The organism is Parasutterella excrementihominis YIT 11859 (assembly GCF_000205025.1).
Taxonomy (GTDB): Bacteria; Pseudomonadota; Gammaproteobacteria; order Burkholderiales; family Burkholderiaceae_F; genus Parasutterella; species Parasutterella excrementihominis.
This window is the reverse complement of sequence record NZ_GL883756.1, coordinates 10,157-108,444: the sequence shown is the minus strand read 5'-3', so window position 1 is coordinate 108,444 and position 98,288 is coordinate 10,157. Positions and strand designations below refer to the sequence as shown.

Annotated in this window: 85 protein-coding genes and 1 other RNA gene; 55 read left to right on the top strand and 31 right to left on the bottom strand. The window is 51.0% G+C overall.

All coding sequences use genetic code 11. The features are described from left to right. The first annotated feature begins 131 nt into the window (after positions 1-131). From HMPREF9439_RS11085 to lptG, 8 genes are all read left to right on the top strand, one after another. On the top strand, positions 132-1,724 hold the full coding sequence (locus HMPREF9439_RS11085; protein ID WP_040603628.1) for an ABC transporter substrate-binding protein: 1,593 nt from the start codon (positions 132-134) through the stop codon (positions 1,722-1,724). 61 nt (positions 1,725-1,785) lie between these two features. Then, positions 1,786-2,766, top strand: a complete 981-nt coding sequence (locus HMPREF9439_RS11080) for an ABC transporter permease (RefSeq protein ID WP_008812253.1) — start codon at positions 1,786-1,788, stop codon at positions 2,764-2,766. A gap of 5 nt (positions 2,767-2,771) precedes the next feature. Next, positions 2,772-3,989, top strand: coding sequence for an amidohydrolase (locus HMPREF9439_RS11075; protein WP_008812252.1), 1,218 nt, complete (start codon positions 2,772-2,774; stop codon positions 3,987-3,989). A gap of 49 nt (positions 3,990-4,038) precedes the next feature. Continuing rightward, positions 4,039-4,914 carry an ABC transporter permease gene (locus HMPREF9439_RS11070; protein ID WP_008864926.1) on the top strand — a complete coding sequence of 292 codons (876 nt, stop codon included), beginning with the start codon at positions 4,039-4,041 and terminating at the stop codon, positions 4,912-4,914. A 5-nt stretch (positions 4,915-4,919) separates the two neighbouring features. After that, the gene (locus tag HMPREF9439_RS11065; protein ID WP_008812250.1) at positions 4,920-5,954 is read left to right on the top strand and encodes an ABC transporter ATP-binding protein; all 1,035 of its coding nucleotides are present in this window, start codon (positions 4,920-4,922) and stop codon (positions 5,952-5,954) included. Continuing rightward, on the top strand, positions 5,951-6,979 hold the full coding sequence (locus HMPREF9439_RS11060) for an ABC transporter ATP-binding protein (RefSeq protein ID WP_008864925.1): 1,029 nt from the start codon (positions 5,951-5,953) through the stop codon (positions 6,977-6,979). Before HMPREF9439_RS11065 ends, HMPREF9439_RS11060 begins: the two co-directional genes overlap by 4 nt. Before the next feature lie 120 nt (positions 6,980-7,099). Next, positions 7,100-8,254, top strand: coding sequence for an LPS export ABC transporter permease LptF (gene lptF, locus HMPREF9439_RS11055; protein ID WP_008864924.1), 1,155 nt, complete (start codon positions 7,100-7,102; stop codon positions 8,252-8,254). Next, positions 8,251-9,387, top strand: coding sequence for an LPS export ABC transporter permease LptG (lptG, locus tag HMPREF9439_RS11050; RefSeq protein WP_008864923.1), 1,137 nt, complete (start codon positions 8,251-8,253; stop codon positions 9,385-9,387). The genes lptF and lptG overlap by 4 nt, the downstream gene beginning before the upstream one ends. Positions 9,388-9,446: 59 nt before the next feature. Here lptG and HMPREF9439_RS11045 read toward each other — a convergent pair whose 3' ends face one another. The 3 genes from HMPREF9439_RS11045 to HMPREF9439_RS11035 all read right to left on the bottom strand — a co-directional run bounded on the left by HMPREF9439_RS11045 (position 9,447) and on the right by HMPREF9439_RS11035 (position 16,220). Continuing rightward, a complete protein-coding gene (locus HMPREF9439_RS11045; RefSeq protein WP_008864922.1) occupies positions 9,447-9,962 on the bottom strand; it encodes a MarR family winged helix-turn-helix transcriptional regulator in 516 nt (171 codons plus the stop codon). A 125-nt stretch (positions 9,963-10,087) separates the two neighbouring features. Then, entirely contained in the window at positions 10,088-15,658 is a 5,571-nt protein-coding gene (uvrA, locus tag HMPREF9439_RS11040) for an excinuclease ABC subunit UvrA (RefSeq protein WP_008864921.1), read from the bottom strand. 250 nt (positions 15,659-15,908) lie between these two features. Then, positions 15,909-16,220, bottom strand: a complete 312-nt coding sequence (locus HMPREF9439_RS11035) for an HPF/RaiA family ribosome-associated protein (protein WP_008812244.1) — start codon at positions 16,218-16,220, stop codon at positions 15,909-15,911. 427 nt (positions 16,221-16,647) lie between these two features. Here HMPREF9439_RS11035 and glpK point away from each other — a divergent pair, with 427 nt between their 5' ends. The 4 genes from glpK (at position 16,648) to rpsI (ending at position 20,687) form a co-directional block, all read left to right on the top strand. Then, positions 16,648-18,162, top strand: coding sequence for a glycerol kinase GlpK (gene glpK, locus HMPREF9439_RS11025; protein WP_008864920.1), 1,515 nt, complete (start codon positions 16,648-16,650; stop codon positions 18,160-18,162). Between the two features lie 2 nt (positions 18,163-18,164). After that, positions 18,165-19,631 carry a glycerol-3-phosphate dehydrogenase/oxidase gene (locus HMPREF9439_RS11020; RefSeq protein ID WP_040603627.1) on the top strand — a complete coding sequence of 489 codons (1,467 nt, stop codon included), beginning with the start codon at positions 18,165-18,167 and terminating at the stop codon, positions 19,629-19,631. A 231-nt stretch (positions 19,632-19,862) separates the two neighbouring features. After that, the gene (rplM, locus tag HMPREF9439_RS11015; RefSeq protein WP_008812240.1) at positions 19,863-20,291 is read left to right on the top strand and encodes a 50S ribosomal protein L13; all 429 of its coding nucleotides are present in this window, start codon (positions 19,863-19,865) and stop codon (positions 20,289-20,291) included. A 3-nt stretch (positions 20,292-20,294) separates the two neighbouring features. Further along, positions 20,295-20,687 (top strand): 30S ribosomal protein S9, encoded by a 393-nt coding sequence (gene rpsI / locus HMPREF9439_RS11010; RefSeq protein WP_008812239.1) that lies wholly within the window; start codon positions 20,295-20,297, stop codon positions 20,685-20,687. Between the two features lie 192 nt (positions 20,688-20,879). Here the strand turns inward: rpsI and HMPREF9439_RS11005 are convergent, their stop codons facing one another. Both HMPREF9439_RS11005 and HMPREF9439_RS11000 read right to left on the bottom strand, forming a co-directional pair. Continuing rightward, positions 20,880-21,992 (bottom strand): porin, encoded by a 1,113-nt coding sequence (locus HMPREF9439_RS11005; RefSeq protein WP_008864918.1) that lies wholly within the window; start codon positions 21,990-21,992, stop codon positions 20,880-20,882. 7 nt (positions 21,993-21,999) lie between these two features. Further along, positions 22,000-23,517: an FAD-dependent oxidoreductase gene (locus HMPREF9439_RS11000; protein WP_008864917.1), complete on the bottom strand. Its 1,518-nt coding sequence runs from the start codon at positions 23,515-23,517 to the stop codon at positions 22,000-22,002. Positions 23,518-23,694: 177 nt separating this feature from the next. On the opposite strand from HMPREF9439_RS11000, the gene HMPREF9439_RS10995 reads away from it, so the two are divergent. Both HMPREF9439_RS10995 and argC read left to right on the top strand, forming a co-directional pair. Continuing rightward, the gene (locus tag HMPREF9439_RS10995; RefSeq protein ID WP_008864916.1) at positions 23,695-24,405 is read left to right on the top strand and encodes a Crp/Fnr family transcriptional regulator; all 711 of its coding nucleotides are present in this window, start codon (positions 23,695-23,697) and stop codon (positions 24,403-24,405) included. 87 nt (positions 24,406-24,492) lie between these two features. Further along, the gene (gene argC / locus HMPREF9439_RS10990) at positions 24,493-25,551 is read left to right on the top strand and encodes an N-acetyl-gamma-glutamyl-phosphate reductase (protein WP_008864915.1); all 1,059 of its coding nucleotides are present in this window, start codon (positions 24,493-24,495) and stop codon (positions 25,549-25,551) included. 57 nt (positions 25,552-25,608) lie between these two features. Here argC and HMPREF9439_RS10985 read toward each other — a convergent pair whose 3' ends face one another. The 3 genes from HMPREF9439_RS10985 to tyrS are packed head-to-tail and all read right to left on the bottom strand — an operon-like array spanning position 25,609 to position 27,976. Further along, positions 25,609-26,265, bottom strand: a complete 657-nt coding sequence (locus HMPREF9439_RS10985; protein ID WP_008864914.1) for a YbhB/YbcL family Raf kinase inhibitor-like protein — start codon at positions 26,263-26,265, stop codon at positions 25,609-25,611. A 4-nt stretch (positions 26,266-26,269) separates the two neighbouring features. Beyond that, positions 26,270-26,722 carry a D-aminoacyl-tRNA deacylase gene (gene dtd, locus HMPREF9439_RS10980; RefSeq protein ID WP_008864913.1) on the bottom strand — a complete coding sequence of 151 codons (453 nt, stop codon included), beginning with the start codon at positions 26,720-26,722 and terminating at the stop codon, positions 26,270-26,272. Positions 26,723-26,731: 9 nt separating this feature from the next. Then, positions 26,732-27,976, bottom strand: coding sequence for a tyrosine--tRNA ligase (tyrS, locus tag HMPREF9439_RS10975; RefSeq protein ID WP_008864912.1), 1,245 nt, complete (start codon positions 27,974-27,976; stop codon positions 26,732-26,734). Between the two features lie 183 nt (positions 27,977-28,159). Here tyrS and HMPREF9439_RS10970 point away from each other — a divergent pair, with 183 nt between their 5' ends. Next, positions 28,160-29,485, top strand: a complete 1,326-nt coding sequence (locus tag HMPREF9439_RS10970) for a M23 family metallopeptidase (protein ID WP_244862443.1) — start codon at positions 28,160-28,162, stop codon at positions 29,483-29,485. 48 nt (positions 29,486-29,533) lie between these two features. Next, positions 29,534-30,640 (top strand): anhydro-N-acetylmuramic acid kinase, encoded by a 1,107-nt coding sequence (locus HMPREF9439_RS10965; protein WP_021868305.1) that lies wholly within the window; start codon positions 29,534-29,536, stop codon positions 30,638-30,640. A gap of 48 nt (positions 30,641-30,688) precedes the next feature. Here the strand turns inward: HMPREF9439_RS10965 and erpA are convergent, their stop codons facing one another. Then, positions 30,689-31,060, bottom strand: a complete 372-nt coding sequence (gene erpA / locus HMPREF9439_RS10960) for an iron-sulfur cluster insertion protein ErpA (protein ID WP_008864909.1) — start codon at positions 31,058-31,060, stop codon at positions 30,689-30,691. Positions 31,061-31,292: 232 nt separating this feature from the next. On the opposite strand from erpA, the gene glyA reads away from it, so the two are divergent. The 10 genes from glyA (at position 31,293) to HMPREF9439_RS10910 (ending at position 39,214) form a co-directional block, all read left to right on the top strand. After that, the gene (glyA, locus tag HMPREF9439_RS10955; RefSeq protein ID WP_040603625.1) at positions 31,293-32,561 is read left to right on the top strand and encodes a serine hydroxymethyltransferase; all 1,269 of its coding nucleotides are present in this window, start codon (positions 31,293-31,295) and stop codon (positions 32,559-32,561) included. A 21-nt stretch (positions 32,562-32,582) separates the two neighbouring features. Beyond that, positions 32,583-33,056 carry a transcriptional regulator NrdR gene (gene nrdR, locus HMPREF9439_RS10950; RefSeq protein WP_040603624.1) on the top strand — a complete coding sequence of 158 codons (474 nt, stop codon included), beginning with the start codon at positions 32,583-32,585 and terminating at the stop codon, positions 33,054-33,056. Then, positions 33,053-34,144: a bifunctional diaminohydroxyphosphoribosylaminopyrimidine deaminase/5-amino-6-(5-phosphoribosylamino)uracil reductase RibD gene (gene ribD / locus HMPREF9439_RS10945; RefSeq protein WP_040603622.1), complete on the top strand. Its 1,092-nt coding sequence runs from the start codon at positions 33,053-33,055 to the stop codon at positions 34,142-34,144. Before nrdR ends, ribD begins: the two co-directional genes overlap by 4 nt. Positions 34,145-34,161: 17 nt before the next feature. Then, complete coding sequence (locus HMPREF9439_RS10940; RefSeq protein WP_008812223.1) at positions 34,162-34,770, top strand: riboflavin synthase; 609 nt, start codon at positions 34,162-34,164, stop codon at positions 34,768-34,770. Positions 34,771-34,871: 101 nt separating this feature from the next. After that, complete coding sequence (ribH, locus tag HMPREF9439_RS10935) at positions 34,872-35,372, top strand: 6,7-dimethyl-8-ribityllumazine synthase (protein ID WP_021868302.1); 501 nt, start codon at positions 34,872-34,874, stop codon at positions 35,370-35,372. Further along, positions 35,362-35,841: a transcription antitermination factor NusB gene (nusB, locus tag HMPREF9439_RS10930; RefSeq protein ID WP_008864904.1), complete on the top strand. Its 480-nt coding sequence runs from the start codon at positions 35,362-35,364 to the stop codon at positions 35,839-35,841. The genes ribH and nusB overlap by 11 nt, the downstream gene beginning before the upstream one ends. After that, a complete protein-coding gene (gene thiL, locus HMPREF9439_RS10925) occupies positions 35,834-36,868 on the top strand; it encodes a thiamine-phosphate kinase (RefSeq protein ID WP_008864903.1) in 1,035 nt (344 codons plus the stop codon). Before nusB ends, thiL begins: the two co-directional genes overlap by 8 nt. Then, positions 36,865-37,398, top strand: coding sequence for a phosphatidylglycerophosphatase A family protein (locus HMPREF9439_RS10920; protein WP_008864902.1), 534 nt, complete (start codon positions 36,865-36,867; stop codon positions 37,396-37,398). The genes thiL and HMPREF9439_RS10920 overlap by 4 nt, the downstream gene beginning before the upstream one ends. Continuing rightward, positions 37,395-37,895 (top strand): CinA family protein, encoded by a 501-nt coding sequence (locus HMPREF9439_RS10915; protein ID WP_008864901.1) that lies wholly within the window; start codon positions 37,395-37,397, stop codon positions 37,893-37,895. The genes HMPREF9439_RS10920 and HMPREF9439_RS10915 overlap by 4 nt, the downstream gene beginning before the upstream one ends. Then, positions 37,892-39,214: a hemolysin family protein gene (locus tag HMPREF9439_RS10910; RefSeq protein ID WP_008864900.1), complete on the top strand. Its 1,323-nt coding sequence runs from the start codon at positions 37,892-37,894 to the stop codon at positions 39,212-39,214. The genes HMPREF9439_RS10915 and HMPREF9439_RS10910 overlap by 4 nt, the downstream gene beginning before the upstream one ends. Positions 39,215-39,306: 92 nt before the next feature. On the opposite strand, the gene HMPREF9439_RS10905 is transcribed toward HMPREF9439_RS10910, so the two are convergent. From HMPREF9439_RS10905 to dacB, 4 genes are read right to left on the bottom strand one after another with little or no spacing between them, the layout of a single operon-like run. Further along, the gene (locus HMPREF9439_RS10905; RefSeq protein ID WP_008864899.1) at positions 39,307-39,687 is read right to left on the bottom strand and encodes a hypothetical protein; all 381 of its coding nucleotides are present in this window, start codon (positions 39,685-39,687) and stop codon (positions 39,307-39,309) included. Further along, complete coding sequence (locus HMPREF9439_RS10900; RefSeq protein WP_008864898.1) at positions 39,674-40,123, bottom strand: phage holin family protein; 450 nt, start codon at positions 40,121-40,123, stop codon at positions 39,674-39,676. Before HMPREF9439_RS10900 ends, HMPREF9439_RS10905 begins: the two co-directional genes overlap by 14 nt. 27 nt (positions 40,124-40,150) lie before the next feature. Further along, a complete protein-coding gene (locus HMPREF9439_RS10895) occupies positions 40,151-40,453 on the bottom strand; it encodes an ElaB/YgaM/YqjD family protein (protein WP_008812214.1) in 303 nt (100 codons plus the stop codon). A gap of 47 nt (positions 40,454-40,500) precedes the next feature. After that, positions 40,501-41,928: a D-alanyl-D-alanine carboxypeptidase/D-alanyl-D-alanine endopeptidase gene (gene dacB / locus HMPREF9439_RS10890; protein ID WP_244862442.1), complete on the bottom strand. Its 1,428-nt coding sequence runs from the start codon at positions 41,926-41,928 to the stop codon at positions 40,501-40,503. 215 nt (positions 41,929-42,143) lie between these two features. On the opposite strand from dacB, the gene HMPREF9439_RS10885 reads away from it, so the two are divergent. The 4 genes from HMPREF9439_RS10885 to pyrF all read left to right on the top strand — a co-directional run bounded on the left by HMPREF9439_RS10885 (position 42,144) and on the right by pyrF (position 46,475). Continuing rightward, entirely contained in the window at positions 42,144-42,431 is a 288-nt protein-coding gene (locus tag HMPREF9439_RS10885) for a co-chaperone GroES (protein ID WP_008812212.1), read from the top strand. 40 nt (positions 42,432-42,471) lie between these two features. Then, positions 42,472-44,115 carry a chaperonin GroEL gene (gene groL / locus HMPREF9439_RS10880; RefSeq protein WP_008812211.1) on the top strand — a complete coding sequence of 548 codons (1,644 nt, stop codon included), beginning with the start codon at positions 42,472-42,474 and terminating at the stop codon, positions 44,113-44,115. A 207-nt stretch (positions 44,116-44,322) separates the two neighbouring features. Next, positions 44,323-45,525 (top strand): MFS transporter, encoded by a 1,203-nt coding sequence (locus tag HMPREF9439_RS10875; protein WP_008864896.1) that lies wholly within the window; start codon positions 44,323-44,325, stop codon positions 45,523-45,525. Positions 45,526-45,659: 134 nt separating this feature from the next. Beyond that, positions 45,660-46,475 carry an orotidine-5'-phosphate decarboxylase gene (pyrF, locus tag HMPREF9439_RS10870; RefSeq protein WP_008864894.1) on the top strand — a complete coding sequence of 272 codons (816 nt, stop codon included), beginning with the start codon at positions 45,660-45,662 and terminating at the stop codon, positions 46,473-46,475. Here pyrF and HMPREF9439_RS10865 read toward each other — a convergent pair. Then, complete coding sequence (locus HMPREF9439_RS10865; RefSeq protein ID WP_008864893.1) at positions 46,472-47,356, bottom strand: LysR family transcriptional regulator; 885 nt, start codon at positions 47,354-47,356, stop codon at positions 46,472-46,474. The two genes, pyrF and HMPREF9439_RS10865, sit on opposite strands and share 4 nt — an antisense overlap. 168 nt (positions 47,357-47,524) lie before the next feature. On the opposite strand from HMPREF9439_RS10865, the gene HMPREF9439_RS10860 reads away from it, so the two are divergent. Genes HMPREF9439_RS10860 through HMPREF9439_RS10850 form a run of 3 tightly spaced genes read left to right on the top strand, consistent with a single transcriptional unit; the run spans position 47,525 to position 51,183 of the window. Next, the gene (locus HMPREF9439_RS10860) at positions 47,525-48,955 is read left to right on the top strand and encodes a lyase family protein (RefSeq protein WP_244862441.1); all 1,431 of its coding nucleotides are present in this window, start codon (positions 47,525-47,527) and stop codon (positions 48,953-48,955) included. 2 nt (positions 48,956-48,957) lie between these two features. After that, positions 48,958-50,328: a C4-dicarboxylate transporter DcuC gene (dcuC, locus tag HMPREF9439_RS10855; protein ID WP_008812206.1), complete on the top strand. Its 1,371-nt coding sequence runs from the start codon at positions 48,958-48,960 to the stop codon at positions 50,326-50,328. Between the two features lie 45 nt (positions 50,329-50,373). Next, the gene (locus HMPREF9439_RS10850) at positions 50,374-51,183 is read left to right on the top strand and encodes an SGNH/GDSL hydrolase family protein (RefSeq protein WP_008864891.1); all 810 of its coding nucleotides are present in this window, start codon (positions 50,374-50,376) and stop codon (positions 51,181-51,183) included. Positions 51,184-51,228: 45 nt separating this feature from the next. On the opposite strand, the gene HMPREF9439_RS10845 is transcribed toward HMPREF9439_RS10850, so the two are convergent. From HMPREF9439_RS10845 to HMPREF9439_RS10820, 6 genes are all read right to left on the bottom strand, one after another. Next, complete coding sequence (locus HMPREF9439_RS10845; RefSeq protein ID WP_008812204.1) at positions 51,229-51,525, bottom strand: hypothetical protein; 297 nt, start codon at positions 51,523-51,525, stop codon at positions 51,229-51,231. Between the two features lie 78 nt (positions 51,526-51,603). Next, on the bottom strand, positions 51,604-52,269 hold the full coding sequence (locus tag HMPREF9439_RS10840; protein ID WP_008864890.1) for a hypothetical protein: 666 nt from the start codon (positions 52,267-52,269) through the stop codon (positions 51,604-51,606). Between the two features lie 102 nt (positions 52,270-52,371). Then, the gene (locus HMPREF9439_RS10835) at positions 52,372-54,450 is read right to left on the bottom strand and encodes a protein-disulfide reductase DsbD family protein (protein WP_008864889.1); all 2,079 of its coding nucleotides are present in this window, start codon (positions 54,448-54,450) and stop codon (positions 52,372-52,374) included. Positions 54,451-54,476: 26 nt separating this feature from the next. Then, positions 54,477-55,769: a glutamate-1-semialdehyde 2,1-aminomutase gene (gene hemL, locus HMPREF9439_RS10830; protein WP_008812201.1), complete on the bottom strand. Its 1,293-nt coding sequence runs from the start codon at positions 55,767-55,769 to the stop codon at positions 54,477-54,479. A gap of 471 nt (positions 55,770-56,240) precedes the next feature. Continuing rightward, positions 56,241-56,402: a hypothetical protein gene (locus HMPREF9439_RS13300; protein WP_008812199.1), complete on the bottom strand. Its 162-nt coding sequence runs from the start codon at positions 56,400-56,402 to the stop codon at positions 56,241-56,243. 213 nt (positions 56,403-56,615) lie between these two features. Then, positions 56,616-57,788 (bottom strand): outer membrane beta-barrel protein, encoded by a 1,173-nt coding sequence (locus tag HMPREF9439_RS10820; RefSeq protein ID WP_244862440.1) that lies wholly within the window; start codon positions 57,786-57,788, stop codon positions 56,616-56,618. A 180-nt stretch (positions 57,789-57,968) separates the two neighbouring features. Here HMPREF9439_RS10820 and rnpB point away from each other — a divergent pair. The 17 genes from rnpB (at position 57,969) to lpxC (ending at position 77,038) form a co-directional block, all read left to right on the top strand. Then, positions 57,969-58,272, top strand: an RNA gene (rnpB, locus tag HMPREF9439_RS12960) — RNase P RNA component class A. A gap of 153 nt (positions 58,273-58,425) precedes the next feature. After that, complete coding sequence (gene mraZ / locus HMPREF9439_RS10815) at positions 58,426-58,854, top strand: division/cell wall cluster transcriptional repressor MraZ (protein WP_008812197.1); 429 nt, start codon at positions 58,426-58,428, stop codon at positions 58,852-58,854. Between the two features lie 17 nt (positions 58,855-58,871). Continuing rightward, complete coding sequence (rsmH, locus tag HMPREF9439_RS10810; RefSeq protein ID WP_008812196.1) at positions 58,872-59,840, top strand: 16S rRNA (cytosine(1402)-N(4))-methyltransferase RsmH; 969 nt, start codon at positions 58,872-58,874, stop codon at positions 59,838-59,840. Then, positions 59,837-60,139 (top strand): cell division protein FtsL, encoded by a 303-nt coding sequence (ftsL, locus tag HMPREF9439_RS10805; RefSeq protein WP_008812195.1) that lies wholly within the window; start codon positions 59,837-59,839, stop codon positions 60,137-60,139. Before rsmH ends, ftsL begins: the two co-directional genes overlap by 4 nt. Next, positions 60,136-62,043 carry a peptidoglycan D,D-transpeptidase FtsI family protein gene (locus tag HMPREF9439_RS10800; RefSeq protein ID WP_008864885.1) on the top strand — a complete coding sequence of 636 codons (1,908 nt, stop codon included), beginning with the start codon at positions 60,136-60,138 and terminating at the stop codon, positions 62,041-62,043. The genes ftsL and HMPREF9439_RS10800 overlap by 4 nt, the downstream gene beginning before the upstream one ends. After that, on the top strand, positions 62,036-63,502 hold the full coding sequence (locus HMPREF9439_RS10795; RefSeq protein ID WP_008864884.1) for a UDP-N-acetylmuramoyl-L-alanyl-D-glutamate--2,6-diaminopimelate ligase: 1,467 nt from the start codon (positions 62,036-62,038) through the stop codon (positions 63,500-63,502). Before HMPREF9439_RS10800 ends, HMPREF9439_RS10795 begins: the two co-directional genes overlap by 8 nt. Then, on the top strand, positions 63,495-64,883 hold the full coding sequence (locus HMPREF9439_RS10790; protein WP_008864883.1) for a UDP-N-acetylmuramoyl-tripeptide--D-alanyl-D-alanine ligase: 1,389 nt from the start codon (positions 63,495-63,497) through the stop codon (positions 64,881-64,883). The genes HMPREF9439_RS10795 and HMPREF9439_RS10790 overlap by 8 nt, the downstream gene beginning before the upstream one ends. A 12-nt stretch (positions 64,884-64,895) precedes the next feature. After that, a complete protein-coding gene (gene mraY, locus HMPREF9439_RS10785; protein WP_370753469.1) occupies positions 64,896-66,047 on the top strand; it encodes a phospho-N-acetylmuramoyl-pentapeptide-transferase in 1,152 nt (383 codons plus the stop codon). 6 nt (positions 66,048-66,053) lie between these two features. After that, positions 66,054-67,487, top strand: a complete 1,434-nt coding sequence (gene murD / locus HMPREF9439_RS10780; RefSeq protein WP_008864882.1) for a UDP-N-acetylmuramoyl-L-alanine--D-glutamate ligase — start codon at positions 66,054-66,056, stop codon at positions 67,485-67,487. Continuing rightward, positions 67,481-68,716: a putative lipid II flippase FtsW gene (gene ftsW / locus HMPREF9439_RS10775; protein ID WP_008812189.1), complete on the top strand. Its 1,236-nt coding sequence runs from the start codon at positions 67,481-67,483 to the stop codon at positions 68,714-68,716. Before murD ends, ftsW begins: the two co-directional genes overlap by 7 nt. Beyond that, positions 68,713-69,795, top strand: a complete 1,083-nt coding sequence (gene murG, locus HMPREF9439_RS10770; RefSeq protein WP_008864881.1) for an undecaprenyldiphospho-muramoylpentapeptide beta-N-acetylglucosaminyltransferase — start codon at positions 68,713-68,715, stop codon at positions 69,793-69,795. Before ftsW ends, murG begins: the two co-directional genes overlap by 4 nt. 2 nt (positions 69,796-69,797) lie before the next feature. Next, positions 69,798-71,186 (top strand): UDP-N-acetylmuramate--L-alanine ligase, encoded by a 1,389-nt coding sequence (gene murC / locus HMPREF9439_RS10765; protein WP_008864880.1) that lies wholly within the window; start codon positions 69,798-69,800, stop codon positions 71,184-71,186. Positions 71,187-71,189: 3 nt separating this feature from the next. Next, the gene (locus HMPREF9439_RS10760; protein ID WP_008864879.1) at positions 71,190-72,131 is read left to right on the top strand and encodes a D-alanine--D-alanine ligase; all 942 of its coding nucleotides are present in this window, start codon (positions 71,190-71,192) and stop codon (positions 72,129-72,131) included. A 3-nt stretch (positions 72,132-72,134) separates the two neighbouring features. Continuing rightward, complete coding sequence (locus tag HMPREF9439_RS10755) at positions 72,135-72,944, top strand: cell division protein FtsQ/DivIB (protein ID WP_008864878.1); 810 nt, start codon at positions 72,135-72,137, stop codon at positions 72,942-72,944. Beyond that, a complete protein-coding gene (gene ftsA / locus HMPREF9439_RS10750) occupies positions 72,934-74,256 on the top strand; it encodes a cell division protein FtsA (protein ID WP_008864877.1) in 1,323 nt (440 codons plus the stop codon). Before HMPREF9439_RS10755 ends, ftsA begins: the two co-directional genes overlap by 11 nt. Before the next feature lie 196 nt (positions 74,257-74,452). Next, the gene (gene ftsZ / locus HMPREF9439_RS13680) at positions 74,453-76,105 is read left to right on the top strand and encodes a cell division protein FtsZ (RefSeq protein WP_008864876.1); all 1,653 of its coding nucleotides are present in this window, start codon (positions 74,453-74,455) and stop codon (positions 76,103-76,105) included. Positions 76,106-76,120: 15 nt separating this feature from the next. Further along, a complete protein-coding gene (lpxC, locus tag HMPREF9439_RS10740; protein ID WP_008864875.1) occupies positions 76,121-77,038 on the top strand; it encodes a UDP-3-O-acyl-N-acetylglucosamine deacetylase in 918 nt (305 codons plus the stop codon). Between the two features lie 47 nt (positions 77,039-77,085). On the opposite strand, the gene HMPREF9439_RS10735 is transcribed toward lpxC, so the two are convergent. Further along, complete coding sequence (locus tag HMPREF9439_RS10735) at positions 77,086-77,646, bottom strand: hypothetical protein (protein ID WP_008864874.1); 561 nt, start codon at positions 77,644-77,646, stop codon at positions 77,086-77,088. A 227-nt stretch (positions 77,647-77,873) separates the two neighbouring features. On the opposite strand from HMPREF9439_RS10735, the gene secA reads away from it, so the two are divergent. The 4 genes from secA (at position 77,874) to HMPREF9439_RS10715 (ending at position 83,193) form a co-directional block, all read left to right on the top strand. Then, positions 77,874-80,564, top strand: coding sequence for a preprotein translocase subunit SecA (gene secA, locus HMPREF9439_RS10730; protein WP_008864873.1), 2,691 nt, complete (start codon positions 77,874-77,876; stop codon positions 80,562-80,564). 122 nt (positions 80,565-80,686) lie between these two features. Continuing rightward, positions 80,687-81,916 carry a bifunctional glutamate N-acetyltransferase/amino-acid acetyltransferase ArgJ gene (gene argJ, locus HMPREF9439_RS10725; RefSeq protein WP_008864872.1) on the top strand — a complete coding sequence of 410 codons (1,230 nt, stop codon included), beginning with the start codon at positions 80,687-80,689 and terminating at the stop codon, positions 81,914-81,916. A gap of 7 nt (positions 81,917-81,923) precedes the next feature. Continuing rightward, positions 81,924-82,808 (top strand): ATP-binding protein, encoded by an 885-nt coding sequence (locus HMPREF9439_RS10720; RefSeq protein ID WP_008864871.1) that lies wholly within the window; start codon positions 81,924-81,926, stop codon positions 82,806-82,808. Continuing rightward, a complete protein-coding gene (locus HMPREF9439_RS10715) occupies positions 82,798-83,193 on the top strand; it encodes a (deoxy)nucleoside triphosphate pyrophosphohydrolase (RefSeq protein ID WP_008864870.1) in 396 nt (131 codons plus the stop codon). Before HMPREF9439_RS10720 ends, HMPREF9439_RS10715 begins: the two co-directional genes overlap by 11 nt. Positions 83,194-83,195: 2 nt before the next feature. On the opposite strand, the gene HMPREF9439_RS10710 is transcribed toward HMPREF9439_RS10715, so the two are convergent. The 4 genes from HMPREF9439_RS10710 to HMPREF9439_RS10695 form a co-directional block, all read right to left on the bottom strand. Then, positions 83,196-83,429, bottom strand: coding sequence for a DNA gyrase inhibitor YacG (locus HMPREF9439_RS10710; RefSeq protein WP_240141141.1), 234 nt, complete (start codon positions 83,427-83,429; stop codon positions 83,196-83,198). Between the two features lie 5 nt (positions 83,430-83,434). Continuing rightward, entirely contained in the window at positions 83,435-84,205 is a 771-nt protein-coding gene (gene zapD / locus HMPREF9439_RS10705) for a cell division protein ZapD (RefSeq protein WP_008864868.1), read from the bottom strand. A 234-nt stretch (positions 84,206-84,439) separates the two neighbouring features. Continuing rightward, complete coding sequence (gene coaE, locus HMPREF9439_RS10700) at positions 84,440-85,042, bottom strand: dephospho-CoA kinase (RefSeq protein ID WP_008864867.1); 603 nt, start codon at positions 85,040-85,042, stop codon at positions 84,440-84,442. Positions 85,043-85,120: 78 nt separating this feature from the next. Beyond that, positions 85,121-86,119 carry an ABC transporter substrate-binding protein gene (locus HMPREF9439_RS10695; protein WP_008864866.1) on the bottom strand — a complete coding sequence of 333 codons (999 nt, stop codon included), beginning with the start codon at positions 86,117-86,119 and terminating at the stop codon, positions 85,121-85,123. A gap of 155 nt (positions 86,120-86,274) precedes the next feature. Here HMPREF9439_RS10695 and HMPREF9439_RS10690 point away from each other — a divergent pair, with 155 nt between their 5' ends. Then, positions 86,275-87,438, top strand: a complete 1,164-nt coding sequence (locus tag HMPREF9439_RS10690; protein ID WP_021867987.1) for an MFS transporter — start codon at positions 86,275-86,277, stop codon at positions 87,436-87,438. A gap of 569 nt (positions 87,439-88,007) precedes the next feature. Here the strand turns inward: HMPREF9439_RS10690 and HMPREF9439_RS10685 are convergent. The 6 genes from HMPREF9439_RS10685 to HMPREF9439_RS10660 form a co-directional block, all read right to left on the bottom strand. Then, positions 88,008-89,105, bottom strand: a complete 1,098-nt coding sequence (locus HMPREF9439_RS10685) for a relaxase/mobilization nuclease domain-containing protein (protein ID WP_008864864.1) — start codon at positions 89,103-89,105, stop codon at positions 88,008-88,010. A gap of 3 nt (positions 89,106-89,108) precedes the next feature. Next, positions 89,109-90,956 (bottom strand): DNA topoisomerase 3, encoded by a 1,848-nt coding sequence (locus tag HMPREF9439_RS10680; RefSeq protein WP_008864863.1) that lies wholly within the window; start codon positions 90,954-90,956, stop codon positions 89,109-89,111. A gap of 48 nt (positions 90,957-91,004) precedes the next feature. Then, positions 91,005-91,439, bottom strand: coding sequence for a single-stranded DNA-binding protein (locus HMPREF9439_RS10675; RefSeq protein WP_008864862.1), 435 nt, complete (start codon positions 91,437-91,439; stop codon positions 91,005-91,007). Between the two features lie 11 nt (positions 91,440-91,450). Continuing rightward, positions 91,451-93,799: a type IV secretory system conjugative DNA transfer family protein gene (locus HMPREF9439_RS10670; protein ID WP_008864861.1), complete on the bottom strand. Its 2,349-nt coding sequence runs from the start codon at positions 93,797-93,799 to the stop codon at positions 91,451-91,453. An 11-nt stretch (positions 93,800-93,810) separates the two neighbouring features. Then, positions 93,811-94,854: a P-type DNA transfer ATPase VirB11 gene (gene virB11, locus HMPREF9439_RS10665; protein ID WP_008864860.1), complete on the bottom strand. Its 1,044-nt coding sequence runs from the start codon at positions 94,852-94,854 to the stop codon at positions 93,811-93,813. A 23-nt stretch (positions 94,855-94,877) separates the two neighbouring features. Continuing rightward, positions 94,878-98,288 (bottom strand): LPD1 domain-containing protein (locus HMPREF9439_RS10660; RefSeq protein ID WP_008864859.1); only part of this gene is annotated, 3,411 nt, incomplete at its 5' end.

Below are 98,288 nucleotides of genomic sequence, written 5' to 3'. Positions count from 1 at the left end.
TAACCGTTCAAGAGGTTTTGTTTTTTCCAGCGCGGGAAAATACCCTTAAATTTATTTCTCTAAAGTGGTTTTTGCACCTGCCTCATGATATAAATTTTCTATTGTTCTCTACTTTTCATAGGAGATTTACCATGAGACGACTCGTAGCAATTGCAATGACTTGTGCCGCAATGGGGATCGGCATTTCTTCCGGTGCTTACGCCGCTACTTTCAAATGGGCCAGCCAAGGGGACATATTAACTTTTGATCCCCACGCTCAGAATGAAGCATTCAACAATACCGCCAATTCTTACGTTTACGAAGCATTAGTTAATCTCAACAAAGGTAAAGTGACGCCGTCTCTTGCGGAAAGCTGGACCTCAGTCCCCGAAGGTTTCGTTTTCAAGCTGCGCAAAGGCGTGAAATTTCATGAAGGAGAGACTCTGACAGCCGAAGACGTGGCTTTCTCGATCAATCGAGCCCTCCATCCGATTTCTCAGTTCAAAACATTTACGGCCGGCATTTTGGGCGCCGAAGCGCTTCCGAACGGCGATGTTCTGATCAAAACGATTAATCATTCTCCTGTCCTTCTCAATCAGCTTGCCTATCTCAGAATTTTGAATAAAGCCTGGGCTGAAAAGCACGGAGCAACTGCACCGCAGAATTTTGTTGCCAAAGAAGAAGCCTATGCAGCAAAACATGCGAACGGCACCGGTCCTTTCAAACTTCAGTCTCGTGAAGTTGATATCAAAACAGTTTTTGTTGAAAATCCTGATTGGTGGAATAAAGCCAACAAAGTCGGAAATGTCACAGAAGGCATCTACACTCCGATTAAATCTGCGGCGACCCGTATGGCAGCTTTATTGTCCGGAGAGGTGGACTTTGTCCCTGATCCCGCAACTCAAGATATCCAGCGCCTGAAAAACAATTCGAAGGTCAAACTTCAGTCCGGACCCGAGCTCCGCGTGCTCATGATTTCTCTGGACCAAATGCGTGACGAATCTCCTTACGTTTTTGTCGACGGTAAGAAAACCGACAAGAACCCGTTCAAGGATATCCGCGTTCGTCAGGCCCTCTATCAGGCTATTGATATCAAAACACTTCAGCGCGCCGTGATGAGAGGTTTCTCGATCCCGAACGGAACGATTGTTTCCTCCGAGACAAACGGCTGGAGCGCCAAAGCGGCCGACCGTCTTCCTTACGATCCGCAGGCGGCTAAAAAGCTTCTGGCAGAGGCCGGTTATCCCAACGGTTTTGAATTTACGCTCGATTGCCCGAATAACCGCTATATCAACGACGAGGCCATCGGTAAAGCGCTGGCCGGCATGTGGGCAAAGATCGGCGTGAAGGTAAAGGTTAATGCGATTCCCCGTGCGAACTATTTTCCGAAAGTTCTGCGTTATGACTCTTCCGTCGGCATGGTCGGTTGGGGTGCCTCCACTCAGGACGCTCTGTTCCCGCTGCAGTCTTTAGTGGAAACTGTCGATGTTAAAAAAGGCAACGGCCTGTCCAACATCGGACGAGTTTCGGATCCGGAGCTTGACGCTTTAATTGAAAAAATCAAAGAAGAAGAAAACTTTGATAAGCGTAATGAGTTGATCGAACAAGCTCTTCTTCGCGTCAATAAGAATATCTATGTTCTTCCGCTTCACACACAAGTTATCAACTGGGCTTTGAAGAAAAATATAGATGCTCCTCTGCGTGCTGACGACCGCTTGGAGCTTGATAAAGTCGTGGTGAAGTAATTCTCTTTTTTGGCCGGGAATGACTTTTCCGGCCTATCGACTCCCGAAAGGATGCCGACAGATGTTCTCGTTTGTTATAAAACGTCTGCTCCAGGCAATATTGGTCATGCTTATCGTGACCTTGATTGCTTTTCTGTTGTTCCAATTTGTAGGCGATCCCGTGACCCAAATGCTGGGTCAGGAAGCCACCGAGGCTGACCGTCTTGCGCTGACGCATGAGCTAGGGCTTGATCAGCCGATCTGGAAACAGTTCGGAGCGTTTATCGCAAATACTCTCCACGGTGACTTTGGCATGTCACTGCGCCAAGGTGCGCCCGTGGTTGACTTGTTTAAAGAAAAAATGCCGGCGACGCTCGAGCTTGCATTTTTCTCTGCAATGGTAGCTACGCTCATCGGAATTCCGTTGGGAGTCTTTGTGGCTCTGAAGAGAAATTCGATTTGGGCAAGCTGGCTGATGGGTTTATCGCTCGTTGGAATTTCTCTTCCGACATTTTTTATCGGTATTTTGCTGATCCTCGTGTTTTCGGTTTGGCTGGGATGGCTTCCGTCCTACGGAAGAGGAGAGACGGTTGCATTTGGCTGGTGGACAACCGGCCTGCTCACCGGAGATGGTCTGAAACATATCATCCTCCCCGCGGTGACTTTGGCGATCTTTCAAATTGCTCTGGTGATGCGCTTGGTACGCAGTGAAATGCTTGAGGTCATGCGCACGGACTACATTCGCTTTGCGCGTGCCAGAGGAGTTCCAAAACGAAAAATCTTTTTTAGACATGCGTTGAAAAATACGCTGCTGCCGGTGATTACGATCACAGGACTCCAGATCGGCGGCATTATCGCCTTTTCGATCGTGACCGAAACCGTTTTCCAGTGGCCGGGCATGGGCCTGCTGTTTATACAGGCGGTTCAGTTTGCAGACATCCCGGTCATGGCAGCCTACCTCTGTCTAATCTCTCTTATTTTTGTCGTCATTAACCTCATTGTTGATTTGCTCTACTTGGCAGTAGATCCGAGGCTGAAATCAGACGCAGCAAACAAGGAATAGAAAAAATGAACAGCGTTAATTTGGATAAATATTCAGATCCCTTTTTCCTCGGAGAAACCAAAGAAGAACTGCGCCGAATTCGTCAGGATTTTCACGTCCATCCTGAAATCGGCTTGGTGACACCGAGAACCTCACGCATCATTGCTGACTTACTAAAGGATTACGGCGTTGATGAAGTTCACGAAGGCGTCGGTGGAGACGGTGTCGTGGGTGTCATTTACGGAAAACTTCCGGGAGAAGCTTCAGTCGGCCTGAGGGCGGATATCGACGCGCTGCCTTTAAAAGAATTGTCCAACCATGACCACGTTTCTCAAGTCGAAGGCGCAATGCATGCCTGCGGTCACGACGGTCATGCGGCAGCACTTTTGGGCGCCGCCAAGAAACTTGCTTCTGAGAGAAATTTCGGAGGTAAAGTGGTTTTGGTTTTCCAACCGGGTGAAGAGGGCTGGTCCGGCGCTAAGCACATGATGGAAGACGGACTTTTCGAACGCTTTCCGATGCAGGAAATTTATGCCTTCCATAATTCATCCGCGATTGAACCGGGACGAATTGCGTTGAACTACGGAGCAATGCAGGCGGCTGCCGACGCATTTACGATCGTCGTAAAGGGCAAGGGCGGCCATGCTTCTCGACCGAACTTGAACCACGATCCTGTGATTGCAGCAGCACACATTATCTTGGCACTCCAAACAATTGTGTCTAGAGAAGTGGATCCCTTGGAGACAGCGGTAGTTTCGTGCTGTTCTCTTCAAGCAGGCGATCCGCGTGCGCAGAGCGTGTGCCCGGACTCTTGTCAAATCGTCGGCACTGCTCGAACCTTCTCTCCCGAAGTCAGGGATTTAGTAGAGAAAAGAATCGGTGAGATTAGTGCCTCTATTGCTGTGGGCCTAGGCTGCACAGCCGAAACCGATTACGGACGTTTTTATCCGCCCTGCATCAACACGCCTGAGCAGGCAGCCTTCATGGCTGATGTAGCTGCCGGTTTTGTCGGTGAAGAAAACGTTGACCGCAACTATCCGAGAATGGCGGGCGGAGAGGATTTTGCCTTTATGTTGGAAAAAGTCCCTGGCGCCTATATTCGCATCGGTCAGGGCGGCGCGTCGGCACACAATCCGTACTTTGATTTCAATGATGAGATCCTGCCGCTGGCTGCAAGCGTGCTGGCGGCAACGGCCGAAAAACGACTTCAAAAATTAAACGGCGGAGGCAATAGTGCTGAGTAAAAACAGCGGACGGCCGTCTGCGTTCAGGCGCTTTCTGGAAAGCGACCTAATGTGGAAGTTTCTGCATTCTCCGGCTGCGATTATCAGCTTTGTAATTTGTGCCGGACTTCTGCTCTCTGCTTTCTTTGCAAGCTGGATTGCGCCCTATGATCCGTTTGATCTGACGGCATTTGATCTGTCGGACGCCTTTTTGCCTCCGGCCTGGATGGAGGGAGGCAAGTGGCAGTTCCTGCTGGGAACCGATGATCAGGGAAGAGATCTGCTTTCAGCTATTCTGTACGGCCTTCGGGTCTCGTTAGAGATCGGCTTGTCTTCCGTATTCATTTCTGTCGCCCTAGGTGTCTCTCTCGGTTTGATTTCCGGCTATGCAGGCGGAATCACGGATGCGGTCATCATGCGTTTCTGCGACGTGATGCTGAGCTTCCCGGCGATTCTTCTGGCACTGCTGATCGACGGAATTATCCGAGTGATTCTTCCCGAGAATATGCATGATCAGGCCGCATACGGCGTGCTTATTTTTGCGATTTCTCTTTCCGGCTGGGTGCGCTATGCCCGCACGGTCCGAGGTGCGACGTTAAGTGAGAAGAAACGTGATTATGTTCAGGCGGCTAAGCTTTTCGGCGTGAGCCCCACACGAATCATGTTTACGCACATCCTTCCCAACGTCTTAGGTCCGGTCTTGGTGCTTGCCACGGTTCAGGTAGCATTGGCGATTATTACGGAAGCAACCTTGTCGTTTCTGGGTGTCGGAGTTCCTCCGACGACGCCGTCTCTTGGTACCTTGATTCGCATCGGCAATGAGTTTTTATTCTCGGGCGAATGGTGGATCACGATTTTCCCCGGCGTTGCACTTATTCTCTTTGTGCTGTCCGTCAATATGCTGGGGGACTGGCTGCGCGACGCTCTTAACCCGAAACTTCAGTAACTCTTATGAATCATCAGCCGCTTTTAGAGGTTCGGAACCTCAAAGTAGAAATTCCGACAAGAAAGGGAACTCTGATTGCTTTAGAAGATGTCTCTTTTAGTTTGAAGACCGGAGAGATATTAGGTGTTGTCGGGGAGTCCGGGGCCGGCAAGTCCATGGTCGGTAACTCCATCATCGGTCTGCTCGGAAAACCGGCACATATCACTCACGGAGAGATCCTTCTGGAAGGAAAGCGCATCGACAACCTGTCCGATGATGAAATGGAAAAGATCCGCGGCAAAAGTATCGGCGCGATTTTCCAGGATCCGTTAACCAGTCTGAATCCACTTTTTACGATCGGTGATCAATTAATCGAAACAATCCGTATTCACTCCAATCTGAGTGAGAAAGAGGCGAGGGAAAGGGCCATTCGTCTGTTGGAGGCGACCGGCGTGCCGGCTGCGGACAAACGAATGGACAACTATCCTCATCAGTTCTCGGGAGGCATGCGTCAGCGTGTGGTCATCGCTTTAGCGCTTAGCGCAGATCCTAAGCTGATCATTGCCGACGAACCCACGACGGCGCTGGATGTTTCGGTGCAGGCCCAGATCATCGAGCTTCTTAAGAAGCTTTGCGAAGAAAACGGAACAGCGGTTATTTTGGTGACCCACGATATGGGTGTCATCGCAGAGACGGCGGATCGCGTTGCCGTGATGTATGCGGGACGGCTCGCTGAGATCGGTCCTGTGGAAGAAATGATTCACGACGCAGAGCATCCATACACGATCGGTTTAATGGGTTCGATACCGAAAATCGGAGACGAACAGGATCGGCTCTCCCAGATCCCGGGCGCCATGCCGCATTTGACCGAAGTTCCGTCGGGATGTGCGTTTCATCCCCGCTGTCCGCTGGCAGAGGAACGCTGCATTCGTGAGCGCCCCGGCCTTCAGCCATGCGGCAATAAGTTAGTGGCCTGCTGGAAGGCAGGTCGTCAGAATAAACGCATGCAGTTCCCGCAGGAACCCTTCACCATCAGAGCGCCTGAGGATATGCCAAGATGAGAAACGATAATGTAAAGTGCACTCAGTCCGTACTGGTCAAGGTGCAGGATCTCAAGAAATACTTTGATGTATCGCCTTCCTTGCTCACACGAGTGGTTGAAAGAAAACCTCGGGCGCTGCTTAAGGCAGTGGACGGAGTTTCCTTTGAAATTCGCCGAGGCGAGACATTAGCCCTGGTAGGGGAGTCCGGCTGCGGAAAATCGACCACCGCACGAATGCTGGTAGGGTTGGACAAACCGACAGCAGGTACGGTAGAAGTCGATGGGAAAGACTTGTACGCGTCTCGAGGAAAAGATGAGAAACTCGTGCGCGGGAAAATTCAGATGATTTTCCAGGACCCTTATGCGAGTCTCAATCCTCGCTGGAAAGTCGGACGGATCGTCGCGGAGCCCATCATCGCGCAAAAGGTTATTAAAGATCCGAAAGAAATCGAAAACCGCGTGAATTCCGTTCTTCATCTTGTCAATCTTTCAAAAGAAGACAAGGACAAATATCCGCACCAGTTTTCCGGCGGTCAGAGACAGAGAATCTCTATCGCGCGAGCAATCGCCATTCATCCGGAGTTTCTCGTCTGCGACGAGCCGACCAGTGCACTGGATGTCTCCGTTCAGGCCCAGGTGCTGAATTTGATGCAGAACCTGCAGAGAGAGGTAGGCTTAACTTATTTGTTTATTTCTCACAATCTTTCGGTTGTGCACCACATCAGCGATCGCGTCGGCGTGATGTATTTGGGGCGCCTGGTTGAGCTAGCAGATAAGCGAACGCTCTTTAACGAACCTCGACATCCTTATACGAGGATGCTTTTGGACGCCATTCCGGATCTGAGTCAGACGCATCGGAGACGCACGCCGATTTCGGGCGAAGTGCCTAATCCGCTGTCTCCGCCCACAGGCTGTCCGTTCCATCCCCGCTGTCCGCTTGCCAATGAACGCTGCCGCAAGGAAATGCCGCTCAGACAAATGATTGATTCACACGGGTCCTTTGCGGAAGTTGCCTGCCACGCAGCAGAAGAAGGCAGGTTGTAATTTTTCTTTGCGGCCGACGGCACAGACGTAAAAAAGAGAAATCCACAGTTTTTCAAACTTGCTAAACTTAAAGTTTCAAATTTGCGTCTGTGCAGATTGTTATCGTCGTGTAAGCCTGGAATGATTTATCGTAAAGCACTCACATCCGAGTTATCTAATACCGCGGGAGGAGCATTTACTGTGCTCTTCTCGATTGTCGTTACTATCGGGCTTGTACGAATTTTGAACCAAACCGCAGGCGGCCGTTACGACACAGGTTCTATCTTGGAAGTGGTCGCTTACACTTCTCTGATTAATCTGCCTGCGCTTATCTCCCTAGCTTTATTTTTAGCGGTCTTTATGACCTTGAACCGTTATTGGCGCGACAGCGAAATGTTCGTCTGGTTTTCTGCCGGCGGTTTGAGTCTGACTTCCTGGATTCGTCCGGTTCTGCGCTTTGCGCTTCCGGTTGTTCTTGTCGTTGCCGCTTGTTCGATTGCCGTTTCTCCTTGGTCAAGAGCTCAGGTTCAGGCCTATCGTGATCGTTTTGCTCAGAAAGAAGACATCAGCAAACTTTCTTCTGGCCGATTCATCGAGGCAAAAAGCGGCCGTCAGGTCTTCTTCTTAGAAGGTGTCGATCAGGAAAAGGGCAAGGTTAAAACGCTTCTGATGGTGGAGCTCAAAAAAGACGGCTCCCGTTCCGTGCTCGTCTCCGACCGCGGTCATATTGAAAACAAACCGAACGGAGATCGTTACATTGTTCTAGACGACGGCCGGAAATACGATACAAAGCCGTCGGGTCTCGGAGCATCGGTTTCCGACTTTAGGGAATACGAAATCAGAATGGATAGTTCGCCGTCAGAGGTCGGTGCGAATAAAAAGCTCAACGCCATGCCGATCGAGGATCTGATAAAGAGAACAGACAATCGGGCAGCTTCCGAGCTGTTTTGGCGAATATCCTGGCCTCTTGTCGCGCTGAATCTGGCACTGCTTGCTATCCCGCTTTCCTATAACAATCCGCGCTCCATGAAGTATTACGGACAGACAGCAGCCGTGCTGATCTTCATCCTTTACCTGAATGCGCTGTCGATTTTCCAGACTTGGATCACACAAGGAAAAGTCGGCATATTGGGTGCGACTTTGTACATGAATGTTCCGGTCGCGGTTCTGACCACCTTCCTGTTCTATCGCCTAATGACGATAAATCAAGGGCGTTTTGATGCTTTCATTTATTGGCTGCAGAAGCCCTTCAGAGCATTAGCAGGGAAGTTTAAGCGCAAGAAGGAGACACCATGAAAATCGTCTCCCGAATGATTTTTGCCCAGATCATGAAGAGCTCCCTGTTTGTTCTTCTGACTCTGGTTGCTCTGTTTGCCTTTTTTGACTTGATCGGCCAGTCCGGCAATATCGGCACTTCTTACTCGATGGGACAAGCGTTCCTGCTGACGGCGCTGATTCTGCCGACGCGCTGCTATGAAGTGCTGCCGATTGCCGTGATGCTGGGCTCCATTTTTACGCTCTCGCGACTTGCCTCAACGAGCCAGTTTACGGTCCTGCGCGTTTCCGGCATCGGACCGTGGCGATTCTGCGGCATGCTTTTGATGCCCGGTATCGTCCTTGTAATCTGCGCTTATCTTCTCGGAAATCTGGTTGCGCCTCCGGCTCAGCGACTGGCAAAAGAATTCAAACTGGATATCAGCGGCTCAGCTTTTACCGGCAAAGAGCTTGATTCCGGTATTTGGGTTCGCGACGTCCAGCGCAATGAAGCGGGCGAGCCGAAGAAAATCAGTTTTGTAAATGTTCAAAGACTCCGTCCGGGCGAGGCTGCCTATGACTGGGTTATCTATGTCTTTGATCGTCCCGATCATCTGACGTCGATTGTGACGGCTAAGAGCGGTACGTATTCCGAGCAGGAAGGTTGGGTTCTCCACGACGTGGTTGAAGAAACCGTGCCGACACTTCCCAAAGAATCCAGAGAACAGACCCAGGCGAGGGTAGAGCGGAAGGTTATGAAGTCGATGGTCTGGGGCAAGAGCTTAGACGGCAACATTTTCGGCCTGCTGATGATTAAGCCCGAAGACATGTCTCTGCAGGAGCTTCATTACTACATCGAATATCTGAAGGAAAACGGACAGACTTATAAGCGCTTTGATACGGCGTTCTGGTCCAAGGCCTTCTATCCGCTGGCAATCTTAGTCATGCTGCTGCTTTCGATGCCTTTTGCATACCAGAACGCCCGAGCGGGCGGTATGGCCATTAAGATTTTCTGCGGCATTATGATCGGCATCTTCTACTACGCGCTGAACAATCTCTTCGCGTTTATGAGCGCGTTGGACAGTGTGCCGTCCATTATTTCGGCGATCCTGCCCTCGGTCATGATGACGCTCGCTGCCATTATTGCCATGTGGTACGTGGAGCGAAGGTCCTAGCAACAGATACAGCAAAAGCGCCGATTCGGCGCTTTTACTGTTGCAGGAGACTGAAAAAATCAGTCTTTTTCTTCCTTTTCTTCCTCTTTTGTTCGTTCTTTGATGTCTTGAATAATGCGTTCTGCTGCGAGCATATCTTCTTCTTTACGGAGGTTCTCTGCAATGACGCAAAGCGACTTTTCAAGGTTATCCAGTTCCTCCTGACTTAAACCTACGAGCGCTCTGTCCTGCATGCGCTTCATATTGGTTTTCAGGCCTCGTTCAATATCGCAGCCCTTTTTCGTTAATTTGACATATTTGCAGCGAAAATCGGCGGGGCTGTTTTTACGCGTAATGAACCCCTTCGCCTCGAGACGCTTCATCAAACCAGTAATTGTGGGGTGAGACAACAGCAGCGCGGCCTGAACGCTTTGCTGGGTTACCTCATGTTTACGGTTTTTGAATAGAAACATCATGACGCTTGCCTGAGATGAGGTAATCCCCAAAGCATCAAAATCTGCATTGCGGCACCGCTCCATCTGGTTATAAACGTAACGAAGGACTTTCAAAACGCCTTTCTCGTACTGATCACTCACTTTAAACTCCCACCTTTAGAGCGAGAAAACTGCGTTCACTCACCCTTATGAATGAACAAATTATATGAATTAAAAAATAAGCGTCCTCTGTGGGACGCCTATAGTGGGAGAATGAAGAAATCAGATTACGCAGATTGAGTTTTCTTCAGTTTTGCCGTTTCCATGAACTCCTTCAAGGCTTCGGCTGTGTGGGTTGAAGCCCTGAGTAAACGCTGGGGTGGGCCGGCAAAGACATTTTTACCGCCTTGACTGCCCCCTTCAGGACCCATATCGATAATCCAGTCGGCTTCTGCGATCACATCCAGGTTGTGCTCAATGACAATCACCGTGTTGCCGGCATCCACAAGTCGATGCAAAACTTTTATCAATTTATCGACATCAGCCATGTGGAGTCCGACGGTCGGTTCGTCAAGAACGTAAACCGTTTCCGGCAGCTTGCGGCCGCCCTTGCGGATGTCATCCTTAACTTTGGAGAGCTCGGTGACGAGCTTGATACGCTGGGCCTCACCGCCCGAGAGCGTCGGAGACGGCTGACCCAGAGTCAGGTAACCGAGGCCCACGTCCTGCATCAGTTTCAGCGGATGAAGAATAGACGGGACCGAGGCGAAGAACTCAACGGCTTCGTCGACTTCCATCTTGAGGACTTCGCCGATGCTCTTGCCTTTCCACTTCACTTCTAAGGTCTCTTCGTTAAAGCGCATCGAGTCGCAAACGTCGCAGTGAACCTTCACATCCGGAAGGAAGCTCATTTCCAAGGTTTTAATGCCTTGGCCTTCGCAAGCTTCGCAGCGGCCGCCCTTCACATTGAAAGAGAAGCGGGAGGCGGTATAACCGCGAGCCTTGGCTTCTTCAGACTGAGCGAAGAGTTTGCGTATGTCGTCCCAGAAACCGATGTAAGTGGCCGGGCACGAACGCGGAGTCTTGCCGATCGGCGTTTGGTCTACTTCAAGGATGCGGTCAACGGTTTCCCAGCCTGAGATGCCTTTGCAGCCTTCCGGCGTCGGAACGGACTTACCTTTCTCGCGAACCAAGGCAGCCATGTTCTTTAAGAACACTTCGCGGGCCAAGGTCGACTTGCCGGAGCCCGAGACGCCTGTCAGGACGGTGAGACGTTTGAGCGGGAAAGAAGCGGTCACATCCTTGAGGTTGTGAGAATTGGCTCCTTGAACGGTAATCATCGGATCGGATTTCAGCGTACGGCGCTTGGCTTTGCAGGTATGCTGCAGCGGATGCTTCAGGTAGTAGCCGGTCAAAGACTTCTCGGATGCTTCAATATCTTCCACCGAGCCTTGCGCAATCAGCTGACCGCCGCGAGTACCGGCGCCCGGTCCGATATCGATTACATGGTCGGCACTGCGAATCGTTTCCTCATCATGCTCTACTACCAGCAAAGAGTTGCCTTTGGAGGTGAGTTGTTCGAGCGCAGACAGCAGAATCTTGTTGTCACGCGGATGCAGACCGATGGTCGGTTCGTCTAAGACGTAGCAGACACCCTGAAGGTTTGTGCCGAGTTGAGAAGCTAAGCGGATGCGCTGAGCTTCACCGCCGGAGAGCGTCGGAGCCGAACGATCGAGATTCAAGTAGGAGAGTCCGACTTCTTTTAAGAACGACAAACGAGAGCGGATTTCCTGCAGTGCATCACGAGCGATATCGGCTTGACGGCCGGTGAGCTCAATCGTGTTGAAATAATCTGCCGCCTGATCAATCGTCATCGCAGCTACTTCCGCGATGGACTTGTCATTGAAACGGACGTTGAGCGCAACCAGATTGAGTCGCTGACCGTGACAGTCCGGGCAAATGACCAGTTCTTCGGACATGGCTTCGGCCGTCAATTCACCGGTGTTCTCGTCGACAGCAAGCGCATTTTGGAAGGGCTTGAAGCCGTTGCCCATGCAGGTCGGGCACCAGCCGTGCTTGGAGTTGTAGGAGAACAAGCGCGGGTCAAGTTCAGGGAAGCTCTTCTGGCAGTTCGGGCAGTTGGAGGTCGACGAGAAGGTGCGTTTTTTGCCCTTTTGTTCGATATCCAAAATTCCTTTGCCGAAGTCCAGCGTGACAGCGACGAGCTGTTTGATCTCTCCTTCGTTCTCCGGCGTGACCTTCACCGTGCCGGTAGGCAGATCAATGTTGTGTTCTGTGAAACGAGACAAGGAAGGGAAGCGGAGTGTAGAGACTTTTTCCCCGTCCACAATCAGGTGCTCATAGCCTTTGTTTCTTGCCCAAACCGCCAGGTCCTTGTAGAAGCCTTTACGGTTTTTGACCAAGGGTGCGAGGAAGGTAATTTCCTTACCCTTATAAGTCTTCATGATCGAGGCAAAAATCTGATCCTTAGACTGCTTGATGACCGGCACATTGCAGGTCGGGCAGTACTGGGTGCCGAGCTTCACATAGAGCAAACGCAGGAAATGATAAATCTCCGTCATTGTGGCGACGGTGGATTTCTGGCCTCCTCGAGAGGTGCGCTGTTCAATCGCAACCGTCGGCGGAATACCGTAAATCGCGTCAACGTCCGGCGCGCCTGCGGGCTGCACCATGGATCGAGCAAAGGCGTTGAGCGATTCCAAATATCTGCGCTGACCTTCGTTGAAGATCAAATCAAAGGCCAAGGTGGATTTACCGGAACCCGAGACGCCTGTGACGACGGTGAACTTGTTGCGCGGGATCTGGAGAGACAAGTTCTTCAAATTGTGCTCACGCGCATTGACGACCGTGATGGCATCTTTGGGGTAGGACAGGGCCTTCGGTTCTTCCTGCGGCTTGAAGTCCGTGAAGTAAGCGCTCGGATTTTTCTCTTTGAGGGCCTTGTTATAAGCAGCTAAAGCCAGTCCGGTCGGTGTGTCCTTGATGCGGAAGTCTTTCGGCGTACCAGCAAAGAGTTCGCGTCCGCCGCGCTCACCGCCTTCCGGTCCGAGCTCGATAATCCAGTCGGAGGCGTTAATCACGTCAAGGTTGTGTTCAACCAAAAGAACGGAGTGGCCGGACTGAACGAGTTCCTGCAGGGACTTCATCAGCTTGAATACGTCGTCGAAGTGCAGGCCGGTCGTGGGTTCGTCAAAGATAAAGAGCGTGTGTTTGCTCTCTCCTTTGAGGGCATCAGCGAGGTGCTTGGCGAGCTTGAGACGCTGGGCTTCGCCGCCGGACAAGGTCGGAATCGGCTGGCCGAGCTTGAGATAATCCAAGCCGACTTTAACGAGCGGCTCAAGATTACGCATGATTTCCTTGTTCTCTTTGAAGAACTCAATCGCTTCAGCGATCGTCATGTCGAGCACTTCGGCGATGTTGGCCTCTTTGCCGTTACGAGACAGCTTGACCTCGAGGATCTCATTGCGGTAGCGGGTGCCTTTGCATTCCGGGCAGCTTAAATACACGTCGGACAAGAACTGCATTTCGATGTGTTCAAAACCGCTTCCGGAGCAGGCGGGGCAGCGGCCTGTTCCCGAGTTAAAGGAGAATGTTCCGGCTTCATATTTACGCTTCTTGGCTTCCGGAGATGCGGCAAAGAGACGGCGGATGGTTTCGAACGCACCCATGAAAAGTGCCGGTGTGCTTCGTGTCGTTTTACCGATCGGAGACTGATCGACGAAGGAAACGTCGCTGATGTTTTCGGTTCCGAGGAGCTTCTCAAATTTGCCCGGGGCTTCCGTGGACTTACCTTTGGCTTTCATCAGAGCCGGTACCAGGATGTCCTGAACCAGCGTGGACTTGCCGGAACCCGAGACGCCGGCAATACACACGACTGAGTGCAGCGGAATGCGGATGTCTAAGTTTTTGAGGTTGTGCTCGGAAGCGCCCAGCAGAACCAGCGCCGGGTTGGCCGGGTTGATGCGTTTTTGGGCGGAATGCGGGAAGGTTCTTTCACCGCGGAGGTAGGAACCCGTGAGCGTACGTGCCTTTTTGAGCTCTTCGGGCGTGCCGTCAAAGACGATTCTGCCGCCGTTGGCGCCGGGTCCGGGGCCCATATCAATAATGCGGTCGGCTGCGAGCATGACTTGAGGATCGTGTTCCACAACGACTAAGGTATTGCCGGCGCGGCGCAGACGCTTCATGACGGAGTTCACGCGATCCATATCCTGAGGATGTAGACCGATAGAAGGCTCGTCGAGTACGAACAAGGTGTTGACCAGCGAAGTGCCGAGTGCGGTGGTCAGGTTAATACGCTGAACTTCTCCGCCGGAAAGTGTGCGGCTCTGACGGTCAAGATTGAGATAACCGAGGCCGACTTCCGTGAGGTAACGCAGGCGGGAGCGGATTTCGTCGAGCAGCATGCCGCAGCCTTCTTCGAGTGCCGGAGAAAGTTTGAGCTCATCGAAGAAGATTCTGAGTCGTTCGATCGGAAGCAGCATCAGATCACGGATATTTAATCCGGGCAGATCGCGAAGAATAGCGTCGGAGAAAGTAGCATTGGCAGGACGCCAGCGCTGATGAGAGCCTAACGCATGATCGGCGTTTTCTTTGGTGCCGATGCGCCAAAGAAGCGCGTCGGGTTTGAGACGAGCGCCGTGGCAGTCCGGGCAGGCCGTATAGCTGCGATAGCGGGAGAGCATGACACGGACGTGCATCTTGTAGGCTTTCGTTTCGAGCCATTCGAAGAAATGCTTAATGCCGTACCACTTCTTAGAGCGGAAGCTTGTCCATTTCGGATCGCCGAAGCAGACCCAGTCCTTTTCTTCCTGAGTCAGATCACGGTAAGGCTTGCTGACATCCAGACCTCGTTCGGCGGCATAACGCAGGAGGTCGTCCTTGCATTCGGAGTAGCTTTCCGTATTCCAGGGTTTGACGGCACCTTCTTTAATGGAGAGGCTTTCGTCGGGAATGACCAGACCATAGTCCACGCCGATGATTCTTCCGAACCCGCGGCAGGTGTCGCAGGCACCTAACGGAGAGTTGAAGCTGAAAGTCGAATCATGGGGACGCGCATAGGTAATTCCGCACTCAGGGCAAGTGAGTGCGGCGGAGAATTTCCAAACTTCCTCTTCAGATCCGGGAACGCGGACTTTGAGTTCCATCAAACCTTTGCCGAGACGAAGCGCGGTTTCGACAGCTTCAACGGCGCGGCTGCGGGGAACCGACGGTTTAAAGCGGTCGGCAATGACCTCAATATCCGAGCCGTTTGTTTTGTCCTGAGAAACGACAGTGCAGCGTGTAAAGCCCTGAGCCTCCAAACCGGCAATGGCCGTTTCGGGAGGAAGAGAGGCTGGGACGTGCACATGGAAGCACACGCTTAGGCGTGCGTCCGGAGAAACGTTTTCTAAGCGCTCGGCGATGTCTTCCCAGATGTCCTGAGGGCTTTCTTCACGCACGGGGCGGCCGCAGCAGCGGCAGTAAAGTGAAGAAGCCTGAGAAAAGAGCATCTTCAGATGATCGTTGATCTCAGTCATCGTGCCCACGGTCGAGCGAGAGTTTCTGACCGGATTGGTCTGGTCAATCGCGATAGCGGGCGGCACGCCCTCGACTTTGTCGACCTTCGGGCGGTCCATACGGTCCATGAACTGGCGAACGTAGGGGCTGAAGGTTTCGACATAGCGGCGCTGGCCTTCGGCATAAAGGGTGTCAAAAACCAAAGAGGATTTACCCGAGCCGGAGACGCCGGTGACGACGGTTAATTTGCCGTGTTCGAAAGAAACGTCGATATTTTTTAAGTTGTTTTGTTTTGCTCCGCGGACGGAGATAAATTCTTTTGCGTTGTTCTTAGTCTGCATGTTCTTCCAAGTTAACGGAGTAGGCCGCCTATAGTGGAATCCGAAGGTGATTTTTAAAGACGGCACTTTGGTAGCGTCAACTATACTCTCGTCAAGATTTCAAGAAAATCAACGAGTTGTGAGGAAATGTTTGAAATCGAAACGAAAAGAAACGCAAACGGCAGGCAAAAAAATAAACCCGCCTCGGCATTTGTCGGGCGGGTGTCGGACTCAGTGAAGAGTCTTCGATTGCATCAAGCAGAAAAGAGGATTAATTGCCTCTGCGCTTTGCAGCATTGTCTTTGACTTGACGGGCCAAAGAGTCAAAAGCAGCGCGAACGGCTGCGTGGGCATCTTCGTTCTTCGTGTTCATGATGAATTCGTGGCCGGGAGCGTTGAGAGAAACGCGAACGCTGCATTCTCTGCCCTGGTTCTGGTGGCGGCCTTCGCTTTCAACAGCGACGCGGCAACTGATCAGATCAGCATCAAATTTGTGGAGTCCTTCGACTTCTTTTGCGATTAAATTTTCAAGAGCTTCGGAACGATCGATACCGTGGAAACTAACTTGCAGTGGAAGCTTCATATAATCCTCACTTTCTTTTTAAAACTTCTACCCCCAATTGTTTCATATTTTTCGAATAATTGTTAGGGATTTTTAAATTCCCAATTTTGGAGCAGAATAGAAGAAGTTGTGTTTTCACCGAATTTCAATGGAAAATAAACGAAGTTAATCAAAATTCGGTGTTTAACTAAGAGAAAACCCCTCCTTGCTTAATTCTCTAATTCTCGCATCCGCCTCTGTTAAGGCGTTTTAGACTGCAAAAAAGGACGGATATCGGCATTTTTTAGACTGAATTCGTTCAATAAGGCACAAAAGAAATCAATCTCGGCAGATTCTTTTACAAGAGCGCGAAGAAAATTCGGACATCGGGCGGCGGGTTGTGTTAGTTTGACATTACTAATCCGGCCGTCTCTCTGTTTCGGGGCCGGAAAACCGATCAAAGTATTCAATGAGGTTCGCCCGAATGTATGGAACCACAGAATTAATAGCTTCTCTGGACTTAGGGACGACAAGCGCCCGTGCGATTATTTTTAATGCAGAGGGGCGCCCTCTGGCAGCGAGTCAAAAACCTCTGACTCAGTATTTTCCGCACGACGGCTGGGTCGAGCAGGATGCCGAGGAAATCTGGCAGAAGCAAAAGGAATGTTTGTTAGGCACCTTGGCTGATCTTAAGCTGTCCGGGTCTGGACTTCGGGCGTTAGGCATCACGAATCAAAGAGAGACCACCATCGTATGGTCCAAGAAGACCGGAAAGCCGATTTATCGCGCGATTGTCTGGCAGGACAGGCGTACTGCGGCTTTTTGCGAAAGGCTTCACGACAGCGGATTTGAGCCTTTAATTCATGACAAAACCGGCCTTTGTTTAGACCCGTATTTTTCTGCGTCCAAGGTTCGCTGGATATTAGACAATGTTGAGGGTGCAAGAGAGAAGGCTTTAGCCGGAGAGCTTTTGTTCGGCACTGTCGACAGCTGGCTTATCTGGAACCTGACAGGCGGTCTTGGGCATGTGACGGATGTCTCGAATGCTTCGCGCACGCTCTTATTTAATATTCACAACTGCCGCTGGGATGAGGAACTGCTGGATATCTTCGGCATTCCCGCGTCCATGCTGCCTCGCGTCGTTCCGAGCTCAGGTCTCATCGGCAGGACGGCGCGGGCAATCCTCGGCGCTCCTATCGATATCTGCGGCGCAGCCGGCGATCAGCAGGCAGCGACGTTCGGGCAAGCGTGCTTTAAGCCCGGCATGACGAAAAATACCTACGGTACCGGCGGCTTCCTCCTTATGAATACGGGTTCGACGCCTAAGTTATCCGACAACCGACTTCTGAGCACTATCGGGTGGACGATTCCGGGTGCTACCAGTTATGCCTTGGAAGGAAGCGTTTTTGTGGCCGGTGCAGTTGTCCAGTGGCTTAGAGAAGGCGTAGGGCTGATTGACACGAGCGCTGAAATCGAGAGTTTGGCACGGCAGGTCAAGGACAACGGAGGCGTTTATTTAATTCCGGCTTTTGTCGGGTTAGGCGCGCCTTATTGGGATCCTCATGCACGAGGATTAATGATCGGTCTGACTCGTGGAACGACTCGCGCGCATATTGCTCGGGCTGCATTAGAATCAATAACATTCCAGTGCAATGACGTACTTCGGGCAATGATGAACGATGCCGGCGCGCGGCTCACCGAGCTGCGGGTTGACGGCGGCGCTTCGGAAAATGATCTGATGATGCAGTTTCAGGCAGACATTTCCGGCGTTCCGGTCGTGCGTCCAGAAGTGGTTGAGACGACGGCTTTGGGTGCGGCTTATCTGGCTGGACTCGGCTGCGGAGTATGGAAGAGCACGGAAGAAATTGAAAAGTTATGGCGGCGCGAGCGGACATTTGAGCCGACGATGTCGCAGGATCAACGAGAATTTTTAACGACACAATGGGGCCGGGCAGTGGCGCGGTCTAAAGGATGGGAGCAGTAAGAATGGACTTCAACGCAAAGACTAATCCGGGGCGAGAAAGCCGTCTCCAGCAATTGGAAGAGGACAAAGTCTGGGATGTGCTCATCATCGGCGGCGGTGCGACCGGCGCCGGTATTGCGGTTGATGCCGCTGCTCGCGGTTTTTCCACGGTGTTGTTCGACACGCAGGACTTCTCCGAGGGCACTTCCAGCCGTTCCACCAAACTGATCCACGGCGGCGTTCGCTATATGAAGAATCCCCGCGACTGGAAGCTGGTTCGCGAGGCGATGATCGAACGCAAACTGCTGCTGGGCAATGCACCGCATATCGTTCATCCGGAACCGTTCATTCTTCCCTGCTACGAAAACTTCGAGCGCGAATACTACATGGCCGGTCTCTGCCTTTACGGCGCCATGGCTTACGGCGGCTACGAGGTCGGCAAGACCGAATTCCTTTCCGCGGCCGAGACCATCCGCCGTCTGCCCGGCGTCAAAGCCGACGGCTTAAAGGGCGGCGTCCAGTTCTGGGACGCTCAGTTCGATGATTCCCGTCTCAATATTGCCTTAATGAAAACGGCGGAAGCCCGCGGAGCACTTTTGCTGAACTATGTGCCTGTCGTCGGATTTGAAAGAGGCTGCGGCGGCGAAATTACCGTTGTGAAGGTCAAGGATAAATTCAGCGGCAAAGAATACAGCGTTAAGACCCGCATGGTCTTTAATGCGGCCGGTGTCTGGGCCGATGAAATCCGTCGCATGGTTTCTCCGGAGGTGAAGCCGTTTATTCGTGCTTCCCGAGGCTCTCATATTGTTGTCAGCACAGATCACTTTGGCGGCAAGACCGGCATGTTTATTCCGAAGACTTCCGACGGACGCGTTCTTTTCTGCATTCCCTGGCACGGCGTCCTTGAAATCGGAACGACGGACAAAGAAGAAAAGGACATTTCTTTCAATCCGGAACCTACGGAAGAAGAAATCGAATTCATGCTCGAGACGGCCCGCAAGTATCTGGCCTATCCGATCTCGCGCAAGGACGTCCTAGCTTCATTTGCCGGACTGCGTCCTTTGTTCAATCCGAATGCCGGCGGCTCGACCGCAGCTGTTTCCAGAGAACACTCGGTGATTCCAGAATTTAAGAACATGATTACGGTGACCGGCGGCAAGTGGACGGCTTACCGCAAGATGGCCGAGCACGCGATGTCCGTGGCGGTGGACCAAGGCTTAATTTACAAGCGTCCGTGCCCGACGAAATATATGTCGATCTATCGCGACAACGAGTTCAACCCTGATGAAATTGAAGCCGAGATCCTCAAGGGTACCCTGACGGATGAGCAGCTGAAGGCATACGCAGTGCATTGCCGCGATACGCAGTTTGCTATGACGCCTGAAGATGTTCTTTATCGTCGGCTGAGAATCGGCCAGATGAATAAGGCCAAGACAGAAGAACTTCTGCTGAAGATCAAAGACGTTTTTGAAGCTGAAGCTTCCGAATAAAAAGATTGGCCGAGCAAAGATTGCTCGGCCAAATTGCAAAAAACTTTATCTGCGTGTTATCAAGTTGAATTGACTTGATTTTTTACGTATAATCCTGTCCTCTCTGTTGGAGCGTTGTCCTTTCGTCATCGCTCGTCCGTTGTAAATAATGTCGTCTCGGGAATTAATCCGCCCGAGCTTAAAGATAATTTGCGGCGCATTTGTATGCGCCAAATTTATAGGTGAATAGTAATGAAAACCTTCTCGGCCAAGCCGCTTGAAGTGAAGCGTGAATGGTACGTGGTTGATGCAACCGATAAGGTTGTCGGCCGCCTTGCCGCTGAAATCGCTCTCAGACTCCGTGGCAAAGACAAGCCTGAATACACACCGCACGTCGACACGGGCGATTACATCATTGTTGTCAACGCTGACAAGCTCGTCATGACCGGTGCTAAAGCTGAAGACAAGAAGTATTTCCGTCACTCCGGCTACCCCGGCGGCGTATATGAGACCACTTTCCGTAAGATGCAGGAAAAGCATCCCGGCCGTGCTCTCGAAATCGCAGTTAAAGGCATGCTTCCGAAGGGCCCGCTTGGCTATGCCATGTTCAAGAAGCTCTTCGTTTATGCCGGCAGCGACCATAAACACTCCGCCCAGCAACCCAAACAGCTTGAGATCTAAAAAATGATTGGAAATTACAACTACGGCACTGGCCGCCGCAAGAGCTCCGTTGCTCGCGTCTTCATGAAGCGCGGCACCGGCAAGATCGAAATCAACGGCCGTTCTCTTGATGAGTACATCCACCGCGAAACCGGCCGCATGGTCGTTCGTCAGCCGCTCATCCTCACCGACAACGTCGAAACATTCGACATCAAAGTCAATGTTCGCGGCGGCGGTGAATCCGGTCAGGCCGGCGCTATCCGTCACGGTATTACCCGCGCTCTGATCGATTACGATGCAGCTCTCAAGTCTGTTCTGTCTCAGGCAGGTCTTGTTACACGTGACGCTCGTGAAGTCGAACGTAAGAAAGTCGGTCTTCGCAAGGCACGTCGTCGTAAACAGTTCTCCAAGCGTTAATTCGCTACAGAATTGCGGAAACTGCCTCCGGGCAGTTTTCAACAAAGGTCGCTTCGGCGGCCTTTCGTCGTTTATCGGCGTGTAAGTCCAAGGGCTGGGACTTGAAGAAAAAAGGCAGAACGGTTATTCCCGCCTGCCTCAATTAGGAAGTGGTAGACCTTAGTCTGAAGACTTCTGATTTTAGGAAAAGAACTAAAAACTAATGTTTATGCCTGAGAAGATCTGCTGAGCATTGAGTCCGGCTTTGTCAGCAAAAAACGGCAGAGAGCTCCCTGCACCCGGAACAACGACATAGGAAGATTTCTTTTGATTAATTACAGCCGTGTAACCGGCGTATATGGTCGTTCGTTTACTAAGCGGATAGTCGTAACGAAGTCCAAATGACCAGGCATTCTCATCTTTGTTGGTTTGATTCCTCAGGTAGGCTGCTGTAGTAAAGAGCTTTCCTCCGGCGAGCGGAGTTGAGGCGCCGAGTTGAGCAGCCCAAAGATTGGGAGTTTCAGGGGAGCCTTTGGCAAATTTCTTGAGAAAAATCAGCGAAGGCTTGGTTACCCCTAAATCATAGGAACCTCCAAATAAGACCGTTTGATAGTGGTCTTCTCCTTGAATTTTCAGGCTTAATTTGTCGTACAGGTAAACGCCTCTTAACATAACGTTATGGGAAGCGTACTCAAGAGCAATGCTGTAAGAGTTTCCCAGAGAATTGCTTTGTTTTCCCGAGTCCTTTACTTGTTCTCCTAAGGAAACAAACAATTCGGCACTTAACCCTTTGAAACTTGGGGTTTTGTAAAGAAATGAGTTGTCTCTTCGTGCCAGATCAATATTCTTGTTTAGATCACCTCCTAGAACGCTTGCAGCCCCAGGCCAACAAAAGTTTTCTATTGCTCCTCCCAGCGACATGTTGGTCGGATCGATCATGATCATGGTTAAGAAGTAGGGCGTGTACTGTCGGCCGAATGAAAGACTTCCAAAGTTTTCGTTGCTTACTCCCAACCAGGACTCTCTGTGCCAAGCGAGTCCGCCGCCCGCGCCTCCCGGGGTGGCTTCACCATTGTCAAGAAGGAAACCTGCTTCCAATTTGAAATGGGAAGACCAGCCGTTACCTAAATCCTCACTTCCTTTTATCCCCCACAAGGAAGGTTTTGCGCCGCCGCTTTGAATGCCGCTCTTTAATTGGCTGCCAGCTATGTTAACAGCGACATAACCGTCGACAACGCCATATAAAGTTATCTCTGTAGATGACGCGGGCCGAGTAAAAGCAGTAAGAGCGGCAACCAGCGGCACGAGAAGAAAGTATTTGCGCATTCTTTGCTCACTTAGCTAATTTTTTATCCTGTAGAGCTTGGAGCGCAGCATGTCTTCCGGAGTAGGAGGACCACCCGAAAGCATGGCCTGAAGTCCAGACAGGGTAAGTGTCACCGTAGAGGCCTCCTGCATCAACGCCGGCAGCGTATAAACCATCGATCGGATGATTGTTTTTATCGAGAACACGGAAACCTTTGTCGATTTTGATGCCGCCCAGAGAGGTGTAGCTGAAGGGGAAGAGTTTAATTGCGTAGTAAGTAGTACCGGAAATCGGTCTCAGGTACTGGTGAGATTTGCCTAAGAAGGTGTCCCTTCCATCTTCGGCGAGTTTATTGTACTGAGCTACCGTTTTTTCGAGGTTTGCAGCAGGAACACCCATCTTGTGGGCTAACTCTTCTAGGCTATTTGCACTTACGAAAGTAGAGTTGCCTGCTGCCAGAGCTGTTTTGATTTCTTCTTTAAGTTTGGGCAGCTTGTCGAGAACCGGCACGATCACGCCGATACCGTTATCAATTCCTTCTTTTTGGACGTAATCGATGGAGTTGTTATCCCAAATTGCCCATGCGGTGCTTCCGTGCTGCGAGGCGATTGCGTTGCCGGCGTTCGGGAAACTAAATGCATTAGCTTCGTTTGTGAAGCGTTCCCCTTCATTATTCACCCAAAGATTAAACGGCTGCCAGGACATGCAGTAAATAGCGCCCGGGAAAGAGATGCCTTTTCCTTCTACACCGGTATGCAGCATCAAAGTCATCGGTGTTTTCTCACTGCCGGCCCTCCATGCCATTTCAATTCCATCGCCTGTCTTGTTCAGAGGCACGCTGGCCTTAAAGACATCCGGATTCCAACCTAACCATTTTTGGACTTTTTCCGGACTGTTGCCAAATCCTCCGGTAGAAATAATCGTGGCTTTGCTGTGGATAATGACATCATTTCCCTTGGAATCTTTTGCTTTGACGCCCACAACCTTGTTGCCATCCTTAAGCAGCTCTTTGGCGGGTGTTCCGACCAAAATTTCAACGCCTTTTTCTTTTGCAACATCAGCCAGCAACTTAATGTAAGCGGCGCCATGTTCTTGGCCTTTGTACTCTCCGACCACGTGCCAGGTCGGCGCATCATAAGGGGTCATCTGGATTGGCTCAAACTTCATTCCATGAGAAGCAAGCCAATCTAAGTTTTCTGCTGAGCCCCAAACAAATTTTTTCGTCAGAGCAGGGTCCGCTTTATAGTGAGAGTGTTCCATAAGGTAATTGAAGCACTCTTCTCGAGTCAGACCGATGCTTTTTCCACGCTGCCATTTAGATTCGACACCAAAGAGGCCTTCGGCAGCATTAGCGCCTCCGCCTAAGTACGGATTCTTTCCTACCAAGATAACCTTGGCGCCTTTTTCAGCCGCCTGAACTGCGGCAGGAAGACCGGCAGCGCCTCCGCCGACCACTACCACGTCTGCGTTTTTTGAAATTTCAGCCGCCAAAGAAGTCGAGGAAAGAGCAACAAAGACGGAAAGTGCGATGAGAGTTTTTTGCATTTTATTTCTCCTAAGGGTGATGAAGTTGTCGAACTCACGGAGAAATATTAGAACCGGACACACGGTTGGTATAGATCCCCTTCTGTTGCCTAGACAACGATTAGATATCGGTAGATAACCCAACTGTTGTCTACACAACGAATTTGGTTAAAATTTTCTTAAAGAAGGGAGGGTTTAATGAGACAAGTTTTCTATTCCAGTCCGTGGATACACGAACCTGAACCGGAAGAATTATTCAGAATTTATGCCGCCTATGGAGAAAGAATCAAAGTTAAAGCAGGAGTCGATCTCCCGTATTCAGGAGAAGATGCGCTTGTTTGCTATCTAGAAAAAGGGCTCGGAGCTTTTTCGTACCTTGATAAGTCGGGACATAAAAATTACTTTGCGATCATCGTTCCGAAACGAACCTTTGGAGACTTGGTTTCTTTGACACAAAATAGGATGTGTTTAAAAGGTGAAATTTTGCGGGACTCAACTCTCATTATTCTGAAGAGGAAGATTTGGGAAGAACAGGTTATGAAGTCAGTGGCAACATTATCTTGCTATGTCAGAAATGCAATTAGCAAAGAAGAGTCACACATGGAAGGGATGATTGCCAACTCCACCCTTGAACTGCCGGAGAGAATCCTGTCCTTCTCATACGCATTAATTAACGCGTACTATCCGCCGAAACTCGAAGACTGGAATCCTCTGCCGGTGACGCTGACATTAACGGAGATAAGCAGAGTAGTTGCTGCAAACCGAACGTCTGTGAGCTTGATTATTTCTGACTGGATTAAAGATGGGAATGCCCAGAAAAAAGGAAGGCAGCTCTTAATTTACGGGAGACTTTTCCAAAATCTTTATGACTGGAGCTGCAGTTTCGATAAAAGTAGCAGTAATCCATGAGGGGAACCGGTTTCAGAATCCAACAGATCTGCGTAAGAATGCATTTTTAGAAGTAACATTTAAGAACCTCATACCTAAGGAAATTAAATGAAAAAAGTAAAAGTCGGCATTGTGGGCGGTTCCGGGTATACCGGCATTGAATTACTTCGTCTCCTGGCACAGCATCCGCATGCGGAAATTGTCACGATCACGGGTCGAAAGGACGCCGGAACGCATGTCGCCAAAATGTTTCCATCACTTAGAGGACGCGTGGATTTGGTTTTTGAAGATCCTGCTTCCGCACCTCTGGATCAATGTGATGTCGTATTCTTTGCAACGCCGCACGGCGTAGCGATGAGCATGGCAGAAGAGCTCACTTCCAAGGGCATCAAAGTTATTGACCTTGCCGCAGATTTCCGCCTGAAAGATAAAGAAGTTTTTAAGAAGTGGTACAAGATGGGCCACAAATGCCCCGAGATTTTGGCTAAAGCCGTCTACGGTCAGCCGGAAAGTATGCGGGACGAAATGAAGAATGCAGACGTTCTCGGTATGGCAGGCTGCTACCCGACGACGATTGAGCTCGGACTTATGCCGCTGCTCAAGCTTCACAAAGAAGTCGGCGATATCGTGAATCTTGATGTTTCGATTATTGCGGACAGCAAATCCGGCATCAGCGGTGCCGGACGCAAAGCCGATATCAGTCTGAACTGCGCCGAGTTCTCCGATAATTTCAAAGCCTACGGCGTTGCCGGCCATCGCCATGAGCCGGAGATGGTTCAGCAGCTGAGCCTCTTTGCCGGTGAGACTGTTCCCCTGACGTTTATTCCTCACTTGCTGCCGAATATCCGCGGCATCTTTTCCACGATTTATGTGCGCTTGAAAGAAAGGGGCATGGGCATCGATTATCAAGCCCTCTATGAAAAAGCCTATGCAGAAGAACCGTTTGTTGACGTCCTGCCGGAAGGTTCGCAGCCAGAGACGAGAATGGTACGCGGCTCCAATATGGTCCGTATTGCGCTCTACCGAAAAGAGCCTGACCTCTTGGTGATCCTAGTGGTTGAGGACAACTTAGTAAAAGGTTCGGCCGGTCAAGCAGTGCAGGCCATGAATCTTGTCATGGGACTCCCGGAAACAGAAGGTCTGGAGCAAATCGCTTTGGTTCCGTAAGGAAGCCGTCCATAAAAACCGAAGGGCCGCGAAAAGCGGCCCTTCGAGTTTGTGCGATTAAGAATTTTTGATCAGCTTCGGATTCAGCGTGTAAGTTCCGACGGTGGAAGCAGATGCGAGGATATGACCTTTCATGGCTTCTTTGACATCTCTGCCGTTGAAATTGCCTTTGAGAGGCAGCAGCGGGAAATCCACTGCGTAGACGGTAAAGACGTAGCGATGTACGCGTTCATCGTTCCACGGGGGGAAAGGACCGTCGTATCCGTAATAATGCCCCTCGTTGTTCGGATCGTCTTTGAAGGCTTCGGTATAGTCGTTGAGCCCTTGACGCATGCCGTTGGCGCAAGCCGGTCCTCTTTTGCCGCGAGGAGAAATTCCCTTAGAGAGCGTCGCGGCATCGATGCACGGCTCTTCCGGCACGATGTCGACCAACACCCAATGAATGAAACTTGTTCTCGGGGCGTCCGCCGGAATCGTTTCTCCTTCGACATTGGCCTTGGAGAAATCCGCAGGAACATCGTTGTCTTCGCAAATAACGATTAAAGACTTTGTCCCGAGGGGCGGATTAGACCAGGCAATCTGAGGATTTCGGTTGCCTGCCGGCAAGGTATGCTCTTTTCCCATCGGGTCGGGTTTTGCAAAGGCAAAACCTTCGGGAATCGGCTTGCCGTCTTCAAAAGAATCGCTCCAAACGCGAAAAATCGTATCCATCATTTTTTTAGTCTTTCTTCTTGGGGTAGCAAAGGCGGAACGTCACAGGGCCGTCGTTTACGAGACTGATCTGCATATGAGCGCCGAAAACACCGGTCACCGGATTAAATCCGAGCGACCGAAGCTTTTCGAGGAAGCGCACGTAAAGCGCTTCTCCGAGGGCCGGATCGGCCGCCGGAGAAAAGCTCGGGCGCGTGCCGCTGTTGGTATCGGCAGCCAGAGTGAACTGGGAAGCGACGAGGATTCCTCCGTTGACGGTTTTTAGGCTCAGGTTCATTTTGCCGTCGGCATCGCTAAAAACTCGATAGCCGACGACTTTTTCCGCGAGGGCGTCGGCATACTCGAGCTTATCGTTTTTTTCTCCGCAGACCAAAACCATTAAGCCCTGACCGATACTTCCGCGGAATTCACCGTCGGCAGTAATCGACGCTTCCGAGACACGCTGAATCAATGCAATCATGGCAGCAGGTTACTTCAGAGTGACCTTAGCCCATTTCCTCTTGCCGACCTGGAGCGTATAAGTTCCGGGCTGGACCTGAAGGGCTTTGTCCGTGACTTTTTCGCCGTTCAAATGAACGCCGCCCTGGGTGACATTGCGGCCGGCTTCACTGGTGGAAGGCGCCAAACCGGCTTCTTTGATGAGCTTGAGGATGCCCATGGCTTCGCCGCCGTTTTCAAGCGTGACTTCAGGAATGTTTTCAGGAACGGCGCCTTTGCGGAAGCGGTTGATGAATTCCTGTTCGGCAGCGTCGGCAGCTTCAGCATTGTGGAAGCGCGTGACGATTTCCTTAGCCAGCATGACCTTAGCGTCGCGCGGATTACGGCCGGCTTCGCACTCTTTCTTGAGCTGCTGAATTTCTTCGTTGCTTCTCATAGAGAGCAGGTCGAACCAGTTCCACATCAGGTCATCGGACAAGGACATGACTTTGCCGAACATTTCGTTCGGTTCTTCAGTAATGCCGATGTAGTTGTGTTTGGACTTGCTCATCTTGTTGACGCCGTCCAGACCGACGAGCAAAGGCATCGTGATGATGCACTGAGCTTCTTGGTTGTACTGACGCTGCAGTTCGCGGCCGACTAAAAGGTTGAAACGCTGGTCGGAACCGCCGAGTTCGACGTCGGCTTCAAGTGCAACGGAGTCATAGCCCTGCATCAGCGGGTAGATCAGCTCGTGCATAGCAATCGGAGCCTGGGAAGCAAAACGCTTAGCGAAGTCGTCGCGTTCGAGCAGACGGGCGAGCGTATAGCGGGAGGCGAGTTTGATGAAGCCGGCGGAGCCTAATTTATTGCACCATTCGGAGTTAAAGCGAACCTCGGTTTTGTCCTTGTCCAAAACTTTGTAGGCCTGATCGAGATAAGTCTTGGCATTGGCCTCGATCTGTTCACGAGTGAGCGGCGGACGCGTGGTGTTGCGGCCGGAGGGGTCGCCGATCGCGCTGGTGAAGTCGCCCACGAGGAAGATCACGGTATGACCGAGGTTTTGGAATTGGCGAAGTTTGTTCAAGACGACGGTATGACCCAAATGAATGTCGGGAGCCGTGGGGTCAAGACCTAATTTAATTCTCAGAGGTTTACCGGTGGCTTTCGAACGAGCCAGTTTTTGTTCGAGCTCTTCTTCAACGAGAAGCGTGTCTGTGCCGCGCTTAATCAGCGCCATCGCTTCTTTAATATCTTCCGTTACCGGAAACTTTTTTTCCTGAGCAGTATCTGTCATTTATTGAAACATCCTGAAATTTTAGGTGGAACCCCTCGAAGACTTGAGAAAATTAATGTTTTATAATCAATCGACTCAAATCCGAAGGGCAGATTTCCAAAACAGCCCTTATTCTACTTTCTCTACCCGACGTTGTCAGATATCGGGGATGTGGGAGTGTTCGTTTTTAATAGAGAGATCAGAGTGAAGCCGTTTAAAACCAAATTTACGAAGATTTTGACTGGTCTGGGCGTGACTGCGGCTTTACTGTTATCCATTCCTTCACCGGCCGTTTCTCAGGAAGCTCTCCCCGGAAAAGGCGAAGTGGTCTTAGAGAAAGCCGGCGAGATTGAACTCGGGGATTTGATCCAGCAGTGGGCCAGTGAGATGGACCACGTTTACGCCGAGACCCGCATCCAAGCAAAAGACTCGAACAAAAAGATTTTCGAAAGACTGGGCATTAACGACAAAGCGTTTGTTCGTTATGTGAACTCCATCAAAGGCAAAGAGAATCCTTTTGCTCGCCTCCAGAAAGGACGCTTAATTCAGGCTCGCCTGACGCCGACCGGAGAAGTCATTTCTCTGCGCGTCTTCCGTCCGATTGACTCCTTGTCTCGCGACGTCGCTTACTTCCAGGTCAGCAAAGAATCCGGAAAATTTAAGCACGCCAATTTAAAGAGCGAGATCGATGCCTTCCCGATTGCCTCTTCCGCAGTAATTAAGACTACGCTGGAGAGCGCAGCCGTTTCGGCAAATATTCCGGCCAATGTTTTGGCTCAGATTAAAGAGAGACTCAGCACGTCGATGGACGTGAACAAGGGTGTTGCTGCCGGCGACTCTTTCAGCGTAATTTATGAACGCCGTCAGATCGACGGAGCCGACCTCGGTTCCGGCAAGCTTTTGGCAATTGAGTATTTCTCCAAAGGCAAGACGATTGATTCCTACTGGTACGAGGGCGAAGGCGTCGAAGGTTATTTCGACTCCGAAGGCAACAACACAGACATTACGTTCCTGCGTATGCCCTGTGAAGCCCGCGTAACTTCCACATTTAACCGCGTTCGTAAGCATCCTGTGACAGGACGCCTGCGTCCGCACTGGGGCGTTGACCTCGGTGCACCGCGCGGAACACCGGTTTACGCAGCCGGCGACGGAGTGATTTCTTCCAAGAAATATCAACGCCGCGGCTACGGTTACTGGCTTGAGCTCACTCATGCCGGCGGTTATAAATCCCTGTATGCCCACTTAAGCAAGTACGCTCCCGGCATGGCCGAAGGCGTCAAAGTTAAGAAAGGACAGCTGATCGGATATGTCGGTACTTCCGGAATGGTGACCGGTCCGCATCTTCACTATGAACTGAAGAAAGACGGTCAGCAGATCAATCCGCTTATCGCCGATCTTCGAACCGGAGAAAACCTGAAGGACGATGCCCTCGAGGATTACAAGCTTGCGATTTCCCCGATGCGTCGACAAATCGCAATGCTGAGCCGACTTCAGCTAGCGCAAAATTCAGCTTCGACAGGTTCGGACTAAACGACTTGTTAGAATTTGAGGCCTCAGTTGTATGAGGCCTTTGTTTTTATGTGCACTCCAAATATTCCTATTTACGTCGGCATGATGTCCGGCACCAGTATGGACGGCGTTGACGCGGTCGCATGTGTCTTTAACGAAAAGGGCTGTCAGTTCATTGCCCGCAGTTTTGAGCCGTATTCGGACATGCTGCGCGAAAGCCTGCTTTCTTTGTGCCGCAGCGGTCCGGACGAAGTTGTTCGTATGCAGAACGGCGCCAATGAGATTGCCAAGATTTATGCAAAGGCCTTCAATAAACTGCTGACTGACAGCGGACTGAATTACAAGAACATTCGAGCAATCGGAGCGCACGGTCAGACGATTCGCCACAATCCGCAGATCGGAGCGAGTACGCAACTGATTAATGGAGCATTGCTGGCAGAGCTGACAAAAACCGACGTCATTACGGATTTCAGAAGCCGTGACTTGGCCGCAGGCGGAGAAGGGGCCCCGTTGGTTCCCGCTTTTCATAAATGGGTACTGAGCGGAGACGTGCCGCGCGGCATTTTAAATATCGGCGGCATCAGCAATCTAACGATACTCCCCGAGCGCGGCAGCGAGGATGAAGTCTTAGGTTTTGACTGCGGTCCCGGAAACGTACTGATGGATGCTTGGATCGAAAAAGTCAATCATGTTCGGTACGACCGGGACGCTATGTGGGCGCGCAGCGGCAAAGTGATTCCGCAGCTGCTGGAAAGTCTGAAACAGGAAAAATTCTTTTCTCAAGTTCCGCCGAAGAGTACCGGGCGGGAGCTCTTCAACCTGCCTTGGCTGGAAGCCCGATTAAACGGAGAAAAGCCGGAGGATGTACAGCGGACACTGGTTTCGTTTACCGCTGAAACGGTCACGGATGCGATTCGCAATTTTGCGCCGCACATTAAGGAGCTGAGAGTTTGCGGCGGAGGTGCTAAGAATCCGCTGATGATCAGCGAACTGGCGCTTCTCAACCCCGATTTGCTGGTGACAACAACCGCGGATCTCGGCGTAGATCCGCAGGATGTGGAAGGGTTAGCCTTTGCGTGGCTCGCCTATCGTTTTGACCGCCGCGAGACGGGAAATCTGCCGAGCGCCACCGGAGCCTCAGGTTCAAGAATTTTGGGCTGTTTGTACCCCGCCTAAACGAAAAGACCTCCTTGCGGAGGTCTTGATTCAGTCGTGCTCTGATGCTTAGACGGAGAAGCTGGAGCCGCAGCTGCAGGTTGTCGTCGCGTTCGGGTTCTTAATCACAAACTGCGCGCCTTCGAGGTCTTCCTTGTAGTCGATCTCGGCACCGACGAGGTACTGGTAGCTCATGGAGTCGATCAAGAGTGTGACTCCGTTTCTGACCATCACGGCGTCGTCTTCGTTAGTGGTTTCATCAAAAGTGAAACCGTACTGGAAGCCGGAGCATCCGCCGCCCTGAACGAAAACTCTGAGTTTGAGATTCGGGTTGCCCTCTTCGTCAATCAGTTCTTTAACTTTGAGGCTGGCAGCATCGGTGAAGATAATGGGGTCGGGAAGCTTGATCTGATCCTGATCCTGAACATTGTTTTCAGCCATTATTTTTCCTTGCAATAAGTAAATTTAGTGCTATGGATTATAAAGAATCCGTCAATAGCACAAGGCCGTATTAGGTCATGATTTGTGAAAACAAACGGATTCGATCTATCAGATTAGGCTGTTTGATTTTGCGAACAAGGGTCAGTTCAGCGACCTTTCAAACTTATAATCCTTGAATAAACGCCTGCGGACAAACCCCCGCAGTTTTATGGCTTACTTATGGGAAAAGCACATGTTCGACAAGAATTCGACCATCGAAATATCTGACCCGGCTGTATGGGAAATCATTCAAAAAGAGGGCAAACGTCAGGAAGATCAGATTGAACTGATTGCCAGTGAGAACTACGCCTCTCCGGCTGTTATGGCAGCACAGGGCTCGGTGCTGACCAATAAGTATGCCGAAGGCTATCCCGGCAAACGTTATTACGGCGGCTGCGAATACGTAGACGAAGCCGAAACACTTGCGAAAGAGCGTGCACTAAAACTCTTCTGCGAACCGGTCGGTGTGGAAATGGCGGTCAACGTTCAGCCGCACTCCGGTGCTCAGGCCAATATGTCCGTTTTCTTCGGTTTGCTGAATCCCGGCGACACGGTGATGGGCATGTCGCTGGCCGAAGGCGGTCACTTGTCTCACGGCATGAAACTCAACATGTCCGGCAAGTGGTTCAATGTTGTGAGCTACGGCTTAAACGACAAAGAAGAAATTGACTACGACCAGGTTGAGAAACTCGCCGTCGAAAACAAACCCAAGATCATCATCGCCGGCGCTTCCGCCTATTCTTTACATATCGACTTCAAGCGTTTCAGCGAAATTGCTAAGAAAGTCGGTGCCTACTTGATGGTGGATATGGCTCACTACGCCGGTTTGATTGCTGCCGGCGTTTATCCGAGCCCGTTCCCTTACGCCGATATCGTGACGACAACGACGCACAAGACCCTTCGCGGTCCGAGAGGCGGCATGATTTTCTGCCGTCCGGATCTGGAAAAACAGATCAATATGGCTGTGTTCCCGGGCGTTCAAGGCGGTCCTCTGATGCACGTGATCGCCGCCAAGGCCGTGGCCTTCGGTGAAGCATTAAAACCGGAATACAAGGAATATCAGCAGCAGGTTATTAAGAATGCCGCGGCAATGGCCGACGCTCTGACTAAACGCGGTCTTCGTATTGTTTCCGGCCGCACCGAAAGCCATGTGATGCTCGTGGACCTTCGTTCTAAGAACATTACCGGTAAAGAAGCTGAAACCGTTCTTCATAAAGTCGGCATTACCGTCAACAAGAACTCCATTCCGAACGATCCGCAAAAACCGTTTGTGACGAGCGGTATTCGTTTAGGCTCGCCTGCTATGACCACTCGCGGCTTCAAAGAAAACGAAGCCGTTGAAGTGGCCAATCTCATTGCTGACGTACTCGATGCGCCTAAGAATGAGCAGGTTCTTGCCAACGTGAAAGAGCGTGTTGCCAGTCTCGTTGCCCGATTCCCGGTTTATCTGGAAACTGTGTAAGGCTGATTCAGGAGCGATCCTATGCTTTGTCCCTACTGCAAAGAACCCAACACTCAAGTTATTGATTCCCGCACCTGCGAAGAAGGTTTGGCGATTCGCCGTCGGAGAAAATGTCCGACCTGCGGCGCCCGCTTTACAACCTACGAGAAAGCGGCACTGCAGATGCCGCTCATCATCAAGAAAAACGGCAGCGTTCGGGAAGCCTACAACAGCGATAAACTGCGCCGCTCGATGCAGATTGCACTGCGCAAGCGGCCGGTGAAAGCCAGCGAGCTCGACTCTGCGATATCCCGCATTGAAAAGCAGCTTCAAGTGTCCGGGGAAAAGGAAGTGACCTCTAAACGCGTCGGAGACATGGTCATGCTCGAGCTGAAAAAGCTCGACAACGTGGCCTATGTCCGCTACGGTTCGGTCTACTTTAACTGCGGTACGCTGGACGACATGATCAAGCTTGTTGAAAACGCCGGAGAGGATCAGGGTAAGGAGGGAAAATGAGTTTTTCCGATTGTTCATATATGCGCCGTGCGCTGGAGCTGGCCAAGAAAGCTCGTTTTAACTGCCCGCCGAATCCGGCTGTCGGCTGCGTGATTGTTAAAGACCGCCGCATCATCGGCGAAGGCTTTACTCAAAAGACCGGCGAAGCCCATGCCGAAGTCATGGCCCTTCGTGATGCGGCTTCCCGCGGAGAAAGTGTGGCGGGCGCAACGGTTTACGTGACGCTGGAACCGTGCTCCCACTACGGAAGAACACCGCCGTGTGCCTTAGCGCTTAAAAATGCGAAGGTTGCCCGCGTGGTTGCAGCTTTGAAAGACCCTAATCCTTTGGTGGCCGGCAAGGGCCTCAAGATGCTGGAAGAGGCCGGCGTTAAAGTCGAGTGCGGTCTGGAGGCCGAAGAAGCCGAAGAGATCAACCGCGGATTCTTAAAACGTCAAAGAGAAGGTATGCCTTGGGTTCGCACCAAGATGGCCATGAGCGTGGACGGCAATACAGCGCTTGCCAACGGCAAGAGCCAGTGGATTACTTCGGAAGAAGCCCGCGCGGACGGACACTTCTGGCGCGGTATCAGCGGAGCAGTGCTGACAGGGCTCGGTACGGTGCTGGCGGATAATCCTCAGATGACGGCTCGTTTTGAAGGCGTGACGCGTCAGCCGCTGAAGGTCGTTGTGGATTCCAATCTGAGTCTCAATCCGGACCTGAAGATTTTCCAAGGCGGAAAGACCTTGTTGGTCTGCGCACACTACGACATCGTTCGTGCCGAGAACTTTGAAAGTCAGGGCGTTGAAGTGATCGAGCTGCCCGGTAAAGACGGCAAGGTCGACCTCAGGGCCCTGATGCGGGAATTAGCGAAGCGCGAAATTAATGACGTGCATGTGGAGGCCGGAGCTCGTTTGAACGGCGCTTTGGCCATGGAAGGTCTGATCGACGAATATCTGATCTATGTGGCGCCGGTATTTTTAGGAGACGGACGCCGTCTTCTGGATTTACCATCTTTTAAAGACCTTTGTGAGGGTGTCGCGTTAGAATTCACCGATATTCAAAAAGTTGGTCCGGATGTGCGTCTGATGCTTCGTCCGGTGCGCTAAATAAGGAGAGGATATTTATGTTTACAGGAATTATTCAGGCCGTCGGCCGTATTCGCGATAACGAAGAGATTGGCGACGGTCTGCGTATTCATGTTGAAGCCCCGGAACTCGGTCTGGACACCGTCAAGATCGGCGACTCCATCGCCATCAACGGCGCCTGCATGACGGTAGTCGAAGTCGACGAAAAGAAATTCAAGGTTGAAGTTTCCGCTGAGTCGCTGAGCAAAACCGCCGGCTTAGACGGCTGGGGCTACGTGAACCTGGAAAAGGCCATGCGTCTCGGCGACCGTCTGGACGGTCATATTGTGAGCGGCCATGTTGACGGTGTAGGCGAAGTCGACGCTTTCGAAAAAGTTGCCGAATCCTATCGTTTGGTGGTCCGCTGCCCGATGAAGCTTGCCAAGTTCTTAGCCTATAAAGGCTCGGTCGCCATCAACGGCGTTTCCCTGACGATCAATGAAGTGGAAGATACGCCTGCCGGCACCCGCATCAGCATCAACTTGATTCCTCATACTTTCGAACACACTTCCTTCAAGTACACCAAGAAGCGCGATCTGGTCAATGTCGAAGTGGATACGGTTGCCCGCTACATCGAAAGAATGTATTCGCTCACTGAGCATAAATAATTGAATTTTTGACGGCCTTTAAACCCATCGCGGAGCGATTCGCGGAGGATTTGAAAGGCCGTTTTGTTAGAATTCCGCCTATCAATTTAACGGAGAAGAATGTGTCCATTGAATTCATCAAACCGAATGCAGACGGCAGTGATTTGAAAATCGGTATTGTTTCCGCCCGCTTCAACGACTGGGCCTGCGATGCCATGTTTGCATCCTGCTACGAAGAGCTCAAGGCTCACGGGGTTAAAGACGAGAACATCGTGGTGACTACGGTTCCCGGCGCTTTAGAAATTCCCGGAGCACTCGTCATGCTCTACGAAGGCTATCCGGATCTGGACGCCTTAGTTGCAATCGGCTGCGTGATCAGAGGAGAAACTTATCACTTTGAACTGGTCGCCAATGAGTCTTCCCGCGGCGTAACAGACTTCGTTATGACCGAAGGCATTTCTGTCGCCAACTGCATTCTGACAGTTGAAAACGAAGAACAAGCCAAAGTCCGCGTCCAGGAAAAGGGTGCCGACGCCGCTCGCGTCGCTTTGGAAATGGGCAATCTTCGCCGCTTCTGCGGACGCCGCGTTATGGAAAATTACGGAGAAGATAATGGACAGTAATCATACGGGAGCCAAGAGCCCCGCTAAGAAGCGCGGAGGCCGGAGCGCCCGTCGCCGTTCACGTGAATTTGCGCTTCAGGGCGTTTATCAGTGGCTGATGAGTCATACCGACCCGGAAGCGATTGATGCGGCGGCTTTGGAAGCTGAAGATTTTGATAAAGCCGACCAGGCTTTTTACCGTGAACTGCTTCACGGCGTCACTGAAGAGTTTCCGTCTCTTGAGGCCAGCTACGCTCCTCACATCGACCGCGAAGTGACGTCATTGTCTCCGATCGAACGAGCCATTCTTTTGATCGGTACCTACGAACTCAAAAACACGACCACTCCTTATCGCGTCGTGATCAACGAGGCAGTGGAACTGGCTAAGAGCTTCGGCGGTTCCGACGGCTTTAAATATGTCAACGGAGTTTTGGACAAGATGGTTCCCGAACTTCGTCCCTACGAGGTTGTAAAAGGCAAAAATGCCTGAGCACCCTGCCTGTACGAAGACTCCGAATCCGCTTGACGAATTCGGAGTCATATCCCGTTTTTTTACGGATCGCTCTTTTTATCCGTCTGCGTGGCCTTCACAAGGCGCAGGGGACGACTGTGCGTTTCTTGATGTCGGACCGATGCGTTTGGCCGTGACGGCCGATATGATGGCGCTCGGATCGCATTTTTTAGAAAATGCTTCTCCTTACACGGTAGGCCGAAAAGCGCTTGCCGTTAACTTATCCGATCTCGCTGCTGCCGGCTCCGAGCCGAAAGCGTTTTTCCTTTCTATATCTCTGCCCCGCATTGACGAGAACTGGCTGGAAGGTTTTTCCAGAGGTCTTCTGGAAGAAGCTCGGCGCTTTAACTGTCCGCTTCGAGGCGGAGACACGGTTAAGTCTTTTGCCAAGCCCGGACAATCTCCCTACACCGCAATCTCTATTACCGCCATGGGCGAGCTGCCTGCCGGCAAAGGACTGACGAGGGCCGGTGCCCGAGTCGGTGAGGACATCTGGGTTTCCGGAACGCCGGGAGACGCGTTTGCGGCGCTGGGTCAGATTTTCGGATACTGGACGTTTGCCGAACCGCTCCTCGGATATTTCCGTTCCCGCATGGATCTGCCCGAGCCGCGTGTTGCGCTCGGACGCGGACTGCTGAATACGGCGACGGCCTGCTGCGATATTTCCGACGGACTTATCGGAGATCTGAAGCATATTTTGGAGCGCTCCGGCGTGTCCGCGCGGCTGTTTTGGCCGGCTTTTCCGGAGTCTGACGCGATGAAGCAGCTTCCTGAAGCCGTTCAGCAGCGCTGCGTATTGTCGGGCGGAGATGACTACGAACTGCTGTTTACCGCACCTGCCGACCGTCGGGACGAAATTCTGCGGATCGCCGAACGGGCTGACACGCGCGTGTCTCGTATCGGAGAAGTGCTCTCTGCGGGAGAGCCTCTTCAGGTTATTGATGAAAAGGGCTCGGATGTCAATTGCGCTGCCTCCTTTAATCATTTCGGAGAAGTTGGCTCATGAAGTCATATAAAACGACGCCGCCTTCGTTTCAGACGGTGCTTAAGCATCCTTGGCTGTGGATCTCAACATTTTTCGGATCCGGCTGCATTACGCCGGCGCCGGGGACCTGGGGTTCTTTTGCGGCTTGGGGCGTGTTTTGGCTTTTAGACATGTGGCTCGGACGTTCCTTCATCTGGGCTCTAGCATTGGTTTTATTTGTCCTCGGGTGCGTCTCGGTGGGCAAAAGTACGGCTTATTTAAATAAAGTCGATCACGGTTCCATCGTGGTCGATGAAGTTGTCGCGGTATGGGTGATTCTGCTTCTGACGCCTTTGGGTTTCTGGTGGCAGCTCTCCTCCGTGATCGCTTTTCGTTTTTTTGACATCGTTAAGCTTCCGCCCGCATCGGTGCTGGATAGGGGCCGTCAGAACGGCTTTACTGTCATGCTTGACGATATATTTGCGGCTGTTTACGCCATCCTGGTTATTAATTCGATGGCCTGGGTGGCAGGGTTCTACGGAGCCGCTTCACCTATGTGGATTTTGCGATGAATAAAGAAATAGAAGATAAAGTCAAAGAACTCAGCCGCCGCATTGTCGGCACAGGACAGATCGTGGTTACCGCCGAGTCTCTCACCGGCGGCATGATCAGCGCCGCTCTGACGTCTATCCCGGGCGCCAGCGAGTGGTTTGAAAGAGGTTTTGTAACTTATACCAATCAAGCCAAGCATGAAATGCTGGATGTTCCGCAGTCTATTCTTGATCGCTTCTCGGCAGTGAGCACTCAGACGGTATCGCAGATGCTTGAAGGTGCAATTCGTCACTCCAACGCAACGATGGCTGTTGCGGTCAGCGGTATCGCCGGCCCGGACGGCGCAATGCCCGGAAGACCGGTTGGAACCGTCTTTATCGGCTGGAAGCGCAAAGACGAAATGGCTGAAGTCGGCCGTTATGAATTCAAAGGCGACCGTCAGAGCGTACGCGAGCAGACTGTTGCCGTTGCTATCCAAGGTTTAGTTGAAATGCTCGACGAAAGGCAGCCATCATGAGTATCTGGCTTGATATTCTCTGTTTAATTCTGCTGATTCTCCTCAATGGTTTCTTTGCCATGAGCGAGATTTCCATCGTGACCGCTCGCCGCAGCAAGCTGCAGATGCTGGCGGATCAGGGCGCAAGCGGTGCGGAACTTGCTTTATCTCTTTCTGAGAATCCGACGAGAGCGCTTTCTACGATTCAGGTCGGCATTACTTCCATCGGTATTCTTTCCGGTATTGTCGGTGAGTCTGCATTGGTTGATCCGCTTTCTAATTTCCTCGTCGATACCATTCACATTCCGGCTGCCACGGCACGCGGTGCCTCGATGGCTGTAGTCGTTATTTTGATCACGTACTTCTCTATCGTGATCGGTGAACTGGTTCCGAAACGTATCGGTCAGATGGGCGCGGATACGATTTCCCGTATGGTTGCCAAACCGATTCACTGGCTGGCTATTTTGGCTATGCCTTTCGTGAAACTGCTTTCTTTCTCTACCGAGATGCTGATCAAAGTGCTCGGCATTAAGCAGGACAACCAGAAGATTACGGAAGAAGAAATCCACTCTGTGATTGATGAAGGCGGTGAAGCCGGCGTCATCGACGCTCAGGAACACACGATGGTCAAAAACGTTTTCCGTTTGGATGACCGTGCCGTTGCCTCTCTGATGGTTCCGCGCTCCGAGGTCCAGTATCTGGACTTAGAAGATACGCGCGAAGTCAATATGGAGAAAGTCCTCAACTCCCAGCATTCTCGTCTGCCGGTTTGCTACGGCGGCCTGGATGACATTCGCGGTGTGGTCACGACACGTCTGCTTTTAAAGCAGATGGTCAATGACGGTAAACCCAACTTTAAGGTGAACTACGAACCGGTTCTTTATGTTCCTGAATCCATTTCCGGTATGGAACTCTTAGAAACCTTTAGAAAGAGCGATGCGGCACTGGCGATGGTCGTCGACGAATACGGTGCAATCTTAGGTTTGGTAACGCCGCACGACGTGCTGGAAGCCATCGCCGGCGAATTTAAGCCGGATGCGCCTGAAGATGCTCAGATTATTCAGAAGGGCGAAAACTGCTACGAAGTCGACGGCTTGCTGCCGATTCCTGAACTCAAAGACTTGCTGGATATCGATGAGGTACCGGATGAAGACAAGGACCGCTACACGACCGTTGCCGGCATGGTGATCTTCCTTCTGGAGCGCCTGCCCCGTACCGGAGACCGAGTCAAATGGGACGGCTGGGAATTCCGAGTGATGGTCATGGACGGACGCCGCCTGGATCGTATTCTCATTACCAAGCTGCCGTCTGCGGACGATGATAAGAAAAAAGAAGGCTAAGTATTCTCGGGCCGACCATGAGCCGGCCCGATCGAAAGCACATAAAGCAAAAGACCGCTGTTTCGGCGGTCTTTTCGTATGCGGTGAGAAGGTTACTTAGGCGAAGAGTTTGTGGAATCCTTTCTCACAATCGGGTGCTTCTCATCATATTCAATACCTTTGAAGATACCGAATGAGCTTGCGGCGATCAGCGCCGCGCCGAGGTAGCGTCTGGGGCTGCCGTTTTTAAGAACTAATCTTGCAATTGCCACCGCGGCAGGAATGAACACCGTGCGAGCCAAAGGAATGGCAACTTTCGGATTAGTTAAACCTAAGGCCTGCATGGTTTTAACCGCGTCGACTCCGATGTTTTTGACAGCGGATGCGGGTTTATTGCGCATATAGGTCAGCTCGTCTTGAATCTGAGCTCTTTGTTCACCTGCCTTGACGGTCAGTTGTGCAAGCTTGCGAGCAACGTCTTCATTTGCCTGCATTGTTGTTCTCCTCTTTGGTAGGATCGACCGGGTGCTGGTTGGCGACACCTGCTTTCTTATTGCAGGATGCGCGGAAAGCGGCGACGTCGGCTGCCAAAATCTGACGAGATTCCTCAAACGCATAAGGCATGTTGGCTGCAAGGTTGCGGACTTTGCCTAAGAAGAAAAGGAACAGGAGCAGATAGGCGCCGGCGATACAGCAGGAGACGAAAACGCGGTGATCTTCCCAGAAAATAACAAGAAGTGCGACCGATATAAAAACGAGCGCAAAGAGGCCGAAAAGGGCGGCAAGGACAGTGTAAACAGCTGTCTTTGCCGCGTTGTTTTTGGCGACGGAGAGCTCGATAGAAGCAATTTGAAGACGCGTCGCCAAACCGTCAACCACCTGATTAAGGATGGTGAAGAGTCCGGGATCGGCGTTATTTCTATCTGACATATCTATCTCCGAAAGCCTCGGGAAGAATTACTTGCGAGCAACCAGGAGACCGAGCAGGAGGCCGCCGACAGCTGCGATACCGACAGCGCGCCAAGGATTGGAGCGGACGCAGTCGTTAACTTCACCGGCAATTTCTCTGCCTTCTTCAGAAGTCTTGTCATAGAAGCTCTTCATGTTTCTGCTTGCACGAGCCAGGCATTCTTTAGCTTTTGCCTGGAGCTCTTTAGCTTCTTCGCCGGTAGCGGCGGAGGCCTGCTTCAGGAATTCGTCAGCCTGTTCGAGGGCAGTGTCAACATTTTCACGAACTACGGCTTCAATTTTGTTTTCCATACTGAAATTACCTCCCTTTAAGGATATCTATATGTCTGAAAAGTCTATCATCTGCCGTAAACCCAGCAGATTACGGCGTCCATAACGGGTATGGAATTGATCGCGGAAGGACCGTTGACAATGGCCGCGACGGCATAACGTTCACCGCTTTTCGTCTGGACATACCCTGCGATCGAACGGACGTTCTGGATATAGCCCGTTTTGATGTGGGCATTGCCTTGAGCGACGTGTCTTTTTCTCATGGTCCCGTCAACGCCGGAGATGGGAAGCGAAGAGACGAATTCCGGCATTTGCGGGGAGTTCCACATGTGTTTCAGAACTGTCACGAAGGCGTCTGTGGAGACTGCGGTGGTGCGAGAAAGTCCGCTGCCGTTGTCAATTTTGAGTGAGGAGGCGGGAATCTTTAATGAGGCGGCCCATTCATAGACGGCGGCACGGGCTCCTTCTAAGTTTTTGGGTTCGTCTTTCTGAGTGTTAGCTAAAGCGAGGAAGAGCTGACGAGCGATGATGTTGTCGCTGTACTTATTCATGTTGTAGACAAGTTTTGTCAAAGGCTCGGAGTAGGAAGAAGCAAGCACTTTGTAGTCGTCAGAGTCTTCAGGGAGTTTGCCCTGAACAACTTTGCCCTTCCAGGTGCCTCCGGCTTTTTTCCACATATCGGCAAAGACGACCTGAAGATACTGGTCGGCGGAGAGGCTGGTGTAGAAGTAGTCCTTCGGACCGCATTTCAGCGGGAACTTTCCTTTGAACGCAGGTTTAAGCGGGTTGGAGAAATCAGGATTGATTTGTTTTCTCCATGCACCGCAGCCTTCTTTGCTAAGAGGAATGCTTTCAGGGAGCTTCACGCCTGCGATTCTGGGTTCGGGATAAAGGTAGGCGACGCCGGCCTCTTTATCAGGGCGGATTTTGATGAAGAAAGAGCGGGAGTTCACCATCAGAGCATCCGGTCCCAAGTTGTAGGGACGGTTGCCTTCTCCGTCAAAAGCGAAGGGATCATGCGGTGCTACATCGAAGTGAGAACGATCCGCAATGATGTTTCCCTTGATTTCTTTCACACCGCGAGCACGAAGGTTGTCGACCAAAAGCCAAAAGCGCTCAATGGTCATGGAAGGCGCACCGTGCCCGACTAAATAGAGATCTCCGCTGAGCACGCCGTTTCTATCCGGCTCTTCTGCTGAGATAAAACGCGTCGTCCAAACCTTGGCCGGTCCCAAAAGCTGCAGCGCCGCGGCTGAAGTAATGACTTTGGCGCTCGAGGCCGGTACGCGAGGCGCAGTGCTGTTGAACTTTAGCATAGTGCCTTTGTCGGAGAGCGGAATGACAGACAGCGAAAAATCGCCTTTAGGAACTTTGCAGGAGTTAAGCGCTTTTTGGATCGGCGCCGGAAGGGAGGGTGCTGATTTTTTGGAGGCTGCCTGACCGGCAGGGGAGAAAAAAATGAAAAAAGACAGGGCGACGACGCTAAATTTAACCACTTCAATCCTCACAAAACACACTCGAGCAAAAGTGCCATTTTTACGCGACATTACATGTTGTTAACAAAACGTCGCATTTGAAACACATTTGTTTACAGAGTTTGTTAGTATAAACACCTATCTGAGAACGGCCTTGAAAAAAGACTGCATAGCCTCATATAAGGAAATATTGGTAAAGCCTAGCGCTTTGATAAACACAAATAGGAGTTTTAAAGATGAAGATTCGTCCTTTGCACGACCGCGTTATTGTTAAACGCGTTGACGCCGAAACACGTACAGCCAGCGGTATTTATATCCCTGAAGCAGCCGGTGAAAAACCTGATCAGGGTGTTGTCCTCGCTGTCGGTCCAGGCAAGCGTGACGAAGCAGGCAAGCTCATCCCTATGGATGTTAAGGTAGGCGACCGCATTCTGTTCGGCAAGTATTCCGGCCAGAACGTTAAGGTCGACGGGGACGAATACCTCGTAATGCGTGAAGAAGACATTATGGGTGTCCTCGAATAAGACGGCCTAGTACAGAATTTAGAAATAGGAGATTAAGTAAATGACAGCAAAACAGGTTTTGTTCGGCAATGACGCTCGTTCCCGTATGGTCAACGGCGTTAACGTTCTTGCCGATGCCGTTAAGGTAACTCTCGGACCGAAAGGCCGCAACGTTGTTCTCGAACGCGCTTTCGGCGGTCCGACAATCACCAAAGACGGTGTTTCTGTTGCAAAAGAAGTTGAACTGAAAGACAAGTTTGAAAACATGGGCGCTCAGATGGTTAAAGAAGTTGCTTCCAAGACCAGCGACAACGCCGGTGACGGTACAACGACAGCTACCGTTTTGGCTCAGGCTATCGTTGACGAAGGCATGAAGTATGTTGCCGCCGGTATGAGCCCGATGGATCTGAAGCGCGGTATCGACAAAGCTGTTGCCGCTGCCATCGAACAGCTCCACTCCCTCAGCAAGCCGACAACTACCAGCAAGGAAGTTGCTCAGGTTGGCGCTATTTCTGCTAACTCCGATCATGAAATTGGCGACATCATTGCCGAAGCCATGGAAAAAGTCGGCAAGGAAGGCGTTATCACCGTTGAAGACGGCAAGAGCCTGCACAACGAACTCGAAGTTGTTGAAGGTATGCAGTTTGACCGCGGCTACCTCTCTCCGTACTTCATCAACAACCCTGACAAGCAGGTAGCTCTCCTTGAGAACCCCTACCTCCTCTTGGTTGAAAAAAAGATCAGCAACATTCGCGATCTTCTCCCGATCCTTGAACAGGTTGCTAAGTCCGGCCGTCCTCTGCTCATCATTGCAGAAGACATCGAAGGCGAAGCTCTGGCCACATTGGTTGTCAACAGCATCCGCGGTGTTCTGAAGACTGTTGCCGTTAAGGCTCCGGGCTTCGGCGATCGCCGTAAGGCCATGCTCGAAGATATCGCTATCCTGACGGGCGGTACCGTTATCTCCAGCGACGTCGGTCTGACCCTTGAAAAGGCCACACTTGCCGAACTCGGTTCTGCTAAGAAGGTTGAAGTCAACAAGGAAAGCACCACGATCATTGACGGCGCCGGCAAGGAAGACCAGATCGAAGCTCGTGTTAAACAGATCCGTGCTCAGATGGAAGAAACTTCCAGCGACTACGATCGTGAAAAACTTCAGGAACGCGTTGCCAAACTGGCAGGCGGTGTTGCTCTGATCAAGGTCGGTGCTGCTACTGAAGTTGAAATGAAAGAAAAGAAAGCCCGTGTTGAAGATGCTCTGCATGCCACACGTGCTGCTGTTGAAGAAGGCGTTGTTGCCGGCGGCGGCGTTGCTCTAATCCGTGCAAAACAGGCCATCAAGGAAATCAAGGGCGACAACCCCGAACAGGACGCCGGTATCAAGATCGTTCTCCGCGCTATGGAAGAACCGATGCGTCAGATCGTCCGCAACGCCGGTGACGAACCCAGCGTGGTTGTTGACCGTGTCGCAAACGGTAAGGGCAACTTCGGCTTCAACGCTCAGACCGGTGAATACGGCGACATGATCGAGATGGGTGTTCTGGATCCGACTAAGGTTACCCGCACCGCTCTGCAGAATGCAGCCTCCGTTGCCAGCTTGATCCTGACAACAGAATGCATGATTGCCGACATGCCTGAAGACAAACCTGCAATGCCCCCGATGGGCATGGGCGGCGGAATGGGCGGAATGCCCGGCATGATGTAATCATCCGCTGAGTTAAGTTAATTAAACACCCGGAGGTCTCGCACCGACGGGTGTTTTTTCGTATGCGCGAGAAGCGAAAGTCATTGTTTCGAGGAAGCAGATTGAGGCGTACGGGGCTGCTTTTTAGCGGTTAACCGCATTCTCTGATGAAAGATATTTGGCATACAATCGAAAGGAAGACGAATAAGAAGGACAGGAAGTGTAGATATGCGATGGAAGTTCATACTCGGTCTTCTGACCACATGCGCCGTTTTAATGTCCATGAGCTATACGATGCTCATTCCCTTCCTGCCCATGTATCTCATTCAGGATTTGGGTGTCGTGAAAGCCGACGTGGATATGTGGTCGGGTGCGATTTTCGCTATCACATTCCTTGTCAGCGGCATCATGGCACCGATCTGGGGCGCGCTTGCTGATAAAAAGAGCCGCAAGCTTATGGCGCTGCGCGCCGGATTTTGCTTGGCGATCACTTACTTCTTAGGCGGCTTGGTCACGAATCCTTGGGAGCTGCTCGGCGTTCGATTTATTCAAGGCTTATCCGCGGGTCTGTGGCCTGCGCTGCTTGCGATCATCTCTGTAGAATCTCCGAAACTCAAACTCGGTTTCTGCTTGGGCGTTATGCAGGGCGGTATGACAGCGGGCGGCGTGCTCGGGCCGTTGTTCGGTGGCCTGCTGGCGGATCAATTCGGTATGCGTATGGCGTTCTTTATCGCGGCCGCCGCTTTGTTCCTGATCACGTTAGCTTTGCTCTTTTTTGTTAAAGAGGAACCGAGGAAGCCCGATCCGAATGCCAAACCCGTCAAGATTTGGGACTTCTCTTTATGCAAGATTCCGGCAGTTAAGCGCATGCTGATTTGCGCCGGCGTGGTGCAGCTGACCATTTTAATGCAGCAGCCGATCATGCCGCTTTACGTGGCCGAGCTGCAGGGTTCGATGGAGCGAATCGTCTTGATTTCCGGCATTGTGTTTTCAGTGACGGGTATTTCGGGCGTCTTAGCCTCTCCGGGCTGGGGCATTTTAGGTCAGAACTGGGGCTATCGACCCGTACTTTATTTGTCTTTGCTCGGCGCCGGACTGTTCGGGATTGTGCAGGTGTTTCCGAACTCGCTTGAGTGGTTTACGATTTGGCGCTTTGTCGGCGGCTTAGCCTTTGCCGGCATTTTCCCGGCCATTAACGCGGTGCTGACAGTTTCCACGAATGCCAACGACAAAGGACGTGTCTTTGGACTGTCTTATCTAGCCCAGCAGTTGGGTGCCGTGATGGGACCGATTGTCGGCGGCGCAATGACTGCGTACTTCTCTTATAAGTTCATCATCGGAATGTCCGGCTTTATCTGCTTACCGCTCGTACTCTATCTGTTTCTCAAGAGACCTGCTAAGACGGAAGGTACCGGAACTCCGCTGGTGTAGGAACACTTCTAAGTTCGTGTGAGTTATTGAAAAACGTCCGCCTGCTAAACAAGCGACGGACGTTTTCATTATTTTCAGCAGCCGGATTGCTAAAATCCGTGCTCAAACACAATTCGAACGTTTGGAGGAAAGCTATGAAATTCACCGATATGCTTCAGCACTGCTGGGATGTCAATCAGTCATTACTTTGCGTCGGCTTAGACCCCGATCCCAAACGTTTCCCGAAGCAGTTTGAAAGCAACAAGCATGCCATCCTGGACTTCTGCTGGGACATCGTTAAATCGACCGGAGATTTGGTCTGTGCCTTTAAACCGCAGATTGCTTACTTTGCTTCTTCCGGCGCGGAAGATCAGCTCAAAGAACTGATTGCCCGCATTCACGGCGAATATCCGGAAGTTCCCGTGATTCTTGATGCTAAGCGCGGCGACATCGGCTCCACTGCCAAGCATTATGCTAAGGAGGCCTTCGAACGTTTCGGAGCTGACTGCGTCACGCTTTCTCCTTACATGGGCTTTGATTCCGTCGAGCCTTACCTTGAGTATCCGGACAAAGGTGCCTTCATCCTTTGCCGCACCAGCAACAAAGGCGGCGACGACTTCCAGATGCTCGACTGCGGAGGCCAGCCGCTTTATCACGCAGTTGCGAAAAAAGTAGAGCAGTGGAATACCACCGGTCAGCTCGGCCTTGTGATCGGAGGCACTTATCCGAAAGAACTCGCGAGTGTTCGTGCCTTAACGCCGGAATTAAACTTCCTCGTTCCCGGCATCGGAGCTCAGGGCGGAGACATCAATGCCTGTGTGCAGAGCGGTATGAACGCGCAGAAGACCGGCATGGTGATCAATTCCAGCCGAGCTATTCTTTATGCATCCTCCGGCGAAGACTTCAAAGAAAAAGCCAGAGCGGTCGCGATGCAGACTCGCGATGCGATCAATGCAGCCCGAGGACTCTAAATTTCGTTGACGATGGTGCGTTGCGGGATGTCCCAGAAAGGCGCCACCATGTCTTCTTTGCTTTTGAAAAATTGAACCAGGCGCGTTTGGAACCACTGCAGAAATACGCGGTGGCGGCGGATGCGCCAATTTGTTTTTGAAGTGCACACAAAGCACTCCACCGGCGGATGGACCCAGCCGGGAAGAATCGGGACCAGAATGCCCGAGGCAATTTCCTGTGCGCAGTGAAAAAGCGGCAAATCCACCGAGATGCCCAGCCCGTCAATGACAGACTTTTTAATCGCTAGAATGTTGGAAACTCTGAGTACTTGTTTCCATTTCACTTCTTCGCGTTTATCACCGTTTTCTAAGTAACGCGTGGCGGAACGCACTGAACCGTCATAAACCAAAACTGTGTGTGCGGCTAAATCCTTGGGATGCAGAGGCATTCCATGCTCTTCGATGTAGCGGCGCGAAGCTACGGGCACATAGACGTTGCGTCCTCTTGAGTAAGACACAATCCGCGGATCCTTGGATTTAAAGCTAGCTACTGAGATGTCGGCCTTGTACTGAAGGATGTCCTGGACGTTTCCGCCGCCGACAATGTCAAAGACGATCTCAGGGTACTGAGAGTTGAATTCCATTAGCATCGGGATGTAGACCGCAACGGAGCCGGGCGCCAAAGAGAGGCGAATTTTTCCTGCCATGCCGGACTCCGTGAGCTGCAGGGGTCTTGTCACACGGAGTATGAGCGTCTGCCCCAAAGCATTTTCTAAGGAGGTCAGCGCGCGAGAGACGGTTGAGACTTCTACATCAAACTCTCCGGCGGTATCAGAGAAGTTTCGGGTATTGCACAAGCTGCAAAAAAGGCGCCAGGCACTGAGGTCGTCTAGTTTTGACATGATGCGAAAAAAGGGAATCGAGGATCTGTACATACTTTCTAACAAAAGCGACAAATACGCAAGTACTTTGCGTAAAACGCAAAGTAGCGTTTCCGATTTCGCCTGTCAGTTTTGAGGCCGGCTCATCAAAATAATAAAAAACAACCTCAAAACATAGGAGAAAAACAGATGACAGCCAGAGACGAGTTCTTCTGGTTGGGCGAAATCAATAAAGCCACGCTCGTGATCAACTCTCGTCAAGGTCTTTTGCCGATGCCGATCGCCGAAGAAGCGGCCAAGGCACTTCGTGAAGTTTTAGCCGACGGAGACGCTGATCCGACCAAGAGAGCTAAGACCTACATCACGTTTGAACCGTTAATGCTCAAAAAAGCAGATCCCGTGATCACGCTGATGCACGCCGGCCGTTCCAGCCAGGATATGCACGCAACTTATCGTTCTGCCATTCTTCGCGACCATGTTCTCGAAGTCGGTGACGCATTGAATGCCGTGCTGGAAACCATGACCGACCTGGCGGACAAAAACCGTGAAACGGTTGTCCCCAACTACACCAACGGTGTTGCTGCTCAGCCCAACAGCTTGGCGCATTACCTTCTTGCATTCTTAGCCGGCTTCAGCCGCGATGCGCAGAAGCTTCGTCAGTTCTACGTCCGTCTTGACCGCTGCCCGATGGGAAGCACCGTCCTGAACGGTACCTGCTGGCCGCTGGACCGCGAAGCCATGTGCAAACGTTTAGGCTTTGAAGCTGTCGCAGAAAACGCTTACGACGCCACACAGATCGGTCAGAGCGATCTGCCCGTCGAGTTCGCTTCAATTCTCACCGGCATTTGTCTGCATATCAATGTGTTCTTGGAAGACCTGATGGTTCAGTACGCTCAGGCTCGTCCCTGGATTCTTCTGCAGGAAGGCGGCGACAACACCTACGTTTCTTCCGCAATGCCGCAGAAACGCAATCCCGGCTTAGTGAATAACTGCAGAACGGAATCTTCTTCCGTGATCGGCGAAGCTCAGGCCGAGTTCTTCCGCGCTCACAATCTCCAGAGCGGCATGATTGACCCGAAGAATCAGACACTCAATGGTGCTTTGGCTCTTCATGCGGTTAAAGTTCTTACCATGTTTAACCGAGTTCTCAAAGCACTCGTGATCAACAAAGATCGTGCATTAGAAGAACTTAACAGCGACTGGACGGCCAGCCAGGAAGTTGCCGACCGTCTGATGAAGGAATACGGCGTCCCGTTCCGTATCGGCCACCACGCAGCCAGCCACATTGTTTCCTATGCTCGCGCCAACAACATTCTTCCGCTCGACTTCCCGTACGCCAAGATGCAGGAAATTTACAAGGAAGTCATCGAAAAAGAATTCCCGGAAGGCGATCCGAAATTCCCGATGAGTGAAGAAGAATTCCGAGAAGCCTTAAATCCGGTTTCCATCGTTCACAACCGTAAGACTTTAGGCGGACCTCAGCCCGCCGAGCTCGAACGCATGCTCAAAGAGCAGACCGCCGAAAACCATCTCAACGAACAATGGGTGGCCGACAAGAAAGCCTTTATCCAATCTTCCCTCGATAAATTAAATAAAGAATTTGAAACCTTAGGAGAATAATCATGACAGTACTTCTGCCTTGGTTTGCCCTGGTCGTCACTATCCTGGCGGGCTGGGCGATCATTAAAAGATTGTCTACTTCGATGGTCCTGCTGTTTGCCGGCTTGGCCATGATCAGCTTTGCCGTGATCTGCGGTGTTCACGGCTTCCTGCCGAAAGGCGTTAAACCTTCCGGCTTCGTATGGTTTGATATTTTTGAACTGCTTCGCTCTATCGCAACTAAACAGACTTCCGGCATCGGTCTTCTGATTATGGTCGCCGGCGGTTACGCTGCCTATATGGACAGAATCGGCGCTGCACACGCTCTTGTTCGTGTCTGCGTTAAACCTCTGGACGCTTTGTCCTCTCCGTATCTCGTTCTGGTAATGGGTTACCTCATCGGTCAGGCTCTGGTTACTGTGATCCCGAGTGCCGCAGGTTTGGCTATGCTGCTGTTGGTTGCTCTCTTCCCGATTCTTCGCGCTGTCGGATGTTCCGCCGCTGCTTCTGCCGCTGTTATTGGTACATCTGCCGGTATGACGTTAGGGCCGGCCTCCGGTACTGCTAACCTTGCCGCTCAGACAGCCGGCTTAGAACCGATTATCTACTTCGTTCAGTGCCAGCTGCCGGTTGCCATTCCGACATTGATCGTTGTCGCAATCTGCCACTACTTCGTTCAGAAGTACTATGACAAGAAGAACGACGACGTTTATTCGGACGCCATTCTGACTAAGAAAGACGACCTTCGCAATGTTCCTGGCTGGTACGCCATTCTCCCGGTCCTGCCGATCGCTTTAATGATCGTCTTCAGTAAGCTCGTCTACTCTGCCGTCAAGCTCAACACCATTAGCGCTCTGCTTCTCGTTTGGGTCTTCACAATCATCGTTGAACTCATCAGACGTCGTGACTTTAAGCCGGTTCTTGCCGACGGTGCTTTCATCTTCAAAGCCATGGGCGGTATGTTCTCCTCCATCGTTGCTCTGATTATCTGCGCTGAATTCTTTGCCACCGGCCTGAAAGTTACAGGTTTGATCTCCGCACTGATTACACACGCTCAGGGCATGGGCTTAGGCCTCAACGGTATGACCGCTGTTCTTACAGGTGTTGTCGGTATCGTTACCTTCCTGACCGGCTCCGGTGTCGGTGCCTTCTCCAGCTTCGCAGCTCTGGCTCCTGAAGTTGCCAACGGTCTCGGTGGTACTGCAGCCGCCTTCGTTACTCCGATGCAGTTTGCTTCCGGCATGCTCCGCGCTATGTCTCCTGTCGCCGGTGTCATCATCGCGGTTGCCGGTGCAGCCGGTGTCTCTCCGATGGCTATCGTCCGCCGTACTTGGATTCCGATGATCGCCGGTATGATCACCGTCCTCATCGCCAACGTTGTCTTCTTAGGCTAACTCTCATGAACATACGGGCCCCTTGCGGGCCCGTCGGAGAATCAAATGAAAAAAATCCTCATCCCCGCTTTAACAGCAGCGCTGTTGTGTTCTTCTGCCTTTGCTTTGGAAACTTCGGTTGCTCCGAAAGTGACCGATATCAAAAATCATTCACCGAAAACCGGCCTGATCGTCGGCAACTCTTACAGCTTCTATAACTGCGGTGTTCACAGCTATTTGAGAGGCTTGACACGAGAAAACAAACAGGATTGGAAAGCCCGCATCATTACGATCAGCTCCGGCCGTCTCTCCTATCATGATGTCGAACAGTACATGGGTCCGCATGAAATGGATCCTTATGCCAAGAAAGATGAGAAGGGCAATCTGATCAATCCGATGTTTGATGTTGTCATTCTGCAGGGTATGTCGACGGAACCGATTGCAGAAAAGAGCATTCCGACATTCAAGAAGTTTTTGAATCAGCACGTTGCCACCATCAAGGCAAAGGGTGCCGAACCGATTGTTGTTGATACTTGGGCTCGTCAAAACAAGCCTGAAGATACGAAGAAACTGGCAGACGCCATTATTACGGCTGCCAATGAAAATGATGCGATTGTTTTGCCGGTCGGCTTGGCCTTTGCAGAAAGCCTGAAGCAGCGCCCGGATCTTCTGATGCATCAGAAGGATAAAAGCCATCCGACAGCAGCAGGCTCTTATCTGTACGGAGCAATGCTTTACGGGCTTCTTTTCCAGAAGAGTCCCGAAGGCATGACTTACTTAGGCGAATGCGAAAAACCGCTGAAGCCTGAAGATGCCAAGTTCCTTCAGAAATTGGCTTGGGACGTCCTTACAGATTTCTACGGCTGGAAAAAATAAGTAAGAAACAGAATTCTTTACCTCTTGCGGCCTTCGCGAACTAACTTAGCGAAGGCCGTTTTTTAATGCTTCCTGCGGAAGATCGACATTTTCCGGCAGGGGCTGTTTAAACGATAAAGCAAGATGAAGGAGGCTTACGCCGATCGAGGGCCAGACGAGGTCGAGCCACTTAGGTGCACCGCTGTGAAACACTGCTTCATAGTCTTTAAGCGCACTCTTTAAGCCGTGCTTGCTGTTATCGGAGGTGTAGCCGTTTTGCTGCAGGAGTTTTTCCAGAAGAGTGCTGTAATCCAAGCCTGAAGACGAGCGGTTGGCCAGCGGATCCATTTCCATATCTGACATATTTTCTTTTCCCAAAAATAAAGCCTCCGCGGCGAACGGAGGCTTATCACTATAGGCTTTCAGGAAGCCCGATATGAATTACTGCTGTGCAGACTGGGGAGCTGGAGCCTGAGCAGGTGCCTGGGCAGGTGCCTGGGCAGGAGCTTGGGCCTGTGCAGGAGCTGCAGCAGGAGCCTGGCCGGTAGCGCCGACTTCAGGAGCGTAAATCATCATCGGGGCATTCCCCATCATTTGACCGTTGCCCATCATCATGCCGTTAGGAATGATTTCGATCGGCTGAGCCTGAACTGCTCCCGGAGGAAGCTGGTTGTTGGCCTGAGGTGCGGGCTGAGGAGCGGCAGGAGCTGCCTGGGGAGCCGGCTGAGGAGCAGGAACAGCCTGCGGTGTCGGGCCTAAGTCATCATCGGGAGCCTGCTGTTGGCCGTTGCCCTGGAGCTGCATGAAAACGCCGAGCTGGCCGGCGATGTAGCCTAAAGCAACGAGAGACTGGTCACGAGTAATAGTCTTGCCGGTCTGAGCGGCACGAGCCTGAACGAATTCAGAAGCTCTGTCGAGTTCGGTCTGTGTGACGGGGAAGTCACCGAACTGCATATGGCCCATGGTTGCTAACTTGCCGATGACTTCACCGGCAGGATTGGTCGGAGTCTGTTGTTCGGGCTGAGGTGCAGCTTGCTGAGCGAATGTGGTTACAGAAAAGCTCAGTGCGACCGCACTGAGAGCAAGGGTTAATTTTCTAAGAATCATGTTATTTCTCCAATTCAAAAGTTAGAGAAACTATACTCCGTAAAAACCCTTAGTATTGACCTTAACTCTTTGATTCTTACTCAATATGGTGAGGATTCATGCCTACTTTGGCGCGCCTTTCGGAAGCGCTTTGAGTGCGTCGACCACGATGTCCTGTGTGAGCAGCTCGGGGAGGATTTTTGCAGTGCCGTCCGGGGCGTAAAGGAGATAAAGCGGGACGCCGGTTCTGCCGAAGGATTCCAAAGTTTTAGAAATTTCGGCGTTTCGATTCGTCCAGTCGGCGATGAGGAACTTGACGTTGTGCTCCTTAAAGGCCCTCTGCACGTTTTCTCGATCAAGTACGGCCAGCTTGTTGGCCTGGCAGGTGACGCACCAAGAGGCGGTGAAGTCGACAAAGACAGGGCGTCCCTCATCGAGCGCAGCTTGTAAAGCCGCAGGAGACCAGGCATCGGCCGCGCTCACTTCAGCAGGGGCGCGCTCAAGTAGCGGAGAAGCGGCGACTGCATATGCACCGGCGCCGAGGATAAAGGCAAAAGCCATGAGGCCTTTTGATGTTGCTTTACCGAACTGCAGGCGCCCGTACAAAACTAAAGCTATAGCTAAAAGTGCGGCGGCTAAGAGATAGACTCCGAGTGCTGAGATCGACACCTGCTGCCAAAGAACCCAGAAGAGCCAAAGCACAGTGAGCGCCATCGGAACGGCCATAACCGTTCTGAATATGCTCATCCAGCGTCCCGGGCGGGGCAGCCAGGCAGTAAGGCACGGGAACAGCGCCAGCAGGAGCCAGGGAAGGCTCATGCCCAGCCCAAGGCAGAGGAAGACAACAAAAGACTCCAGTGCAGAGGAAGAGAGCGCGTAGCCTAAGGCAGCTCCCATGAACGGGGCCGTGCACGGGGAGGCAACGACGACGGCCAAGATGCCGGTTGCAAAACTGCCGCCCAGGGAGGCACCGGAAGTCTGACCTGTAGAAGAAATTCTTACGCCGGAAAATTCAAAGGCGCCGGCCAAGTTCAAGGTGATCGTGACAAAAAGAAGCGCCAGCAAGGCTACGAACCAAGGCGACTGCAGCTGGAAGCCCCAGCCGACGGAAGCTCCGGCCGCTTTTACGGCGATCAAGGCGCCGGCTAACAACGTCATGGAAATGAGGACGCCGACGGTAAAGGAAAGACCATGCAGTGCGAGTTTTCCGTCTCCGCGGTGCTCAACAAGGCTGAGCATTTTCAGAGACAAAACGGGAAAGACGCAGGGCATTAAATTCAGGATCAAACCGCCGAGGAAAGACATACCGGCGGCGAGCCAGACGGTTAAGTTGACGTCCGTGTTATCGGAGGATGCCGACGGTGGTGTCACGGTTCCATTTACTAAAACATGAGAAAAACTGCCGGACCAGCCGCCTTGAGCGGGTCCGCCGTCAGCGGAAAAGACGCCGGATAACGTGTCACCTGCTTTCAGTTCTTCCGTGCCCTGAAGTCGGACGGTGACTTCGTCCCCGTTTTTAGAAACCGACTGAGGCGCTTTGTAATCAACAGCTCCTTCCCCTTCGGTGAATACATAAAAATGATTGAAAGGTTCAGAGGTTTTGAAAGTGACGGAAAGGGCGCGATTGGACGGATCAATCTGAGCGGAAACCGTTTTTAAGGGAGTAGGCGTTAAACCGTCATTGGTTTGGAAGAGCCCGGCGTTCGGAGAAGCGGCCGGCTCGGCGTTCGAGACTTTAACGGGAACGTCAAACGAAGCACTTCCCGGAATGCATTGTTCCGCGCACATCAGCCAGGAGATGTTCGCTTTAGCGACGTACCCCCCTTCCTTGGCAGATGCCGGAACGGAAATTGAGACAGGAAGAAGAATCGAGTCTTCGTATCCGAAATTGGTGAGATCGCCGACGACATAAAGTTTCGGCGTAGGCCATTGAATGGATCCCGCCTTCCAGCCTTCGGGCAGAGACCAGTCGATGGTGGTCGGAAGTCCGGTGTCACCGGGCGTTTTCCAATATGTGTGCCAGCCCGGCTCTTGGGTCAGCAGCACGCCTAAACGGATGGAGCTTCCCGGTTGGACCGAAGTCGTTTGAGAGATAAGCTCGGCTTTGACCGCTTCGGTTTTCTTCCAGGGAAGAGCCTGTGCGTTTAAAGCAAAGACGGCAAAGAAAAGCAAAAGGAAGCGCAAAAGCCAAGCAAATCTCATAACAACAAAGTGTCTAAACAAACAAATTAACCATGTACGCGTTTGACTTTGGCAAAGGCCTCGTCAGCAGCTTCGAGCGTACGAGCGATGACGGAATCGTCGTGAGTAATAGAGACGAAACCGGCTTCGTAGATGCTCGGTGCCAAATAAACACCGTTATCCAGCATGGCATGGAAGAAAGTCTTGAAGCGATCGGCGTCGCATTCCATGACTTCCTTGAAAGAAGTCGGGCACTTGCCGCGGAAGTAGATACCGAACATGCCGCCGATGCTTTGAGCTGAGAAGGCGACACCGTGTTTCTTAGCCATTGCGCCTAAGCCCTTGACGAGTTTAGCGGTCTGTTCGGAAAGGCGCTTGTAGAAACCAGGCTGCTGAATTTCATGAAGCGTAGCCAGGCCGCAGGTAACGGCGACCGGGTTGCCGGAGAGGGTACCTGCCTGATAGACGGGGCCCAAAGGAGCAACGCTGTTCATGATGTCGCGTTTGCCGCCGAAAGCTGCAACCGGCATGCCGCCGCCGATCACTTTACCGAACATCGTAATGTCCGGATCGATGTGATACAGAGACTGGGCGCCGCCGAGAGCAACACGGAATCCGGTCATGACTTCGTCGACGATGAGGACGGTACCGTGTTTAGCGGTTTCTTCTCTCATAGTTTCGAGGAATTCCTGAGTGGCGGGAACCATGTTCATATTCCCGGCAACTGCTTCAACGATCACGCAGGCGATTTCGTCGCCTTCTTTGTCAAAGAGTTCTTTGAGCTGTTTGGGATTGTTGTATTCCAAAACGATTGTGTCGTTGGTGACAGCAGTGGGAACACCGGCAGAGCTCGGGGTACCGAACGTCAGCAAGCCGGAGCCGCCTTTAACCAACAGGGAGTCGCTGTGGCCGTGATAGCAGCCTTCGAACTTCACAATCTTATTGCGGCCGGTATAGCCGCGGGCCAAACGGATAGCGCTCATGCCGGCTTCGGTGCCGGAGGAGACGAGACGGACTTCTTCAACGGAAGGAATGAGACGCTTAATTTCTTCGGCAATGTCAATTTCACCGACGGTCGGAGCACCGAAACTCAAGCCGTTGTCGACAGCTTCTTTAACAGCCTCAATGACGTGGGGATTGTTGTGACCGAGAATCATAGGACCCCAAGACCCGATGTAGTCGATGTACTGCTTGCCTTCGACGTCGTACATATGCGGCCCTAATGCTTTTTTTATAAAGCGGGGAGCGCCGCCGACAGAACGGAAGGCACGAACCGGGGAGTTAACGCCGCCGGGAATGGACTTCTGGGCTCTGTCAAAAAGTACTTCATTCTGATCCATGAAAAGAACTCCTAGAAATGAATTAAATAGTAATTTCAAGCGGGATAGGTTAATCCGCTCATGCTAAAGGAAAAACCTAAAGGATAGATTAATTCAGCTGCGACACGCAGAACTGTACTTCAGTCGAATGGGCAGGGAAGCGGAAAATCTATACAGAAGGTTACTCGCAGAGCTTGAGGCCGAAAGATAAGTTTTCGAATATCAAGAAATGTAAATTCGAGAACACTTCGGAGGATATATCAGCGAATTTCGAGAAGTCGTGCTGGGAAATACAAAAGAAAAGCGGAGGGTCTACGAGGGGATCTCCGCAGCAAAGGCTGGCCTCAGTCCTTTTTAAAAGGCTGATGCAGCAGAACACAGATTTTTTTCGCCGAAAGTAAGGAGTACTTGAAACCGCAGACTTTTGTTGCAACGCCTGCATCCTCAGCGAAACTTCAAGATGCAGCGATTTCTTGGTTTCCTAGACGATGATTAGTTTTCCGCAGTGGAAATTTTCTTGACGAAGGATGTCAAGAGCTGGCCGAAATCCTGAGATTCCGCATTGCCGGCAGATGTGACGAGCAGCGCACCGTAAAGCGTTGCTAAAACCCAAGCTGTTAGGACAGAAATCCAAGCAATTTTTCCGAAGTTCATAGGTTCTCCTTATAAGTGAACCTAACCTTATACAGGCTTTTTACTCACCTATACGGGAAACCGAGTACAAATCGGGTAACTAAGTGCCTATTGTGCGTCTATACAACCCGGTGGGCGAACGTTGGTCCCTTATGAAGATGGCGGCTATCGCACCTCTAAATTAAAACTGCCGCGCTCCAAAGGATTGCGGCAGTTTGTATAACGGCTTGATTATTAGAAGGCCAGACCGAGCGCTAGTTTGAAAGTCACAGGAGACGGGCGCATCGAGAAGCTGTCGTCCGTCGGACTGTGCGCTTTGTAACGCGGGAAGCCTAAGTCCATACCGCCGGTTACGTGAAGGTTGCGCGTGATCGCAACAGTGCCGCCGGCCTGAATAACCGGAGTGAAGATGTCTTTCTTCGCACCCCAGCCTTCCTTGAAGTCCTGCTGGTCGCTTCTGAAGTAGCCTGCACCGACACCGGCATAAAGTTTGACGCGCTCGGCCGCTCTGAAGTGATACTGAACAGCAAGACTGTAGCTCGTGAGCTTGTAGCTTCCGACTTTGCTGCCGTTAGCATGAATGCCGTGTGTACCGGACCGGTTAACGGAGAAATCTAAGGCCCATTCCGGAGTGACAAAGTAACGCAGACCGGCTGAGTAAGCCCCGTCGGAAGAAATAGAAGACGGTTTGGGCGTGCCCTTCAGCGTTGTCTTCTGCCAGCCGCCGCCGGCGTAGATCAGTACCTTATTAGAGAAGAGCGACTTCGGCGTGTCCGGCATATGACGAGTCTTGCGATCGTCAAACGTCATGTTGGCGAAGAAGAAAAAGATGTCGGAGAACGGAACATAGGTTCCGTAGATGCTGAAGTTGTCCGTGCCGACACCGACCAAAGGCAGCGGCGCCGGGAAAGGAATCCATTTGTAGTCGCCGCGGGCGGTCAGACCGATGGTGTAGCCGGCTTCCGCATAGAAAGGTGTGCTGCCGAGTCTCCAGCGGGACAACCAGCCGTAGCCCATGAACGGTTCAAAGTTGTTGTGGGAATCGGAGAAGGCCATAGCGTACATGATTCTGCGGTTTCCGCGGCTGTCGATAAAGTTGCGCGAAATACCGCCGCCCCACGTATAACCGTTTTCGTTGTGGCGTTTCTCTGTCTTGTATGCATATCCCGGATGAATCGTGTAGGCGGGAAGGAGCAATCCGGAGGAACCTTCGGAAATAATAGTTTTCATTCCGACCCAAGTGTCGGAAAGGTAGCTTCCTGAAGAGTTTTCTTCGGAAACAACACCGGCGGGGAGGGTATCGACAATTGCTTCCCAAACCGAACGACCGGAGTCTTCAGCAGAAGCAGATGAGGCGATCGCAATAATTCCAGCCCCGAAAATAGTTCTAATGATCTTATTTTTCACGACTTTTTCAATGGAGTGCAAAGCTGAAAAATTTTACAGAAAAACAGCTCGCTTTTATTTGATTTGGTCATTAGAACGAGCTCAATTAACGCAATTTTGATGCCTGTTTTGTGTAACGAGGCTTTTTAGGAAGTTCGTGAAACTTGCGGAATCGAAGGAATCTAATTAAAGTTGCACCGCGAAGTTCGTCGGACAATCGCAGGGGAGAAAGACCTCGGAGGAAAGTCCGGACTCCACAGAGCACCGTAGGAGGTAACACCTCTCCGCCGAAAGGCGAGGACTAGAGCAACAGAGACGAGCCGATTCAGTTCGGTTGAAACGGGCAATCTCTACGGGGAGCAACATCAAATAGGCAGCTAATGAACCTGCTCGGCGAGGCTGCGGGTAGATGGCTCGAACTCGGGAGTGATCCCGAGTCTAGATGAATGATTGTCATGCTGCCTTTGGCGGCACACAGAATCCGGCTTACAGACGGACTTCGCTCTTCTATCTTTTCTTTTATATTCAACTAATTAAATAGAGCGAAAGCTAAAGAACAAGAATAACTTCCGCTCAATGTGAGAGTTGGTGGAGGAAAGTGGAAAAAAGTGGCTAAAATTGAGACTTAGAAAAGGTAGATTTTTGTCTCGTTTTAGTCGTGTTCCAAGGCTCTCCGCACATCAATCTTGACGCCAAAGGGCGTCTGTCGGTGCCTTCTCGTTATCGAGAGGCTCTGGCGCAGCTGTGCTCCGGCCAAATGACCTTTACCCGGCACCCTGACGGGTGTGCTTTGCTGTACCCGCGCAATGTCTGGGAAACCAAGAGAACCGAATTAATGGCACTCCCTTACTCGGCCAGAGTCTTTCAAAGAATCGTGATGGGCTCTGCTGTGGACGTGGATATGGATGCCAGTGGCAGACTGCTGGTGCCTGCAGAGTTAAGAAAAGCATGCGGTCTTTCCAAAGAGATCGTTCTTGTGGGATTGGGCTCGCACTTTGAGCTGTGGGACGCTGAGAAGCTTGCGGAAAGCGAAGCTAAAGCAATGACAGAAAACCTATCGGATATCGCCGCCCAATTCAATTTTTAAAAATAAGGTAGTTTTCTGTGCAGGCAGAGGTCTTGGTTCATCGCCCGGTACTTGCTGAAGAGTCACCCCGACTCCTGGTAACCGATCCGAATGGCGTCTATGTCGACGGTACTTTCGGCCGTGGAGGGCACTCGCGCCTGATATTGGAAAAGCTCTCCCCGCAGGGGCGCCTGATCGCGTTCGACCGCGACGAAGAAGCCGTTAAAGCCGCCGCTCAGATCCAAGATCCGAGATTTCAGATTATTCATGCCCCTTTTGCCTCTATGAAAGAGGAATTGGCAAAGATCGGCATCGACAAAGTCACCGGCATCTTCCTTGATATCGGCGTCTCCAGTCCGCAGATTGATGATCCGGAACGCGGATTTTCTTTCCGCTTTGACGGTCCTCTGGACATGCGCATGGACACGAGCGCGGGAGAAACGGCAGCCGAATGGATTGCCCGCGCCGATGCGGCCGAGATGGCCAAGGTATTTAAGGACCTCGGAGAAGAACGTTTCGCCATGAAGGCCGCTAAGGCCATTGAGAAGGTGCGTACCAAAGAACCGATTCTGCGCACTAAGCAGCTTGCGGACTTAATTGCCGCTACGCTCCCGCGCAACAAGAAAGACAGCGCCCAGCATCCGGCAACACGTATTTTCCAGGCGATCCGTATTCATGTGAATCAAGAGCTCGAGCAGCTTAAACGCGCACTCGAGTCTGCCGGCTCTCTGCTGCTTCCGGGCGGTGTCTTAGCGGTCATTTCCTTCCATTCGCTGGAAGACCGCATCGTTAAGAAATTCTTTGAAGCTGCGGCCAACCCGGCCTCCTGTATCGACCCGCGTCTGCCGCTTCTGCCTTCGCAGCTGCCGCAGCCGCTGTTTAATCGTGCCGTACGCATCCTGCCCTCGGAAAAAGAATGCGAGGAAAATCCTCGCGCCAGAAGTTCCGTGCTTCGCGGCGCATCCCGGACGGATGCTCCGTGGCCTGAACAGGGAGTGCAGGTATGAACGAGTTCCGCTTCCTGGTCGGGATGATTGTGATCTTGGAGCTGGTCCTTTTTGCATGCGGACTTAAAGTCGTAGAGAACCGCCACAACGCCCGAAAGCTGTTCATCGAGCTTGAACATGAGCAGCAGATCCATCATTCTTTGATGGACGAAAGGGCTCGCCTCAAACTTGAAATCTCCAACCTGGAGCAAATCCGTCAAGTCGAAGCCCGCGCGAAAGAAGGCGGCTTGGCCCCTGCTGAGAACGGTCGCGTGATTATCTTGGATAAGAACGCCGTCTCTTCCGGAGCTCAAAAATGAGAATCAGGCAGTGGCTCAGAGATGCATGGGACAACGTCTTCATGCCGACGGAAGAAAAACGCGGTGACGATGACAGCGTTAAGGACCTCCTGCGCCTGAAAATCAAGCCTGGCCGAAGCAAGTTTGTTTATTTCATGCTGCTTTTGTGCTTTACCGCGCTCGGCGTCCGCATCGGCTGGCTTCAGCTTGGTTTTAATACGGAATTCCTGCAGAAGCAGGGTGCGATGCGTTTCCAGCGCACGATCGAAGTGCCTGCGATGCGCGGTCAGATTTATGACCGCAACGGAACGCTGCTGGCAACGAGCGTGACCGCCAAAGCCCTTTGGATTATTCCTCAGGACGTTAAGATTACGACTTCTCAGCTCAAAGAAATTGCTAAGACGCTGGATGTCCCGGTCTCCGAGCTTAGGAAAAAATTTAACTCCAAACGTACCTTCGTCTACTTGAAGCGTCAGGTTCCGATTGAAACGGCCGAGAAGGTGCTGGATATGAAAATTCCGGGCCTGCACTCCACCCGAGAATTCCTGCGCAGCTACCCGGACGGCGAAGCGGCTGCTCAGATCGTCGGTCTGACCGGTTTGGACGGAAACGGTATTGAAGGCATTGAACTGGCTGCGGAAAAACGCTTGGCCGGTAAACCCGGCTCACGCCGCGTGATGAAGGACCGGTTAGGCCGCATCGTGGAAGACGCTTGGCTCAAAGAGCCGATGAACGGCGAAAACATTACGCTGACGATCGACTCCCGCCTCCAGAACCTTGCTTATGAAGCCCTGGGTCGTCAGGTTGAGAATCTGAAAGCTAAAGGCGGCTCCATTGTGATTGCCGACCCGAAGACCGGTGATATTCTCGCGCTTGCGAACTACCCGAGTTTTGACCCGAACAATCGCGGCAAGATTTCGCGCACCGGCGTTCGCAACCGCGCCATTGTGGACACATATGAACCGGGTTCGACGATGAAGCCGTTCTCGGTTGCCGCTGGTCTCGAAGAAAAGAAAGTCACGCCGAATACGCTCTTCCAGATCGGACGCTCCATGTCTTTCGGCCGTCATTCGATCGGGGACTCTCACTACAGTAAAGAGCTGACGGTTTCCGGCATCATTCAGCAGTCGAGCAACATCGGTACGTCTAAAGTGGCGCTCCTGATGACGCCGCAGGTCATGTGGTCTTACTACGACAAGCTCGGTTTCGGCCACTCGCCGCAGATCGGCTTCCCGGGTGCGGTGGCCGGCCGTCTGCGTCCTGCAAAGAACTGGCGTCCGATCGAGCAGGCGACTATGTCCTACGGTCACGGCGTCACGGTTTCTCTGCTTCAGCAAGTCCGTGCCTACACGGTGTTTGCACGTGACGGGGACATGATTGAGCTCTCTATTTACAAAGATCGTGCTTACCGTGAACCGCAGCGGGTCTACAGTGCCAAAACCGCCGGTCAGATGCGTGACATGCTCGCGAAAGTAGTAGAAAAGGGCGGAACCGGTTTCAGAGCTCGCGTTGAAGGCTACACCGCTGCCGGTAAAACCGGTACGGCTTACAAGGTCGAAGGCGGCCAGTACGTGAGAAAGTACGTTGCAGGCTTTGCGGGTTACGCACCGGCACACAATCCCCAGATTGTGGTGGGCATTATGATCGATGAACCGATGATCGGTAAACACTTCGGTTCGACGGCTGCCGCACCGCTTTTCTCCGAGATGGTCTCGAAGACGCTGCGTCTGATGGCGGTCAACCCGGATCGCCCCGAAGACTTTATGGTGACTAAGAACGATAAGAAGCCTGCCAAAGCTAAGGCGCAGCCCGCGAAGACTCATGCATTGAAAGAATCGAACCGCGCCCGCGCGAGGGCGCCGTCAAGGACAAATTTGAAATCAGCCAAAGAAGATCACGTAATAAAGGGGAAGACCAATGGTTGATGCCGTAGCTGTTGCCGCCGAGATTAAGCGATTCGCTCCCGCGGGAGCGGCTTTGCTTTTAGACAGTCGGAAAATCCGCAAAGGCGATGTGTTTTTTGCAGTGAAGGGCGTGCACACCGACGGCCGGGCTTTTATTGAAAAAGCCTGCGGCGCCGGCGCTTCCTGCGTGGTTGCTGAAAAAGGCGATATCGGCCCGTGCTCGGTGCCCGTCATCGAAATAGACAACCTTTATCGCGCTCTCGGTCCGATTGCGGCTGCCTACTACGGCAATTCGACCGCTCAGATGATCGGAATCGCCGTGACAGGCACCAACGGCAAAACCACGACCGCCAACTGGATCGCCGATCTGATGAATCGACTCGGAACACCGTGTGCAAGCATCGGAACGTTAGGATGCACGCTGAACGGCATAGTCCTTCCGAGCGTGTCGATGACAACGCCTGATCCGCTCACGCTTCAGGCAAAGTTTGCCGAGCTGCTTAGCCGCGGTTGCAAAGCGTTTGCGATGGAAGCGAGTTCAATCGGCCTGGAACAGGGGCGCCTTGACGGAACCGAAATCAAAACAGCTGTATTTACGAACCTCACGCGAGACCACCTGGACTATCACGGAACGATGGAGAACTATCTCCGGGCTAAGGAGATCCTGTTCCGCTGGCCGACGGTTGCCTCCGCGGTGATTAATCAGTCCGGTGAGCCGGCTCAGCAGATTATGAAGACCGCTGAAGGCGCCGGAAAAGCAATCCTGACGGTCTCTGCCAAAGGAGATCAACCGGCATACCTGTCTGCCGAGAACATCCGCCATACCCGAGAGGGACTGGAATTTGAAGTCCGCTTTAAAGGAAATACGTTCCCGGTTGCAGCGCACTTTTTAGGCCTCTTTAACGTGGAGAACTTTCTCTGCACGGTGGGCGCAATGATTTCCGTCGGTTTTGAAATCGAAACGGTACTTAAAGAAGCCGCAAAACTCATGCCCCCGGCCGGGCGAATGCAGATCGTGCGCGATGATCACGGCCCAATCTTTGCCGTGGATTATTCCCACACACCGGATGCCGTGACCCAAGCGATTAAAGCCTTGGAGGGATTAGCCGAAGCACGCGGCGGACGCATTTGGATTGTTGTCGGCGCGGGCGGAGACCGAGATCACGGCAAGCGTCCTCTAATGGGACAGGCCGCGTGCGCTGCCGATGAAGTCGTTTTGACGTCGGATAACCCGAGAAGCGAAGATGCGAAAGAGATACTGAAACAAATTCAAGCAGGGACAACCAAACCCTGCACGGTTATTGAAGACCGCAGAAAAGCCATTGAATATGCCGCGGAACATGCCGCTGCCGATGATGTCATCCTCGTTGCCGGCAAAGGCCACGAAGATTATCAGGAAGTCAAAGGTGTTAAACACCACTTCTCTGACGTCGAAGAGACACGCGAAGCCCTGCGGAAACTAAGGAACAAAAATGAATGAAGCGTTAATGACGATCGGGGAATTTGCCGAGATGCTCGGCTCCGACATCCAGATCAAGGGTGCTCCGGGGATTAAATTTTCCTCCGTCAGTTTTGATTCGAGATCAGTCCGACCCAACGGGCTGTTTTTTGCTATTGAAGGAGAGCGGGACGGCCACGAGTTCGTGCAGGCCGCTTCCGATGCGGGCGCAGCGGCGGCGGTCGTGACGCACTTTGTACCGGTGAGCCTTCCTCAGGTTTTGGTGAAAGACACGCGCGAAGCGCTGCTGGACTCCGCTAAAAAATGGCGCTCGAAGTTCGACCTGCCCGTGATCGCGGTTGCCGGCTCAAACGGCAAGACAACCACGACGCAGATGGTTTTATCCATCATCAAAGAACGCTTCCAGGAAGGTGCCTGGGTCGGAACCGAAGGCAACTTGAACAATGAGCTTGGCGTCTCGCTGATGCTTTGGAAACTGCGTCCCGAACATCAGGCCGCGTGCTTTGAAGTCGGCATGAACCATATCGGCGAAATGCGTCCGCTCGTCTCGGCGATTGCGCCGACGATCGGCACAGTGACCAACACGATGCGCGATCATCAGGAGTTCCTGGCTTCCTTAGAAGAGACTGCCAAAGAAAACGGGGAAGTCTTTGCTCAGCTTCCGCGTCAGGGCGTAGCCGTCATTAATGCCGCCGATCCCTTTGCGGTTGAATGGCGCAAGATGGCCGGCAACAATCGCGTCGTGACGTTCGGAACGCCGGACAGTGATGTTTATGCCTGCGAAGTCGAAGGGACAGCATTCAGATTGGTGACTCCGATCGGCCAAATTGATATCGAACTCAAAGTACCCGGCAAGCACAACATTGTGAACGCCGTGAATGCGGCCGCCGTGCTTTTTGCGATGGGCCGCGATCTCTGCGATATCAAGAAGGGTTTGGAAAACTTTGAAGCCGTCAGCCACCGCGGCGAAGTCGTGACATTGGACGATGGTTCCGTAGTCATCGATGACAGCTATAACGCCAACCCGGACTCTATGAATGCCGCAGTCAATATGCTGAGCGAATACCAGCTGCCCAAGATTTTTGTCGCGGGCGACATGGGAGAACTCGGCGTTCAGAGTCCGCAGTTCCACAGGGAGTTAGGCGAATTTGTACGCCGCTGCGGTATTGAGAACTTCTTCTCCATCGGCAACCGCATGCTTGATGCCGTCGAAGGTTACGGCGAAGGTGCGCGTCACTTTGAAACACAGGAAGAACTGCTCGCTGCGCTGAAGGAAGAGATGGTCAAGGGTCCGCATGCCGTGCTCTTTAAGGCCTCGAATTTCATGAAGCTCTTCAAACTCGCGGACGAACTGGTCCGCACCTGGAACAAACAAGAAGAAAAAGAACCGAAGGAAAACTAAATGCTGCTCGCTCTGATTCAATGGCTGGCCGACTCGACTTCTTTAGGCTGGCTTCGCGTTTTTAACTATTTGACGCTGCGCGCCGTTTTAGCCGCACTTACTGCTTTCTTTATCGCCTTGGCATTAGGCCCGGCGGTAATTCGTGAACTGAGAAAACTCAAGGTCGGTCAGGCTGTTCGTCAGTACGGACCGAAGAGCCATCTGGTCAAAGAAGGCACGCCGACCATGGGCGGCATCCTTATCTTGATTGCCGTGGGTGCATCGACGATCCTGTGGATGGACCTCAGCAACCGCTTTGTCTGGGTGGTGCTTTTTGTGACGTTAAGCTTCGGCGCCATCGGCTGGGTCGATGACTACCGAAAGGTAGTCCATCACGATCCCGAGGGCATGAAGTCCAGAGAAAAGTTCTTCTGGCAATCGCTTGTCGGCGTCATTGCCTCCGTCTACTTGGCTTTCTCTGTTGCGGCGCCGGGCAATGAACACATCTGGGGTTTGGTGCTTCAGTGGATGGAGAGCGGTTTTACCTCTATTCCTCTTCCGGAAAGAAGCAATCTGCTGATTCCGTTCTTTAAGAACGTATCGCTTCCGATCGGCATCTGGGGCTTTATCGTCCTCAGCTACTTCGTGATTGTGGGCACGAGCAACGCTGTGAACCTCACAGACGGTCTGGACGGCTTAGCCATTCTGCCGAGCGCTTTGGTCGGTATCGCTTTGGGCATCTTTGCCTACGTGGTCGGCCGTGTTGACTATGCCGCCTACCTCAACTTTCCGTATGTTCCGGGCGCTGGCGAAGTCGTCGTCGTAGGTGCCGCGCTCATCGGTGCAGGCCTAGGCTTCCTTTGGTACAACGCTTATCCGGCCCAGGTGTTTATGGGCGACGTGGGCGCTTTGGCGCTTGGCGGTGCATTGGGTACGATGGCCATCATTACACGTCAGGAACTGGTTCTCTTCATCATGGGCGGCGTTTTCGTGATGGAAACCCTCTCGGTGATTCTCCAAGTCTCGTACTTCAAGATTACGCACGGAAAGCGCATCTTCCTTATGACACCGATCCACCATCATTTTGAAATGAAGGGATGGAAGGAAACTCAGGTCGTCGTTCGTTTTTGGATCATCACCATTGTTTTGGTGCTGATCGGTCTGTCCACTCTGAAAATCAGGTAATCCATCATGTCGGTCAGTCAGAAAGTATTGGTTCTCGGTTTAGGAGTTTCGGGTCGTACCGCCGCTCGCTTTTACGCATCCCGCGGTTTTGAGGTGCTTGCCGCCGATACCAGACCGCAGCCGCCGAGGCTGGATGAACTGCAGAAAGAAATTCCGAATCTGAAGTTCCTCGGCGGGGCCGTTTCTCCCGTGATAGTTGCTGAAGTCTCCGAAGTCATGATTTCTCCGGGCCTGTCCCCCGAGTACTCAGTCTTTGCGCCGGCAGTGAAAGAAGCAAAGCACCGCGGTATTGCTGTCGTTGGAGAGATCGAGCTTTTTGCCCGTGAGCTGAAAAAACTCAAAGCTGAGACAGGCTACGCGCCCAAGATCATCGGCATTACCGGTACTAACGGCAAAACCACGACCACCATGCTTTCAACGGCCATCATCGCAGAGGCCGGCAAATCCGTTGTTGCGGCAGGCAATGTCGGCCCGAACGCCTTGGGCGAGCTGGAAAAACACCGCCAAGTCGGAACACTGCCTGACTTTTGGGTTTTGGAACTGTCGAGTTTCCAGCTCGAAACCACGGAAAGTCTGCACTGCGACAGCGCGGCGCTGCTCAACATCACCGAAGACCATATCGATTGGCACGGCTCGATGGAAAAGTACGCCGCAGCGAAACGAAAGATTTTTTCTGCCGATACCGTTCGTGTGCTCAACCGCGAAGATCCAGGCTCAATGCTTTCTGCCGAAGGCGTTCCGTCCGATTTAGTGCATACCTTCGGATCCGATGCGCCTAAGAAGATTGGAGACTTCGGAATATCTGACGTCGGCGCGCTGGTCTGGCTATCCGGCTGCATTGCTTCGGCTTCCCCGGAATTACTGATTCCGATGAACGCGCTCAGAATCCGCGGTCTGCATAACGCTATGAACGCAATGGCCGCGACCGCACTGACGCTCGCCGTCGGAATTCCGCTTGACTCTATCCTGCGCATGCTGCGAGAGTACAAGGGTGAGCCGCACCGCGTTCAGCTCATTCTCAGGGCCTCCGACATCGATTACGTCGATGATTCCAAAGGCACCAATGTCGGCGCTGTTGCCGCCGCCTTGGCCGGATTCGGTCCGAAGAAAGTCGTTCTGATTCTCGGCGGTGACGGCAAGGGACAGGATTTTGCGCCGCTCAAGGCTCCGATCGAAACGCACGCCAAGGGCGCCGTTTTCATCGGACGTGATGCTCCGCTGATTGAAAAAGAAGTCGACTATCCGGGGCTTCTGAAAGCTCATGCCAAAACCATGGCAGAAGCGGTTAGAGAAGCCCGTGCGATGGCTAAGCCCGGTGACACGATTCTGCTTTCTCCGGCTTGCGCAAGCTGGGATATGTTTAAGGATTACGCCGATCGTTCTGCGCAGTTTGTCGCTGCTGCGAAAGAAATCGCTGAAGAGGAAGGCCAGCTGTGCTGATCAGACGACGTAAGAAAGAAGACGCCGACGATATCGTCACACGTGTCGGCGACTACAACAACGCCGCCGCGCTGAACTACGAGCCGCGGGATATCGGTCCGGTACCTCCGGATTACGGTGTTTTGTTCGTCGTTTTCTCTTTGATGCTTCTCGGCTGTCTGATGGTGTTTTCGGCTTCTATTTCGTTAGGAGACTCTCCAAAGTACCACATCAGCGAGCATTACTTCTTTGTCCGTCACGTGATTTCGCTTGTGGTGGCGCTCTTCGGCGCCTATATTGTTTGGCATATTCCGATGAAGGCCTGGAAGAAGATGGCGTTCCCGTTCTTCCTATTCGGGCTCTTCCTGCTCGGCGCTGTGTTTATTCCGGGCATCGGTAAGTCGACGAACGGTGCCTGCCGCTGGATCCCGCTCGGGTTGTTTAATCTTCAAGTGACGGAAGTCATGAAGATTGCCGTGCTGATTTATGCGGCCGACTTTACCGTGCGTAAACAAAATTACATGCACAGCGTGAAGAAGGGTCTTCTGCCGATGCTGCTTGTGATGGGGCTCGTGGGCTTCCTCGTACTGAAGGAGCCCGACCTTGGTGCCTATGTCATGATGCTGGCCATTTCTATGGGCATTCTGTTTCTAGGCGGCATTAACCTGACGGTTTTCATCATGGTGCTGGTCGGCGTTCTGGGGCTGTTGGTCTTCATGATCTTTGCGGCAAGCTGGCGAGCGGCGCGTTTCTTTGCTTACCTGGATCCTTGGGAAATCTCGAACGCTCAGGGCAAGGCTTATCAGCTCTCCCATTCGCTGATTGCCTTCGGACGAGGCGAAAGCTGGGGCGTCGGCTTAGGCGACGCGATTGAAAAGCAGCACTATCTGCCGGAGGCTCATACCGACTTTATTCTCGCAATTGTGGGCGAGGAACTGGGCTTTGCCGGTGTGATGCTGATCCTGGTTCTCCTTTTCTGGCTGGTCAAACGAGCCATCGAAATCGGAAGAACCGCTATTCATTTGGAACATATTTTCTCCGGACTGGTCGCCGAGGGGATCGGTATCTGGATCGGAGTTCAGACTTTTATTAACGTCGGCGTGGCGAGCGGTTTGCTCCCGACAAAAGGCCTGACCCTTCCGTTCATCAGTTTCGGAGGTTCGGCAATTATGGCTGTCACGGCGGCTGTGGCCATTCTTCTTAGAGTTGACTATGAGAATAAGGTCACCATGAAGGGAGGAAAAGTATGAGTAAGCATTTAGTGATTGCGGCTGCCGGTACCGGCGGTCACGTCATGCCCGGAGTGGCGGTCGCAAAAATTTTGATTTCCCGCGGGTGGACCGTCTCCTGGATCGGCACCGAACAGGGAATGGAGCGCCGCATTGTAGAGCACCAGAAGATCCCTTTTACGGCTCTGGACTTTCAGGGGCTGAGAGGCAAGGGCCTGAAGACCATGCTCTTCGGTGGCTTTAAGCTCCTGAAGTGCATAGCTCAGAGCCGAACGATTTTGACTAAAAAGCATGCGGATGCCGTGTTTTCAACCGGCGGATATATCGCCGTGCCGGTTTGCTTGGCGGCTGGTCTTAAAGGTATTCCGTATGTTCTGATGAACAGCGACGCGGATCCTTTGCTTTCGATCAAGATGGTGCAGGGCAACGCCGCCGGCGTGATGTGCGGTTTTGACGGGAAAGCGGCTAAGCTTGCCGGTGATAAAGGCGTCGTGACCGGAAACCCGGTCCGCAAAGAAATCCTGGCGATTCCTGCGCCTGAAGAGCGTTATCAGGGCAGAGAAGGCCGATTAAAACTGCTGATCTTCGGCGGCTCTTTAGGCGCCCAAGTGTTTAATCAGAATGTCCCGTCCTTGATCACCGCACTTTCGCCGGAAAAGCGTCCTGAGATCATTCATCAGTGCGGCATGAAAGCCGTGGAAGAGGTTAAGGCAAGCTATGCCGCGCTGGGCATCGAAGCCCAAGTCGTGCCGTTCATTGAAGACATGGCGGCTGCCTATGTTTGGGCCGACGTCGTTCTGGCTCGAGCCGGGGCAATTTCCGTGAGCGAGCTGACTGCCGCCGGAGTGCCGTCCATTCTGGTTCCGCTGGTTACGAAGACGACCTCCCATCAAGTCGGAAACGCCAAATACATGCAGGAGGCAGGAGCCGCTATCTATTTGCCCCAAAGTGAGCTGACTACAGGTAAACTCACTGCGCTTTTAGAAGGCCTCAACCGAGAAGAACTGCTTGAGATGGCAAAAAAGGCAAAGGCGCTCGGCAAGCCCGATGCGGCCGCCACGGTTGCGGACTTTATTGAATACGTATCGAACAAGGAATAAGAGTGAAATTCGCAATTAAGAAAATACATTTTGTGGGTATCGGCGGAACCGGTATGAACGGTATTGCCGAAGTGCTGATTAACCTCGGTTACCACGTTTCCGGTTCGGACTTAAAAGAAAACGCCGCGGTCGAGCATTTGCGCTCGATCGGCGCCGAAATTTTTATCGGCCATGACGCATCCAATGTCGGAGATGCCGGCGTGGTTGTGACCTCTACTGCGGTTCACGCAGACAACCCTGAAGTAGTTGAGGCAAAGAACAGAAATATTCCGGTGGTGCCACGCGCCATCATGCTCGCCGAGCTCATGCGTCTGCGTCAGGGCATCGCTGTTGCCGGAACACACGGCAAAACGACGACAACCTCTCTCATTACAAGCATTCTCGAAAGAGGCGGTCTGGACCCGACGTTTGTGATCGGCGGACGCTTAAATGCAGCCGGCTCCAACGCCAAACTCGGACAAGGTCTGTATATCGTAGCGGAAGCCGATGAGTCGGATGCTTCCTTCCTAAACTTGTCTCCGGTGATTTCTGTGGTTACCAACATTGATGAAGACCACATGGACACGTATGGGCACGATCTCAGAAATTTGAGAAAGGCCTTCACAGACTTCATTCAGAGACTGCCCTTCTACGGGCGCGCTGTCATGTGCATCGAAAGCGAAAACGTTCGCGCCATCCTGCCGAAGATCACTAAACCGATTCTGACTTATGGCTTCAGAGAAGATGCTCAGATCCGTGCAGAAAACATCCGCGCGGACGGAACGCAGATGCACTTTACGCTGGTGCGCGACGGTGCTGCTCCGGAAGAGATCACGGTGAACCTTCCCGGTGTTCACAACGTTCTGAACTCTCTGGCAGCGATCGGCGTCGCGCTGACGCTGGACGTTCCGATGGAAGCCATCAAAGAAGCACTCGCAACCTTTAAGGGCGTGGGCCGCCGCTTTGCCGTATGGGGTGAAGCTCAGAGCCTTAAGGGAGAAAAGTTCCTGGTTGTAGATGACTACGGTCATCATCCGACGGAAATGGCCGCGACAATTGCTGCCGCGCGCGGGGCTTATCCTGACAGAAGACTGCTTGTCGCATTCCAGCCGCACCGCTACACCCGTACGCGCGACTGCTTTGAAGATTTGGTTCGAGTGCTTTCTAATGCGGATGCACTGGTGCTTGAAGCCGTTTATCCGGCCGGCGAAGAAAAAATCTTCGGCGCTGACAGCCGCAGTCTTTGCCGCTCGATCCGTTTAACCGGAAAAGTCGAACCGCTGTTTGCGGGCAATACGGATGAAGTTATGGAACTCATTAATAACAACGTCAAAGAAGGCGACGTTGTTCTCGTCATGGGTGCAGGAAACATCGGAGAGGTTCCGGGCAAACTCATGAAACAAGGAAAGTAAAGAATGAAAAGCGTAGATGTAAAGGATCTTGGAAAAATCGCCGTCGTCATGGGCGGATCTTCCGGAGAACGTGAAGTTTCTTTGATGAGCGGAAGCGGCGTGCTCAAGGCACTGCAAAGCGTTGGTGCCGATGTGGTTAAGTTCGATCCGGCAGAGCAGCCTTTATCCGATTTGGCCGGTATCGACCGCGCTTTTCTGATTTTGCACGGAAAGGGCGGAGAGGACGGCGTCATTCAGGGCGTGATGGAATTCCTGAAGATTCCTTACACCGGAAGCGGCGTACAGGCGAGCGCCATCGGTATTGATAAGGAAATGACCAAAGCCGTCTGGGAAGCTCAAGGCATTCCGGTTCCTCGCGGTATGGTGTTAAGAAACGAGACGGACTGCGAAGAGGCTCATCGCCGTTTCAACGGAAACCTCGTGATTAAGCCGAGCAAAGAAGGCTCGAGCTTGGGTCTCTACAAACTTAAAAATGCGACCTTGGATCAGGTCAAAGAAGCCTTTGCTAAGTCTCAGGAAGCCGGCATGACCGTACTTGCCGAAGAGTACGTGTTCGGCCGCGAGCTTACTGTTGCCGTTTTAGATATGGGCGAAGGTCTCAAAGCTTTCCCGATCATTGAAATTAAGGCTCCGGACGGAGACTATGACTTTGAACACAAGTATTTCTCCGACGAGACCGTCTATGTGTGCCCGGCCGAAGTGCCTGAGAACGTAACCGAAAAGATTAAGGCCGTTGTTGAGAAAGCCGCTTTGGCCGTCGGCGCCGACGCTTGGAGCCGTATTGACGTGATACTGCGTGGTGACGGCAGCTTTGTGCTGCTTGAAATCAACACCGCGCCCGGCATGACGCCGCACTCTTTGGTGCCGCTCGCCGCGAGAACCTGCGGTATTTCGTATGAAGAACTCGTTAAACAAGTCGCGGCACGCGCTTCTTTGAAGGGTTAAGGGATGAGACGTTGGAGCGCGTCAACTTTTTCGCTTTTTGCCGATGTTTTCGGAGTGCTGTTTATTCTCCTGATTCTGACATCGGCGGTTTACTGGTTTGTTCAGCGGCCGGTATTTTTGTTGAAAGGAGTTGACGTTCAGGTTGAAGGCAATAAAGACGCGATAAACGTCAAGGATGTTGCGCAGGTGCTCGACGGTCATATCCACGGGAATTACTTCACCGCGGATTTGTCCGAGATCGCCGATCAGTTTAAGCGCATTCCTTGGGTAAGAGACGTTTCGATCGGCCGCGTATGGCCGAATCAGCTTCAAGCAACGCTTTACCTCCACCATCCGATCGCCGTATGGGGCGACGAAAAGCTGCTCGCCGAGGACGGCACGCTCTTTGTCGCGAACCAGGAAATTGCGGAGAGCAAAGGTGCGCTTCCGAAAATCTTCGGACCCGTTGACCGCCGCATGGAAATCTATAAACAGTACCAGGCTTTTGAAGATACCTGCAGAAAGCTTGGATATGATGTAACTTCATTAACTTATTCCGAATATTCCGGCTGGACACTGCATTTCAAGCGTCCTGAAGGCAAGGTGATCAAACTGGTTCTCAAGAAGGGCGAAAACTCTGCCCAGATGGACGAACGTTTAATCAAAATCATCGAATCTCTGCCGGCCATTTCCGCGCAAATCGGCGCGGAACCGACAGAGTTAGATGCGCGCTATGAAAAAGGGATTGCAGTGTTGAAGCCGGCACCGGAAGAAGAGACCGTTTCTCCTGAAGACACTGTTCAGGATACCGGGGATAAAAAGAATGGCAGATAAATCAAACGATTTGTTGGTGGGCTTGGACATCGGGTCATCAAAGGTTGTGTGTATGATCGCGTCTCCGGTCAGTTCAAGCACTTTTAAGATCGAGGGCCTCGGAGAGTGCAAGAGCGAGGGCATTGAGCAAGGTGGAGTCGTCGATATCAATCAGGCGGTTGATTGTGTCCGCGCGGCAGTAGAAGAAGCTGAAAAAACCGCGAATACAACCGTTAAAACCGTTGCGGCCGGTATTTCCGGCCCGCACATCCGTACGGACAACTGCATTCAGCAGACGATTGTGGGCTCGGGCGAAATCGAACAGAAGGACATTGACGACCTTCTGAATACAGCCATGTCGGTGACCTTGCCGCCGTCGATGCGCTATCTCGACGTGATTCCTCAGGAATACTCCGTCGACTACGCACGCCGTATTCGTACGCCGATCGGTATGGAGGGCAAGAAACTCGAAGGCAGCCTGCACGTCGTGACCGCGCAGAGCGCTCAGTGCCTGTTCCTCAATAAAGTCATCCGCAGAACCGGTCTGGAACTGATTGACAGCCAGTTGATTTTTAATCCTCTGGCAGCTGCGTCCGCCGTGCTTCGTCCGGAAGAAATCGATTTAGGGGTTGCGCTGATTGATATCGGATCTGATTTGAGCGATGTAGCGGTGTTTTTTGATAAGGCGGTGCAGTACTCCGCGGTTCATCCGATGGGCGGTCAGCAGATCACCGATGAGATTTCAATTAAGACACACCTCTCTCAAGAAGCGGCCGAAAAGCTGAAGCTGCAGATGGGACAGGTCCGTTACGACGCTAGAAAGGATAAAGACAGTTTTATTCGTCTTCCGACGGCGCCGGGGTACAGTGATGACGGCGGAAGGATCTTGAGCAAACAAGCGCTTTCTGCGATTATTGACGTCAAAGTTCAGGATATTCTCGAAAAGATTTACTACCGTATTCGCGACAAGAGCCTTCACACGCAGCTGGGCTATGGAGTGGTGCTCACGGGAGGCGGGGCTACGCTTCCGGGCATCCAGAGAATGGCTAAAGAAGTGTTTAGCTCCCATATGGCCGGACGCGAGATTAACGTGCGTCTCGGACGTCCTCTCGTAAATTACGAGACTTCGGAATTTGTTCCGCCCGAGCTTTACAACACGGAGAGTTTCCCTAAGCAGTTTGCCGGGTACTCAACTCCTCAGCACGCGGCGGTTTTAGGCTACCTTTGCCAGTTAAACCAGAAGTTCTGGGCGCAGGGATCCAACATCGGATCCAAACGCAAACTGAAGAGCATTGGCGGAGTAATTAAACAGTGGATTTTCGGAAATTTCTAAAGATCAGCATAGTGCAGGACGGCTTGAGCAGAAAAAAGGGCAGAAACACACAGCGACCAATCTCCTCAGACTGAAAATAAAAGCTGAACCCACGGAATTTTTTGAATTTTCCTCGCAGAAAAAAACGATTGAATTTAGAATTAACCAACTTGGCAGATCGAATGTCTCGAGATGCGTAATGGAGATAAAGTAGTTGATGGAAAAGGCATTTGAACCCTACGTGGACGGTTCTACCAACACCGTGATTAAAGTTGTAGGAGTAGGCGGTGCGGGCGGCAACGCTCTCAATACGATGGTGACCAAACTGACGGATTGCCAAGTTGAGTTCATCGCCGCGAACACGGACAGGCAAGCTCTGACTCGCTCTCTCGCTTCAGAAAAGATTTCTCTCGGCAGAACGGGGCTTGGCGCCGGAGCTCGTCCGGAAGTCGGTTTCCAAGCTGCTAATGACGCCAGGGAAGAGATTGCCGAGAAACTTCGCGGCGCCGACATGGTCTTCATTACGGCCGGTATGGGGGGCGGTACAGGTACCGGTGCTTCCCCCGTGATTGCCGAAGTGGCCCAGGAACTGGGTATTTTGACGGTTGCCGTAGTGACAAAGCCCTTCTCCTTTGAAGGCGGCAAACGCATGAGAAATGCCGAGCTCGGTTTAAACCAGCTCAAAAACCGCGTCCACTCTCTGATTGTTATTCTCAACGACAAGCTCGAAGAAGAACTCGGAGAAGACGCCACGATGCGCGAATGCTTTGAAAAAGCCGACGAAGTGCTTTTCAATGCCTGCGCAGGCATCGCCGAATTGATTCAGAAGGTTGGTCAGATCAACCTGGACTTCGAAGACGTCAGAACGGTTATGGGTACCCGCGGTACCGCCATGATGGGTTCCGGCGAAGCCGAAGGTCCCGATCGTGCCGTTACGGCTGCCTCCATGGCCGTTACTTGCCCGTTGCTTGAAGGCGTTGAACTTCGCGGCGCTAAGGGGCTGTTGGTTAACATCACGGCTCAGGAGGGCATCCGCATGTCTGAAGTCCGTTCTGCTATGGAAACCATCAAGAACTACGCCGACAGCGATGCCCTTATCGTCTTTGGTACGGTTTATGACGACAGCATGGGCGACAAAGTTCGTGTTACCGTTATCGCCACCGGTCTGGACCAGAACGGCACCGATGACTCCATCGTTAAGACAAGCTTCGTGAACGGTAAACCTGCCGTCGATAATCCGTCCAACCTGTGGCAGCCTTCCGGCTCCGCTCCGGATTCTCTGCCGAATGATTTGTTCGGCAACGTCGACGCACCTGCCAAACCTAAGGTTCACGCTTCTGCTGCTCCGCGTACAGCTTCTTCTTTTGCTCAGCCGCAGACGCATAGCACTGCAGCACCGACCCACACAGCAGCTCCCGCAGCTCCGTCTGCAAAGCCTGAAGTCAAGGCTGAAGAAGTTAAGACGGAAGTCAATCCTTTCGGAACTTATACACCGCAGCCTCAGAAAAAGGCTGAGCCGGCTCCTGCTCCGAAGGCTGAACCAAAAGAACTTCAGTCCGAAGCCATCAATCCGTTCGACCAGGCTTTCAGTCGCCCGATCGCAACGCCTGATGCCGGCGGTTTCGAAGGCCCGAAAGACAACACGATTTTCGGCAACTTCCACGCCAGCAACAACATCCGTCCTGCCAGCGACGTGTTCGCAACCCTGAATCCTCAGGCCGGCAACGGCAATGACAGCGGTCTGTGGACGGCCAATCAGCACAACGGCGCACCTGAGGCTAAAGGTCAGGGCGCAGCTGAAGCCAAGGCTGAAGATGAAAAACCGCGTTTCGAATACGGCATCCCCGCTTTCCTGCGCAAGAAGAACTAAGGTTTGGCCGCATCTATGATCAAACAGAGAACGCTTAAGAAGGTCTTCTCCACTGTCGGTATCGGCTTGCACTCCGGCCGCAAAGTTCGTCTGACTCTGCGTCCGGCACCTCCAGATACCGGTCTGGTGTTTACTCGAATCGATTTAAAGCCGCCCGTTGCCATTAAGGCCGAGCCTGAACGTGTCAACGACACGCGCATGGCGACGACTTTGGATAAAGACGGAGCCCGCATTGCGACGATCGAGCATTTGATGAGTGCGCTCTCTGGCTTGGCAATCGACAACTGCTACATCGATGTCGATGCGCCTGAGATCCCCATCATGGACGGCTCCGGTTCAACGTTTGTCTTTTTGATCAGAGCGGCCGGTATCGAAGAACAGGATGCACCGAGAAAGTTTGTCCGCGTCAAGAAGAATGTCTCCATCCACGTCGGAGACAAGTGGGCTTCTCTTGAACCTTATGACGGCTACAAACTGTCTTTTGCGATTGATTTCGGTCATCCGGCTATTGATGAAACGGCCCAGTTTGTTGAAGTTGACTTTAATAAGGAAAACTACATCGAAAGCGTCTCTCACGCCCGCACCTTCGGGTTTGTGAACGACTTAGAGATGCTCTGGGGCATGGGCTTGGCACAAGGCGGAACATTAGACAATGCGATTGTTCTCGATGACTTCCATGTGTTAAATCCCGACGGTCTGCGTTCTCAGGACGAGTTTGCAAAACACAAGCTCTTGGATGCCATGGGCGACCTGTACGTTTTGGGTCATCCGCTGGTGGCGCACTACCGCGCCTTCAAGTCCGGTCATGAAATCAACAACAAACTTCTCCGCGCGCTTTTAGCAAATCCGGAAAACTGGGAGTTTGTTGAATATCAGGACGAACACACTGCTCCGAAGGCCTTTACCGAAGCGGTAAAAGAACCTTCGAACTAAGAAAAGAAAACTTCTTGTTTTTGCCCGCGCTAGCCGCGGGCTTTTTCTTACCTGCGGCCGGGACCTTGATGTTCTTCCAAGGTAGCGGCAAGTTTGGCCATTGCTTCCTTTAAAGGTGAGCTCTCCGGCAGGCGCTCCGATAACTCTTTAGCGCCTTCTACTGCTCCGGGACCGCCGATTGCGGGGCCGCTTTCCGTAAAGAGGAAGGGCTGCGGATGCAGACCGCATCGATCGATAACGGGTTTGACTTTCATGGCGCCGAAGCCTTTTTCAGCGAGGGCTTTTTCGATCGAGGGCTGGAACATGGTAAAGCGGCGGACAAAAAGCGGATTGGGCAGGCCGATTTCCAAGAGTAGCACTTCTTTGATCAGATCGCGAGGATCTTCATCCGGATCGATGTCGTAGGGGTTCTCGTCTTTGATGCGAACCTGCTGAACGGTGATTCTGAGACAGTCTGGTGTGACCGAAGCTCCGAGTTTGTAGCCTTGGCAGACGGGATCAATCACTGCAGCAAGGCGTTTTGCTAATTTTAAGAATCCGAAATGCTTAGCCAAGGAGCCCTTTTGAAGGACTTTGGAGATCGGTTTTTGTGCAGATCGCGGGTACATTTCAGATCCAGGATAAATCAGACATAGCAGTGTTAAGTTAGCAAATTGAAGAAGCGAATTCAATTCCTCACCTGATTGAGCTACAGAAGCGTCACGCTTTGTATGCAACTTGTAAAAGGACGGGCAAAAACTGTTTAGTGTTGTAAAATCAGTGAGTTTCAAAATTGGCAAGGTGTAACTGCCAATGGGAGGCGTTGTGCCTCCGTTTTTATTAAGAGAAAGAATTAATGGCCAGTTTTCTGACAAAAATTTTTGGTAGCCGCAACGACCGACTGATTAAACAGTATCGCCGTAAAGTTGCTGTGATTAATAAACTTGAGCCCGAAATCAAGGCATTGAGCGACGAACAGCTCAAAGCCAAGACGGCTGAATTCCGTCAGCGTTTAGCCGACGGCGCTTCCTTGGACTCTCTCCTGCCGGAAGCATTCGCCGTTGTGCGTGAGGCAAGTTTCCGTGTTCTCGGTATGCGCCACTTTGACGTGCAGTTAATCGGCGGTATGGTCTTAAACGACGGCAAGATCGCTGAAATGCGTACCGGTGAAGGTAAAACTTTGACTGCAACATTAGCGGTTTATCTCAACGCATTGCCCGGCAAAGGCGCGCACGTTGTGACGGTGAACGATTACTTGGCCAGCCGTGACGCGGCTTGGATGGGTAAGGTTTACAACTTCCTCGGAATGACTGTCGGAACGATTCTTTCCAACCAGCCGAACGATCAGAAACAGGCTGCTTACGCCGCTGATATTACTTACGGTACGAACAACGAATTCGGCTTCGACTACCTCCGCGACAACATGGAGTATGAGACCGGCGCTCGCCGCCAGAGAGGTCTGTTCTTCGCGATCGTGGACGAAGTGGACTCCATTTTGATTGACGAGGCCAGAACTCCGCTGATTATTTCCGGTCCTGCCGAAGGCAGCACGGATATTTACGTTGCGATCGACAAGATTCCCGACATGCTGGTTCGCCAGAAACAGGAAAAGGGCGAAGGTGACTACTGGGTTGACGAAAAGCAGCACACAGTTCAGCTTTCCGAAGCCGGTCACGAGAAAGTCGAAAAGATCATGGTCGATATGGGGCTGCTGCCTGCCGGCCAGAGCTTGTACTCTCCGTCAAACATCATGCTGCTGCACTACTTGAATGCAGCACTTCGCGCGCATACGCTCTTTGTTAAAGACCAGCACTATGTCGTTCAGAACGGCGAAGTCATCATCGTTGATGAATTCACCGGCCGTTTGATGAAAGGACGCCGCTGGTCCGATGGTCTGCATCAGGCCGTTGAAGCCAAAGAAGGCGTTGAAATCCAGCAGGAAAACCAGACTTTCGCGTCTATTACCTTCCAGAACTACTTCCGCATGTATGAAAAGCTCTCCGGTATGACCGGTACGGCCGATACGGAAGCCTATGAATTCCAGGAAATTTACGGTCTTGAAACCGTTGTCATTCCGACCCATCGCATGATGATTCGTGATGACCAGCAGGATAAGGTCTATCGCACTGCGAAAGAAAAATACAAAGCCATCGTTGACGACGTCAAAGAGTGCTTCGGCCGCGGTCAGCCGGTGCTTGTCGGTACGACCTCGATCGAAAACTCCGAGCTTATCAGCGACATGCTGACTAAAGCAGGCATCCCGCACAACGTGCTGAATGCTAAGCAGCATGAAAGAGAAGCTCAGATCGTTATGGAAGCCGGCCGTCCCGGTATGGTTACCATTGCGACCAACATGGCCGGGCGCGGTACCGACATCGTTTTAGGCGGCGGCATCAGCAAGGCTCTTGAGCAGATCGACAACGACGAAACCCTTTCTGACGAACAGAAGAAAGCTCAGAAAGAAGAAATCAAAGCGAAGTGGCAGGTTGACCACGATCGTGTCGTTGAACTCGGCGGTTTGAGAATTATCGGTTCCGAGCGTCACGAATCCCGCCGTATCGACAACCAGCTGCGCGGACGTTCCGGCCGTCAGGGTGACCCGGGTTCTTCCCGCTTCTATCTGTCCATGGAAGATCCGCTGCTCAGAATCTTCGCCGGCGAAAAGATGCAGGCTTTGATGAACAAGCTGCGCCTGCCTGAAGGCGAAGCTATTGAAGCAGGTATTGTTTCCCGCTCCATTGAAACCGCTCAGCGCAAGGTCGAATCCCGCAACTTCGATATTCGTAAGCAGCTGCTTGAATACGATGACGTGGCAAACGATCAGAGAAAGGAAATCTACGCTCTGCGTAACGAAATTCTGGAAAACAAAGATGTGTCCGGCCCCGTGAAGGAACTTCGCGACGGATACTTCACCAGCCTGTTCCGCCACTATGTTCCGGCAGATACCGTCGAAGAGCAGTGGGATCTTGAAGGCTTAGAAAAAGAGCTGAAAGAACAGTGGAATCTGGATGTTCCCCTTAAGGCTACGCTGGAAAAATCCGAAAGCTCCGACGACCAGGAACTTCTGGATATGCTGCTTGCAGCAACCAACAAGGTTTATGACGAAAAAGTCGCTTTAGTCGGTCACGAAGCTTTTGCACAGTTTGAACGCAATGTTCTGCTTCAGTTCCTGGATCAACGCTGGAGAGAGCATCTCAGCCAGCTCGACATGCTCCGTCAGGGTATCTATCTCCGCGGCTACGCTCAGAAACAGCCGAAACAGGAATACAAGCGCGAAGCCTTTGAACTGTTTGCCAACTTGCTTGAGACTGTCGGTGCTGATGTCACCCGTGTTCTGATGAATGTTCAGATTCGTCAGCCGGAACCTGAAGAAGTCGCTGCTGCTCAGCAGGAAGCTCAGGCTCCCGCTCAGCAAGAAGCTCAGGCTCCCGCTCAGCAAGAAGCCCTTTCTCAGGAAGAAGATCCGTTCGCACATGTCGGACGCAATGATCCGTGTCCCTGCGGCAGCGGCAAGAAATTTAAAGACTGCCACGGCAAGCTTCGTTAATCTGAATTAACGGAAAGACGGCTCTCGGTGAAAACACCTTGGGCCGTTTTCTTTTGGCCGTTATTCGTGCTCTAAAATCGAAAAACTAAATCAAAAGATTTTTCTAACAAAGGAAAAGCAATATGGCAGTCAATCTCTTCCCGCCCGAACCGTCTGAGATTTATTCGGTTCCCGGAGTTGTCCTCGGCGTTGCGGCAGCTAATATCCGTAAACCCAACCGCAATGACGTTCTAGTGGTTGAGTTGGCATTAGGCTCCCGTGTCGCAGGCGTGTTTACTTCTAATCGCTTCGCGGCTGCGCCCGTTCAGGTTTGCAGGGCTCACTTAGCTGAAACGAATAACATCAGAGCATTAGTCGTCAACACCGGCATAGCAAACGCAGGCACTGGCGAACAAGGTCTCCAAGATGCTCAGGAAACCTGCAGAAAGGTCGCAGATATCTTCGACTGCTCTCCGATGCAGGTTCTTCCGTTCTCAACCGGTGTCATCATGGAACCGCTTCCCATGAACCGCTTGCTTAAAGGCGTGGAAGAAGCCGCTAAACATTTATCCAGAACAAACTGGATTGCGGCAGCCGAAGCGATGATGACGACGGACACGGTTCCTAAATGCGTTTCTCAGCGTGTCATGCTGGATGACGACGAAATCACGATTACCGGCATCAGTAAGGGATCCGGCATGATCGAGCCGCATATGGCTACGATGCTGGGTTTCATTGCAACAGACGTTGCCATCGGTCAGGACTTAATCGGTAAGGTCGTCAAGATGGTTGCGGATGCCTCTTACAACCGCATTACGGTTGACGGCGATACTTCCACGAACGACTCCTTTGTTTTAATTTCCACCGGCTGCAGCAATGCTCGTCCGATTGAAAGCATGGACGATCCGCGCTTTGATGATTTGCTGGACTCTCTGATTGAAGTCGGCCAAAAGCTTTCTCAAGCCATGGTTCGCGACGGAGAAGGTGCAACCAAGTTCATCACGATTACGGTGGAAGATGCAAAGAACGAGGCGGAAGCTCTGAAAGTTGCTTACGCCGTCGCTCATTCTCCGTTGGTTAAGACAGCCTTTTTTGCTTCCGACCCTAACCTCGGGCGTATCCTGGCCGCGGTCGGGAACTCCAAGATTCCGGATTTGGACGCAACGAAAGTTTCTCTTTGGTTGGACGATGTCTTAGTGGCTAAGAACGGTAGCCGTGCGCCTGAATACATGGAAGAGCAGGGCGTTGCCGTGATGAGTCAGGACGAAATCACGGTTCGTATCAGCCTTGGCCGTGGAGATGCCTGCGAAACCGTTTGGACCACAGACCTTTCTCACGATTACGTTTCGATCAACGCAGACTACAGAAGCTAAAAAAGAGATGGCAGACGCAAAACTCGAACAAAAACTGGAACGTCTTCTCGATCGACTGGAAATCCTTCTTCCAAAGATCGAGGATGAAGTGGATTGGAGTGCGGCGGCTTTTCGGTGGCGCCGCAAACAATACTTGGGCATGTCCTACGGCGTCCTCGAGCCGATTCATCGAGTCGCACTCGTAGATCCGGATTCGATTAAGAATGCGGATCAGCAGAAAGCCGCATTACTCAGAAACACGGAGCAGTTTGTTCGAGGTTTGCCCGCAAATAATGTTCTTTTAACCGGTGCGCGAGGCACCGGAAAATCCTCTCTTATCCGTGCGTGTTTGAAGCAGTTTGCAGATCAAGGACTGCGTCTCATTGAAGTGGACAAAGAAGATTTAAAGGATCTGATCGACATTGCTCAGCGCATCGCCGATCGACCCGAAAAATTTATTGTCTTCTGCGATGATTTGTCTTTTGAATTCGGAGAAGGCGGATACAAAGCACTGAAAGCGATTTTGGACGGCTCCGTGGCTTCGACCGGAGACAATCTGCTGGTGTACGCAACATCCAATCGTCGTCACTTAATGCCAGAGAAAATGCAGGACAACCTTGCCAGCAGCATGGACGAAGACGGCGAACTCCATCCGGCTGAGACGATCGAAGAAAAGATGTCGTTATCCGAGCGTTTCGGTCTTTGGTTGAGCTTCTACCCGTTCTCTCAAAAAGAATATTTAGCGGTCGCCGAAGGCTGGACAAAACATTTCGGCGGAGAAATCTCCGACAGATGGCAAACCGAAGCATTGCAGTTTGCACTGCAGCGCGGTTCTCGTTCCGGCCGTGTGGCTTACCAGTTTGCACGCGACTGGGCAGGAAGAATGCATTTGGAGACTGAGCATGACAACTAAACCGACCGAAGTGGTTGTTGCCGTGGCTTTTGATAAAGACGGACGTTTTCTGATGACTTCGCGTCCCGAAGGCAAAGTCTATGCGGGCTACTGGGAATTTCCGGGCGGCAAAGTCGAAGCCGGAGAAACTCTTGAGGAAGCGCTTGTCCGTGAAATGAAAGAAGAACTCGGCGTTCAGGTAACTGATTGCCGAGAGGTTTATTCAACGGTGTTCACGTATCCTCATGCCACCGTGCATTTGCATTTCCAGCATTGCCGTTTGAATCCTGAAGAGCTGAAATGTCTCGAAGGACAGACATATCGATTCTGTACCTTAGAGGACTTACCACATCCGATTTTGCCGGCGACGGAACCGGTACTAGCGCAGGTGACGGCGAGAAAGTAGTTCTACTTCTCTAGGTCAGCTTTATGTGCGGCGAGTTTGCCGGTGGCGAGTGCATCGGCAGAGATATCAAGATCGTCGTCGCCTTCCATCGGTTTATCTTTGATGGAATATTTCCCTTCTGCCCACGCGCCGAGATCGATTAAGCGGCAACGTTCGCAGCAGAAAGGACGATATGGGTTCTTGTCTGAGTATTCACATTCACGCCCGCAGGTCGGGCATTTAACTTTAATTGCCATTTTTACTACATATTGCATAAACCGAGGCGGAAAGGCATCACCTCGGGAATTTCCGCGATCGGACCGCTGCCGAAATTGGCGCCGGAGAAACGAACCGAAAGGAGATAACGGTTCGCGGAGATCTTCGGAATCATATTCAGTTTAGGATCCACAAACACTTGGAGCAGTGTAAACGTTTTGCCCTGAAGGTCTTTCTGGTAAGAGCCTTTGATCGCTTCCACGTCATTTAACTCAGCTGTGCCGCGCAGCAGATTCAAAATCAAATCGATGGCGTTGCTGTAGGGGAGCAGGGGCTTTATCCACTCATTGAGATAGTGCTTGCGTTCTTCAGCCGAAAGGTGAAGCCAATGGTGGTAAACAGGGACGTCGAATTCACAGGTTCCGGCAGGAATGCCTGAGCGCTGTCCGACTGTTTTAAGGAATTCGTTCTGGCTGGAGAGATGGGAGATTCTGACGCCCACGCAGCTTAATTCGGCTCTGCTGGCTTGGAGCTTGTCCAAGGTTTCTTTTAAAGACTCCTGGTCGACATTGTCGTTATTTGCGAGAGGTTCCAGGCAGGAGCGGAAGCGAGCGAGTTCGTGCAGGAGGTCATTTTTTTGATCTCCACGAGTCGTAACCTCTTGAATCTCAAAGTACTTAATGATGGCAGCCCGGTGATCATTTGAATTTTCCTGCTGAGCGAACCATGTCAGCTGTTTAAAAAGATCAGCCAGTCTCAAAAAAGTACGAAGTTTTTCGTTGGAGGGAAACTCATATCGTAATAAGGTTTCGGTCATTCCAATCTCTCGCAGTCCTAGAATAATTTTATATTTTCCCCTTAACGGTCGGTAATGGAAAGGATTACCGCCGAAGGCGTTCGGCTATCGAAAAATCTCTCAGAAATAACGCAAAAATACCAGGGGATTCTCTCTCACGATTGTACACAAACAGAAGGTTAAGACTAAGAAAATACGCTGTTGTATCTCTCACTGCGAGACAGCGGGTTCCATACAACTGACTGAGAGCCAACTCTAGTCTTGCTTACTCAAGGAAAGGTACATCAAATGAAGTTTTAATACAGAAGCTTTCAGCATCTCGCGAGTACCTATATTTTCAATGACGTCATCTGCAGCATCGAGTCTTTGCGCGGTTGTCGCCTGAGTTGAAATAATCTTCTTTACACCTTCGGGCGTTAGCTTGCTTCTTTGAATGACTCTTTCGATTCTCAGAGCTTCAGGCGCTTCAACAACCAGCAGTCGATTAATTGAAGAACGCCAGAAAGGACTTTCAATAAGAAGCGGGACGCTTAAGATTGTGTACGGGGACTGTGAAGCGTCTAGTTGGCGCTGACATTCCTTGCGGATTAGAGGATGCAAGATATTTTCCAGAACGGTTTTAGCTTCAGGATCAGAAAACACCAGTTCCCTAATGAACCTTCGATTCATGGAGCTGTCAGGAGAAGCTGCCTCAGGCCCGAACTGTTTAATGATTTCCGGCATTGCTCCGCCGTTTACGGCAGTTAATTGTCGAGAGACGACATCGGCGTCCACAACATCAATTCCTAATTCGCCAAACAAGTCTGAAACTGTTGTTTTGCCGGACCCAATTCCGCCTGTCAGACCGATTACTTTCATGATTGAGTGCGCCCATTATTAAATTGAAGGCGGCTTGTTTTTCTTTTTAAAAAGCCGCCGGAATTCTAATTTAACGTCTTATTTAGCCTGTAAGACCTGATCAATCCAGTCTTTCGTTAGCTGTTCGCGCAGCCGGCCTTTTTCAGATAAGGGGACGCTGAGCATACGGATGTTCTTTAGGTCCAGCACGGGATCGTCAACTTTGACGTCCGTACGTGTGGGAACATACCTAATCTTGTTTTTGATAAGAAATTCAGCAAGCTTAGGTGAAGTGGCCCAGTCTAAAAATTCTTTTGCCTCTTTAGGATGCTTGGCTCCCTTTAAAAGGGAGACAACTTCGATGCCGAAAGTAACGCCTTCCTTCGGATAAGAAATCGTGACCGGATAGCCTAACTGGAGGATGTCCAGCGCATCAGGCAAGTAAACCATGGCAGCGGCTGCCAGTCCGTCACCGACACGCAAGGCAGGCCATGCTCCGCTCTTGGTGTACATCTGAACGTTCTTGTGAAGTTTTTTCTGGAAATCGATACTATCTTGACGTCCGAATACTCTTTCTAAAGAAAAGAGGCGTTCCGTCGCAGTGCCGGAGGTTCGGGCATCAGCCAGAATAAGACCTTCCTTGTATTCAGGCTTCAGAAAATCCTGCCAGGAAGTTGGAGCCTTCAGGTTGTTCTTTTTAAGAAAGTTGTTATTCGTGATGAAGGCAAGCGGCATGATGCCGATACCGGTCCAATAATTTTGAGGGTCCTTAAATTCAGCCGGAATGAAATCAGAGCCTTTAGGTTTATAAGGCGCCGTCAGTCCTTCGTTCTTGGCGACTTCGAGGTAGTCTGCCGGTCCTCCTAGAAGAACATCGACTTGAGGATTGCTTTTTTCTGCCTGGAGTCGAGACAGAACTTCACCGGAAGAAAGTCTTAAGAAGTTGACTTTGATCCCCGTGTCTTTAGTGAACTGCTCCAGCACCTGAGAAGCATATTTCTCAGGCATGGAAGCGTAAACATTCAGTTCTGCAGCAAGAACATTAAAAGAAAGGCCAAGAGCGGCTAAGGACGCAGCAAATTTAGTGACGAGTTTCATCAGCTTAGAATCCAGAGATATTTTGACTATTCTGCCATTAGATGTTTACCACTCCGAATTATAACGAAGGAAATTTTTCGGTTCTCGTGAAATGTTTAAAACTGCCCGTTTCGAGCGCATAATCCTTAAAAAGATCAAGAGAAGGAGGGGCTCTCGTGCCGTGGGTAGTAACGCTTACGATCTTAGTCGCCAGCGCATTCTTGATGGATATGTCGTTCACGATGATTACGCCGTTTTTGCCGGTGTATCTATCCTCTGAACTCGGAGCTAAGGCTTCTGAAGTCGACATGTGGTCAGGTGCAGTTTTTGCGGTGACTTTCTTTGTGAGCGGACTGCTTGGCCCCGTCTGGGGCGTCCTCGCGGACCGTAAAAGCCGCAAACTCATGGCGTTAAGAGCTTCGATCGGTCTGACGATCAGCTATGCACTGTGCGGCATTGTTCAGACCCCGATGCAGCTGTTTGCTGCGCGGTTTTTCCAAGGTTTGTGCGCCGGTCTTTATCCCGCCTTGTTAGCTCTATTAGCTGCCTCAATTCCTGCCCGTAAAACAGGTCTGTCTATGGGGTTGATGCAGGGCGGTATGACAGTCGGAGCGGTCGTGGGACCATTTGTGGGCGGTGTGCTGGCAGATTATTTCGGAATGCGTGAATCTTTCTTCGTAGCGTCCGTCGCTCTGGGTCTTATTTCTTTACTCATTGGTTTTTGCATTAAAGAAAAGCCAAGGACGATTAAAGTTACTTCAAGGAATTGGTTCGACTGGAGTGTTATTCGTCAGCCTGCGATCTTTAAGATGCTGATGGCGTGCGCAGTGATCCACGCGTCTTTGTTCTCAGCTCAGCCAATTCTGCCGCTCTACATTGCTCAGCTTCAGGGAAGCATGGACAACATCATGATGCTTTCGGGGACGATATTTTCCGTTTGCGCGATTTCGATCATGATCGCATCTCCGATTCTCGGAGCAGCGGGGCAGAAGTTCGGATTTTTGAAAGTGCTTTCCTGCTCTCTGTTCTTTGCAGGCCTTTTAATCTCTGCCCAGGTCTTAGGTCGCACTCCGTTTGAATTCGGTGTTTGGCGATTCATCGCCGGATTTGCTATCGCCGGCCTAATTCCTTTAGTGAATTCGATCATCTCGACAGAATGTCCGCCGGATAAGAAGGGCGAAGTGTTCGGATTTAATTTTCTAACAGGACACGCCGGTATGGCGTTAGGGCCGTTTGCGGCCGGAGCACTTTCGGGCTGGTTTGGATATCAGGCAGTGATTGTGGCATCGGGCCTGATCCTCTTTCCTCTGATTATTTATTTGAATTACGGGAAAAAATAAAACCCGGATGTTCGTCTGAACACCCGGGTGGAATTCTGGTCAGTGAGAGCATTATAATACTCTAATGAATTCAAGTAGTTATAGATGGATTAAGGAAAATTAATCCAAAAAGTCATCTATAAGTACCTGTATGCCCGATGGAACATTAGAGAAGGAACATTTCGCCATATATAGATCCAAGCTGTTTTGCTAGAATGCAAAAACCAACTCTGGTGGGCATGACAGGGGCGGAATCAGAAAGTTCTTGGTTATCTTTCTGGTCGGAGTAGAAACCATGTTAAACGCCTCCTTGATTCGTAGTCAGGAGGCGCTTGAAGGAAGTTGATTCATGCTCGACAAAGCATCAACAGCCTCTAGTATACGGCAATTAAGCCGAATCATCATTAAAGTGGTGGTCGTTACGGTTTTATTGCTGATGTGCTAGGCGCGTAAGTAAAGAGCCCCGGAGCATAAGCAAAGGGGCTCGCGTGTTTCTCTAATTCCTAAAATTAAGGGATAGACGCAGGTTTCAGGGCTGAGGCTTTCAATGCCTTTACATTCTTCTTTGTGGTAGGTGAATTCTAATCTAACTACCGCTCTAATCCGTTTTTCCTCTTCTTCATAGCTTGCATCCTCCGGATATGGTCCGCTTGTTTCTGATTGTTCCTTTGAGTTTCTCTTAATTCACGCAAAGTTCGCTGGCTCAAAGATTCAACAGGGCCAAGCGTTTTGTAATAGTCCTTTAAGCCTGCTGCTATTTTTAAATCTTCAGAGTTTCCGCTTTGTTCCAGTTCAGCGATGGCTTTGCTAACAAGCTGAAGGAGTTTTTCTCGATTCTTTTTGATTTTTGTAATGCCGGGAGTATCTTCGATATTCCTTCCTTCTTTGAAGGCAGAGATGACGCTTTGTATTTGCTTATCTTTCGCTCTAAGACGTTCTTTTTTTCGAGCGATAGCATGAGCTTTGGCTCTTTCCTGGCTCGAAGCAAATTTTCTTTCATTATGTATTTCAGAAATAGGGACTCCCTTTAGCACTTTTCCTCTTGACCAGCGGCGCGTGGCAGTTGCTTCGATACCAAAGTCTTTAAGACAAGCGACAAAATGCTCCCTCATGGCGTCACGAGTTTGGTTATCAATATGCATTCGCTTACCATCCTTTCCGATGGTACTAACGATAATATGACAGTGAGGCTGGTTAGTTTTTTGGTCTGTAGAGGCTGTGTGAAATCCAAGTACAAATTCGTAGCCGGACAGAGTGTCGTTTGCCCATTTTCTGCACGCGTTTTTGAATTTATCTTCCGGCGTACCCGCAGGCATTGAAAGAATAAGCCTTCTGGCATGGCTTAGAGAGCCGCCCTGATCAGGGATCGTTTGGCTTAATTTCCACTTGTAAAGCTCACTGTCGTAGTCTGCTTTCCCAGCCAGGAGGCTTTTATCAGCTTTCTCTAACGTGATATTTCCGTTTCTTGCAATGTACGATACGGCCCGTCTTAGATGCTCATAATTTTTTATGGTACCGCTTCCAAAATGAACAAAAGCTTCCGGAAGGCGTTTCGCTATTCCCCGGGCTTTATCTTTAGAAGAAAGAACCCTTAGAAAAGATGCAGAAGTTCTCTCCGCGCGTTCGACATGAAGAGTACGAGGACGCCTTTTAACTGTTGGGAATAATTCTTTAAGAGCTGAACTCATGAATTATTCCTTTTTAAATAGTGAAGCAATTTCCTGACGAATAAATTTCTTTTGAATCTCCAAAAATTGTTCTAGCAGTACTTCTTTATTCTCAACTTGCTTTAGGACTCTTTCGAATCTGGCCGTCAGGGCAGGGTTTTTGATTAGAGGAGGAACTACGGTTAGAAGTTGCTGACCTAAAGCTGTTGCATGAATTTGTTTGCCCTTAGTTTCAAGGTAGCCCTTTCGCTTGAGCTCAGTAATGATGGCTGCACGTGTTGCCGGCGTGCCGATACCGTCTCCGTCTTTTAATAATTTTTTGTCTTTGGGGTCTTCCACTGCATTATGAATATTCTCCATTGCAGCAATCAGAGTTCCCTCTGTAAAGGCCGGAGGAGCCTTCGTTTTTTCTTGCTGAAGTTTTACATCTTTAAGAGTGAGCTGTTGTCCTTCTTGAAGCAGAGGAATTTCTTCTTCCTTTTCATTTTTTTCTTGTGCTATGACGGCTTTCCATCCCGGACTGATAGTTGTTGTTCCTTTAGCGCTGAAAGTTTCGTTTTCAACGGCTAGAGACACATTGGTCAAATAGAACTTGTATGGAGGATAGAACTGGCAGATATACCGAAGGCATAGCAGCTCATAGATTTTTTGTTCTTTGTCTGAGAGCTTTTCAAGGCTTCCGGCTTGGCCGGTCGGAATAATTCCGTGGTGTGCAGATATTTTTTTATCATTCCAAACAGCAGATTTAATCTGAAGGTTGCATTGCCTAATTAACGGAAGAAACTTGGGAAGTGTTTTAGCAATTGCGGTTAAAACGGTTTTAGATTCTTCCCATTGAGACTCCGGTAAATACTGGCAATCCGAGCGAGGATAACTCGCTAACTTATGAGTTTCATATAACGATTGGCAAGTATCCAGGGTTTCTTGGGCAGAAAAACCATACTTGCTGCTGGCCTCGAGCTGAATGTCTGCTAAAGAAAATACTTTTGGCTGAGTTTTCTGTTTGATTTCTTTGGAAAAAGATAGAACCTTTGCCGTTTTTTGATTCTGTAAGCGGCTGACGAGACTCTTTGCGACCGTTCCGTCGATCAGTCTCCTTTCTTCGTCTAACCCACTTTGTCCGTTTTTTGGTATCCACGCGGCAGAAAAATCAGTGATGCCGTTTGAGACTGTGCACTTGATGGTAAAAAATGGAATGGGCTTAAAGTTTCTAATATCTTGGTCTCGTTTTGCTACAAGCGATAAAGTAGGGGTCTGTACTCTTCCAACAGCGATCAGAGTTCTTTCTCCGGACAATGCTTTTTTAAGCGTCAACGCTCTTGTTAAGTTCATTCCAAGAAGCCAATCCGCCCTGCTTCTGCCCAAGGCAGCAAGTTTCATGCCTTCATATTTGCTGTTCGGTTCAATTTTAGTAAGGCTCTTTCGGATGGAAGCTGAATCCTGCGCAGATACTAAAAAGCGTTGGACAGTCTTTTTATATTTGAAATGCTCTAGGATTTCGTCTACCAAAAGCTGACCTTCCCTGTCCGGGTCTCCCGCATTGACTACGATATCGGCTTTTGTCAAAAGGTCTTTGATGACTTTGAGTTGAGCCTTTACGCCTTTATCCTTTTTCGGCTGAAGAATCCATTTTTGAGGAAAGATCGGGAGATCTTGAACACGCCAAATCTTATTTCCCTTTTTTCCCACAGGAATGTCTTCAGGAAGGTACGCATCCGGTTCTGCCTGTTCCAACAGGTGTCCGAAGCACCATGTTACGTAAATGTTGTTTTTGCAAAGCACCGCGCCATTGAGTTTTTTTACAGTCCCCAATTCGTTGATGATCGCTTTGGCAACAGACGGTTTTTCAGCAATGAATACTTTTATTGTCATTTTTATGGATCAAAGAAGGGAGCGCCGCATGGCGCTCCGGAGATGAGGTTAACGATCAAGTTCAGGGGTCTGGGATTTTCCAGCCTTCTTTTCAGGGGCTCTAAATTTTATGGATTCGATTCCCAGTTGATTTAGGCATAAGGCGATGCTTTTTGCCTTGATCACTTTGTTCTCATACTGCTTTCCGTCTTTTTCAAAATTTTCAGTTGTTAAGGAACCTCGAACATCCAGGCGCATTGATTTTTGAAGCAGTTTTGCCATATTTTCTGCTGTTGCGCCGAAATACTGAAGCTTGTAGAAATCAGGTTCTTTTCGTTCAAAAGAGCCGTCCGCCTTCTTTTCAAAGTTTGGATGATAGGTCTGGACTTCCAGAACTTTCGTTTCTTTTCCGGCATGAGGGCCTTTAGTAGGAAAAATACTGGTGCACTTGGGTTCGCCCAATACAACCAGAGATTCAGAAAAATCTTGATATTTGCTTGTCATAAGCTAACTCCTTATTTGAGGGTGGAAAAATGCCGCTTGAATTCGCCGGAAGTTGTCTGCGTTTTCTTACGACGGTATAAATTTCGAATGTCCTTTAACGGGGAAGTCTGTTTCTTTTTAGGAGAGGCAGAAGGCGCGGAAGCGGGCGGTTTATCAGTCGGAGTCTCGAAAATTGCCTCTAAAGTTTCATCTTCCTTTTCCGGCCCTTCCGTTTTTTTATCGAGGCTCGAGGAAGGTTCTTCATTTACTGAGGCCGGATCAAAAGAGGGCTGCTGCAACGAAATATCCTCCGACTCTTGCGCAGGCTCTTTTTCTTGTTCTTCAGTAGGTATATCTACCCCGTCAAACAAATCGCTGATTGTCTTGTCCAGATCTTCAGAAGTTTCACCATTGTCTGTGTTACCGTTTATTTTTTCCGGCGGTTGATTCTTAGATAGGTCTAACTTAGGAGCGTGTTGGATAGCAGAAAGATTGAACCGATTCGCAGCAATTTTGGTAAAAGAAGCTTCAACATAGTTTTGGATTTGCTCATTACTCCAATCTGAATCCGGCGTTTCGGCAAGTTCTTTTGGAATTTCCGGAAGCTCGTTGACTCCGGCAATTTTTCTTGAGTCTTCTTCTGTCAGCTCTGTGGCCAATACCTTGTTCACTCTTTCGTCTAATGACGCTGTGAAGGTTTCAACGTCCTGCACAGGTACAAAAGGAGTTTCCCAGCGTTGTCTGCACTCAAAGTTCGGGTCTTCGTAATAGCGGATTTTTTGACAAAGAATAGGTTTTGCCGAGCCTTTATTGAGTACAACGATTTCCTTTTTATCTCCGATTCCTTTTATTTCCTGAGGGAGCAGAAGAGAGCGTCTTTGATCTGATTCACTGGTTGATGTTGAACCTTTTCCTTTAGAGGTTGATTTGGACTTAACCGTTTGTGTACCCAGCATCTCACTGTACTCGTTGGCTAAAGATTGTTGGGTAGGATTGGGGGCATACATGATGAGTAGAGAGTGATTGGCCCTAATCGTTTCAGCATCGTCTTTCCCGTAGGCGCTTGCCAACTGAGTCATGCTTTGAATAATCGTCAGCAGACGCATGTTGTAACCGGCCATATACGCGATTGCCTGACTGATCATCGGGACTCTGCCGATTGAAGTCATCTCATCTAACAGAACCAAACATTGATACTTGAGTCTTTTGTCTTGTTCCGGAAGTTTCTTAGTGTTCAAATTAAGCAGCTGATCAAAAAATAAATTGACCAGTACCCGAGCCTCTTTAAGCTTGTTTGGCTCGATCTTGAGGTAAATGCTCATTTTCTTTCGACGAACGTCTCTCAGATCGAAATCGTTAGCACTCGTGGCAAGATCAACCCGAGCATTGGCAAAACCGAGAAGAGGTGTCCCGAACGTGCTGACAATGCCTGACAGAGTATTTTCTGAATTACTAAAAACTCTGTTTAATGCTTCAATACAACGGTTGGAATAGGGATGGCCGGCGTCTTGTGCATCCTTAAGTTTTTTTGTTAATGAGTCTTTTAATCCTGCTGCTGATGACTCCCTGAGAATTTGTCCCAAAGTTTTAGGAATGCCCGGCGTTTCTAATACGTAAAGACATAATCCGCGGAACAAATCTTTAGCGTTTTCGCTCCAGAATTTATCTCCGTTTGACTCAGAGTTATAAAGCGCCGTGGCAATAGCGTCGATATCTCCGACGCGATCAACTTCGTTGGAACTAATGTATTCCAATGGGTTGTACCGATGAGTTTTTCCTTCAGGATCGAAAGGAGCAAAAAGGTAAACTTCCTGACCGTGAGCCGCTCGGTATCCGGATGTAATATCGAAGTTCTCTCCCTTAATGTCCAAAATAACAAGACTGTCGCTGTAATTAAGGCAATTCGGAATAACAACGCCGACACCTTTACCGGATCTTGTCGGGGCGGCTAAAAGAACAAACTCTGTTCCGCCGTAATTAAGGTATCTTCCGTTATGTTTGCCAACCAAGATGGTTTTATCTAATCCGTCCGGCGGATTGATAAGCCCGTATTTTTGAACCTCCGTGTTGCTGGCAAAAGCCGCATCCCCATGTAAACTTCTTTTTCCGGCTTTAATTTTGATAGCAATTGCAACGGCTGCGGTAATCAGCCAAGGAGCAAGCAGACAGCCGAGGATAGCCGCCTTGATGAAACTCCTATTGCTGTCCCGATACATCATCCAGTATTGAAATATTGTCCAAGGACGGCATATTTCAAGGGGGAGGCGAAAAATCTTGAGGAATAAAAACCCTGAAATCTCAAAGAACAAAACAGCTAAGAGAAGGCAGCCGATGATTCCGACGGCAACCTTGATAATTTTTTTATTTCTAAGCTGACTCATTTGGCGGTTCCTTATGATTTGAGCCTGGCCGGCTTAAACCAAATATCCGTGATATGGCGTCCGATGCCTTTTTTATCGTTATGGATGTGGACAACCACATCTATGACGTCTTGGAGGTAACGATTGATTTGTTCTGTTGTCATCGTTTTAGCGTCTTCAGCTTGCTGTACTTTCAGAGCAAGGTACTTGAAGACATCCTCACAGCTGCCTGCATGACAACTGGTGATCGAGCCGCCGTGTCCGGAAAGACAGATGTTTAAAAAATCAAAAGTTTCGGGCCCTCGAAGTTCCGCTAATAGAATTCGATCCGGCTTCATTCGCAGACATGAACGCATCAGAGAGGCAGCCGTTACGTTTGAATTACGTTTTGCTTCGCTGGGATAAAACAGGCATACCTTGTTGTCATGATAGGGGAGCCCATGAACCAGTTCCGGAACGTCCTCGATCGTGACGATCCTTTCGTCTCTGGGAATGTCCTGCATCAACGCCTTCATGAAGGTTGTTTTTCCACTCCCGGTTTCTCCGGCTATCACGATGTTCTTTCCGTACCGGACAGCCTTTCTCAAGAATTCAACTCTTTTTTTCGCTCCTTCTTCGTATTCCTGAAGGTGTTCGTAAATTTCTAGTAGTTCTTCATCTTTCGGATTTTGTTCTTCAGCTTTTCTCATATGATTGAAAAAACCTGATCGATAAAAATCATCAACGGAAATAATTTTTAAAGAAGGTTTTCTGATCGTGAGACTGACCAGTTCGGGAGAGCAAGCAGGAGGTTGTATAAATTGAGCTCGTTCGCCGTCGGGCAGTGTGACGGAAACAATAGGTTCCGTCTTGGAGAAGTTGACGTTGTCACCGGAGTATTTGGCTGCGGTGATTCCAAGCTCTATCAGCGCGTCATAAGTTAGGCTCGGAAGCGAGACTTGATTCCAAACTCCTTCTCTTTCATAGTAAAGTTGGCCCGGTCGATTAACAGCAATTTCAGTGACGCCTTCCATCTGTAAGAATTGATTGAAAGGTTTTAATTTTTGACGGATGGAAATATCTCTATCGATACTCATGATTTAATTTCTCCTTGAACGGTTTAACGTTCGAGTCCTTTGGTTTTGTTTTGTTCCGGGATTTTTTGTTCGGTTTGGGTGCGGCTGGCTGGGGTTTGGCGTTTAAAAAACTCCGAGTTGACCTTCAGTATTTTTCCCTGCCGTTCACAGTCAAGCATTCTTTCTTCCACAGCCTGAAGCACTTTTTCTAAAAGCTTGGGGTTTTGCATCGCCGGGTCAGCTTTCGGCAACTCTTTTCGCATTAATTCCAAAGTGTCTCGATGCTGCTTGTTAAGCGAAAAAAGGATTTTTTCGTTTTTTGTCTGAGAAGCGGTTAATTCTTTTTGTTCTGCTAAGGCCTTAATGTTTGCCTTGGCGATAGTCACAAAGTCGTCAGTGGTAAGAGTTTTACTATCTTTAAAGCCATGCTCTACAAGCCAGACGCTTACAGTCGAGCGCATCTGTTTGTACCATCGCTGAAGCTTGGGCAGCGCGTTTCTTTGTTTAGAACATTCTTCAACAAGGTACGCCGCAGTCTCTTCCGCATAATTGGGATGATCTTTTGTAATCCCGGAATCTTTTAAGCGGATTTCGGCTGCCATACAGACCGGATCTCGCTGTCTGAAGCCTTCCTCTAATAGACGCGGAGCCTCTTTTACTAAAGGGATAACTTTTTCTTTCAGCTCGGAGTCGTAAGCCATATGAACTCCAACTTCGTGAAGAAGCACTGAAGAGGCTGCCTCCGGCAAAAGGTTATCGGCAATAAGAAATGAGGTCTTAAGCTGAGAGGAATAAAAGCCCTGAACTCCTTTAATGTCTTCCGATTTGTACCGATTTTTAGCTCTTTGAATGTCCGCGAAAATTTTGGCGGTATAATCAACCGAAGTGTAGGTTGCCTCGTGCGCTGTTGCCGGCTGGTGTTCGGTTTGGTTTCCACCAGTGTCTTGGATTGAAGAGGGTAGATGGACCGAATCTCTATTGAAGGGAAACTCAAGCGCGCCCTTTAAACCTCCTAATTTCTTTCCCCAAATATTTTCCGGATTCTTAACTGGCTTTTGTGTTAAGACGACAAATTTATTGCCGTCAAAATACGTACACACGGCCAAGCCCAATTTTCTCGAGTAGAAATGGTAAGAGTCATTCTTGCCTTGACCTTCTTTGTAAATTTCGTTAGCTGAAGCTAAGATTTGCAGAACAGTTTTTAGACTTGCTTCTGTTTTATTTTCTTCCTGTGGAAACAAATTTCGCTTCGGATCTTCAATCACAGAGCCCGTAAGATGTTTAGCTCCTTTCCCGGAATGGATAAAAGGTCTATGGTGTCCAGGAAGGACAACAATTTCTCCGGAAGGAATTTCACCCGTGACAGCTGGATGGAAAACAGCAATGCAGCCGGTTGTATTGCCTTCATGAGCTAACTCGTCGGGGACAATAAATCCGGTCTTTGTGTTTTTCTGAGAATTTTTAAGTTCTTGCGGCAGAGGTGACAGAAGAACATCATTGATACCTGAAACAATTTTGAGACGGCCATTGTCAATTAAGGCGTCGATGGTAGTTTTGCCGAATTTTTTATCCAAGGCTTCTCTAATCTCAGAAATCTTGGCACCGCTTTTGCCCTCTCTGGTTTTTGAGAAAAGAGCAACTCCTTTTTCAGTTTCTTTGCTTTTAATCTCTTCAAAGAGGGCTTTAAATTTCTCGGAAACCCTTTGGACGTCCACGCCGTCCAAATAAGGGTAGTAGGATTCTTTATCTAACGTCTTCTCGACAAATGCTCCGTTTGTTAAGAAGTCATTGGTAATGCCAAGCTCCCGGCTGCGCACCTCTACGAAAGCCTCAAAGCTTCTGGCTGCTTCTTCTGTTTTACTATGCCAGTACGCTTTTTTCTTCAGCATTCGTCGGTGCATTGCGGTTGAACGAATGGTGTCAATCGTTTCTGCCCATGCGTGGTGCAGCTCCGGCCGGATCTTATCTGCTGCGCCTCGTTCCGTCTGAAGGAGATCTTCCTTGGTGAGAGTTACCTTGTAGACAAGTTCTCTGCCTCTATCCGGGATGTCAAGATTAATATCGGCCTGATCCAGTTCTCCGGCAATAACCCTTCGCGCTAATTCAGCAGCTTTCGGATTGGTCTTGAGTTCGTATTCCACCCGGGAGGCAGAACCCATCCATAGCGAATAAATCTTTTTACCGCCCTCATTGATTCGTTCCTGAGCCTTCGGTGTTAATTTAAAAATTACCTCCGAATCAACCTGTTCACTGAGCATCCTGACATCGAGCTTTTCCCGGTAATTCGTTCTCATCAGGTAGTGGTCGAGCGCATGAAACCACTCGTGAGCCAGACAAGAGTAGCCTTTGGTTTTGGTGAGATTTATCAGTCGGTTAGCTGGTTCGTAATGCGCAGATGCGCTGCCGTGTCCTCTGGAACCGAAGCACAATTCCAATTCGCCGTCTAAGGCTACTGCTTTAGGAGGAATTCCCAGAATCTTCGAGAGGTCAAGCAGCGAATCGTAGGCATTGTTGAGCATCCATTGCCGTTCACGCCCGTTTTTGCCTTGTTTTACCCAATTACCGAACTCCACGCCTCTGAAGCCGAAGGTACTCATAAACATTTCCGGCGTGGCGTCTTTTCCTTCTCGATAGTCCGGGCCAACACGATCTCGAATCGGAGAACCGCTTCTCCAGTCTTTTTCCGTTTTGGAAAATTCCTCCCGAAATATTCGATACTTATTTTCCAGTTCTGTCCGGTGGTTTTTTAGATATTCCCAAAATGCTTCATCGGATTCAAAAGCAATCTTGTCCGTTAGCTGGAACTCAATCGTTCCGGATTTGCCGTAAACCTCATAAGTATGGCTGCTGCGAACCCCGCGGCCGTACAGCTCTACGGGCAGTTCAGCCTTAGGCTTGGATTCCTGCTCTTTTCCCGGTTGATTTGCAGCCTCAAGCAGTTTGCCGAAGGTTGTTTTGAGCTGCTTTTCAATATTAGCTTCGAACTCTTTCTCGCTGTTTCCGACGGCTACCGCATAATAGGGAAAAAGCTTCCCGTCAGAGTTTTTTAAACACAATTGCTTGTTGTCTCGGCATCCCGGCAAAATGCATTGATATTGATATGACCTAATGTCAGTATCATCGGAGAGCCTCAGAGCATTCCAGCGACAAATATCTTGTGCGTCACCGATACTGTAGGCTCCGATGAAGGGCCAGTACTTCGTAGAAATATGCGCGAGAACCTTATACTTATCTCCCACTTCGTAAAAATGATCAAAGGCTTCGGTAGGGGCTTCAGGAGCCAGTTCTCCGTTTATAACTTGGCGATGCAAGGCGATTGCTGCGGAGGCCGTGTGCAGATAGCGTCTGAATTTAAAAGTGCCCTTGGCCGAACGTCTGCCTCTTAATGTTGATCTTACGAGCCACAGACAAGCAGCCGCTTCTGGGTTGTCTTTATGCAGCTCGAGGATGGAACT

Excerpts from the sequence above, each read along its gene's own strand:
- glyA (WP_040603625.1), top strand. The coding sequence starts at position 31,293 with ATGTTCGACAAGAATTCGACCATCGAAATATCTGACCCGGCTGTATGG.
- HMPREF9439_RS10860 (WP_244862441.1), top strand. The coding sequence starts at position 47,525 with ATGACAGCCAGAGACGAGTTCTTCTGGTTGGGCGAAATCAATAAAGCC.
- HMPREF9439_RS10850 (WP_008864891.1), top strand. The coding sequence starts at position 50,374 with ATGAAAAAAATCCTCATCCCCGCTTTAACAGCAGCGCTGTTGTGTTCT.
- nrdR (WP_040603624.1), top strand. The coding sequence starts at position 32,583 with ATGCTTTGTCCCTACTGCAAAGAACCCAACACTCAAGTTATTGATTCC.
- ftsA (WP_008864877.1), top strand. The coding sequence starts at position 72,934 with ATGGCAGATAAATCAAACGATTTGTTGGTGGGCTTGGACATCGGGTCA.
- HMPREF9439_RS10900 (WP_008864898.1), bottom strand. The coding sequence starts at position 40,123 with ATGTCAGATAGAAATAACGCCGATCCCGGACTCTTCACCATCCTTAAT.
- HMPREF9439_RS13300 (WP_008812199.1), bottom strand. The coding sequence starts at position 56,402 with ATGAACTTCGGAAAAATTGCTTGGATTTCTGTCCTAACAGCTTGGGTT.
- HMPREF9439_RS10940 (WP_008812223.1), top strand. The coding sequence starts at position 34,162 with ATGTTTACAGGAATTATTCAGGCCGTCGGCCGTATTCGCGATAACGAA.
- ribD (WP_040603622.1), top strand. The coding sequence starts at position 33,053 with ATGAGTTTTTCCGATTGTTCATATATGCGCCGTGCGCTGGAGCTGGCC.
- lptF (WP_008864924.1), top strand. The coding sequence starts at position 7,100 with ATGATTTATCGTAAAGCACTCACATCCGAGTTATCTAATACCGCGGGA.
- HMPREF9439_RS10840 (WP_008864890.1), bottom strand. The coding sequence starts at position 52,269 with ATGATTCTTAGAAAATTAACCCTTGCTCTCAGTGCGGTCGCACTGAGC.
- HMPREF9439_RS11000 (WP_008864917.1), bottom strand. The coding sequence starts at position 23,517 with ATGCAAAAAACTCTCATCGCACTTTCCGTCTTTGTTGCTCTTTCCTCG.
- HMPREF9439_RS11035 (WP_008812244.1), bottom strand. The coding sequence starts at position 16,220 with ATGAAGCTTCCACTGCAAGTTAGTTTCCACGGTATCGATCGTTCCGAA.
- erpA (WP_008864909.1), bottom strand. The coding sequence starts at position 31,060 with ATGGCTGAAAACAATGTTCAGGATCAGGATCAGATCAAGCTTCCCGAC.
- HMPREF9439_RS10915 (WP_008864901.1), top strand. The coding sequence starts at position 37,395 with ATGAATAAAGAAATAGAAGATAAAGTCAAAGAACTCAGCCGCCGCATT.
- HMPREF9439_RS10695 (WP_008864866.1), bottom strand. The coding sequence starts at position 86,119 with ATGAAACTCGTCACTAAATTTGCTGCGTCCTTAGCCGCTCTTGGCCTT.
- HMPREF9439_RS10685 (WP_008864864.1), bottom strand. The coding sequence starts at position 89,105 with ATGAGTTCAGCTCTTAAAGAATTATTCCCAACAGTTAAAAGGCGTCCT.
- nusB (WP_008864904.1), top strand. The coding sequence starts at position 35,362 with ATGGACAGTAATCATACGGGAGCCAAGAGCCCCGCTAAGAAGCGCGGA.
- HMPREF9439_RS10995 (WP_008864916.1), top strand. The coding sequence starts at position 23,695 with ATGAGACAAGTTTTCTATTCCAGTCCGTGGATACACGAACCTGAACCG.
- argJ (WP_008864872.1), top strand. The coding sequence starts at position 80,687 with ATGGCAGTCAATCTCTTCCCGCCCGAACCGTCTGAGATTTATTCGGTT.
- murG (WP_008864881.1), top strand. The coding sequence starts at position 68,713 with ATGAGTAAGCATTTAGTGATTGCGGCTGCCGGTACCGGCGGTCACGTC.
- dtd (WP_008864913.1), bottom strand. The coding sequence starts at position 26,722 with ATGATTGCATTGATTCAGCGTGTCTCGGAAGCGTCGATTACTGCCGAC.
- rpsI (WP_008812239.1), top strand. The coding sequence starts at position 20,295 with ATGATTGGAAATTACAACTACGGCACTGGCCGCCGCAAGAGCTCCGTT.
- lptG (WP_008864923.1), top strand. The coding sequence starts at position 8,251 with ATGAAAATCGTCTCCCGAATGATTTTTGCCCAGATCATGAAGAGCTCC.
- HMPREF9439_RS11065 (WP_008812250.1), top strand. The coding sequence starts at position 4,920 with ATGAATCATCAGCCGCTTTTAGAGGTTCGGAACCTCAAAGTAGAAATT.
- murD (WP_008864882.1), top strand. The coding sequence starts at position 66,054 with ATGTCGGTCAGTCAGAAAGTATTGGTTCTCGGTTTAGGAGTTTCGGGT.
- glpK (WP_008864920.1), top strand. The coding sequence starts at position 16,648 with ATGAGGTTCGCCCGAATGTATGGAACCACAGAATTAATAGCTTCTCTG.
- HMPREF9439_RS10735 (WP_008864874.1), bottom strand. The coding sequence starts at position 77,646 with ATGTACCCGCGATCTGCACAAAAACCGATCTCCAAAGTCCTTCAAAAG.
- HMPREF9439_RS11070 (WP_008864926.1), top strand. The coding sequence starts at position 4,039 with ATGTGGAAGTTTCTGCATTCTCCGGCTGCGATTATCAGCTTTGTAATT.
- dcuC (WP_008812206.1), top strand. The coding sequence starts at position 48,958 with ATGACAGTACTTCTGCCTTGGTTTGCCCTGGTCGTCACTATCCTGGCG.
- ftsZ (WP_008864876.1), top strand. The coding sequence starts at position 74,453 with ATGGAAAAGGCATTTGAACCCTACGTGGACGGTTCTACCAACACCGTG.
- coaE (WP_008864867.1), bottom strand. The coding sequence starts at position 85,042 with ATGAAAGTAATCGGTCTGACAGGCGGAATTGGGTCCGGCAAAACAACA.
- pyrF (WP_008864894.1), top strand. The coding sequence starts at position 45,660 with ATGAAATTCACCGATATGCTTCAGCACTGCTGGGATGTCAATCAGTCA.
- HMPREF9439_RS10755 (WP_008864878.1), top strand. The coding sequence starts at position 72,135 with ATGAGACGTTGGAGCGCGTCAACTTTTTCGCTTTTTGCCGATGTTTTC.
- HMPREF9439_RS11075 (WP_008812252.1), top strand. The coding sequence starts at position 2,772 with ATGAACAGCGTTAATTTGGATAAATATTCAGATCCCTTTTTCCTCGGA.
- argC (WP_008864915.1), top strand. The coding sequence starts at position 24,493 with ATGAAAAAAGTAAAAGTCGGCATTGTGGGCGGTTCCGGGTATACCGGC.
- HMPREF9439_RS11060 (WP_008864925.1), top strand. The coding sequence starts at position 5,951 with ATGAGAAACGATAATGTAAAGTGCACTCAGTCCGTACTGGTCAAGGTG.
- HMPREF9439_RS10720 (WP_008864871.1), top strand. The coding sequence starts at position 81,924 with ATGGCAGACGCAAAACTCGAACAAAAACTGGAACGTCTTCTCGATCGA.
- HMPREF9439_RS10835 (WP_008864889.1), bottom strand. The coding sequence starts at position 54,450 with ATGAGATTTGCTTGGCTTTTGCGCTTCCTTTTGCTTTTCTTTGCCGTC.
- HMPREF9439_RS10675 (WP_008864862.1), bottom strand. The coding sequence starts at position 91,439 with ATGACAAGCAAATATCAAGATTTTTCTGAATCTCTGGTTGTATTGGGC.
- HMPREF9439_RS11080 (WP_008812253.1), top strand. The coding sequence starts at position 1,786 with ATGTTCTCGTTTGTTATAAAACGTCTGCTCCAGGCAATATTGGTCATG.
- HMPREF9439_RS10715 (WP_008864870.1), top strand. The coding sequence starts at position 82,798 with ATGACAACTAAACCGACCGAAGTGGTTGTTGCCGTGGCTTTTGATAAA.
- HMPREF9439_RS10920 (WP_008864902.1), top strand. The coding sequence starts at position 36,865 with ATGAAGTCATATAAAACGACGCCGCCTTCGTTTCAGACGGTGCTTAAG.
- HMPREF9439_RS10885 (WP_008812212.1), top strand. The coding sequence starts at position 42,144 with ATGAAGATTCGTCCTTTGCACGACCGCGTTATTGTTAAACGCGTTGAC.
- HMPREF9439_RS10905 (WP_008864899.1), bottom strand. The coding sequence starts at position 39,687 with ATGCAGGCAAATGAAGACGTTGCTCGCAAGCTTGCACAACTGACCGTC.
- HMPREF9439_RS10710 (WP_240141141.1), bottom strand. The coding sequence starts at position 83,429 with ATGGCAATTAAAGTTAAATGCCCGACCTGCGGGCGTGAATGTGAATAC.
- ftsL (WP_008812195.1), top strand. The coding sequence starts at position 59,837 with ATGAACGAGTTCCGCTTCCTGGTCGGGATGATTGTGATCTTGGAGCTG.
- HMPREF9439_RS10895 (WP_008812214.1), bottom strand. The coding sequence starts at position 40,453 with ATGGAAAACAAAATTGAAGCCGTAGTTCGTGAAAATGTTGACACTGCC.
- HMPREF9439_RS10800 (WP_008864885.1), top strand. The coding sequence starts at position 60,136 with ATGAGAATCAGGCAGTGGCTCAGAGATGCATGGGACAACGTCTTCATG.
- HMPREF9439_RS11020 (WP_040603627.1), top strand. The coding sequence starts at position 18,165 with ATGGACTTCAACGCAAAGACTAATCCGGGGCGAGAAAGCCGTCTCCAG.
- HMPREF9439_RS10795 (WP_008864884.1), top strand. The coding sequence starts at position 62,036 with ATGGTTGATGCCGTAGCTGTTGCCGCCGAGATTAAGCGATTCGCTCCC.
- thiL (WP_008864903.1), top strand. The coding sequence starts at position 35,834 with ATGCCTGAGCACCCTGCCTGTACGAAGACTCCGAATCCGCTTGACGAA.
- zapD (WP_008864868.1), bottom strand. The coding sequence starts at position 84,205 with ATGACCGAAACCTTATTACGATATGAGTTTCCCTCCAACGAAAAACTT.
- hemL (WP_008812201.1), bottom strand. The coding sequence starts at position 55,769 with ATGGATCAGAATGAAGTACTTTTTGACAGAGCCCAGAAGTCCATTCCC.
- HMPREF9439_RS10875 (WP_008864896.1), top strand. The coding sequence starts at position 44,323 with ATGCGATGGAAGTTCATACTCGGTCTTCTGACCACATGCGCCGTTTTA.
- uvrA (WP_008864921.1), bottom strand. The coding sequence starts at position 15,658 with ATGCAGACTAAGAACAACGCAAAAGAATTTATCTCCGTCCGCGGAGCA.
- HMPREF9439_RS11005 (WP_008864918.1), bottom strand. The coding sequence starts at position 21,992 with ATGCGCAAATACTTTCTTCTCGTGCCGCTGGTTGCCGCTCTTACTGCT.
- HMPREF9439_RS10680 (WP_008864863.1), bottom strand. The coding sequence starts at position 90,956 with ATGACAATAAAAGTATTCATTGCTGAAAAACCGTCTGTTGCCAAAGCG.
- virB11 (WP_008864860.1), bottom strand. The coding sequence starts at position 94,854 with ATGAGTATCGATAGAGATATTTCCATCCGTCAAAAATTAAAACCTTTC.
- rplM (WP_008812240.1), top strand. The coding sequence starts at position 19,863 with ATGAAAACCTTCTCGGCCAAGCCGCTTGAAGTGAAGCGTGAATGGTAC.
- lpxC (WP_008864875.1), top strand. The coding sequence starts at position 76,121 with ATGATCAAACAGAGAACGCTTAAGAAGGTCTTCTCCACTGTCGGTATC.
- HMPREF9439_RS10790 (WP_008864883.1), top strand. The coding sequence starts at position 63,495 with ATGAATGAAGCGTTAATGACGATCGGGGAATTTGCCGAGATGCTCGGC.
- HMPREF9439_RS10845 (WP_008812204.1), bottom strand. The coding sequence starts at position 51,525 with ATGTCAGATATGGAAATGGATCCGCTGGCCAACCGCTCGTCTTCAGGC.
- HMPREF9439_RS11085 (WP_040603628.1), top strand. The coding sequence starts at position 132 with ATGAGACGACTCGTAGCAATTGCAATGACTTGTGCCGCAATGGGGATC.
- HMPREF9439_RS10910 (WP_008864900.1), top strand. The coding sequence starts at position 37,892 with ATGAGTATCTGGCTTGATATTCTCTGTTTAATTCTGCTGATTCTCCTC.
- secA (WP_008864873.1), top strand. The coding sequence starts at position 77,874 with ATGGCCAGTTTTCTGACAAAAATTTTTGGTAGCCGCAACGACCGACTG.
- HMPREF9439_RS10760 (WP_008864879.1), top strand. The coding sequence starts at position 71,190 with ATGAAAAGCGTAGATGTAAAGGATCTTGGAAAAATCGCCGTCGTCATG.
- HMPREF9439_RS10865 (WP_008864893.1), bottom strand. The coding sequence starts at position 47,356 with ATGTCAAAACTAGACGACCTCAGTGCCTGGCGCCTTTTTTGCAGCTTG.
- HMPREF9439_RS10965 (WP_021868305.1), top strand. The coding sequence starts at position 29,534 with ATGTGCACTCCAAATATTCCTATTTACGTCGGCATGATGTCCGGCACC.
- HMPREF9439_RS10985 (WP_008864914.1), bottom strand. The coding sequence starts at position 26,265 with ATGATGGATACGATTTTTCGCGTTTGGAGCGATTCTTTTGAAGACGGC.
- tyrS (WP_008864912.1), bottom strand. The coding sequence starts at position 27,976 with ATGACAGATACTGCTCAGGAAAAAAAGTTTCCGGTAACGGAAGATATT.
- HMPREF9439_RS10670 (WP_008864861.1), bottom strand. The coding sequence starts at position 93,799 with ATGAGTCAGCTTAGAAATAAAAAAATTATCAAGGTTGCCGTCGGAATC.
- groL (WP_008812211.1), top strand. The coding sequence starts at position 42,472 with ATGACAGCAAAACAGGTTTTGTTCGGCAATGACGCTCGTTCCCGTATG.